Consider the following 110914-nt stretch of genomic DNA (forward strand, 5'->3'; position numbering starts at 1 on the left):
GGCTGGTGTCCTGGTGCCACTGCCCGAGGCTCGCGAAGGTCTCGAACCGCATCTGCGCGTCCGCGTCCCGCAGCGAGGCCAGCAGGCACTGACCCACCAGCGGACGACGGTCCACGATCACGATCAGACGGTCGTCCGGGGCATCGAGGGCGATGGCGTCCGTGCTCCGCGCGGCCGCCGGACCCTCGCGATCCTGGGCCGACGCGCTCCGGCCGGCACCGGCTACGATCACCGGGCGGGAGGGCCTCAACACGGCTTGAGCTTGGGTCATCGTCCTTAACTCTCACATCAGGGGCGGCACGGAATTTCGTCGTTGGCGTGATCTGCTGTGCGTCGGTTGCTCCTCGCACCGACGAACTTCGAGTTGCATAGTCTACCGAATCCCAAGTTGTAAACTTGGTCAGACCCTGCCAAACCCGCAACTCAGTACTCTGCCGTAGCGGGCTCGACTGGAAATATCTGCATCCGTCTCAAGTATGTACAATTTCAGATTGTACCAGACACAGATATTTACGATACATCCGCCCCGGATCCGCCCAAATCGACTGTCTTTGCCGAAAAATCGACGCGAACCGATGAAGATCGCGCCATGCCTCCCCGGCGGTTGCAACCTGAGGGCGAAGTTTACCAACGTTGCATCCAATGCGAGCGAAATCGGCTCTCCGTGGCCCTCGGGTGACGCCGGGCGGGACCGCCGGTCGCCCCGGGAGCGGCGCGGCGCGCGGGGGCCCGTTCGACAACGGGGTACAACCATGCTCTGTATTTTCAGCCGTCCCGCGCATCCGTAGCCGCCATCCGGGGGCCGGGCGCGCCGGGCGCGAGAACCCTCAGGCATCGGCCGGGCCCGTCCGGTCGAGGGGAGGCGCACGATGTCCGAGGCCGAGATCGATGCGGTGCGCCGCATGCTGCGCGAGAAGCCCCGTCCGGCCGACCTCGCGGCGCGGCGCGCGCGCATGGACGGGTTCGGGCGGCGCTATCCCCTCGCCGCCGACATCCGCGTGGAGCCCACCGAGGCCGGCGGCGTGCGCGCGGAGTGGACTGCGGCGCCGGGCGCCCGGGAGGACCGCGTCCTGATCTTCCTGCACGGCGGCGGCTACATCTCCGGCTCCCTCGACAGCCATCGCCACTCGGTGGCCGAGATGGGCCGCGCCGCCCGGGCCCGGACCCTCGCCCTCGATTATCGCCTGGCGCCGGAGCACCCGTTCCCGCAGGCCGTCGAGGACGCCGTCGCCGGCTACCGGCACGTCCTGTCCGCCGGCATCGCGCCGGGGCGCATCGCGGTCGCGGGGGAGAGCGCCGGCGGCGGCCTCGCCCTCGCGCTGATGCAGCGCCTGCGGACCCTCGGCGCGCCGCTGCCCGCCTGCCTCTGGCTCAGCTCGCCCTGGGTCGACCTCGCCCTGACGGGGGAGAGCCTCACCGCGAAGGCGGCCGCCGATCCGCTCCTCCAGGCCGCCTACCTCACGGAACTCGCCCGCACCTACCTGGCGGGCGCCGATGCGCGCGATCCCCTGGCCTCGCCGCTCTACGCCGACCTCGCCGGGCTGCCGCCGATGCTGGTCCAGGTCGGGTCGGACGAGACGCTCCTCGACGATGCGGTGCGGATCGCCGCGGCGGCGGGGGCGGCGGAGGTCGCCGTCACCCTGCGCATCTGGCCGCACATGATCCATGCCTGGCACCTCTTCCACCAGGAGCTGGCGGAGGGGCGCGCGGCCATCGCGGAGGGCGGGCACTTCGTGGACGAGCACACGAACGACCGCCCCTCGGCCGCGCAGGCCTGAGCACATATGCCCGCGAGCCGGCACGAACCCCGGGCATCTGCGGCCGGGCGCGGGGTTGCGGCCGCCTGCTGCTTGGGCATGCTCGCGGTCGGCATCAACGGCACCGCGATCATGACCGCGCTCCCGAGCCTGCGCGCGGAGCTCGGCCTCGGCGCGCAGGCGGTGACCTGGGCGGTGAACGCCTACCTGCTCACCGCCGCGGCCTGCATCATCCTGGGCGGCACCGCGAGCGACCGGCTCGGCCCCGCCCGGGTCGCCCTCGCGGGGCTCCTGCTGTTCGCCGCGGCCTCGGGCGTGATCGCCCTAGCGGAGGGGCCCGCCGCGCTCCTCGTCGGCCGCGCGCTCCAGGGACTCGGGGCCGCGCTGGCGGTCCCGGGGACGCTCGCGGCCATCGGGCGCGCCGTCGCATCCGAAGCACGCGGGGCGGCGCTCGGGGCCTGGGCGGTCTCGATCATGCTGGGCTTCAGCCTCGGCCCGCTCCTCGGGGGCGCGATCACGGAGGCGGTCGGCTGGCGGTTCGTGTTCTGGTTCACGGGAAGCCTGCTGCTCGCGGCTGCCGCCGGCCTTTTCGCCGCGGGCCGCGAGGCCGCGCGGTTCGACCGGCCGAAGGCCGGGCCCTTCGACGGCGCGGGCTTCGCGCTCCTCGCCACGGCCATGGTGGCGTTCGTCCTCGCCCTCGACGGCATCGGGCAGGCACGCGAGGCCCCGCTCCGGTTCGCCGGGCCCGTCATCGTCGCCGCGGGCGCCTTCGCCCTGTTCCGGCGGACGGAGCGCGCCCGCGCGGCGCCCTTCGTCGATCTTGCCGAGATCCGCGCGGCGCCGGATTTCCGGCGCGCCGTCCTGGTCGGGGCGGCGGCGATGTTCTGCATCCTGCCGACCCTCCTGTTCTTCAACCTCGCGGCGCAGCAGGCGGACGGGCTCGGCCTCACGCCGGTGGGGGCGGGCCTGGCGCTCCTGCCGCTCAGCGCCGGCCTCCTCGCCTTCGCGCTCCTCGCGCCGCGGCTGGTACGCCGCTTCGCGCCGAGCCGGGTCGTCGCGGCGGGCCTCTGCGCGGTGGCGGCCTCGGCGCTCCTCGTGGCGCTGGGGGTGGAGCGCCGGGCGGAGGCCCTGCTGGCGCCGGCCCTGTTCCTGTTCGGCGCCGGCCTCGCGCTGCCCTACGCCCTGGCGCCGCGCCTCGCGCTGGCGGCGCTACCGGCCGGCACGGCGGGCCGAAGCTCGGGGCTGATCAACGCCGGCACGTTCCTCGGCGGCAGCCTCGGGATCACCTGCGGGGCGCTGGCCCACGCCCGGGGCGGGCTCATGGCGGTGCTGGGCGTCGTGGCGGCGGCGGCCCTCGCGGGCGCGCTCGCGGCGCGCCGGCTCCCGGCGCCGGACGAGCCGCGCGCCTGAGGGGCCGGCCACGGTGCGCCTCCCCATGAGCGGCCTTAGCGGTTCGGCAACCAAGCCGGCCTAAGCCCGGTCCTCGCACGCGAGGAGACGGCCGGTCATGTTCGATCCCTTCGTCCCGGGGGCCCTCGCCGAGCGCCTGCGCGGCCGGCGCCGCCGGGCCTGCACGATCGCCGAGATCGACCACGAGCCGTCGCGCCCCGTCTTCGCGGAGGTTCTCGACCGGCAGGGGCGCGGCACCGGCCAGTTCGTGCGCCTCTCGCAGGGCATGGTCGAGCGCATCACCCGGGCGGTCCGGGCCGCGACCTGAGCGGAGGGCTCAGGTCGCCCGCGCAGCTACCGGGGAACACCGGCCGGACCGCGCCGTTTCACCGGCGTGCGCGCGCCCCGGGATCCGGACGCGCCGCGCGGCACGGGCGGGGACGAGCATGGAGCACAGGACGCCGGTTCGGGAGCGCGCGGGCGTGCCGGGCCTGATCGCCGAGGGCCTGCGGCTCCTCGCCGGTCACCTCACCAAGGAGCTGACGCTGGCGAGCCGCGAGCTCGACGGCAATCTCCGGGCGGTCCTCGGGCTCGTCGCGAAGTTCGGCGGGGCCGCGATCGTCGTGATCTGCGCCGGGTTCACGCTGCTCCTCGCCCTCGTGAAGGCGGTCGCGGCGCTGATCGGCTCGGAGATCGCGGCCTCGCTGATCGTCGGCACCCCGTTCGCGGCGGTCGCCATCCTGCTCGCGGTTCTCGGGTTCCGGCGCGCGACGCCGGAGCGCCTGAGGCCGCGCCGGACGGAGCGCCAGGTCGCACGCCCCGCGGGCGTCGGGCCGGATTGACGCCCGCGCGACCGATGTCGCGTCGGACGAACCCGGCGACCGCGCCCGGCCGGGCGCGCGGCCCTCAGCTCTCCTCGTCGTTCTCGATGTCGCCGTCGATGAGGTCCGAGACGTCGTCGTCGCCCGAATCCTCTTCCTCCAGGAAGGTGTCGTCGCTGTCGTTGCCGGCGGCATCGTCGTCGCCCGCGTCGTCGTCGGTCCCCGTGTCGGCGTCGTCCTCCGCGGCCTCGACCTCGTCGAGGGAGACCATCTCCGGCCCCTTCTCGTCCGTCTCCTCTTCCTCGTCGGGCGCGGGCCGCGCGGCGAGGGCGGGTGCCGCGATGCGGCTCGACGCGACGGCCTGGTAGATCGTCCCGCACTTCGGGCAGGTCGCCGGGTCGCGGTCGAGGTCGTAGAACTTCGCGCCGCAGCTCATGCACTGACGCTTCAAGCCAAGTTCCGGTCTGGCCACGGGCGAAAACCTCTAGGATGCAGCTCTTGGGGGAGGCGCCCCGTTAGTCGGGTGTCGCGCGCCTGTCAAATGGCCTGATTCCCGGGGCCGCCGCGGCCGGGCGGGCCGGGCGCCCGCCGCTTTCCCGGAGCGGGCGCGGCGCGGATGACGGCGGGCGGGACCCGTGGTAACCGGCCCGGCACAGACCTCCGGCCCGCCAGCATCCGATACACCCGTGTCACACGCATCCGAACCACAGCCCCTCACCGCCACGCCGGGGACGCCGCTGCGCGGCGCCCTGCGGCCGCCCGGCGACAAGTCGATCTCGCACCGGGCCATGATCCTCGGCCTGCTCGCCATTGGCGAGACCCGCGTCGAGGGCCTCCTGGAGGGCGACGACGTGCTGCGCACGGCCGATGCCGCGAAGGCGCTCGGCGCCGGCATCGAGCGGCTCGGCGAGGGGCGCTGGCGGATCCGCGGCGCGGGGATCGGCGGGTTGTCCGACCCGGCCGCGACCCTCGATTTCGGCAATGCCGGCACCGGCTCGCGGCTGATGATGGGCGTCGTCGGCGGCCAGCCCGTGACGGCGACGTTCGACGGCGACGCCTCGCTGCGCAAGCGCCCGATGCGCCGTATCCTCGACCCCCTGCTGCAGATGGGGACCGAGATCGTCGACGAGGCGGAGGGCGGGCGCGTGCCGCTGACCATCCGCGGCCCCCGCGAGGCGATCCCGATCACCTACGAGACCCCGGCGGCCTCCGCGCAGATCAAGTCCGCGGTGCTGCTCGCCGCCCTCAACGCGCCGGGGATCACCACGGTGATCGAGCGCGAGGCCACCCGCGACCACACCGAGCGGATGCTGCGCCTGTTCGGCGCCGAGGTCGCCGTCTCGGCGCATGGGCCCGGCGGCCACGGCCGCGAGATCCGGCTCACCGGCCAGCCCATCCTGCGGGGCACCGACGTGGTTGTGCCGGCCGATCCCTCGTCCGCCGCCTTCCCCCTCGTGGCGGCGCTGATCGTGCCGGGCTCTGAGGTGACGATCGAGGGCGTGATGATGAACCCGCTGCGCACCGGGCTGATCACCACGCTCCTCGAGATGGGCGCCGACATCGAGCGGCTGCGCGAGCGCGAGGAGGGCGGCGAGACCGTCGCGGACCTGCGGGTCCGCGCGAGCCGCCTCAGGGGCGTCGACGTCCCGCCCGAGCGGGCGCCGGCGATGATCGACGAGTACCCGATCCTCGCGGTCGCGGCGGCCTTCGCCGAGGGCACGACGCGCATGAACGGCCTGCACGAGCTGCGCGTGAAGGAATCGGACCGCCTCCGCGCCGTCGCGGACGGGTTGGCAGTGAACGGCGTCGCGCATCTCGTCGAGGGGGACGACCTGATCGTCCACGGGGACGGCTCCGCACCGCGGGGCGGAGGCACCGTCGCGACCCACCTCGACCACCGCATCGCCATGGCCTTCCTGGTGATGGGGCTCGCGAGCCGCGAGGCCGTCACGGTCGACGACGGCGCGATGATCGCCACGAGCTTCCCGAGCTTCCTGCCGACCATGCGGGCGCTCGGCGGCGGGATCGCCGCGTGAGCCCCCCCATGGTCATCGCCATCGACGGGCCCGCCGCCTCGGGCAAGGGCACCCTCGCCAAGCGGCTCGCCGCGCATTACGGCCTGCCCCATCTCGACACCGGGCTCCTCTACCGGGCGGTCGCGCTGACGCTCCTCGATGCCGGCTTCTCCCTGGAGGACGAGGCCGCAGCCGCCCGCGCCGCGCAGGCCCTCATCGCCGACCGCCTCGCGGACCCTCGCCTGCGCGAGCGGGCGATGGGGGAGGCGGCCTCGCGGATCTCGGCGGTGCCGGCCGTGCGCGCCGGCCTCCTCGTCTGGCAGCAGCGCTTCGCCGGCAACGCCACCGGCGCGGTGCTCGACGGCCGAGACATCGGCACGGTGGTCTGCCCGGACGCGCGCGTGAAGCTGTACATCACCGCCTCGCCCGAGGAGCGGGCCCGGCGGCGCCACCGGGAGCTGGAGGGCCGCGGCGAGCCGACGACCTACGACGGCATCCTGGCCGACATCCGCGCCCGCGACGCCCGCGACACCGGCCGCTCGACCGCCCCCCTCAAGGTCGCCGAGGACGCGACGGTGATCGACACCACCGCGCTCGACGCCGACGAGGCCTTCGCGGCGGCCCGCGCCGTGGTGGACCGGATGCGGTCGCATTGATCCGGGCTTGATGGGGGTTCCAGGGGCCGCGCGATCCCTGGAGGGCTCCTTCGAGGCCCCCTTCGGGGGCACCTCAGGATGAGGTGGGTGGATGGGAAAGGCTCTGTGCCGGTCCGCCTCCCGCCCGCGACCTCATCCTGAGGTGCGGAGCGAAGCGAAGCCTCGAAGGAGGCCTCCAGGAATCGGAGCCATTCTTGGAGACCTCCCCCACGCGGAACACCGCGAACGAAGCCACACAGGGGATCGTCCGGTCGAGCAGCCTGTCAGCCCGGCGGCGGTCCGTAGCGGTTCGGCCCCGGGGTTCCCGGGCGGCCGAACAGCTCGCGGGCGAGCCAGGCCAGGAACGTCAGCGCCGCGATGGCGGCGGCGAGCGCCGGCAGCGTCGGCTCGGCCGTGCCGTCGTCGGTCGCGAAGCTCGCGCCGTAGAGGGCGAGGTAGGCCGCGATCCACCAGCCGGAGCGGTTCCGGTCGTGCAGGCGCGCCACCGCCTGGACCACGATGGCGAGCTCGCAGAGCGCGGCGCCGAGGGCGAGCAGCACGGCCGGGGCGCGCCAGCCCTGGGCGCCCGCCGCCATCGCGAGCCAGAGCAGCAGGGAGCCGGCGAGCGTCGCGCCCACGAACAGGCGCGCGTAGGACCGGCGGGAGCGGCGGCCCCGCGGGTCGAACAGCTGTAGTCCGAGCCTCATCCGCCGGCGCCTCACGTGCCGCGGGGCTTCGCCCGCCGGGTCGGCGGCGCCGCGAGCGGATCCTCCGGCCAGGGGTGGCGCGGATAGCGCCCGCGCATCTCGGAGCGCACCGCGGCCCAGGAGCCCCTCCAGAAGCCCGGTAGGTCGCGGGTGATCTGGATCGGGCGCGAGGCCGGCGAGAGCAGGTGCAGGACGAGGGGCACTCGTCCGCCCCCGATCACCGGATGCCGGCCGAGCCCGAACAGCTCCTGCACCCGCACCGCCAGGACCGGCTCGGCGCCCTCCTCGTAGAGCACCGGGATGCGCGAGCCCGTGGGCACCTCGACGTGGGTCGGCGCCTCCGCGTCGAGGCGCGCCCGGAGCGACCAGGGCAGCAGGCCGTGCAGGGCCTCGCCGAGATTGTCGGCCGTGACGGCATCGAGGCCGGTGCGCCCGACGATCGCCGGCGCCAGCCACGCGGCCGCGGTCGCGCCGAGGGCGTCGTCGGAGAGGTCGGGCCACGCGTCGCCCTCGGCTGCCCGCAGGAAGCGGACCCGGGCCCGCCACTGGCGCAGCGCCGGGGTCCAGGGCAGGCGCGCGAGGCCGTCGCCGGTGATTCCCCGCGCCAGGATCTCGGCGGAGGCGAGGTCGGCCGGCACCGGCAGCGTCCGCTCGCCGAGCGTGACGGCGCCGAGCCGGCGCAGGCTCCGGGCCCGGAGCGCCCGCGCCTGCGGATCGTAGGCGACCTGCTCCTGCGATTCGATGCGCCCGGGAAACAGCGTCTCGATCGCGTCGCGGGTGATGGCCGCCGCGGCGAGGATCCGGGCGTTGGCGGCCGTGCCCGCGAGGTCCGCAACCACAAGATAGCTCTCGCGGGCGAGCGGCAGCGCCGGGTCGAGCCGCCCGGCCCGCCCGTTCGCCATCACGAACTCGCCCTCCCGGCCCCGTGCCCGGGCCACCCGGTCCGGGTAGGCGAGCGCCAGGAGCGGGCCGGCCTCGGCGGGCTCCCGGCCGCCCCCGGCCTGCCGCGCCCAGCCGGCCGCCAGGCGCCGCATGTCGGCCGCGCGCTGCCCGCGATCCTGGACAAGCCGCTGGACACGGTTGGACAGATCGACGCTATCGCCCCCGAGCCCGCGCTCCACCAGCACGGCCGCGAGGTCGGCCGCGGCCTGCGCCCGTCCGGTCTCGCCGGCCGCCAGCACCATCCGGGCGAGCCGCGGCGGCAGCGGCAGCGCCCGCAGCCGCTTGCCCAGCGGGGTCAGCCGCCCGTCCCGATCGATGGCATCGAGCGCCGAGAGCATGCTCCGCGCCTCCGCGAGCGCCGGCGCCGGCGGCGCGTCGAGGAAGGGCAGGGCGGTCGGATCGGTGACGCCCCAGGCGGCGCAGTCGAGCACGAGCCCCGCCAGGTCCGCGGCGAGGATCTCCGGGCGGGTGAACGGGTCGAGGGAGGCCGTCGCCGCCTCCGGCCAGAGGCGCCAGCAGATACCCGGCTCCGTGCGCCCGGCCCGGCCCCGCCGCTGATCCACGGAGGCGCGCGAGGCCCGGGCGGTCACGAGGCGGGTGAGACCGAGCCCGGGCTCGTAGACCGGCACCCGCGCGAGCCCCGAATCCACGACGATGCGAACCCCTTCGATGGTGAGCGAGGTCTCGGCGATGCTCGTGGCCAGCACGACCTTGCGGCGGCCGGCCGGCGTCGGCGCCACCGCCCGGTCCTGCTCGGCCGGCGTCAGCGCGCCGTAGAGCGGTGCGATCTCCGTCTCCGGCCCGACCGCGTCGGCGAGGCGCTCGGCGACCCGCCGGATCTCCGCCTGCCCCGGCAGGAACGCGAGGACCGAGCCCGGATCCGCCCTGAGGGCGCGCCGCACGGCATCGACCATCGCGTCCTCGATCCGCGCACCCGCCTCGCGGTCGAGGTGGCGGGTCTCGACCGGGAAGGCCCGACCCTCGGAGGCGATCACGGGGGCATCCCCGAGAAGGCCGGCCACCCGCGCCCCGTCGAGGGTCGCCGACATCACGAGGATGCGCAGATCCTCGCGCAGGGCGCCCTGCGCATCGAGCGCCAGCGCGAGGCCAAGATCGGCGTCGAGGGACCGCTCGTGGAACTCGTCGAACAGGACGGCACCGATGCCGGACAGCTCCGGATCGTCGAGGATCATCCGCGTGAAGACGCCCTCGGTGACGACCTCGATCCGGGTTCGGGCGGAAACCTTCGAGCCGAGGCGCACCCGCAGCCCGACGGTCTCGCCGACCGGTTCGCGCAAGGTCGCGGCCATGCGCTCGGCTGCCGCCCGCGCGGCGAGGCGCCGCGGCTCCAGCAGGATGATGCGCCGGCCGGCGAGCCAGGGCGCATCGAGCAGCGCGAGCGGCACGCGGGTCGTCTTGCCGGCACCGGGCGGAGCCACCAGCACGGCGGCGCTGCGGCCCGCGAGGGCGCGCTCCAGGTCGCCCAGCACCGCATCGATCGGCAACGCCGCGGCGTCGGCCGCGCCCTCAGGAACGGCCATGGGCCAACCCGTCGAGCCGCCTTGCACAATCAATGATTGTGAATGCGAAATAAAAGCACGCAAAACGAGAGTCGGTCCATCCCGACGTTCGAGCGCCCAACTTATTCCTTTTCACAATCAACTACTTAATCTCGCGAAAGTGTGTCGGCGAACCGGAACCTATCCGTTTTCGGTCCATTGAGGCCGCAGCGTGCCGATGGCGGCACCGGAACGGAAGGTTTTCATGAAGACGCTGACCCTCACCCTCGCGGCCGGCATCATGCTCGGCGGCCTCGGCCTCACGGCGGCCTCGGCAGCGCCCGCGATTCCGGCCCCGGGCCTGGTGGCCGGCACGACGCCCACCACCGACGTGGCGTACCGCCGCCATCACCGCAGCATTCACCATCACCGCGCCTGGCGCCGCCACCACGTGCGCAACCGCATGCGCCACGGCGATCCGAACGCCCGCAATCCGGAGCGTCCCGGCTACGCGCAGCAGAAGGGCAACACGACCGGCGGCCCGCGCTACTGAGGCCTCACTCCTGTCGAAGGCAGCGGGTCGGCACGTACGTGCCGGCCCGCTTCCGCATCAGCCGCCGATGTCGAAAGCGGCCAGGGCCGCCATGTTGACGAGGTCCGCGTCGGTCGCGCCGAGCGGCACGATCTGCACGGGGCGGTCGAGGCCGATCAGCAGCGGCCCCAGCACCATCGCGCCGCCGAGTTCCTGCAGCATCTTGGTCGAGATCGCCGCGGAATGGAACGCCGGCATCACGAGCACGTTCGCGGGCTCCTTCAGGCGGCTGAACGGGTACTGCGCCATCAGGTCCTTATCGAGCGCGACGTCGGCCGCCATCTCGCCCTCGTAGACGAAGTCGACGCCCCGCCGGTCGAGGAGGCGAACGGCCTCGCGCACCTTCTCCATGCGCTCGCCGCGAGGGTGGCCGAAGGTCGAGAAGGACAGGAGCGCGACGCGCGGCTCCAGGCCAAGACGGCGCGCGGCGCCGGCCGCCTCGACGGCGATGGCCGCGAGTTCCTCGGCGTCCGGCATCTCGGTGATTGCCGTGTCGGCCACCAGCACGGTGCGGCCCCGGGCATGGCAGACCGAGAGCCCGATGACGCGGTGCCCCGCCTTCGCGTCGATGACCCGGCGCACGTCTTCGAGCGCGATGGAGTAGTTGCGGGTCGTCCCCGTCACCATCGCATCGGCGTCGCCGAGCGCCACCATGGTCGCGGCGAAGTGGTTGCGGTCCTGGTTGATCAGGCGCTGGCAGTCGCGGAACAGGTAGCCCTGGCGCTGCATCCGGTCGTACAGGTAGCCCGCATACGCGGTGGTGCGCGTCGACAGCGCGGCGTTGTGGACCTCGATGTTGTCGCGCTTGGACAGGTCGATGCCGAGCGCCAGGGCGTTGGCCTCCACGCGATCCTCCCGCCCGACCAGGATGGCGGTGCCGAGCCCCTGGTTGGCGAAGGTGACCGCCGCCCGGATGACGAGCTCCTCCTCGCCCTCGGCGAAGACCACGCGCTTCGGCTCCGCGCGCACGCCCTCGAAGACCCGGTTGAGCACCCCCGCGGTCGGGTCGCGCCGGGCCTGGAGCTGATCGCGGTAGGCCGCCATGTCCGGGATCGGCTTGCGGGCGACGCCCGTGTCCATGGCGGCCTGCGCGACGGCGGGCGGAATCGTGTGGATCAGCCGCGGATCGAACGGCACCGGGATGATGTAGGCGCGGCCGAAGCGCGGGCGCTCGCCCTGGTAGGCCGCCGCCACCTGATCGGGCACGTCCTCCCGCGCGAGCTGCGCGAGCGCCCGGACGGCGGCGATCTTCATCTCCATGTTGATCGTGGTGGCCTGCACGTCGAGCGCGCCGCGGAAGATGTAGGGGAACCCGAGGACGTTGTTGACCTGGTTCGGATAGTCCGAGCGGCCGGTCGCCACGATCGCGTCGGTGCGGATCTGCCCGACCTCCTCGACGGTGATCTCGGGGTCGGGGTTCGCCATCGCGAAGATGATCGGATCCGGCGCCATCGACCGGATCATCTCGGCCGAGAAGGCGCCCTTCACGGACAGGCCGTAGACGATGTCGGCGCCGGCCATGGCCTCCGCCAGCGTGCGCTTGTCGGTTCGAACCGCGTGGGCCGACTTCCACTGGTTCATGCCCTCGGAGCGTCCCTCGTAGACGATCCCCTTGGTGTCGCAGAGGATGACGTTGTCCGACCCGAAGCCCATCGCCTTGAGAAGCTCGATGCAGGCGATGCCGGCGGCACCCGCCCCGTTCACCACGAGCTTCGCTGTCCCGATGTCCCGGCCGCTCAGGTGCAGCGCGTTGATCAGGCCGGCGGTGGCGATGATCGCGGTGCCGTGCTGGTCATCGTGAAAGACCGGGATGTCCATCAGCTCCCGCAGGCGATCCTCGATGATGAAGCACTCGGGTGCCTTGATGTCCTCGAGGTTGATGCCTCCGAAGGTCGGCCCGAGGTAGCGCACGCAGTTGATGAAGGCGTCCGGGTCCTCCGTGCCGACCTCGAGATCGAAGGAATCGATGTCGGCGAAGCGCTTGAACAGCACCGCCTTGCCCTCCATCACCGGCTTCGAGGCGAGCGCCCCGCGGTTCCCGAGGCCGAGGATGGCGGTGCCGTTGGAGATGACGGCCACGAGGTTGCCCTTGGCGGTGTAGTCGTAGGCCTTGGCCGGATCCTCCGCGATCGCCAGGACCGGGACGGCGACGCCGGGCGAGTAGGCGAGCGACAGGTCGCGCTGCGTCGCCATCGGCTTCGTGGCGACCACCTCCAGCTTTCCGGGCCGCCCCTGCGCGTGAAACTGCAGCGCCTCGTCGTCCGTGAAGGTGGGTCGCTTGGCGGGACGATGGGCGGTCGGATCGGTCATGGAATGCCTCCTGCGGAGCCAAGCCGCCTATCGATTGTGCGCAAAACACTCAAGGTCGCGCAGCCGCAAGACGTGACAGCGCGGCCCGCCTTCTCCCCAGGGATGACGCCGGCACCGCCTGATTCGCAGCGCCGGCTCTGCTATGAGGAGGCATGGCCCGACATGCTGCTGCCCGATCGATCGCGAAGTCCGGCGAGAGGCCGTCCGAGGACACCGTGAAGGGCCCGGCGCAGGGCGGCGGGGACCTTGCCGGAGCGCTCGCGGGCGCGACGCCGATGATGGCGCAGTACATCGAGATCAAGGCCGCGAACCCCGATTGCCTGCTGTTCTACCGCTTGGGCGATTTCTACGAGCTGTTCTTCGCGGACGCCGAGATCGCCTCCCGCGCCCTCGGAATCGTCCTGACGAAGCGCGGCAAGCACGGCGGTGCCGATATCCCGATGTGCGGCGTGCCCGTGGAGCGCGCCGACGACTACCTCAACCGCCTGATTGCGCTCGGTCACCGCGTCGCCGTCTGCGAGCAGACGGAGGATCCGGCGGAGGCCAAGCGCCGCGGCCCCAAATCCGTGGTCCACCGCGCGGTGGTGCGCCTCGTCACGCCCGGGACGATCACGGAGGATCGCCTCCTCGATCCGGCCCGCGCGAACCTGCTGCTCGCCATCGGGCGCCGCAAGGTCTCGGACGATACCGTCGCCTACGGGCTCGCCGTGCTCGACATCTCGACCGGACGCTTCGCGCTGAGCGAGGTCACGGCCGGGGAACTGGCCGGCGCCATCGCCCGGCACGATCCGCGGGAGATCGTGCTCTCGGAGGCGATCCATGCCGATCCGTCCCTCGCGCGCCTCTGGCAGGACAGCCGGGCCGCGATCGTCCCCCTCGCTCAGGCGGAGCTGGAGCCGGCCTCGGCGGAGCGCCGCATCCGCGAGCAGTTCGGCGTCGCGACGCTCGACGGGTTCGGGCAGTTCACGCGCGCGGAGATCGCCGCGGCCGGCGCCGCGCTCCTCTACGTCGAGCGCACGCAGATCGGCGCCCGCCCGCCGCTTTCCGTGCCGACGCGGGAGGCCTCGGGCTCGACCCTCTCGATCGATGCCGCGACGCGCGCGAACCTCGAACTCACCCGCACCTTGTCGGGCGAGCGCACGGGCAGCCTCCTCGATGCCATCGACCGGACGGTCTCGGCGAACGGCGCGCGGCTGCTCGCCGAGCATCTCGCGGGTCCGCTGACCGACCTCGGCCGCATCGCGCGGCGGCACGAATCGGTCGCCTACCTCGCGGACGACGGTGCGCTCCGCCGCACGATTCGCGACGGGCTCGCCCGGGCGCCGGACCTCGCGCGCGCCCTCTCGCGCCTCGGTCTCGGCCGGGCGGGCCCGCGCGACCTCGCCGCGCTCCGCGACGGACTGGATGCGGCAGCAGAGCTCGCGCAGCGGCTGAGCGAGGCCGAGGGCCTGCCCCGGAACCTCGGCGCGCTCGCGCGCGATCTCGGCAAGGCGGACCCCGCGCTGGCTGCCACGCTGCACGCGGCGCTCGCGGACGAGCTACCCCTCAGCCGGCGCGACGGCGGCTTCGTGCGCGCCGGCTATCATCCGGAGATCGACGAGGCGCGCCTGCTCGGCCAGGATTCGCGCAAGGTCATCGCCGGCCTCCAGGCCCGCTACGCCGATCAGACCGGCTGCCGAACGCTCCGGATCAAGCACAACAACCTGCTCGGCTACTACATCGAGGTGCCGCAGGCGGTGGGCGAGACCTGCCTCACGGGCCTCCTTCGCGAGACCTTCGTGCATCGGCAGACCATGGTCGACGCCATGCGCTTCACGAGCGTGGAGCTCGGGGAGCTGGAGGCGAAGATCTCCGGCGCCTCGGACCGGGCGCTGGCCCTCGAATGCGGGGTGTTCGACGACCTGGCGACGCGGGTCCTTGCCCAGGCCGAGGTCGTAGCGCGCGTCGCCGAGGCGCTGGCCAACCTCGACGTGGCCGCGAGCCATGCCGAACTCGCGGTCGAGCTCGACTGGTCGCGGCCGATCGTCGAGGACACCCTCGCCTTCGTGATCGAGGGCGGACGCCACCCGGTGGTCGAGGCGGCGCTCCGGCGAACGGGCGACGCGTTCATCGCCAACGATTGCGACCTCTCCGGCGAGGGGCGGGGGCGCATCCGCCTCGTCACCGGGCCGAACATGGGCGGCAAGTCCACCTTCCTGCGCCAGAACGCCCTGATCGCGGTGCTCGCCCAGATCGGCGCCTTCGTGCCCGCCGCCCACGCGCGGATCGGTCTCGTCGACCGCCTGTTCTCCCGCGTGGGCGCGGCCGACGACCTCGCCCGCGGCCAGTCGACCTTCATGGTCGAGATGGTCGAGACCGCGGCGATCCTCAATCAGGCCACCCGCCGGTCCCTCGTCATCCTCGACGAGATCGGGCGCGGCACCGCGACCTTCGACGGCCTCTCGATCGCCTGGGCGTGCCTCGAGCACCTCCACGAGGCGAACGCCTGCCGGGCGCTCTTCGCCACGCATTTCCACGAGCTGACCGCCCTGGGGCAGCGCCTCGCCCGCCTCGACAACGCGACCCTCAAGGTCGCCGAGCACCGGGGCGAGGTCGTCTTTCTGCACGAGGTCGTGCCCGGCATCGCGGAGCGGTCCTACGGCCTCCAGGTCGCCCGCCTGGCCGGCCTGCCGCCCGGAGTCGTCGCGCGGGCCGGCGCCATCCTGAAGGGCCTCGAGAAGGCGGAGCGCGAGCGGCCGGGGCGGCCCCGGATCGACGACCTGCCGCTCTTCGCGAACCTCGCGCCGCCGCCGCCGCCGCCCGAGCCCGTGCCGGAACCGGACGATGCCCTGGCCCGCCTCCTCGATGACCTGGATCCCGACGCGCTGACGCCGCGCGAGGCGCTGGACGCCCTGTACCGCCTCAAGCGGGCGCGGGCGGGCGCCTGACGCTCAGGCGACCGGCGCGAGGCTGAGGCCGTCCGGCACGACGCAGGTGGCGCGTCCGTTGGCGCGGCACGCGGCGACGTAGTCGAGGGCGCTCGCCACCACCCGCTCGGAGTAGGGCTTCGCGATCACGCCGAGGGCGCCGGCGAAGTCCTCCGGGATGCGCTTGGCGTTCGCGGTCATGAACACCACCGTTGTGCGTGGGTCGGCGCTCAGCGCCCGGGCCACCTCGACGCCGGTCGGGCCGTCGACGAGGTGGATGTCCACCAGGGCGACGTCCGGGGCGGTGGAGCGTCCGAGGGCGATGGCTTCGGCGGAGCTTCCGGCGATGCCGACGGTCACGTGTCCGAGGTCGTCCAGCAGGTATTCCAGCTCGAGCGCGATCAGAACCTCGTCCTCGACGACGAGGATGCGCAGCGTTGGCTCGGCCGACATGACGCCTCCCGGATGATCGGCACGGACGCGTCGAGGCGGCCTGCACGCGTGAGCTTACAGAAGATCGGCGTTGGCGCCATCGAGCGGAATGCCGATCTCCACGTGAGTTCCGGGCGAGCCTTCCCGCCACGCGATAGTCCCGCGCAATTGCCGCACCACCATCTCGACGAGGCTTCGCCCGAAGCCCGCAGGGTTCGGGGGCGCGGCGCCGATGCCGATCCCGTCGTCTTCCACCAGGAGCCGGAACCCGGACGCGTTGCGCTGCGCCGTGATGCGGACGCTGCCGCCGCGCTCGCCCGGAAAGGCGTGGCGGACCGCGTTGGTCGCGAGTTCGTGGATCATCAGGGCGAGCGGCGCCGCCATGGCGGCCGAGACCGCGATCGGGTCCACCGCCGCCGCCACCCGGGTGCGCTCCGGGTCGAGCCCGGCACTGAGGTCGGCCAGGAGGTCGGACGTGAAGGCATCGAGGCTGAAGCGGGTCACGTCGCCCGCCGAGTAGAGCATCCGGTGTGCGGTCGAGAGCGCCCCGATCCGGTCCGCCATGGCCTGCAGGGCGTCGCGGGCCTCGCCTTCCGGCGTGCGGCGCGCCTTGAGCAGCATCAGCGAGGAGATGACCTGGAGGTTGTTCTTCACCCGGTGGTCGACCTCGTGGAGCAGCGCCGTCTTCTGCTCCAGCGCCGCCTGCAGGTCGGCGGTGCGGGCGCTCACGAGCCGCTCCAGCTCGTCGTTGGCGCCCCGCATGGCGACCTCCAGGCGATACTTGTCGGTCATGTCGGCCTGGGCGGCGAAGTAGTAGATCACCTGCCCGGCGGCATCGCGGACGGGATTGATCGTCATGGCGTTCCAGAAGGCGGTGCCGTCCTTGCGGTAGTTGAGGACCTCGCACTCGGTCGGGCCGCCCGACTCGATCGCCCGGCGCATCTGCCCGATCACCGCCGGGTCGGAATCGCTGCCCTGCAGGAAGCGGCAGTTCCGGCCGAGGATCTCGCTGCGCTCGTAGCCGGTGTGCCGCACGAAGGCTTCGTTCACCCAGACGATCGGATGGTCGTCCCGGCGCGGGTCCGTCACCACCATCGGGGTCGGGCTCGCGTCGAACGCGGATACAAAGATCTCGCCGCCGGCGGCGACGCTTTCCGGAAACGGTTCGAGATCCTTCATCGCACGGCCGGTCGAGCTTTCGGGCACCCGGCCACACGCCGGCCCAGGGTCGGACGGGCGCCCCGGAAGAGGGCCGACGCGCCCCGACCACGAGTATCCTTCGAACCGAACAGACCGCTCACGGGCAAGTTCCACCCGCCGAGGTCGCATCCACCGCAATTGTGCGAGGCGTGCGTTAACGATGCCGGCACCATGATCCCCCGATCGCGCCGCCCGGCGCCCGTGTGCTTTGGTCCCGCGGCCCAAGGCTGCCACGATTTTTGCGGATCAAGGCGCGCGAGCCGAAGGAGTTCCATGCATGGCTGCCCCGCCGCACCCCCAGGGTGCCGCCGACGACACGTCCCGGAGCGGCCGTAAGGCGCCTGTCCGCGCAAGGCTCACCCTGCGCGACATCCTGGACGACGCCCGCATCGCGCTCATGCTGGCGCTCGGCTTCGCCTGCGGCCTGCCGATCCTGCTGGTGTTCTCGACGCTGTCCGCGTGGCTGGCGACGGCCGGCATCCAGCGCACCAGCATCGGCCTGCTCTCGTACGTCTCCTTCGCCTACTCGCTGAAGTTCGTCTGGGCGCCGGTGATCGACCGGCTCGACCTGCCGTGGCTCGCCGCGCGCCTCGGCCGGCGGCGGGCCTGGATGCTCGCCTCGCAGGTCTGCGTCGCCGCCGGCCTCATCGGCATGAGCCAGGGCGATCCTGCGGCCTCCTTAAGCTTCATCGTGATCTGCGCGCTCGTCACCGCCTTCGCCTCGGCGACGCAGGACATCGTGGTCGACAGCTGGCGCATCGATGCCGCGCCGACCGAGCGCCAGGGCGTGATGCTCGCGGCCTACCAGCTCGGCTACGCCGTGGCCCGCGCCTTCGCGGGGGCGGGCGCCCTCTACATCGCACAGGGGGCGGGCTGGTCGCCGGCCTACGGCGCCATGGCGCTCCTGATGCTCGTCGGGCTCGGCGCGACCCTGCTCGCGCCGCGCCAGGACCCCGAGCGCGATCCCGCGCAGGACGCCGATGGCGGCCGGCGCTCGATCGGCCGCACCCTGCAGATCGCCGTGGTCGAGCCCTTCGGCGACCTCGTGCGCCGCAAGGGCGCGCGCCTGGTGCTGATCCTGTCCCTGATCATGCTCTACCGCCTGCCCGACATCATCTCGGGCGTGATGGCCCAGCCCTTCTACATCGAGCAGGGCTTCACCCTCACCGAGATCGCCAACGTGACCAAGGTCTACGGGGTGATCGTCGGCGTGGTCGGGGCGCTCGCGGGCGGCTGGGCGGTGATCCGCTTCGGGCTCCAGGCCTCGCTCCTGGTCGGCGGCATCGTGGCGGCGGCCTCCAACCTGATGTTCTCCTGGCTGGCGGTGAGCGGCCACGACACGATGCTGTTCGTCGTCAGCATCTCGATCGACAACTTCGCGGGCAACTTCGCCGGCACCGCGCTCATCGCGTACATGTCGAGCCTGACCGCGTCCGGCTTCGTGGCGACGCAGTACGCGCTGCTGTCCTCGCTCTACGCGCTGCCGGGCAAGTTCGTCGGCGGCTTCTCGGGCTTCATGGTCGACGCCATGGGCTATCCCCGCTTCTTCGCGGCCTCGGCCGCGATCGGCATTCCGGTGGCGCTGCTGTGCCTCGCCCTCATCGCCCTGCGCGAGGGCCGGGAGGATGCTGAGCCCGCGGCCGGGGCACCGCCCGAGGAGGGGGTCGCCGTCAAGGCGTGATCCCGGCGTGATCCCGCGCCCGCTCGCACGATCGTGCCCGCGCGGCCTCGGCGCGCCGGAACCAACCCCGGGGCCTGCGGCTTGCTCTGACCGTTCCGTTCGCCCCCGCGGGGGTGCCAACCCGGGGGATTCAGACGTGAGCGACATCACCCTCGCCGGCGAGACCCTGCCGACCCCCGTCGACGGCAGCCCGCGGACCCTGAGCGAGGCGGACCTCGCCGCCCTGCGCCGGGCGGTGCAGGTGCTCGAGCGTCCCGGCCTCGCCGCGCGCCTCTCGGCTGCGGCGGGCGCGCCCCTCGACATGATCGGCCGCACGCTGCCGGCCCCCGTCACCGATGCGGTGGCGCGCTCCACCGAGACCGCGATGCGGGGCGCCTTGCGGGTGGCGCTCGCCACGCTGCCGAAGGTCGAGGGCGTCGCGCCCGGCACCACTGTGGCCCCCGTCGAGGCACGGGCGGAGGGCCGCTTCGCCCGCCTGTTCGCGTCGAGCGAGACCACCCACAAGGCGCTGGCGGCGGTCTCGGGCGCGGTCGGGGGCGCCTTCGGCCTCGCGACGCTCGCGGTCGAGCTGCCGGTCTCGACCACCCTGATGCTCCGCTCCATCGCCGAGATCGCGCGGGAGGAGGGGGAGAACGTGGACACGCCGGAGGGCGCGCTCGCCTGCGTGCAGGTCTTCGCCCTCGGCGGCCGCGGCAGCGAAACGGGCCTCGCAGAGAGCGGCTACTTCGCGGTCCGCGCGGCGCTCGCCAAGACCATGGCGGAGGCCGCCCGCTACGCCGGCAGCCGGGCCCTCCTCGACGAGGCAGCGCCCGCCCTCATCCGCTTCTCGGCGCAGATCGCCGCGCGCTTCGGCATCGTGGTCTCGCAGAAGGTGGCCGCGCAGGCGGTGCCGGTCCTCGGCGCCTTCGGGGGCGCGGCGGTCAACGCCGTGTTCATGAACCACTTCCAGGGCATGGCCCGCGCCCACTTCACGGTCCGCCGGCTGGAGCGCGCCTACGGGCAGGCGGCCGTCCGGGCGGCCTACGAGGTCGAGAAGGCCGCCCTCGGACCGGCCTGACGCCCGTGATCGGCAACGGCGAGATGATCGGCCGCCTGGCGCTGGCGGCCGCCCTCGGCAGCCTGGTCGGGCTCGAGCGGGAGCGCCTGCTCTGGGCCGCGGGCCTGCGCACGCACATGCTGGTCTGCACCGGCTCGTGCCTGATCATGCTGGTCTCGGCCTTCGGCTTCGGCGACGTGCTTGGCCAGCCCGGCATCGTCCTCGATCCCTCCCGCGTCGCCGCGCAGGTGGTCTCGGGCATCGGCTTCCTCGGCGCGGGCACGATCCTGCTGCGCGGCGAGGTGGTGAAGGGGCTCACCACTGCCGCGAGCCTCTGGGCGGTGGCGGCGGTCGGCCTCGCGGTGGGCGGCGGGCTCTACGTGCCGGGCCTCTTCGCGACGCTCCTCGTCATCGCGATCCTGGCCGGCGTGAAGCCCATCGAGGAGAACTGGCGGGGCCGCATGCAGAGCCGGGAGCTGCGGCTGGTGGTGCGACGCGACGCGGTCTCCATCGACACCCTGCAGCGGGCGAGCGGCGCCCGCGCCTCGCGGGTGAGCCGCTTCGTGGTGGCGCCCGGCGAGACCGAGGGGCACGACACCGTGACGATCTCCTTCGTGCGGCTCTCCCGCACCAGCGTCGAGGCCATCGCCCAGCGCCTGCGCGCGACCGAGGGCGTCGTGTCAGTCGAGGCGGTTGAGCCTTGAGGCGAGGGACTTCGCGGCGACGACGCGCGTCCCTTCAGTCCGCCGACTCGTCCAGGAACAGCCGGTAGGCCGGGTTGCCGGTCTCGTCGAAGTACGGGTAGGCCAGCGCTTCGAGCGCCGCCGCGAACCGGTCCTGCTCGACCCGCGGCACCTGGATGCCCGCGAGGACGCGGCCGTAATCCGCGCCGTGGTTCCGGTAGTGGAACAGGGTGAGGTTGAAGGCGTCGCCGAGCGCGTCCAGGAACTTGAGCAGCGCGCCCGGGCGCTCGGGGAACTGGAACCGGTAGAGCCGCTCGTCGGCGATGCCCTGGGCCCGGCCGCCCACCATGTAGCGGACGTGGACCTTGGCCATCTCGTTGTCGCTCATGTCGACGACGCGGTAGCCCTGGTCCGTCAGGGCGCCGACGAGCGCCCGCTTCTCGGTCCGGCCGCCCGGCAGGTTGATGCCGACGAAGATCTGTGCCTCCGCGCCCTTCGCGTAGCGGTAGTTGAACTCGGTGATGGCCCGGGGGCCGAGGGCGTTGATGAAGGCCCGGTAGGCGCCCGGCCGCTCCGGGATGGTGACGGCGAGCAGGACCTCGCGCTCCTCGCCGATCTCGGCCCGCTCCGCGATGTGGCGGAGCCGGTCGAAGTTGAGGTTGGCGCCCGACGAGATCGCGATCAGCGTGCCAGTGCCGCCGTTCTCGGCGGCCCAGGCCTTGGCGCCCGCGAGGCTCAGCGCGCCCGAGGGCTCCGAGACCGCCCGGGTGTCGTCGAAGATGTCCTTGACCGCCGCGCACATGGCGTCCGTGTCGACCGTCACCACGCCGTCGAGGTGCTCGCGGCAGAGCCGGAACGTCTCGGCGCCGGCCTGTCGCACGGCGACGCCGTCGGCGAACAGGCCGACGCTCGGCAGCGTCACCCGCTCGTCGGCCGCGAGCGCCGCGGCCATGCAGGCGGCATCGTCCGGCTCGACGCCGATCACCTTGGTGTCGGGCCGCAGGTACTTGACGAAGGTGGCGATACCGGCCGCCAGGCCGCCGCCGCCGATCGGCACGAAGATCGCCTCGATCGGCCCGGAATGCTGGTGCAGGATCTCCATGCCGATGGTGCCCTGGCCGGCGATGACCTCGGGATCATCGAACGGGTGCAGGAAGGTCAGGCCGTCCGCCTCCTCGCGGCGGCGCGCCTCGGCGAGCGCCTCGTCGAAGGTGTCGCCGTGCAGCACCACCTCGGCGCCGCGGGCCCGGCAGGCATCGACCTTGATGGCGGGGGTCGTGCGCGGCATCACGATCACGGCCCGCACGTCGAGGCGGGCGGCGGCCAGCGCCACGCCCTGCGCGTGGTTTCCGGCCGAGGCGCAGATGACGCCGCGGGCGAGCTGCTCCGCCGAGAGCCCGGACATCTTGTTGTAGGCGCCGCGCAGCTTGAACGAGAAGACCGGCTGCAGATCCTCGCGCTTCAGCAGGATCGGCCGGCCGAGCCGCGCGGTCAGGCGCGGCAGCGCGTCGAGGGGGCTCTCGATCGCGACGTCGTAGACGCGGGCGGTGAGGATCTTGCGGATGTAGTCGGTCACGGGTCGGGGACGCCTTCGGGCGATGCGGCGACGGGGGGCTGGCGAGCCCGCCACATAGCCCTTCGGGCGCGACTTTGCGAGGGCGCGGCCCCGCCTCAGCCGATCCGCTCGATCAGCGCGGCGATCCAGACCAGCGCAGCGACCGCCTGGGCCAGGAAGGCGCCGGCCGAGGCGAGGTCCTTCACGGTGCCGATGGCGGGGTGGCGGCCCGGGTGGAGGTGGTCGCAGAGCTTCTCGATCGCCGTGTTCAGGAACTCGGCCGCGAGCATCAGGAGCAGGGCGCCGATGAGCGCCACGCGCACCCACAGGCTCTGCCCGAGGATCAGCGCGACCGGCACGCCGAGGGCGAGCAGCGCGAGCTCCTGGCGCACGGCCCGCTCGGTGCGGGCGCCGTGCACGAGGCCGCGCCAGGAATTCAGGAAGGCGAGGAGGAGGGCGTCCACGGGTCGGCCGGGCTCGTTCGGGGCAGGGGTGGACAGCCTAATCGCCAATAATGGGCACGGAATTAAGATGCCTCCGGCGCGGTGCGGGCGATCAGCCGTGCGAGCATGGGCCCGGTCAGCAGCACCACGAACAGCCGGAGCGTCTGCACCGCGAGAACGAACGAGACGTCGGCCTTCGAGCCGACGGCGATGATCGCCACCGAATCGAGGCCGCCGGGGCTCGTGGCCAGGAAGGCCGTGAGGAAGTCGATGGCGAGGAGGTGCGTGAGCCCGAGCGCCCAGCCGGCGCAGAGGGCGATCACCGCGAGCGTCGCGACGAGCACGCCGGGCAGGGCGTGCACCGTCTCCCGCAGGGTCTCGCGGGTGAAGCGCAGGCCGACGTACCAGCCGATCACCGCGTAGGCCGCGTCGAGCAGGAGCGGGGGCAGGGTGATGCTCGCGATGCCGGTGGCGTGCAGCGCCGCCCCGAGGATCATGGGGCCGATGAGCGCGCCGGCGGGCAGGCGCAGGGCCAGGGCGAGGCCGGCGCCGCCGGCCGCCACCGCCAGCGTGACCAGAACCGGCAGGAGGGCGGGAGCCTCCGCGACCGGGACCGAGGCAGAGCCCGCCGGCTCTCCGCCGGTGATGAGGCGTGCGACCACGGAGGCCGAGAGCACCACCGCCGCCACCCGCACGTACTGCATGAAGGCGACGAGGCGCGGGTCGGAGCCGTAGGCCTCGGCCATCGCCACCATGGCGGCGGCCCCGCCGGGCGAGGAGCCCCAGGCGGCGGTGGTCCCGGGCAGCACCCGCATCCGCGTCAGCACGTAGCCGACGAGGCCGCCGGCCAGCACCGTGACGCCGACCACGAGGAGGATGATGGGCCCGTCGTCGAGGATGGTGCGGGCGATCTCGGCCGTGACCGCGTGGGCGACGAGGCAGCCGATCAGCGCCTGCGCGCCCTGGAAGGCCGCTCGTGGCAGGCGCAGGCGCACGCCCCGCACCCCGAAGACGATCGCCACGAGCATCGGCCCGAGGAGGAGCGCCGCCGGGAACCGGGCGAGGCTGAGCGCGCCGGCGAGCAGTGCCGACGCGGCAAGCAGCAGGATCCAGGTGACGACGGACTTCACGGATGGGCTCGGCAGGAGGGGGGGGCTTGCGCGGGCGCTACACCCTCCCGGTCACGCTGTCACGGTGCGGGGGACCCCGGACCCGATCTCGGGGCCAGCAGGTGCCCCGTCCCGGCAGGCGACGGTGCCCTGGGGCGTGTTGCCGCGGAAGAAGGCGGCGAGATGCGCAAGTCCCGCGGCCCGGGGATCGCTCGACCGCCAGACCAGGGCGATGGTGCGCCCGGGCCCGTCCGTGTCGAAGCTGCGCGTCACCGTGAGGCCGGAGGGGTCCGGCCCACCCGGCACCGCGAGGGCCGGCAGGAGGGTGTAGCCCGCCCCCGCCGCCACCATCGAGCGCAGGGTCTCGAGGCTGGTGGCGTGACGGCCCGCGGTGCCGCCCGCGCGGCAGGCGGCGAGCGTCTGGTCGCGCAGGCAGTTGCCCTCGTCGAGGAGGAGGAGGTCCGGCCCCGCGATGTCGCCAGCCCGCAGGGCCCCACCCTGTGCGAGGGCGTGGTCCGCCGGGCAGGTCAGCCAGAAGGGTTCGACGAAGAGTGGCGCCACGGTGAGGCCCGAGGCGGCCACCGGCAGGGAGACGAGGGCGGCGTCGATGCGCCCGTCGCGCAGGCCGTCGAGGATCTCGGCGGTGCGCGCCTCGGACAGCGCGAGAGCGAGCAGCGGAAACTCCTGGCGCAGGGTGCGCAGGACGAGGGGGAAGAAGTAGGGGCCCAGCGTCTGGATCGCGGCGAGCACGAGGCGCCCGGTGAGCGGCGCGCCGCGGCTCTCGCTCGCGAGCGCGAGGAGGCGCTGGGCCTCGGCCAGCACGGCCCGCGCCTGGCGGACGATCGCCTGGCCGGCCGGGGTGAGCAGCACGCGCCGGTTCGAGCGCTCGAACAGCACGAGGCCGAGCGCCGCCTCCAGCTTGCGCGTCTGGACGCTCAGCGTCGGCTGGCTGACGTTGCAGCGCTCCGCGGCCCGGCCGAAATGGCCCTCGTCGGCGATCGCTACCACGTATTCGAGGTCGCGCAGGGACAGGCCGCTCAAATTCATAGGCAGCATCTATCACGATGTTTGCGACGATGCATTTGCCACACGGTCACGCGGCCTTCATAACGGCTCACCAGAACGGTTCCAGGCTGGCCGCGTTGCCCCTAGCGGGGTGATCGGCGTTCGGACCCCTTGGTTTCAGGAGAGAGCGACGCATGAGCGAGCAACGTCCCACACTGACGACCCGCCAGGGCCATCCGGTCCGCGACAACCAGAGCACGCGCACGGTCGGCGAGCGGGGCCCGGCGACGCTCGAGAACTACCAGTTCATCGAGAAGATCACCCACTTCGACCGCGAGCGGATCCCGGAGCGCGTGGTGCATGCCCGCGGCGCCGGCGCGCACGGCTACTTCGAGGCCTACGGACGGATCGGCAACGAGCCGGCCTCCAAGTATACCCGCGCCCGCGTGCTCAACGAGACCGGCGTGAAGACGCCGATGTTCGTGCGCTTCTCCACCGTGGCGGGCGCCAAGGAGAGCCCCGAGACGGCGCGCGACCCGCGCGGCTTCGCGGTGAAGTTCAAGACCGTCGACGGCAATTGGGACCTCGTGGGCAACAACCTCAAGGTCTTCTTCATCCGCGACGCGATCAAGTTCCCCGACATGATCCACGCGTTCAAGCCTGACCCGGTGACGAACCGGCAGGAGGCGTGGCGCTTCTTCGACTTCGTGGCCGCGCACCCCGAGTCGATCCACATGGTGACGCACCTGAAGTCGCCCTGGGGAATTCCCGCGAACTACCGCGAGATGGAGGGCTCGGGCGTCAACACCTACAAGCTCGTCAACGACCAGGGCGAGGCGGTGCTCTGCAAGTTCCACTGGGAGCCGAAGCAGGGCGTCCGCAACCTCACCTCGGCCGAGGCCGAGGCGATCCAGGCCAAGAACGTCGGCCACGCCACGCAGGACCTCTACGACAACATCGCAGCCGGCAACTTCCCGGAGTGGGAGTTCTGCGTGCAGATCATGCCGGACGGCCCGAACGACCACCTCTCGTTCGATCCCCTCGACGACACGAAGCTGTGGCCGGTGGACCAGTTCCCCCTGCTGCCCGTCGGCCGCATGGTCCTCGACCGGGTGCCGGACAACTTCTTCGCGGATGTCGAGCAGTCGGCCTTCGGCACGGGCGTCCTCGTGGACGGCATCGACTTCTCGGACGACAAGATGCTGCAGGGGCGCACGCTGTCCTACTCGGACACGCAGCGCTACCGCGTCGGCGCGAACTACCTCCAGCTCCCGATCAACGCGCCGCAGCCCGGCGTGAAGGTCTACTCGAACCAGCGCGACGGCCAGATGACCTACACGGTCGACGGCACGGGCCGGAACCGACACATCAACTACGAGCCCTCGACGATCGGCGAGGGGCTCGCCGAGGCGCCGAAGAAGAAGGACTACCACCAGCCGGTCAGCGGTGAGCTCGGCCGCTACCAGACCAGCCGCACCGAGGACGACTACACCCAGGCCGGCGTCCGCTACCGCTCGTTCGAGGACTGGGAGCGCGAGGACCTCATCGCGAACCTCGTCGCCGACATGAAGGAGTGCCCCGAGGCGATCCAGCTCCGGATGGTCTGGCACTTCTGGCACGCGGACGAGGATTACGGCCGCCGCGTCGCCGAGGGCGCCGGCATCGACCTGGAGAAGGCCAAGGCCCTGCCGCCGCTGCCGGGCCGCGCCGCCCCGGGCAAGCGCCTGCAGCCCGAGACCTTCACGGAGGGCGGCAACGCCCATCGGGTCGCGGCCGAGTAAGCAGAGCCGCACCGACTGACTGACGCGCCCCGCACGGCCCAGCCGTGCGGGGCTTTTTTTCGCCCGGAGCCGGCGGGCTACGCTGGAGGCTCGATCGCTCAGATCGTCCGCACCGCCTCACGCCGGATCGTAGACCGCCGCGAGGGCGGGGGGCGCCGTTGCGAGCCAAGCGGCGAGGAGCGCGCTCCGCAGGGTCTCCTCGTCGCACTCGGGCAGGTCGAGGTTCGTCCAGCCGCGGCGTCCCCAGGCGCCCGGGACCGGCGCGAACAGCTCGGGCTCCGCCTCGACGCGCATCGCCTGCTGCTCGGGCGGCAGACGCAGGACCGTGCGGTCCTCGAGCGTCCAGAGCGTCGCGAAGACCCGGCCGGCGACGCGAAAATCGGCGTTGCCCTGGTGCGCGCCCTCGATCACCTCGGGGAGCATGAGGGCGATGGCCCGCACGTCCTCGGGTGCCATCGGCTCAGCTCACGCCCCCGCCGGGCGGCTGCCAGGTGGCGCCCGGATGCTCACGGATGTCCCCGGCGCGGCTGCCCGTATCGGCATCCGAGGCCCAGTCGGCCGGCTCCGCGACCGCCTCGATCACCGCCTCCGGATAGGCCGCTTCGAGGAACAGGCGCGCCTCGCCCTCGGCGGCCGCCCGCACGGTGACGAGGGGGCGCAGGCCGGACGAGTCGCGAACCTGAGCGGTGAACAGTTTCGTCATGCGGGTGCCTCTCCTCGCGGGCTTGCCCGCATCCGCACGAGCAACGCGCGACGCGCGCGATCGTCCCGCGCCGCTTTCGAGGCTCTCCAGGAAAACTAGCCTCGGCGCGCAAGGCTAAGATTTAACGTTAAGCCCGATTTAAGACCTTCGCGGCCATGATCCGCACGTCATCGCGGCCGGCGCATCGGGATTCCGGCACACCGCTGAGTGAAGGAACACTTATGGCCCGCTCCAAGCTTTCTGCCTTGGCGCGCTCCCTGACGCTCGTCGCGAGCGTGGGCGCGCCGTGCCTCGCCCAGGCCGCCGATCTGCTGCCGCCCCCGCCGCCGCCGCCCGCGCCCCCACCCATCGAGGTCGGCGGCGGCTGGTACCTGCGCGGCGACGTCGGCGTGAGCATCTACGACGAGCCGGTCTACTCGACCTACGGCTACGACAAGCACCCGGGCTACAAGTCGAACGAGGTCAGCTTCCAGAACGCGGTCGGCAGCGGCGGCTTCGCGGGCGTCGGCGTCGGCTACCAGTTCAACAGCTTCCTGCGCGGCGACGTGACCGGCGAGTACCGCTTCTCCACGGGCCTGCGCGGCAGCAGCTACTACCAGGGCGGCGTGGACGAGTTCGGCTACGGCTCCTACGGCTACAACAAGTCCACCGGCAGCTTCGATTCGGCGGTCGTCCTCGCCAACGCCTACTTCGATCTCGGCACCTGGTACGGCATCACGCCGTTCGTCGGCGGCGGCGTCGGCGTGGCCTTCAACCACACCTCCGGCTTCTCGACCTCCGAGAACTTCACCGGCCCGAACTACGGCTACGAGCAGTGCAAGTGCGACGGCAGCTGGTCGCGCCACCTGCAGTACGACGGCAACGGAAACGTGGTCTACCAGACCCAGTCCGGCGGCACCTGGTACAAGGACAAGTCCACGGCGAGCTTCGCCTGGGCCCTGCATGCCGGTCTCGCCTACAACGTCACCGACCTGTTCAAGGTCGAACTGGCCTACCGCTACCTGAACCTCGGCACCGTGAAGACCGGTTACGGCAGCGTGCCGTGCTGCTCCTCGCCCCAGCCCGGCATCAAGGTGAAGGACGTCGAGGCGCACGACGTGAAGATCGGCCTGCGCTACCTCCTCGGCGGCGGCATCGCGGCGCCGCTGCCCCCGCTGATGGCCGACTATCAGCCGGCGCCGGGCCCGCTCGTCAGCAAGTACTGATCACCGCTTCATCGCGACGCCTTCGGGGCGGCGCGGACCTTGAGGGTCCGCGCCGCCCTTTTGTCGTTCCGGATGGTTTGGACGGGCGTGACCTTCGCGGCACGCGCCGAAGCACAGGGCGCGCTCTCCCATCACGAGGGCAGTCGTGTCCCAGGACCGGTGCTTGAGCGCCGCGTCAACGCAACGGTCGGTTAAGGTTACTGCGGTACGAATACCGCATCGGCCAGCCGTCTGTCGGCTCGACGCCCCGAGGACGATTTCGATGCGTACCGTCACCCTTGCCCTCATCGCGGGTCTCAGCGCGTGCGGCTGGACGGCCGCGCAGGCCGCGGACCTCGATTACGGCTACCTGCGCGGCCCCGAATACGAGCCGCCGGCGCCCCTGATCGACTGGAGCGGCGTCTATCTGGGCGGGCACGGCGGATACAGCTCGGCCGCGCTCGACTTCAAGAACGTCTTCCAGCCGCTCGTCTACAGCAGGACGCACGACTCGACGGCCGAATCGATCTTCGGAGCATCGACGCTGCTCTCCGCGCGATCGCAGCGCGTCGACAGCGCGACCTACGGCGCAATCGCAGGCTACAACTTCCAGTTCGATGACGTCGTGATCGGCATCGAAGGCGACTACACCCGGTTCGGCAAGTACGGATCGAGCTACGACAGCATCGGCCGCGTCAAGATGAACGGCGATTTCAAGGAATCGGTCGAGCTGGCCGGCGTCACCTCGACCCGCGTCCAGGACTACGGCACCATCCGTGCGCGCGCCGGTTACGCGCTCGGCAACTTCATGCCGTTCGTCACCGGCGGCGTCGCGGTCGGCCGCGCGCTCATCGTCGATGCCGTCAACGTCCAGCATTACGGCTACAACCTCGCGACCTTCAACGCGAACCAGGCGGTGACGAACGGCGCGGCTCCGGCCTACGTCAACAACTTCGGGTACAGCGCCTTCAGCCAGTCGAACCCGGAGGGCAGCGTACCGGACGTTCAGACCGTCAAGCAGGCCAAGACGAAGGTCGTCGCCGGCGTCGCCCTCGGTGCGGGCCTTGAATTCGCGCTGACCTCGAACATCGTCCTGCGCGGCGAGTATCAGTACGTGCTGCTCAACGACTTCGACGGCCACAAGGTGAACCTCAACACCGTCCGCGGCGGCGCGGCCGTGAAGTTCTGACGACGCGCCTGAAGCCGGAGACGGAACCGATGCCCATCCGCGCGCTGCGCCCCGTGGCCCTGGGCCTCGGCCTGACGATCCTCACCGGCATCGGCGCCGTGCAGGCGGGCGAGCCGCGCCTCGACGCGGCGGCCTCCGGTCACCGTCCCCACGGGGCCATGGGCCATCCGGTGCGCCGGCCGCTCCCGCCCGAGCTCGCCTACCGGGATCCGCGCTACCGGCCGCTGCCCCCGCGGGTGCTGCCCCTCGTCCCGCCGCCGGGCGGCCCGCGCTACCACGCCTACGTGCCGCGCGCGACCTACCTGCCCATCTACAACGAGCCGCCGCGCCGATTCCCCGGCGAGTGAGGCTCAGCTGTCCAGCTCGCTGTCCCAGTAGAGGTAGTCGAGCCAGGTGTGGTGGTACTGCCGGTGGTCGAATTCCGGCTGGCGGTGGTGCAGCTCGTAGCGGGTGGGGCGGCGCGGCTCGTTGATGAGCGGCATCTCGGCCTCCCCCGGCGTGCGGTTGGCCTTGCGCAGGTTGCACGGGCTGCAGGCCGCGACGACGTTCTCCCAGGTCGACAATCCCCCCCGCGAGCGCGGCACGACGTGGTCGAAGGTCAGGCCGCCCGAGGGCAGGCGCAGGCCGCAATACTGGCAGGAGAAGCCGTCGCGCAGGTAAATGTTGTAGCGCGTGAAGGCCGGCGTGCGGGCGAGGGTGACGTAGTTCTTCAGGGCGACGACGCTCGGGACCTTCAGGGCGCGGCTCGGCGAGCGCGCCTCGACGTCGTAGCTCGCCACCAGCGTCACGCGGTCGAGGAACAGGGCGGTGAAGGCATCCTTCCAGGACCAGAGCGAGAGGGGATTGTAGGAGAGCGGCCGGTAATCCGCGTTCAGGACGAGGGTTTGAAGGTCCATCATCGGCGCGACTCTCGGAACGGATCGTCTGGGGGACAACGCGCGGGATGCGGTCGGCGCGCTGCCACGCAGGCGTGGAAGTGGCGGGTTTCCGCCGGGCCCGGATCGCCGCAGAGGAGCGACGCGTCGCGGCGCGCGGAGGCGCGACCAGGGCGCGGGTGCATCAGGGCGCTCGCGATAGGCGGGACGGCCGGCCGGCCACGGCGGCCGGCGGGGGCGGTGACACGCGAAGCGCCGCGGGGCCGGCCGAAGCTGGTGAGCGGCCCCGCCTCCTCGCGCCAAAGCGAAAAGGCCCTGTCCATCGGGGCTTAGTCTAATATCACCGTGACAGGCTTGTGAAGGTTCGCGGGGTCGCGGCCCGCGCCGCACCCACAGGCTCGCGGCGGTCCCGTTCGGCGGACCCCGCGGCCCCGGGTGGCCGCGGCGGGCCTTTCGCCTTATGGAGGCCGGAGAATCCGGGCCTGGCGGGAAAGCCGCCGCGCCCCATGCGCCCGTGCCCCGGCAGGCCGGCGCCCGCACAAGGATGTCCATGAATCGAAGCCTCCCCGGCCGCAGCCGACGCCTCGCGATCCTGGCGGCACTCCTCGGCACCCTCCTGGCGATGCCCCACCCCACGGACGCCCAGGAGCCTCCGGCGAAGCCCGCCCAGGAGAACGCCAAGGAGAATGCCCAGGGGGCCGCTCCGGGAACGGCGCAGGGCACGGCGCCGGCCGGGCAGAAGGCGGAGGGCAAGCCCGAGGCCGCCCCGGCCCAGCCGCCGGTGGTCCCCGAGGCCTACAAGGCGACGCGCGCCAAGCTCGATGCCGCCCGCGCCGACCTCGAGGCGCGCCAGAAGGAGCTGGAGCGGCCAAACCTCACCCCGGCGGACCTGAGCCGCATCCGCGAGGGCATCGGCCCGGTGGCCGACGGCATCCGCGAGATCATCAGCAACCTCGAGGCGCCGCTGGAGGCCGCGCGGGAGCGGCTCAACCAGCTCGGGCCGAAGCCGAAGGACACGCAGGAGAGCGCCGAGGTCGCCCAGCAGCGCGCCGCGAGCGAGGCCTCGGTGGTGCGCATCGACGAGACGCAGCGCCTCGCCCGCGCGCTCCTCGTGCAGTCCGACCAGCTCGTCGACCGCATCTCGAACCGGCGGCGCGAATCCTTCACGAAGGACCTGTTCGCGCGCAGCCAGTCCCTCGTCACGCCGTCCCTCTGGACCCGGGTGATGGAGGACCTGCCCCGGGACGGCCGAGCCCTGCAGAGCGCGCTCTCCGACATCGGGCTGCTGTTCCAGCGCAACGGCACGCTCCTCAACCTGATCCTCCTCGGCGTCGCCTTCGGGGTCTCGATCGCCCTGTATTTCGGCCGCCGCAACATCGCGCCCCGCCTCGGCCGGCGCGACCTCGCCCGGGTCGAGCCGAGCCGTCGCGAGCAGCTCCTCGCCGCCTGGCGGGTGGTGCTGCTGGGCACCGTGCCGGCCGTGGCCGGGTCCTACGCCGTCTACTACGCCCTCGACGCCACCGACCTCCTGCCCTCCCGCCTGCTGCCGGTGGCGGGCGCCATCCTGGGCGGCCTCGCCTTCATCGCCTTCGTGGAGGCGCTCTGCGACGCGCTCCTGTCGCCCGAGAAGCCGGCCTGGCGGCCGGCGCCGGTCAGCGATGCGGCAGCGGGCCGGGTGACGCGCCTCGCGGTCGGCATCGCCACGGTGATCACCGTGGTGAAGGCCATCGAGGCCCTGAACTCCGGCATCTCGGCGGCGCTTCCGGTCTCGATCGCCACACGGGGCATCGGGGCGATCGCCACGGCCCTGATCCTCGCGGTCGGCCTCCACCGGTTCGCGGACAATTCCGACGAGGAGGAGGCCTGCTTCGGCCCCTACGTGCCCACGCGGACGACGACGGGCCTCGGCGGGCCGGCGCGCCTCGCGGGCTGGGCCGCGGTCGGCGTCATCGCGGTCGCGGCGGTGACCGGCTACGTGGCGTTCTCGGCCTTCTTGATCGACCAGCTGATCTGGACCGGGTGCCTGATCGCGCTGCTCTACCTCTTGGTCCAGAGCTCCGACACCTTCGTGGGCGGGTCGCTGAAGGACGAGACGCGCTTCGCCACGACGCTGCAGGCCAACACGGGCCTGCGCAAGCGCTCGCTGAACCAGATCGCGGTGCTTTCGACCGGCGCCCTCCGGGTGCTCCTGATCCTCGTGGCGGCGCTCCTGGCGCTCGCGCCCTGGGGGCTCGACTCCACCGACATCTTCTCGTCGATCCGCACGGCCTTCTTCGGCTTCAAGGTCGGGGACGTCACGATCTCCCTGTCCACCATCGCGCTCGCGGTGGGCATCCTGATCCTCGGCGTGTTCGTGACCCGGGCGATCCAGCGCTGGATGGAGCTGACCTACCTCCCCGCGACGGACCTCGACGCGGGCCTGCGCAACTCGATCTCGACGGTCACCGGCTATTGCGGCTTCCTGCTGACGCTGGCGGTCGCCTTCTCGTATCTCGGCCTCAGCCTCGAGAAGCTGACCATCGTGGCCGGCGCATTGTCGGTCGGTATCGGCTTCGGCCTCCAGTCGATCGTCAACAACTTCGTGTCCGGCCTGCTGCTCCTGTGGGAGCGGCCCATCCGGGTCGGCGACCAGGTGCTGATCGGCGACAGCGAGGGCATCGTGAAGCGCATCTCGGTGCGCTCCACCGAGATCCAGACCTTCGACCGCTCGGCCGTGATCGTGCCGAACTCCAACCTGATCTCGGGCGTCGTGAAGAACCGCGTGCGGGGCGACCGCACGGGGCGGGTGGTGATCGGCGTCAGCGTCCTGCGCAACCAGGACCCCGTGAAGGCCGCCGAGATGATCGTCGCCTGCGCGGCCGCCCATCCGGACGTGCTCAAGGAGCCCGCGCCGCGGATCTTCTTCAAGAAGATCGGCGACCCTTTCCTCGAGTTCGAGCTCTACGCGATGGTGGTCGATGTCGGCCTCGGCCAGAAGGTGCAGACGGACTTGAACTTCGCGGTCTTCAAGACCTTATCTGACGCCGGCTTCATCCCCCCGCTCGGCCCGGGGGCCAGCATCGTCACGGTGCAGGGGCTCGACGGCCTGCAGGGCGCGATGGGCGACATCGCCGCACAGTTCGTGCGGACGATGCCGGACAAACCGGCGGACGGCAGCGACGCGGAGCCGATGCGCTCCCCGGTCCGGCGCAGCGCCGGAGCGAATTCGTAACGCCCCGCCGCTTAGACCCGGCGGCGCGGTGCACGTGCGGGAGGGCAGGGACGTGAGCGATCGGGTTCTCGGGTGGGTCGGGCACGGGGCGCGGGCCATGGTGCTCGGCGGTGCGGCGCTGCTCTCGGCCTGCGCCACGGACGCGCCCACGACCACGGCGGCCCTGCCGAGCCTGTACTGGCCCCTGACCACGAACACCGCCCAGCTCGACACGGGCGCGGCGCGCGAGATGATCTCCGCCTACCGGCGAAACCGCGGCGAGGCGGCCCTCGCCATCGACCCCGACCTGCAGCGCCTCGCCGAGGCCGAGGCCGCCGCCATGGCCGCGGCCGACAGGCCGAGCCAGGCGGCCACCGTCAAGACGGCGGTGGAGCGCCTCGGCTACGGAGCGGCCAACGCCAACCTCTCGGCCGGCTACCACACCCTCGCCGAGGCCTTCTCGGGCTGGCGGGACAGCCCGCCCCACAACGCCGTGATGCTCGACCCGCGCGCCACCCGCATGGGCATCGCGACGGCCTACGCGCCGAACTCGAAGTACAAGGTCTACTGGGCGCTGCTCACCGCGAAGTGACGGCGGACGATCGCGGCTGTCGCGACCTCAGCCGGCCGCGGGCGGCGGGGCCCCGCCCTGGATGGGCCCGCCCGAGCCGACCAGGCGGTTTCGGCCGGCCCCGAGGCCGAACAGGAAGCTCCCGAGGGCGAGCGCGCAGTAGATCGCTGCGGAGAGGTACCAGCCGCCGGTCGCCTCGTGGGCGAGGCCGAAGGCGAGGGGGCCGAGCGCCGCCACCGCGTAGCCGATCCCCTGCGCCATGGCCGAGAGGGCGGCCGCGCCCGCGGCGTCGGGGGCACGCAGCACGATGATCGTGAGCCCGAGCCCGAAAGTACCGCCGAGGCCGGCGCCGAGGAGCAGCGTGCACGGGGCCACGAGGGCCGGCGGCAGCAGCAGCACGCCGAGGAACGCGAGGGCGTCGATGCCGATGAGGATCGCCACGAACGGGCGCTGGTCGCGCAGCCGCGCGGCGAGCGGCGGCACCAGGAGGGCGGCGGGGGCCTGGCCCACGCTCATCAGGGACGCGACGAACCCGGCCTGGACGGGGTCTAGGCCACGGCTCTGGAGCACCGCCGGAATCCAGCCGAACAGGATGTAGGCCAGCGACGATTGCAGGCCCATGAAGCCCGTGACCTGCCAGGCCAGGCGGTCCCGCCACAGTGGCGAGCGCCGGCCCGCGGCGGGCCGGGCCGCCCGAGCGGGAGCGCCGAGGGCGAAGGGCAGCCAGACGAGGGCCGCCGCCGCGGCCGGCACGGCCCAGGCGGCGAGCGCGGGCGACCAGCCGGCCGCGAGCCAGTCCCGCAGCGGCACCGTGAGCCCGGCGCCGGCGGCGGCCCCGAGGCAGAGGACGCTCGTGTAGGCGCCGGTCATGGAGCCCGCCGCCCGGGGGAAGTCGCGCTTGACGAGGCCCGGGAGCAGCACCCCGGCGAGGCCGATGCCGGCCGCCGACAGGCAGGCTCCGAGGAACAGGGCGGGCAGGCCCCCGGCGATGCGCGTGGCGAGCCCGAGGCTGATCAGGGCCGTCGCGGCGAGGATCCCGCGATCCGCCCCGAGGGTGCGGGCGCAGAGGGGGCCGAGCGCGCTGGCGAGGCCGAGGAAGAGCACCGGCAGGGTGGTGAGGAGCGCCGCGCCGGACGCGCTGAGGCCTGATTCGGCCTGGATCGTCGTCAGGAGCGGGCCGACCGTGGTGAGCGCCGGGCGCAGGTTGAAGGCGATGAGGAGGAGGCCGAACCCGAGGACCAGGGGGTGCGGGCGCTGCAGGGGGGCCCTCACGCGTGCCGCGCGCGGAGCGTCGCCCGAAGGGCGGCGGCGAAGGCCGCCCCCAGCATCAGGGCGAACGGCCAGTCACCCGCCCGGGCGTAGGGCGTGCGGCCGAGAATGCGGGCCGGCAGGTCGGCATCGAGCACCGTCTCCTCGCCGAGGGCCGTCGCCGCGGTGACGCGCCCGTAGGCGTCGATGATCGCGGAGATGCCGGTGTTGGCGTCGCGCACCAGCGGCAGACCCTCCTCCACCGCCCGCAGCCGGGCCTGCGCGAGGTGCTGGCGCGGCCCCGGCGTGTCGCCGAACCAGGCATCGTTCGTCACGTTGAGGATCAGCCCGGGAGGGCGTTCCGCGCCGGTCTCGCGGGGGGCCGGCACCACGGCGCCGGGGAAGATCGCCTCGTAGCAGATCGTGCCGGCCACCGGCGGCAGGCCGGCGATGTCGAGGATGCGCTGGCCGGTCGGGTCGCCCGCCGTGAAGCCGCCCGGGATCGCCACGAACTGGCGGAGCCCGACCATGCGCAGGAGGGCGTCGAGGGGGCCCGGCAGGTACTCGCCGAAGGGCACGAGGTGCACCTTGTCGTAGCTGTCGGTGATCACGCCCGGCGGGTCGATCGTCATGATCGCGTTGTAGTAGCGCAGGCGCTCGCCGGGCAGCGCCTCGTCCGCGCGGGCGGCCCCCGTGATGAGGTGCTGCCCGGGCTTCAGCGCGCCCCCGATCTTGGCGAGCGCGTCCGGCTGGCGCTGGATCAGGAACGGGAAGGCGGATTCGGGCCAGACGATGTGGGTCGGCGCCGGCTCGCCGGGCCCTGGCGCCTCGGTGCTGAGGGCGATGTAGCGGTCGAGGATGTCCTCGCGGTTCTCGGGCCGGAACTTGGCGTCCTGGGGCAGGTTCGGCTGCACGAGGCGCAGGCGCACGCCCGCGACCGTGGGGCCGGGCGCCGGGTCGAGCCGGGCCGCCCCGTAGAGGCCGAGGGCGAGGAGCACGATCGCGGCGGCAGCCACGGGGCCGTAGCGCGCCCGGGGGCTCGCCCCGTCCGCGAGGGCGGCGGGGGACGCGCAGATCAGGACCGCGAGGAGGGTGAGCCCGTAGAGGCCGACGACGGCCGCCCCCTGCATCAGCCAGGCGTTCTGGCCGAGCGCCATGCCGAGGGTGTTCCAGGGGAAGCCGGTGAGCACGTGCCCGCGCAGCCATTCGGCGCCGGAGAGGCCGAAGGCCAGGGCGGCGATCCGCGCCGGCCCCGGCGACCAGAGCAGGCGCGCCGCCGCGAAGCCCGCGGCGCTGAACAGCCCGAGGCCGGCGGGGAGCCCCACCACCCCGAGGGGGAGGGCCCAGGCGAATTCGTCGGCCTCGACCAGGAAGGCGGAGCCGAGCCACCACAGCCCGGCGACGAAGTAGCCGAAGCCCCAGGCCCAGCCGAGGCCTGCGGCGGAGCCGAGGCCGCGGGCCGCCACGCCCTCGAGGAGCCAGACCGCGACGGTCAGCGAGAGGGCGAGGGCCGGCAGCAGCCCGAAGGGCGGCATCGCGAGGGCGCCGACCGCGCCGGCCAGCGCGGCGACGCCGACGCGCCGCCAGCCGCGCAGGGCCCGGAACCACGCCGCGAGCCCGGCCGCCGGTCCGCCCGGCCGTCCGTCGGGACCGGCCCCGGCGCGGGCGTGCCGTTCCAGGCGGACATGCGGAACCGCATCGGACCGCACGGCTCCGGCGGTCACGAACCGTGCGTCTCGGCGGCGACCGGGGGCGCCGCGGGAGGCGGCAGGGCGAGGGGCACCACCGCCTCGATGCGGGCCGGGCCCTTGTGGAAGCGCAGGCGCTTGAGGCGGCGGGGATCGGCGTCGAGCACCTCGAATTCCAGCTCGCCGGGGCCGGTGATGAGCTCACCGCGCGAGGGCACGCGGCCCGCGAGCGTCACGATCATGCCGCCGATCGTGTCGATGTCCTCGGCCATCTCGCCGACCGCGGCCACGAGGTCGACGCCCGTCGCCTCCGAGACCTCGGCGAGGCCCGCGCGGGCATCGGCCACGAACACCTCGGCGTCGCCCTCGACGCGCTGCACGAGGCGCCCCTCGGCGACGTCGTGCTCGTCCTCGATGTCGCCGACCACCATCTCGATCAGGTCCTCGATCGAGATCAGGCCGTCGGTGCCGCCGTACTCGTCGATGACGAGGGCCATGTGGGTGCGGGTCGCCTGCATGCGCACGAGGAGGTCGATGGCCGGCATCGAGGGCGGCACGAACAGCACCGGGCGCTGGATGCGGGTGGAGCTCAGCGTCACCGAGAGGTCGACGTTGCCGAGGTTCAGGGCGCGCAGCGCCCGGGCCGGGCTGCGCCGGGTGCGCGGCGCGGGCGTCGCCGCGAGGCTCGCCTCAGCGATGACGGCGGGGGTGGTGCCGTTCGTCGGCGCCCGGCGGCTGCCGCTCTCGGCCCTCGCGGCGATGTGGTCCACGAAGTCACGGATGTGGACCATGCCGCGGGGGTCGTCGAGGGTCTCGCCGTAGACCGGCAGGCGCGAGTGCCCGGCCGTCCGGAACAGCTTCAGGAGGTCGCCGAGGCTCGTCTCCACGGAGACCGCCACGATGTCGGCCCGGGGGATCATCACGTCGTCGACCCGCACCTTGTGCAGGCCGAGGACGTTCTTGAGCATCGCCCGCTCGAGGGGCGAGAAGGCGTTCTCGCCCGAATCAGGCTCCGCGAGGGCGTCCTCGATGTCGTCGCGCAGCGAATCGCGCGGCTTGAGGTGCAGGGCCTGCAGCAGACGGTCGTACCAGGGCTCCCTGGAGCCCGCCTCGCCGTCCGCGGAACCTGGCGCGGCCTGGGCCGCGCCGCGACTTCGATCGTTCGTCATGTCTCTCGTATCGGGGATGGGGCGCCGCGCCCGTCAGTCGGCGTAGGGGTCGGGGATGCCGAGCGTGGCGAGCGCCGCGATCTCGCGGGCCTCCATCGCCTCGGCCTCGGCCTCGCCGGTCTCGTGGTCCTGGCCCAGGAGGTGAAGGGTGCCATGAACGAGGAGGTGCGCGAGGTGATGGGCGAGCGGCTTCGACTGCTCGGCACTCTCGCGCAGCATCGTGTCATACGCAAGGACGACGTCGCCGAGGAGGCGCGCGCCGCCGTGCGGCGGCTGCGGGCCGGCCTCGAAGGACAGCACGTTCGTCGGCCTGTCCTTGCCCCGCCAGGTCCGGTTGAGGGCCTGGACGGTGGCGTCGTCCGCAAGCAGCACGCTGACTTCGACGGGCCCACTCGGCGGCTCCGGTGCCGCCGCGAGGCCGGCCTCGACGGCTCGAATCACCAGGGCCTCGAGGTCCGGGGCGACCTCGGCCCAGCGCGCGTCCTCGACGGAGACGTCGATCTCGTGGTCCGGCATGGGTCAGGCGAGGGGCCGGCGGCGCGGGTTCGGGTTGCGGTCGGCGTCCGATTCGCCGTGGGCGGCGCGCTCGTAGGCGGTGACGATGCGGCGCACGAGGTCGTGGCGCACCACGTCCACGTCCCGGAAGGTGATGCGGCCGATGCCCTCGACGCCGTCGAGCACGCCCACGGCCTCGACGAGGCCCGAGCGCTGGCCCGGCGGCAGGTCGACCTGGCTCGGGTCGCCGGTGACGATCATCCGCGAGTTCTCGCCGAGGCGCGTGAGGAACATCTTCATCTGCATCGAGGTGGTGTTCTGCGCCTCGTCGAGGAGCACCACGGCGTTGGTGAGGGTTCGCCCGCGCATGAAGGCGAGGGGCGCGATCTCGATGATGCCCGTCTGCAGCCCGCGGTCGACGTGGCGCGCCTCCATGAAGTCGTAGAGGGCGTCGTAGATCGGGCGGAGATACGGATCGACCTTCTCGCGCATGTCGCCGGGCAGGAAGCCCAGGCGCTCGCCGGCCTCGACGGCGGGGCGCGAGAGGATCAGGCGCTCGGCGTGGCCCTGCTCCAGGAGCGAGACGGCGTGGCCCACGGCGAGCCAGGTCTTGCCGGTGCCGGCGGGCCCCTCGGCGAAGACGAGCTCGTTCGTCCGCAGCGCCTTGATGTAGGCGTCCTGCGCGGCGTTGCGGGCGCGCACGGCCCCGCGCCGGCGGGTGGCGATCTGCTCGAAATGCGGCCGGTCGGGCTCCGAGGCGACCTCGGCCGAGGGAAAGAGGTTGCCCTGGACGGTGACCTCCTGGATCGCGCCGTCGACGTCCCCGAGGGTCAGCGTCGAGCCGCCGCCGCGCACCCGGGCATAGAGCCGCTCGAACACCCGGCGCGCCTTCTCGGCGGCGTCCGGCGGGCCCTTCAGGACGAGGTGGTTGCCGAGCGGCGTCGCGGTGACCTCCAGGCGCCGCTCGATATGGGCGACGTTCTGGTCGTACTGCCCGAAGACGAGGCTCGCGAGGCGGTTGTCGTCGAAGGTGAGGGAGACCTCGACGGCCTCCAAGATGTCCCCCCCGCGCGCTGCCGGCCCGCGTCCCCGCAGGGCGCCGCCGCGGCCGGATGCTCCGTCACCTGGATTCACGCAAGGGTCCTTCGCTGGCGCGACCGGGCTCGGCCGCCCCCGTCATATGGGGAGGATGGACGCCGTTTCCCGCTCGCGCGCGGACGATTCCGCGCGTTCACGCGGCCTCGGCCCGCGGCAGAACCTCGCCGAACAGGCTGTTGGAGCCGGCCGCCACGATGCGCACGGGCAGGATCGTCCCGATGGCGGAGGCCGGGGCATCCACCTGCACGGCCAGCAGATGCGGCGTCTTGCCCGCCACCTGCCCGGCGTGACGGCCGGCCTTCTCGACCAGGATCTCGGTCGACCGGCCGACCGCCGCCGCCTGATAGGCGTGGCGCTGGCGGTCGAGGAGCCCCTGGAGGGCGGCGAGGCGCTCGGACTTCACGGCCTCCGGTACGGCATCGTCGCGCTCCGCGGCCGGGGTGCCGGGGCGCGGGCTGTACTTGAACGAGAAGGCGCTCTCGAAGCCGATATCGGCGACGAGCCGCATCGTCTCGGAAAACTCGGCGTCGGTCTCGCCCGGGAAGCCCACGATGAAGTCGGAGGAGAGCGCGATGTCGGGCCGGGCCGCGCGGATCCGCTCGATGAGGCGGCGATAGGCGTCCGCGGTGTGGCGCCGGTTCATCGCGGCGAGCACCCGGTCGGAGCCCGACTGCACGGGCAGGTGCAGGTAGGGCATCAGGGCCGGGATCTCGGCATGGGCCCGGATCAGGTCCTCGCCCATGTCGTTCGGGTGGCTCGTGGTGTAGCGGATGCGCGCGATGCCGGGGATGTCCGCCACCGCCCGCATCAGGTCGGCGAGCGTGGCCGGCGCGCCGTCCGGGCCCGCGCCGTGATAGGCGTTGACGTTCTGGCCGATCAGCGTGACCTCGCGCACCCCGGCCTCGGCGAGCCTCCGGGCCTCGCCGATCACCGCCGCGACGGAGCGCGAGACCTCGGCGCCGCGCGTGTAGGGCACCACGCAGAACGCGCAGAACTTGTCGCAGCCCTCCTGCACGGTGAGGAAGGCCGAGACCCCCTTGTTGCGACGGGCCGGCAGGTGGTCGAACTTGTCCTCGGCCGGGAACTCCGTGTCGACGACCCGCTTCTCCCGCGAGCGCGCCAGCAGGTCCGGCAGGCGGTGGTAGCTCTGCGGGCCGACCACCACGTCGACGGTCGGCGCCCGGGCGAGGATCTCCGCGCCCTCGGCCTGCGCCACGCAGCCGGCGACGACGATGCGGGTGTCCTGGCCCGCGCGCTGCCGCTCGCCCTTCAGCACGCGCAGACGCCCGAGCTCCGAATAGACCTTCTCGGCGGCCTTCTCGCGGATGTGGCAGGTGTTGAGGACGACGACGTCCGCCTCTTCCAGGGTCTCCGTCGCGGCGTAGCCCTCGCGCCCCAGGACGTCCGCCATGCGGGCGGCGTCGTAGGCATTCATCTGGCAGCCGTAGGATTTGACGAAGGCTTTCTTCAACGCTGGAAGTCCCGGATTGCAGGCGGGGCCGGCGTGACCGTCCGGCCGAGCGCGGAGCCCCTAGCACACATTCGGCCGGGCGTCGCGGCGGCCGTGCCCGCGAGGGACGCGCCCGCAAGGGTCCGGCACGCATGCGGGCTGGAGCAGACCACCGGCCCTGGCTCAGGCCGCCACCATCCCGGCGTCCGGCACCGGCGGCTCCCGGTCGGCGGCCGGGCGCGCCGCGCCCTCCGGCACCGGCAGGCCCGCCGGCGGCCGTCCCGTCACGGCCTGCTGCAGGGCCGCGCGCACCGAGGCCTCGGCGAGCGCCGTCGCCAGCTTGCGGTCGCTGCCGGCCTCGAAGGCGATGGGTGCGCCCCAGACCACGTGCACGTCGAGGGGCCCGCGGGCGACGAAGTCGGCGAGGTGGGGGGCGAGCTCCATGTCGCCGTACCAGGCGACCTCCGGCCGCTCCTTGCGCTGGAGCGGAAGGCCGTTCCGGCGCGGGTAGGTGACCGCGAGGGGCTGGAGGCGCAGGCTCGCCCGCCCGCCCTCCGCCGCGATCGCCGCGCGGGCCGCGCCGACGAGCGAGGAGCGGAACGGCAGGAGGCGGTTGCCGTCGCCGGTGGTGCCCTCGGCAAACAGCACGATCAGGTCCCCGGCCGCGAGGCGGTCGCCCACGGCGGCGTTGACGGAGGCGGTGGCGCTGCGGCGGGCGCGATCGATGAAGATCGTGCGCTGGAGCGCCGCCAGCAGGCCGACCACCGGCCAGCCGGCAATCTCGGACTTCGCTACGAAGGAGAGGGGGCGGAGCGAGCCGAGCGCCAGGATGTCGAGCCAGGAGACGTGGTTGGCGAGCACCAGGGCGGGCTCGCCGCGGGCCGGCGGCGTGCCGCTCTGCGTCACCCGGACCCCGAACAGGCGCAGAACCGCCCGGTGGAACAGCACCGGCGCATGCGCGGCGATGCGGCCGCGCCCGAAGCGCAGGCTGAGCCAGTGGGGGCCGGCGAGGACGAGGAAGACGAGCGCGCAGGCCAGCAGGCGCAGGGCCACGCCGGGGCGGCTCATGGCGGGCTCCCGCTCATGGCCGCGCTGCTCCCGCGGCGCTCATGCGAGGTCGGCCCGCATGGTGAGCGCCGTCGCCCGACTGCCATCGGGGCGCGGATAGTAGCCGGTGCGCTCGCCGACCTTGGCGAAGCCGTGGCGGGCGTAGAGGCGCAGGGCCGGCGCGTTGCCCTCGTCGACCTCCAGGTGGACGCGGGCGACACCCGCATGGGCGAGTTGCGTCAGGTGCTCGCGCAGGAGCCGGTGGCTCAGGCCGCCGCCGCGGGCCGCGGGGCTCAGCACCACGGTGAGGATCTCCGCCTCGTCGGCCGCCCGGCGCGAGAGGATGAAGCCCTGCACCGAGCCGCCGCGCCAGAGGGCGTGCGCGTGCGTCGAGCGCTCGCAGAGCATGCGCTCGAACTCGTGCGCGTCCCACGGGCGGGCGAAGGCCGTGGCGTGGAGGCGGGCGAGCGCGCGCGCCTGTCCGGCGTCGCGCAGGGGGGCGACGTAGGGCTCGGGGCCCCAGGTGTCCCACCAGGCGAGCCACCACTCGAAGGGCCAGAAGGGGGAGACGGGGCGGGTCATCGGCGCGCCAGGCGATGGTGGTCCTGCGGCTGGGCGTCGGGACCGCGCAGGTAGAGGGGTCGGGGCAGCGCCTGGTCGGGGTCCGCGACGAGGCCGAGCGAGGCGACCCAGGCAATCTCCGGCGCGCCGGTCCCGGTGACTTCGGCGGCGTGTCCGCGCGCCTGCAGGGCGGCCGCGAGGGCGGGCGCGCCGGAGCCCACGAGGGTGACGGGGGGGCGCCCGAGCTGGTCGGCCGCCTCGTCGAGGCGCATCAGCGTCGGGGGAACCGCGATGCCCGCGCCCGCCTGCATGGCCTGGAGGTAGACGGCCCCGTGGCGGGCATCGATGGCGGCGACCATCAGGCCGTTGCCGCCCTGCGCCAGCAGCGGCGCCAGCAGCGCCGACAGGGTGGTGACGCCGACCACCGGTATGCCGGCGGCGAGGCCCACGGCCCGGGCGGCCGAGAGGCCGACGCGCAGGCCGGTGTAGCTGCCGGGTCCCACCGTCACCGCGACCCGGTCGAGCGCCTCGAAGCCCCCCGGGACACGGGCCATCACGCGCTCGACGAGGGGCAGCAGGGCCTCCGCGTGGCCGCGGGCCAGCGGCATCACCTCCTCGGCGAGGAGTTCGTCCGAGTCGTCCGTCGCGACGCAGGCGGCGCAGACGTCGAGCGCCGTGTCGATGGCCAGGATACGCACGCCCACTCCCGATCGCGCCGGCTCCCTCGGATCACGCGCCGGGGCGCGGGTCCGAGGTTAGGCCAAAACCGGCGCCTCGTCAGCGCGCGGTGCGCTTTTCGCAGGCCCTGTTGCGCGGCTGCCGCGTCAGACGGCCTGCACCTCGCGCACCTCCGGCAGGAAGTGGCGGAACAGGTTCTGCACGCCGTGCCGCAGGGTCGCGGTGGAGGAGGGGCAGCCCGAGCAGGCGCCCTTCATCTCCAGGTAGACGACGCCCTCGCGGTAGCCCCGGAAGGTGATGTCGCCGCCGTCGCCCGCCACCGCGGGGCGGACCCGGGTCTCCAGGAGGTCCTTGATGGTCACCACGGTGTCGTGGTCGGCCGCATCGTAGAACTCCTCCGCGTCGTCCTCGGCCGTCGCGGCACCCTCGGCGAGCACCGGCGCGCCGGACTGGAAGTGCTCCATGATGGCGCCGAGCACGGCCGGCTTCACCTGCGGCCACTCGCTGCCGTCGTCGGCCTTCGTGACGGAGATGAAGTCGTGCCCGAAATAGACGCCCGAGACGCCGGCGACGTCGAACAGGCGCTGGGCGAGGGGGGAGCGGGCCGCGCCGGCCGCGTCGCGGGCCTCGAAGGTCGATTCGGCGAGCACGACCCGCCCGGGCAGGAACTTCAGGGTCGCGGGATTCGGCGTGGCTTCGGTCTGGATGAACATCGATGGGGTGTCCTCGTCCTCTGCGCCGGTTCAAGGCCGGCCGGGAACGGCGCCTCGGCGGCGCCTCCCTCACATGTGGACCGGACGGGCGGATTTCTCAACGCCGGGCGCCCGCCGCACGATTGGAGCGGGGATCCATCGACAAGCCGGGCGCCATCGTGTATCGGGCGGGCCAACTCACAACAGGATGCCGAAATCCTGGCGCCTGCGTCCCATGCCGGGGCGAGGGCGCAACGGCAGGAGCTTTGTCCATGAACATCATCCAGCAGCTCGAGCAGGAAGAGATCGCGCGTCTCGCCAAGACGATCCCCGATTTCGAGCCCGGCGACACCGTGATCGTCAACGTGCGCGTCAAGGAAGGCGAGCGCACCCGCGTCCAGGCCTACGAGGGCGTCTGCATCGCCCGCTCCGGCGGCGGCCTGAACGAGAGCTTCACGGTCCGCAAGATCTCCTACGGCGAGGGCGTGGAGCGCGTGTTCCCCGTGCACTCCCCGATGATCGATTCGATCAAGGTGGCCCGCCGCGGCAAGGTCCGCCGCGCCAAGCTGTACTACCTGCGCGACCGCCGCGGTAAGTCGGCCCGCATCGTCGAGCGCAGCGAGCGCCCCGCCAAGGCCGCGAAGGCCGCGGCCCCCGCCGCCGCGGAGTAAGACCCTACGGTCGGCCCGCCGCGCGCCTCACGGCAGCGCGGCGGCTCACCGCTGCCGGCCCGATGCGGTTCGCGGCCCGTGGGCACATGACGTCATCCGTAATGCCGCCGGCATTGCAGGATCTCCAGGGCCTGCTCCGCGCCCTTGCCGCCAACGCGGTAGACGAGGCGATGCTCGCCGGTGATGCGGCGTGACCAGAAGCCCTTCAGATTGCCCCTCAGCGGCTCGGGCTTTCCCGTCCCAGCAAAGGGTGTCCGCATCGCCTCCCGGATGAGAGCGTTCAGGCGCCGCATCACGACGGGGTCCGTTGCCTGCCAATGCAGGTAGTCCTCCCAGGCATGGTCGGACCAGACGAGCTTCACCCTTCGCTCAGATCCCGAGCGATACCGCGCCCCCCATCAAGCTGCGCGATCGACTCCTGCAGCCGCCGCGCATTCTCGGGCGTTCCGAGAAGGTGCAGCGTCTCCTGCAGGCTCTCCCATTCCGCGAGGGGCAGGATGACCATGTCGTCCCGATTCTGACGGGTGACGACGAGCTCCGAGCGATCCGCCTCGAGGCGGTCAAGGTGACGGGCAAGGTTGCGTCGCAGTTCCGTCAGACTGACGTGAGCCATGCGTCATCCCCGCTCTGTACGCGACGCTGTACATAGGCGTGGCCGGATGCGGCCGCAACCGCTCACCCCCGGCGCAAAGCCTCCAGCACCTTCGCGCCCGGGCGCCCGGTCTGCGGCATGCCGAGCTTGGCCTCGACGTCCTTGATCGCGTCGCGGGTCTTCGCGCCGACCTTGCCGTCCGGCTCGCCGACGTCGTAGCCGCGGGCGGCGAGCCGAGTCTGCAGGTCGCGACGCTGGGCGCGCGACAGCGGCGGGTCGTCGGTCGGCCATTCCGCCTGGATGCCGGCGCGGCCGCGCAGGCGGTCGGAGAGCACCGCGATGGCGAGCCCGTAGGATTCGGCGGCGTTGTAGGAGTAGATCGCGTCGAAGTTCCGCGTCACCAGGAAGGCCGGCCCGTCCGCGCCCGCCGGCGCCAGGATGCCGACCGGGCCCTCCGCGCTCAAGGGGCGGCCGTCGATCCGGGTCACGCCGAGCGCCGTCCAGTGGCCGACCGCGTGCTTGTTCTTCCGGCCCGCCGCGCCGACGTTGAAGCCCCGCGGCAGCCGCACCTCGTAGCCCCAGCCGTGCCCGTTCGACCACTTGGCGGCCCGCAGGAAGTTCGCCGTGGAGCCCACAGCGTCGGCGGCCGAATCGACCACGTCCCGGCGGCCGTCCCCGTCGAGGTCGACGGCGAGGCGCTGGTAGGTCGAGGGCATGAACTGCGTCTGCCCGAAGGCGCCGGCCCAGGAGCCGTAGAGCCGCGAGGCGTCGATGTCGCCGCGCTCGATGATCTTCAGGGTCGCGATCAGCTCGCCGCGGAAGAAGTCGCGCCGGCGGTTGCCCGAGCAGGCCAGCGTCGCGAGCGACTGGACGAGGGGCATCTTGCCGAGGTTCTTGCCGAAGTTCGACTCGACGCCCCACACCGCCGCGATGGTGTAGCGGTCGACGCCGTACTTCGCCTCCGCGGCGGCGAGGGCCTGCGCGTGCTGGCGCATCGCGGCCTTGCCGTCATCCACGCGCTCGTCGTCGACGAGGGCGGCCATGTAGTCCCAGATCGGCGTCTTGAACTCGGGCTGGGCCTGAGAGAGCTCGATCACCTTGTCGTCGTAGCTGATGCCCGAGGTGGCCGCCCGGAAGGTCTGGGCGGAGACGCCTGCCGCCGCGGCCTGCCCCTGGATGCCCGCGAGGCAATCCTGGAACCCGGCCCGGGCCGGGAGGGGGCCGAGCCCCGCTGCCAGGACCAGACAGGCTGCGGCGGCGCTGCGCGTGGGCGTCGTCATGCTCGGGCTCCTCGTAGCCGTGCCGAATATCGGCCCTGATTCAGGCGATACGAGGGTTAACGAACCGGAAACGAACCCCGCCTCAGAGCCACCCGCGCTCGGCGAGCTTCGCCTCGAACGCGTCGATCTTCGGCGCCCGCTCCAGGGTCAGCCCGATCTCGTCGAGCCCGTTGAGCAGGTTGTGCTTGCGGCCGGGCTCGATCTCGAAGTGCAGCGTGCCGCCGTCCGGTCCCTTGATGGTCTGCGCCGCGAGGTCGATCGACAGGGTGGCGTTGGCGCCGCGCTCCGCGTCCTGGAACAGCTTCTCCAGGTCCTCGGGCGAGACCGTGATCGCCAGGATGCCGTTCTTCCCGCAATTGTTGAAGAAGATGTCCGCGAAGCTCGTGGAGATCACGCAGCGGATCCCGAAATCGGCCAGCGCCCAGGGCGCGTGCTCGCGCGAGGAGCCGCAACCGAAATTGTCGCCGACGACGAGGATCCGGGCGTTGCGGTAGGCCGGCTTGTTGAGGACGAAGTCCGGCTTCTCGGAGCCGTCGTCGTTGTAGCGCATCTCGGCGAACAGGCCCTTCCCGAGCCCGGTGCGCTTGATCGTCTTCAGGTACTGCTTCGGGATGATGCGGTCCGTGTCGACGTTGATGATCCGCATGGGCGCCGCGACGCCCTCCAGGGTGGTGAACTTGTCCATGATCCGCTTCGCGTGGCTCGTGTGCGTGGTCCGCCTTCTAGCAGCGCCGCAAAGTGTCAGGAAGACGCGACGCCCGCGTCTCGCGCCTGCCATGCCGCGGCCCTATGATGCCCGGGCGATCACCGGGTGAGGGGGCAAGAGATGGCCGAGCCGACGAACACCTTCAAGAAGGCGCCGAAGCGCAAACCCTCGAAGGGCCGCTCGGTCGCCGTCTCGCCCGAGGCCCGGCAGGCCTACGCGGACCTCATCAAGGAGCGGGCCGAGAAGCAGGAGAGCTACGCCCGCCACCTGCCGCAGACGGAGCCGAAGCGCCGCTGAGGCGGCCTCGTGCGAGGGCGCACGCTGCATCGCAGCAAGCGGCACCATCTCCCCGGCATCGAGGCCCGGGCCGCAACGGGCGGCCGCAGCCCTCGACCAGGGACCACCGCCATGTCCGGCCCGACGCTCCGCACCACGCTCCTCGCCGCCCTCGTCCTCGGCGCGGCGCCCGCCCTGGCCCAGAGCGCCCTGGCCCAAGGCGCCCCGGCATCCGTGCCGCCGGCGGCGAGCCTCGGCTACGCGGCGAGCCCGCTCGGCGGCCAGGGTTTCGTGCAGTCACCGCCCGCGCGGGCGGCGGCCCGCGCACCCCGCATCGCCGCGCCCTTCGAGGCCGACGTCACGGGATCGATCGCGGACCCTCGCCCGCGGCTGCGCGGCGGGGTCCGGTGATCCGTTCCCTGCCGGGTCCGGCCTCGCCCGACCGCACACCCGGCCTTCCAACAAAACGGCCCTCTCCCGATCCGGGAGAGGGCCTCGTCGTTCAGCCGGCGATCACGGCGCCCGGCGCCTGAGGGAGCCGCCTACATCGCCTTGAGCGGACCCGCCTCGATGACGTCCTCGACCGTGCGCAGGCCCGCGCGGGTCGAGTTCACCAGGCAGGCCATGTTGCCGGGCGGGTGCAGGTTCTTCCACATCTTGGTGTGCGCCGCCGGGATCTTGTCCCAGGGGAACACCTCGCTCATGCAGGGATCGACGCGCCGGTCCATCACGAACTGGTTGGCGGCCGAGGCCTGCTTGAGGTGGGCGAAGTGCGAACCCTGGATGCGCTTCTGGCGCATCCAGACGTAGCGGGCGTCGAAGGTGATGTTGAAGCCGGTGGTGCCCGCGCAGAACACCACCATGCCGCCGCGCTTCACCACCAGCGCCGAGACCGGGAAGGTCGCCTCGCCGGGGTGCTCGAACACGATGTCGACGTCGTTGCCCTTGCCGGTGATGTCCCAGATGGCCTTGCCGAACTTGCGGGCTTCCTTGGTCCAGGCGTGGAACTCGGGCGAGTTCACCTTCGGGAGCTGGCCCCAGCAGTCGAAGTCCTTGCGGTTGATGACGCCCTTGGCGCCGAGGCTCATCACGTAGTCGCGCTTCGACTCGTCGGAGATCACCGCGATCGCGTTGGCGCCGCTCGCCGCGCAGAGCTGCACGCCGAACACGCCGAGGCCGCCGGAGGCGCCCCAGATCAGCACGTTCTGGCCCGGCCGGACGGTGTGGGGCGCGTGGCCGAACAGCATGCGGTAGGCGGTGGCCAGCGTCAGCGTGTAGCAGGCCGCCTCTTCCCAGGTGAGGTGCTTCGGGCGGGCCATCAGCTGGCGCGATTGCACCCGGCAATACTGCGCGAAGGAGCCGTCCCCGGTCTCGTAGCCCCAGATGCGCTGGGTCGGCGAGAACATCGGGTCGCCGCCGTTGCACTCCTCGTCGTCGCCGTCGTCCTGGTTGCAGTGGACGATGACCTCGTCGCCGACCTTCCAGCGCTTCACCTTGGCGCCGACCTTCCAGACGATGCCGGAGGCGTCGGAACCCGCGATGTGGTACTCGCCCTTGTGCACGTCGAAGGGCGAGATCGGCTCGCCGAGGCCGGCCCAGACGCCGTTGTAGTTCACGCCGGCGGCCATCACGTAGACCAGCACCTCGTCGTCGCCGATATCCCAGACCGGCAGCACCTCGAGCTGGTGCGACTGCTCCGGCGGCCCGTGGCGCTCGCGCCGGATCGCCCAGGCGTACATCTTCGCCGGCACGTGCCCGAGGGGCGGGATCTCGCCCATCTCGTAGAGATCCTTGACCTCGCCGCTCCCGGCCGGTTGCAACGCCGCACTCGCAGCCATCGTGGCACTCCCTGTCATCGTCTTGTCGTGGTGACGCTTCCCGACGCTATAGCGACGATGCGGAAGCGCTCCAAGTGGTCCCAAAGGCCTAGCCGAGGGGGCTTTCCACGAAAAACGGCGCCGGCCAAGACCGGCGCCCGATGCATTCAATATTACATCGCTCAGAGCTGCCGAATCACTCGGCGGCCTGCTGCTTCGCCTCGATGCCGAGGCCCTGTGCGACCCCGCGCCCGAATTCTTCGTGCACCTTGTACCAGTGGCCGATCATCCGCTCCTGGATGTGCCGCGGGCTGTCGCCCATGGAGGTGACGATGTTCGCGACGAGCCGCTGGCGCCCGCCCTCGTCGAGCACCTTGGACCAGAGCTGGCGCGGCTGGCCGTAGAGGTCCTCGTCGTCGCCGGGCCAGCCGTAGCGGCCGGCATCGCCCTTCAGGCGGAGCGGCGGCTCGCTGAAGGCCGGGTCCTGCACGGGCCCACCGAACGAGTTCGGCTCATAATCGACCTGCGCGCCGTGGTTGCCGTCGGTCCGCATCGCGCCGTCGCGGTGGTAGGTCTGCACCCTGGCGTTCTTCGCCTGGTTCACGGGGATCTGGTGATAGTTCACGCCGAGCCGGTAGCGATGCGCGTCCGCGTACGACAGGATCCTGTTCTGCAGCATCTTGTCGGGCGAGAAGCCGATGCCGGGCACGACGTTCGAGGGCTCGAAGGCCGACTGCTCGATCTCGGCGAAGTAGTTCTCCGGGTTCCGGTTGAGCTCCATCTCGCCGATCTCGATCAGCGGGTAGTCCGCGTGCGGCCAGACCTTGGTGAGGTCGAACGGGTTGACGCGGTAGGTATCGGCTTCGAGTTCGGGCATGATCTGGACCTTCACCGTCCATTTCGGAAAGTCGCCCCGCCCGATGGCGCCCGAGAGGTCGGCGCTCGAGTAGTCCGGGTCCTTGCCAGCGATCTCGTCCGCCTCGTCGGCCGAGAAGTTCTGGATGCCCTGCTGCGTGATGAAGTGGAACTTCACCCAGTAGCGCTCGCCCGCCTCGTTCCAGAGCGAGAAGGTGTGCGAGCCGTAGCCGTTCATGAAGCGCGCCGACTTCGGCGTGCCCCGGTCGCTGTAGAGGATCATCACCTGGTGGATGGCCTCCGGCGAGAGGCCCCAGAAGTCCCAGCGCCGCCAATGGGGCTTCAGGTGCGTGCGGGGGTCGCGCTTCTGCGTGCGGATGAAGTCCGAGAACTTGATCGCGTCCCGCACGAAGAAGATCGGCGTGTTGTTGCCGACGAGGTCCCAGTTGCCCTCGCCCGTGTAGAACTTGAGGGCGAAGCCGCGGGGGTCCCGGGCCGTGTCGGCCGAGCCCGACTCGCCGCCGACCGTGGAGAAGCGGGCGACCATCGGCACCTCGGCGCCGACCTCGGTCAGGACCTTGGCGCGGGTGTACTCGGCGAGGCTCCGGGTCAGCCGGAAGGTGCCGTAGGCGCCGTAGCCCTTCGCGTGGACCACCCGCTCGGGGATCCGCTCCCGGTTGAAATGGGCCATCTTCTCGATGAGGTGGTAGTCCTGCATCAGCACCGGCCCGCGCGGGCCGGCCGTGACCGAGTTCTGGTTGTCGGACACGGGATTGCCGAAGGCGGTCGTGAGGCGCGGGCTCTGGTCTGCCATCGTGGCGGTCTCCGAGGGGGAAGGGGCGCAGCGCGACGCCGCGGGCACCGACGCATTGCGCGCGATGCGAATTCGTTGACCGCACAACGCGCGAAGGCGCGGTTGGAGCCATTCGAATTTGCGGGGCGCAGCCGTTTCCCAGGGTGTTTCGCGCCGGGCCCGACTAAGAGCCTGTTTGAGGCGGTATTCCAACGCGTTACCTCATCCTGAGGTGCCGCGTCAGCGGCCTCGAAGGAGGGTTCCAGGGATCGCGCGGCTTCTGGACGCCTCCTTCGAGGCTGCTTCGCAGCACCTCAGGATGAGGGGGATGGGCTGGACAACGGCCACCGGTCCGACAGCCCTTTGCTGTCATGAATCAAACAGCCTCTAAGTGCTTTTGGGGGCTTCTCAACTTTTTCTCGTCCCTCGCCCCGCGGCCTCCGCCCTTCTGGCAGATGACGCGCCCCAACGGCTTCGCTACGGTGCCGGCCAACGGCGCGCCACCGTGCGCGAACACGCGGATTCTGTAGACGGAGTCGAGGGATGAACGCTCAGGCAGAGGTCGCCGAGGTGAAGCGCGACAAACCGTGGATTATCCGCACCTACGCGGGCCACTCGACCGCGGCGGAGTCGAACAAGCTCTACCGGGGCAACCTCGCCAAGGGCCAGACCGGCCTGTCGGTGGCCTTCGACCTGCCGACCCAGACCGGCTACGACCCGGACCACGAGCTCTCCCGCGGCGAGGTCGGCAAGGTCGGCGTCTCGATCGCGCATCTCGGCGACATGCGGAGCCTGTTTCAGGACATCCCGCTCGCCCAGATGAACACCTCGATGACGATCAACGCCACGGCGCCGTGGCTGCTCTCGCTCTACCTGGCGGTGGCCGAGGAGCAGGGCGCGCCGCTCTCGGCGCTGCAGGGCACGACCCAGAACGACATCATCAAAGAATACCTGTCGCGCGGCACCTACGTGTTCCCGCCCGCGCCCTCGCTCCGGCTCACCAAGGACGTGATCCTGTTCACGACCCGCGAGGTTCCGAAATGGAACCCGATGAACGTCTGCTCCTACCACCTGCAGGAGGCCGGAGCGACGCCCGTGCAGGAGCTGTCCTACGCGCTGGCCATCGCCATCGCCGTGCTCGACACCGTGCGGGACGACCCGGACTTCGACGCGAACAGCTTCCCCGAGGTGTTCGGCCGCATCTCGTTCTTCGTGAACGCGGGGCTGCGCTTCGTCACCGAGATCTGCAAGATGCGCGCGTTCTCGGAGCTCTGGGACGAGATCGCCCGCGAGCGCTACGGCATCGACGATCCCAAGAAGCGGATCTTCCGCTACGGCGTCCAGGTCAACAGCCTGGGGCTGACCGAGCAGCAGCCCGAGAACAACGTCCACCGCATCCTCATCGAGATGCTGGCCGTCACCCTCTCGAAGCGCGCCCGCGCCCGCGCCGTGCAGCTCCCGGCCTGGAACGAGGCGCTCGGCCTGCCGCGTCCCTGGGACCAGCAATGGTCCATGCGCATGCAGCAGATCCTCGCCTTCGAGACGGACCTCCTGGAGTACGACGACATCTTCGACGGCTCGAAGGTGATCGACGCGAAGGTCGAGGCGCTGAAGGCCGAGACCCGGGCGGAGCTCGAGCGCATCGGCGGCATCGGGGGCGCGGTCGCGGCGGTCGAGACCGGCGCGCTGAAGCGCGCGCTCGTCGAATCGAACGCCAAGCGCATCTCGGCGATTGAGGCCGGCGACCAGATCGTCGTCGGCGTCAACAAGTGGCAGCAGGGCGAGCCCTCGCCGCTGACGGCCGGGGAGGGCGCGATCTTCACCGTGTCGGAGACGGTCGAGATGGAGGCCGAGGCCCGGGTGCGCGAGTGGCGGAGCCAGCGCGACGACCGCGCGGTGGGCGCCGCCCTCGACGCGCTGGAGCAGGCGGCGCGCTCCGGGGCCAACATCATGCCCGTCTCGATCGCCGCCGCGAAGGCGGGCGTGACCACCGGCGAGTGGGGCGAGCGCCTGCGCACGGTGTTCGGCGAGTACCGGGCGCCGACCGGCGTGACGCTGGAGACCGTCTCGGCAGGGGCGGCCGAGGAGGCGCGCCTCCTGATCGCCGACCTCGGCGAGCGCCTCGGCGAGCAGCCGCGCCTCGTGGTCGGCAAGCCCGGCCTCGACGGGCACTCGAACGGTGCCGAGCAGATCGCGCTCCGCGCCCGGGACGTCGGCTTCGACGTGACCTACGACGGCATCCGCCAGACGCCGACCGAGATCGTCGCCAAGGCGAAGGAGACCGGCGCCCACGTCGTCGGCCTCTCGATCCTGTCGGGCAGCCACGTTCCGCTGGTGCGCGACGTGAAGGCGAAGCTGCGCGAGGCCGGGCTCGACCACGTGCCGGTCGTCGTCGGCGGCATCATCTCCGCGGAGGACGAGCTCGTCCTGAAGAACATGGGCGTTCAGGCCGTCTACACGCCGAAGGACTACGCCATCGACCGGATCATGGTGGGCCTCGCCAAGGTGGTGGAGCGCAGCCTCGATGCCCGCAACCGCACCGACGGCGCGGCGCCTCGCGCCGAGGCCGCCCAGGTCTACTGAGAGCCTGTTTGAGGCGTTGTTCCAACGCGTTACCTCATCCTGAGGTGCCGCGTCAGCGGCCTCGAAGGAGGGCTCCAGGGATCGCGCGGCTTCTGGACGGCTCCTTCGAGGCTGCTTCGCAGCACCTCAGGATGAGGGGGATGGGCTGGACAACCGCCACCGGTCCGACAGCCCTTCGCTGTCATGAATCAAGCAGGCTCTGAGGGACGCTCAGCGCGGGGGGCGGCCGAGGTCGGGCCTTCCCTCCGCGCCGCCTGATGCTATCGACGGCGCGCCATGATGCCGTCGCCCCTCCTCGCGGTCCCGCTCGCCTGCGCCCTGAGCGCCGGGCTGATCGTCCTTCTCCGTCCGCTCCTCCGGCGCTACGCCCTGGCGCGCCCGAACGCCCGTTCGAGCCACACCGTGCCGACGCCCCAGGGCGGGGGCATCGCGGTGGTGGCAGCGGCCCTCGCCGCGGCGGCATTGCTCGGGCCGGCGCTCAGCCTGCCCGAAGCCCTGACGCTCGGCGGCGCGACCGCCGCACTCGCGCTGCTCGGCGCCGTCGACGACATCCGCCCACTCCCCGCGGGCCCGCGCCTCGTCGCGCAGGCGCTGGCGGTGGGCGCGGTCGTGGCGAGCGTCGACGGGCGGCTCGCTCCGGACCTGCCCCTCGCGCTGGAACGCGGGCTCGCGATCCTGGCCGGGCTCTGGTTCGTGAACCTCACGAACTTCATGGACGGGCTCGACTGGATGACGGTGGCCGAGATGGTGCCGCTCACGGGCGCCCTCGTGCTGATGGGGCAGGGCGGCTTCCTCTCCGCGGGGCCGGCACTCGCGGCGGCGGCGCTCCTCGGGGCGCTCCTCGGCTTCGCGCCGTTCAACCGGCCGGTGGCCCGGCTCTTCCTCGGGGACGTCGGCTCCCTGCCGATCGGCCTCCTCGTCGCCTGGCTGCTCTATCGGCTGGCCCTCGAGGGCGGCCTCGCCGCCGCCCTGCTGCTTCCCCTCTACTACCTCGCGGATGCGACCCTGACGCTCGCCCGGCGCGCGGCCCGCGGCGAGGCGGTCTGGCAGGCGCATCGCACCCACTACTACCAGCGCGCCACCGTGAACGGGCTCCGGGTCCCGGGGGTGGTCGGCCGCGTCTTCGCGGCGAACGTCGCCCTGGCGGCGCTGGCCGGCGCGACCTTGCTTTGGCCCGGCTGGCCCGTCACCGTGGCGGCCCTGGCGGCGGGCTGCGCCCTGGTGGCGGCGCTGCTGCGCCGCTTCGCGCGCAGGCCCGGCGCCCCGGGGCTCGGCGGGAATCGGGAGGTCGGCGGTTGAGCGCGAAGCTCGTGGCGTTGACGGGGGCGACCGGCTTCATCGGCCGCCATCTCCTGCGCGACCTGACGGCCCGGGGCTACCGGGTGCGGGTGCTGCTGCGCCGGCCCGTCGCGGTGCCGGAGGGCGCTGCGAGCGCCGTCGTCGGCGACCTGACCCGGCCGATGAACATGGCCGCCGCCCTGACAGACGTCGACGCCGTGGTGCATTCCGCCGGGCTCGCGCACGCCATGTCGGGCGCGCCGGAGGACGACTACCGGACGCTCAACACGGAGGCGACGCGCCGCCTCGCCGAGGCCGCCGCCAAGGCGCGGGTGCGCCGCTTCGTGTTCCTCTCCTCGATCCGCGCCCAGACGGGCCCGAGCGCGGACGGGATCGTCTCCGAGAGCGACCCGCCGCAGCCCACCGACGCCTACGGCCGCTCGAAGCTTGAGGCCGAGCGCGCGCTCGCCGAGGTCGGGATCGACTGGGTCGCCCTGCGCCCGGTGCTGGTCTACGGGGCCGGCATGAAGGGCAACATGGCAGCCCTCCTGCGCCTCGCCCGCACGCCCTACCCGCTGCCCCTCGGCGGCCTCGCCGGGCGTCGCTCCCTGGTCTCAGTGGAAAGCCTGGCGGCGGCGGTCGCAGCCGCGCTCGCCGCACCGGAGCGCCTCGACCGCCCCCTCGTCGTGTCGGACCCGGACCCGCTCACCCTGCCGGAAATGATCGCGGCGCTCCGCTCAGGGCTCGGGCGCCGGCCCGGCCTGGTTCCGGTGCCGGCCGGGCTCCTCGGCCTCGCCTGCCGGGTGGCCGGACGCGAGGACGCGTTCGCGCGGCTCGCGACGAATCTCGTGGCGCGCGCGGACGGTCTCGCGGACATTGGCTGGACACCCGCCGGACGCACGCGGGACGGGCTCGCGGACTTGATGCGTCAGGGATAGCGCCGGCACCAGGCCGGCGCGTCGGATTCGAGCATCCGGCAGCCGCTCACGATCTCCTCGCGGATCATTTCGCAGGGGTTGGCGTCGTTGCAGGGCGGCCGCGTGGCCGGCGAAACCGCGATGCAGCGCTTCACCAGCAGAGCCGCCCGCTCCGACCCGATGCTGGCCCGGCAAGAGGCCGCCTCGGCACCGGTAGCGCCGAGCACGACCGCGACGAGAGCTACAGCGAGCGCTCGCGCGCTTCGCCGCCGAAGCGCCTGGTCCGTCCCCGTCATGCTCTGCCCCCGCGCCGATTCTCGTCCGCCCTCTGCGTAGCGCGGCCCGTGCGCTTCGCGAAGCCGGCAGGCCTCCCGCTCAGGCGACCGGCACGGCCTCGGAGGTCTGCGCCAGCGGCGTCGCGGGCGGCTTGCGCTCCCGGAAATGCGGGATCGCCGCCTCGAACACCGCCTCGGCCGCCGCCCGGTCCCCCGCCTCGACCGCCGCCCGCAGGGTCCCGATCCAGCCCTCCAGCGCCGCGCGATCGGCGAAAACGGGCCGGGCCGCCATCACCCCATCGATGCCGTCGAGGGTGACGCGGGGCTCCTCGCGGGCGAACAGGATCTCGTTGAGGCGCTCGCCCGGGCGGGCGCCCGACACCACGATCTCAATCTCCTCGCCGGGCTCGAACCCGGCGAGGCGGATCATCCGCTCGGCGAGCTCCCGGATGCGGACGGGCTGGCCCATCTTGAGCACGTAGACCGCGGCGCGCTGGTCCCCCGCGCCCTCGCCGAGCGCCCTGGCCTCGCGATCCGCGTGGGAGGCGGCGGTCAGCACGAGGTCGGAGGCCTCCCGCACGGTCATGAAGTAGCGGACCATCTCGGGGTGCGTGACCGTGACAGGTCCGCCCCGGGCGATCTGCGCCTTGAACACGGGGACGACCGAGCCGACCGAGCCGAGCACGTTCCCGAAGCGGACGGCAATGAGGCGGGTCGGATGCAAGCCCTGATGCTCGGCCTGCTCGGCGTCGAGGGCCTGCGCGTACATCTCGGCGAAGCGCTTGGTGACGCCGAGCTGCGAGACCGGCTCGATCGCCTTGTCGGTGGAAATCATCACCAGGGCGCGGGCGCCTGCCGCGATGGTGGCATCCGCCACGTTGATCGAGCCGAACACGTTGGTCTTGATGCCCTCGCTCCAGTCGCGCTCCAGGTAGGGCACCTGCTTCAGGGCGGCCGCGTGGAACACGTAGTCGGGCCTGAACTCTGCGAAGACCGCGTGGAGGCGCGCGCGGTCGCGGATGTCGGCCAGCGCGCCCGTCACCGCGGCGTCGCCGTTGAGCAGGGCCGGCTGGTTGAGGACGCCGTGCAGGGCGGGCTCGGAGCTCTCCACCACGAGGATCGCGGCGGCCCCGAAGGCGGCGGCGCGCGCGCAGATCTCGGAGCCGATGGACCCCCCGCCGCCCGTCACGATGACGCGGGTACCCGACAGGAAGCGTTCCAGGCGCGGCCGGTCGATCGCGACGGTGGGGCGCAGCAGCAGGTCCTCGATCTCGAGGGGAGCCAGTTCGGCATCACGCATCCCTTCGCCGAGGCTGACGACGCGGGCGAGCGGCAGCCCGAGGCGGCGTGCGCGGGCAATAAGGTCGTCGGGCTCGGCCTCCGGCGCGAGGGCGCTCGGCGTCGCCACGAGGCGGCGCACGGGCTGGCCCCGCTCGGCGAGGTTCGCCACCACCCGTTCCAGGTCCGCGAAGCCCCCGAGCACCGGCACGCCGCGCATCTCCTGGCCGGCCTCGTCGGCGCGCGGCGACAGGATGCCCTTCGGTGCGAGCTTGCGGACCGAGCCCGACTCGATCGCCCGCAGCAGGACCTCGATGTCGCCGCCCCGGCCGAGCAGGAGCGTCGGCACGGTCGCGCCCCGCGCGCTCGACTGCCGCGAGCGGGTGTACTTGAGGTATCGGAAGGCGAGGCGCGTTCCCCCGAGCAGGAAGATCTGCAGCACCCAATAGAGGATGATGGCAATCTTGCCGAAGAAGTAGAACCCGTAGAAGTCGGCGGAGACCAGCACATAGTCGACGAGGAGCAGCGTCAGGGCGAGCACGCTCGCGGCCCGGACGATGCCGGCGAGATCGGGCAGCGAGGCAAAGCGCCACTTCGTCCGGTACAGCCGGAACCGCGCGTAGATGAGCGCCGCGAAGAGCAGGAACGGCGGCAGCAGCAGCGGGAGCGCGTGCAACCGCTCAGCGAGGAGGTCGCCGTTGAAGCGGAACACGAAGGTGAGGATCACGGCCGCAGCGGTCGCCACGAGATCGTGGACGAGCATCACCGCCGTCTTGTAGGTGCGCTGCTGCATGAGCTTTCGGCCGGCCGCGGTATCGGCTCAGCGGGCGGCGCTGTCAACGCGCGCCCGGGGCCGGCACCCCGGCCTCACGTCGTCGCGGAGCGGACCGCCTTCGCCACGGCATCGTCGGCCCGATCGAGATCGGGGGCGTCGATGCGGCGGTATCGGGCCTGCACGAGGCCGAACGCCCCGAAGGCGAAGTGGCCCGCGGCCACCACCGCGAGGAGCACCCAGCCATAGGGCTGAGCCCGCAGCGCCGCGAAGGCACCGGCGAGCCCCTTCACCTCGGACGAGGCCTGATGCCAGGCCGCGGCCAGGAAGAAGCCGCCGATGATCGCAAAGGCGACGCCCCGGGCCGCGTAGCCGAACCGGCCGACCGGCTTCGCCCAGCGGCAGGCGGCCTCGTCGAGATCGAGCCGATCGGTGACGGAGCCGGTCCAGGCCTTGCCCAGGAAGGCGAGACCGCCACCGATGATACCGAGACCGATCAGCCCGACGATCCAGAGGCCGAAGGGTTTGGCCAGCAGCCAGGCCGTCCAGTCCTGCATGCCGTCGTCGCCCCCGTGAAGACCGAGGCCGAGGGCAAGGCTCGCCGCCGTGATGCTGAGGCCCCCATAGATGACGGCGCTGCCCACATGGGCCGCCCGCACCACGAGGCCCTTGAAGGACCGGCCGCGATCGTCCGCGTCGCTGATGCCCTCGATGAGGCGCCACGCGGCGAAGCCCGCGAGACCAATTGCCACGAGGCCGACCACCCAGGGACCAAGGGGCCCGCCAAGCAAGGCCCGCAGCGCCCCCTTGCTGTCACCCGCGCGACCGCCCGAGCCAAGGGCGGCCAGGACCGCGAGCGCCCCGACGATGCAGTAGACGAGGCCGCGGGCGCCGTATCCGAAGCGGGCGAGGCGCTCCAGTGTGTTGCGGCCGCCGAAGCCGACCCAGCTCGCGACCCTCATGACACCGCCTTCATGACTCCGTCAGGCCTCCTGCCGCTGCGGCTTGCCCGCGAGAGCGACGTAGAAGCCGAGCCCGTCCTGGGCCGGCAGGGTCTGCAGGCGCTCGATCAGGCCCCGACGCTTGGCATCGAGCAGCAACCGCCCGGCCGGCTGGAACAGGGTCTCCCCGCCGCCCTCGGGCGGCGCGTCGAGGCGGATCGCTACGGTCTTCGGTTTCGCGAAGCGGCTGCGCTCGATCATTTCCTTCAGCGAAGCTTCGGCTGTGGCGCGGTTCGCTCCGCGCAGATCAAGCACCGAATCGGCGTCCGTGACGCCGAGCGAGCCGCGGAGCTTGGCGGCGTAGAAGTCTTCGAAGTGGGGCAAGGACGACTCGGTTCTAGCTGATGCCGCAGTGGAGGTAGAACGCTGCCACCTCAATGCGACCATCGCACTCGGGAATGTCGATCGAGCCACCCGGTCCGGACATCCTCCCGTCCGGATTGGTCCCACGACGCAAGAGCTCGATCCGATCGGCAAACTTTCGAGTGAGGTCGGAATGGGTGCGGTTGTGGCGGTCGTCGACCGGCGGCATCGGCAGGGGTTCGCCGCCGAGCAGCGTCCAGCGCGCCGGGTCGGGGCGCGCCTCGACCTGCACCCGGTACTCGGCGACGCGCAGGCGCGCGTCGCGTGTCACGGCCAGCGCCATCTCGGCCCTCCGTCAGGGCCGGGATGGTAGCATCCTGCGCGTGCCCCGCAACCGCGGAGCCTCAACTCAGCCGTGCACCAGCACGTTCCGGAATTGCCAGGGATCGCTGGTGTCGATGTCCTCCGGAAACAGGCCGGGGCGGTCGGTCAGCGGCGTCCAGTCGGTGTAGACGCCGACCACCGGGCCGAGATACGGCAGTTGGACCTCCAGGCAGCGGCGGAAGTCGAGCTCATCGGCCTCGACGATACCGGCCTCGGGGTTCTCCAGCGCCCAGACCATGCCGGCCAGCACCGCGCTCGTCACCTGCAGGCCGGTGGCGTTCTGGTAGGGGGCGATCCGCCGCGTCTCCTCGATGGAGAGCTGCGAGCCGTACCAGTAGGCGTTCTTACCGTGCCCGTAGAGGAGCACCCCGAGCTCGTCGATGCCGTCCACGATCTCGTTCTCGTCGAGGATGTGGTGGCGCTCCTGAACCTTGCCGGCATTGCCGAACATCTCGTGGAGCGAGAGCACGGCATCGTTCGCCGGGTGGTAAGCGTAGTGGCAGGTCGGGCGGTAGACCGCCGCGCCGTTCTCGCGGACCGTGTAGTAGTCGGAGATCGAGATCGCCTCGTTGTGGGTGACGAGGAAGCCGAACTGCGCCTGCGCGGTCGGTGTCCAGGAGCGGACGCGGGTGTCGGCGCCGGGCTGGAGCAGGTAGATCGCGCAGCGCGAACCCCGCTCCTGCTCGCGGGCGTTGGCCGGCTTCCAGGTCTCGTGGGTGCCCCAGCCGAGCTCGGCCGGCTGGTTGCCCTCGGAGACGAAGCCCTCGACGGACCACGTGTTCACAAAGACGCCCTGCGGCTTCGGGTTCCTGGCGCGCTGGGTGTCGCGCTCGGCGATGTGCACGCCCTTCACGCCGACGGACCGCATCAGCGCGGCCCAATCCTCGCGGGTCCTCGGTTCCGGGGTCTCGAAACCCAGTGCACCGGCGACATCGAGGAGCGCCTGCTTCACGAACCAGGAGACCATGCCGGGATTGGCACCACAGCAGGAGACCGCCGTCGGCCCACCGGGGCTGAGACGGCGCGCCTCCAGGATCTCCTCGCGCAGGGCGTAGTTGGTGCGATCGCCCTGGCTGCGATCCTTGTCGAAGTAGAAGCCCGGCCAGGGCTCGGCCACCGTGTCGATGTAGAGCGCACCGAGTTCGCGGCAGAGCTCGAGGATCGCCCGCGAGGACGTGTCGACGGAAAGGTTCACGCAGAAGCCCTGGCCACCGCCCTCGGTGAGGAGCGGCGTGAGGACCTCGCGGTAGTTGTCCTTGGTCAGTGCGACCTGCTCGAACCGGAGCCCATGCCTCTCGGCGAGCCCGCGGTCCTTGTCGGACGGGTCGATCACCGTGAAGCGAGCCTTGTCGTACGTGAAGTGCCGCTCGATGAGCGGAAGGGTGCCGCGGCCGATCGAGCCGAAGCCGATCATCACGATGGGTCCGCTGATGCGGCCGTGGATCGGCCAGGAAGCCTTCGGATCGGTCGGGGTGTCGGTCATGATGGTCCTTCGTCTCGAAAGCCGCCGCCTCTTGGGCGAAGCGTCCGCTCATACGTGCCCGTGATGAAGATCGGGCGACGGCTCACTGGCGTCTCGGCGCCGCGGGGTCAACCGCGCGACGGCCGGAGAAGGTTGCGAAGCCGTGAACAGTCCATGAGCCCGCTGCATGGGAGAGCCGCTTCCCCACTTGGTAGTGTTCAGGCGTCACGCGCCTCATATTGCGATGCAACAAGAAGGGAAACGCCCGCGCGCAATCCTTAGTTTAAGGGAGCCCGACATGCTCGCGGTCATCGCAACGCACATCACCCAGCCCGCCGAGGAGAGCGTCGATCGCGATCCCGGCATCCTCACGCTCGCGGCCCTTGTGACGCGCAGCCTGCGTCGCAGCGTCGGCACGGCGTTCGCCCGCCGCTGCGATCAGGCCCGGCGCACCACGTTCCTGGCTCAGCACTGAGGCGTCCGGCACGGCGCGTCGATCGAAGCCTGACGGCGATTGCGTCTCGGGCGGGTCGAGGGTAGGCGGCATCATCCGTCGCGCCCGGATCCTGGATCCGAGCGGCCTTGGGGGCCCAACCGCATGCCGTCGATCCGTCGCGTTCCGCTTCTGGCGAGCCTTACCCTCGCCGTGCTGATGGCCGGCGGTGCCGCTTCCGTGCACGCACAGGCTCCGGAGGACGGCGCCGTAGCAGAGCCCGAGGCCGCACCCGCCAAGGCGAAGCGGCCGCCGCCCAAGAAAGCGCCTCCCCAGAAGACGGCCGCGCCGCCGGCGCAGGCTACGCCCGCCGCTTCAGCCGCGAAAGCGGTGTGGCCGGAGGGTGCAACGTCCCTCAGTGAGGTCTACGGCGACTGGACCGTCAACTGCGCCCGCGCCAACGAAGCGGCAAACTGCATGGTGATGCAGTCGCAGGGCGACGCCAAGGCCGCCCGGCGGCAATTCGCGATCGAGCTGTCCGCTCCCCGGGAGGGCCGGGCCACCGGCCTGATCCTCATGCCGTTCGGCCTCGCGATCGAGCCCGGCGTTCGCTTCAAGCTCGACGAGGCGGATCTTGGCAAGGGCGCGCCCTTCTCGTCGTGCAGCTACGAAGGCTGCCTGGTGCCTATCAGCTTCCCGGCGCTCGCGACCGACACCATGAAGACGGCCAAGAACCTGATCATCCAGGGCCAGAAGCCCGGCGGCGGCGAGCCCCTGACGATCACCGTGCCGCTTGCCGGCTTCGGCCAAGCCTTCGGCCGGGCGATCGGGTTCGGCGGCTGAACGGGGCGGGGAGGAAACCACGACGATGCGATACGCCATCACACGTCCCTTGGTCGGCGTGGCCCTTTGGGCTCTTGGCCTGCCCTTCACCTTGCCGGCTCAGGCTCAGACGGCCGTCCCCGCGGACCCGGCGAAGCCTGAGATCGAACCGAAGCGCAACAACGCCGCCAAGCTCGCCGGCCTCGTCGGCTTCGTGAACACGGCCTGCCCGGAACTGGCGGCCGACACCGCCCGGTTCAAGGTGGCCGTCGAGCGTCTCGGCCTCGATCCGGCCGAGCTGGAGCAGGGCGACCTGCACCTGCGTGCACTCGCCTATCTAGAGAGCTATCGCAAGGACGTGCCGGCGAACTGTGCCCGGGCTCTGGAGACCTTCGGGCCAGAGAGCCGAATCGTGCCAGGGCTCGTCACCCGCCGCTAGGATCGGGGCACGAAGTGCCCCCGGTCTCCTGCGGCCGCTCAATCGCGGGGCGAGCGGCCGCGGCCGGATTAAGCCGGCGTTAGCCGCGATCCTTCATCATCCGGGCTGTTGCGTCAGGCGCGGCACCCGCCCGGCCGGGTGCTCCGCCGCTCTCGGGTGTAGCGTTCGCGATGGGAGCGGGTCCTTCGAACCTGCGGCACGGGCTCCTGGCCCTCGCCGCCCTGGTCTCGGCCGTCGCGGCGTCCCCCGCCGAGGCCGCGCGCCTCCTCACCGTCAAGGGTGCCGAGGCCACCGGCTACGGACGGCTGACGCTTACCTTCGACGTGCCCGTTCAGGTCAAGGCGAAGCTCGCCGGCAGCGTGCTGGTCCTCAGCTACGCGGAGCGCGCGCCAGGCGGGGTGGAGCGGATCGCCGCGGAGCTGCCGAGCTACGTCACCATGGTGCGGCGCGATCCCGACGGCACCGGCCTGCGCCTCGCCCTCGTGCGGCCGCTGCGCGTCAACGTTCAGGAAGCCGGCGAGTCGGTCTTCATCGATCTGCTGTCCGAGGCGTGGTCCGGTCTTCCGCCGCCGCTCCCCGCCGACGCCGTGGCCGAGCTCGCCCGGCGTGCCCGCGCCGCCGAGGCCCTTCTCCGGGCGCGCACGCCGGCACCGGTCTACCGCCCGCTGACTGTGGAGGTCGCCCACCTGCCGACGCTCACGCGCCTGTCGATGCGCCTGCCGCCGGGGACCCGAGAGGCGGTGGAGCGCGCCGGGGCGGCGACGCGCATCCGCATTCCGGGAACGTGGCGCATCGACCTTTCGGAAACCCGCGGCCGCACACGGCCGGCCATCGCGTCTGTCACGACCGATTCGGACGAGGAGGCCGCCAGCCTCACGATCACCCCGGGGGAGGGCTACGGGATTACCACCGAGCGCGACGAGGACGGGCTCTCGATCGATGTCGCGCTTCCTCAGGCCCAACGCCCGGCGCCCGCGGCAGATGCGGTGCAGGCGCCGCCCGAACCCGTGCCGGCGCGTCCGGCGGTGGCTGCCGAGCCTGCGCGTGCGGTACCGGTCGCCGAGCCCGCGCCCGAGCGGGCGAACGTGGCGGCCGCGAGCCGCAGCGCAGGCACAGGCCTCGTCTTCGCCTTCGAGCGCCCGACGCCGGCCGCCCTGTTCCAGCGCGCCGGCGTGGCGACCCTCATCTTCGAAACGAGCGGGCCCGTCGCGCCGCGCCAGCCGCCCAGGGGCGACCAGCCCGCCATCGGCGAAGCGCGGCGAACGGGGCCGGTCGCCGTCCTGCAGTTCCCGGTGCCGAAGAACCAACTGGTGGACCTGTTGCCGGTGGGTCCCGTTGCCGCGCCGACGGCCTGGGAGCTCACGCTCGGCGACGCGTCGAGCGCCAGCGAGACACTCGTCGCCACGCGCCTCGGCGAAGCGGGGGGACGGACGGCCGTACGCGTACGTCTCCCGGAGCCGGGAGCCGCGACGTGGCTCGATCTCGACGGCGAGCGCGTCGCCGTGGTGACGTCGCTCGGGCAAGCGGTGAGTCTTCCGAAGCCCCAGCGCTTCGTCGATTTCGAGCTGCTGCCGAGCCGGCGCGGCCTCGCGGTGCTGGCGCAGGCCGACGACCTGACCGTGCGGCCCGAACTCGACGGCGTCGCCATCGGCCGCGAGGCCGGCCTCGCGGTCTCCGCGGTGGCAAAGACGCCTGACGTGCCGCTCGCGGAGGCGGGCGACCTCGCGATCGACCGAGAATTGTGGTCCCAGGCGCAACGCGGCGACATCCTCGCCACCCTGCGGGCGCAGTTCGGGGCGGCCAGCGAGACCGCCGTCTCGGCGCGGGGGCCTCTGCGCCTCGTCTACGCGCGCACGCTCATCGCGAACGGTCTGGAACCGGAGGCATTGGCTGTCCTCTCTGCCATCGCGGCCGACGATCCGGTGCTGGGCGGCTCGCGGGCGGTGGCGATCCTGCGCGGACTTGCCAACGCGCGCCTTGGGCGGGACGTCGAGGCGAAGCGCTTCCTCGACACGCCGAGACTGATGCGCGACGCCGAGGCCGCCCTCTGGCGCGCCTATGCGGACACGGTCGCGGGCCGGTGGCTCCCGGCGGAAGCGGGCTTCCGGGCCTCGCTGCCCGTCCTCGATCGCTACCCGGAAGATCTCCAGGCGATGCTGCGGACCGCCGCCGCTGAGGCCGCGGTGGAGACAGGCGAGTACGAGGCTGCCGGGCGTCAGATCACCCTCGCCCTTGCCCTCCCGCTTGACCGCCTGACCCGCGACCGCCTGGCCTATCTCCGCGCTCGCATCGAGGAGGGCACCGGCCGGGCGGTCGCCGCCCGTGAGGCCTACGAGCGCCTCGCGCAGGAGGCGGCCCAACCGGTCGCCGTGCCGGCGGAAACGCGGGCGGTGCTGCTCGCGCATGCCGCCGGCAAGCTCGATCTCTCGGAAGCGATCGAGCGGCTGGAGCGTCTCGGCATCACGTGGCACGGCGGCGAGACGGAGAGCGGCATCACGGCAGGCCGTTTTCGCCTCTACGCCGAAGCGAAGCGCTGGCGCGACGCCTTCGCGGCAGCGCGGCGGACGAACATGCAAGCACCCGATTCGCCCCTCGCCCGCAGTCTTCACGGCGAGGCTCAGATCCTGTTCGACGACCTCTACCTCACCGACCGATTCGAAGCTCTGTCCGGGATCGAGGCGGTGGCCCTCTATTTCGACTTCAAGGAGTTCGCACCGATCGGGCGACGCGGCGACGAGGTCGTGCGCCGCCTCGCCGACCGCCTCGTCGCCCTGGACCTCCTCGATTCGGCGGCCGAACTGCTGCAATATCAGGTGGAGAACCGCCTCGCCGGAGTCGCCAAGGCCGGCGTCGCGACCCGTCTAGCGTCGATCCGCCTGATGGACGGCAAGCCGCTCCAGGCCGTCGAGGCCCTGGACGCGAGCTATCTGCCCGAGCTTCCGGCCGACCTGCGCCGCGCCAGAGGCCTGATCCGCGCCCGCGCGCTGTCCGACCTCTCGCGGACGGACCTCGCCCTGGAGACGATCGAGGGTGACACGGCACCGGACGCCCAGCGCCTGCGGGCCGACATCCTCTGGGGCGCCCGCCGCTGGCGGGAGGCTGGCGAGGCGCACGAGATGCTGCTCGGCGAGGTCTGGCGCGGCCGCCAGCCTCTGGACGAAACCGCGCGCGCAGACGTGATCCGGGCCGGCATTGCCTACGTGCTCAGTGGCGAGGCGCTGGGCCTCGAGCGCCTGAAGGCGAAGTTCGCGACCCCAATGTCCGAGAGCGCCGACGCGCGCACCTTCGCGCTCCTCACCGCGCCGAACGCCCAGCGTGCTCCGGGCTTCCGGGAGATCGCGCAGCGCGCCACCAGCGCCGAGACGCTCGCGGCCTTCCTGGCGGAATACCGCAGGCGTTATCCGGAGTCGGCGGTTCCGGAGCGCGGCAACGCGGCCCGGGAGAGTCGGGCAGCCGGCGCCGCGGCGCCGGGCTGAGGGTCATCCGCCGTAGCTCTGCACGAGGGAGCCTGCCACGAGTCCCCAGCCGTCGACCAGCACGAAGAAGATAAGCTTGAAGGGCAGGGCGACGGTGGCGGGCGGCACCATCATCATGCCCACCGCCATCAGCACCGAGGCCACAACGAGGTCGATGATCAGGAAGGGGATGAACAGCAGGAAGCCGATCTCGAAGGCGCGGCGCAGCTCAGAGATCATGAAGGCCGGCGTGACGATCTCGAGCCCGACCGCTTCGGGGCCGGAGGGCGTCGGCACCTTCGCCATGTCGAGGAAGAGCTTGAGGTCTTTCTCGCGGACGTTGCGGAGCATGAAGGTCTTGAACGGCGCGGAGGCTCTGTCGAAGGCCTGAACCTGCGTGATCTGGCCCGCGATCAGCGGTTCGATCCCGGCCCGGTAGGCTTCCCGGCCGGTCGGCGCCATCACGAAGGCGGTGAGGAACAGCGCCAGGCTGACGATGACCGCAGTCGGCGGCGCGGTCTGCGTACCGAGCGCCGAGCGGAGGATCGACAGAACCACGACGATCCGCGTGAACGAGGTCGCCATCACGAGGACCGAGGGCGCGATGGCGAGCACCGTGATGAGCGCCACGAGCTGCAGTGCGCGCTCCGTGGTGCCGCCCGCGCCGAGATCGACCGAGATGCTCTGGGCGATGGCAGCGCCGCAACCGAGGAGGAGGCCCGCCCCGGCGAGGGGGAGGGCTGCGAGGCTCCGGCGGCGGATCATGTGGGGCCGATCGGGCGGAGCGCGGCGCGGCGCGCCTCGAGGTTCTGCCACAGGATGAGGGCCGGCAGGCCGAGCACCACGTCAGGGACCCGCTTGGCGAGGGAGAGGGCGAGCGCGGTGCCGGCATCGATCCCGAACAGGGCGCCTACTACCACGAAGCCGCCCTCTTGCACGCCGAGCCCGCTCGGCACCGGGAAAGCCGCCGACTTGATGCCCTGCGCCAGCGCCTCGATGACGAGCACCTCTGACAGGGTGACGCCCTCGACCCCGATGCAGGCGAGCACGATCCAGATCTCGGCCGCGCCGAGGATCCACGCGGCAAGGTGAAGGGTGGCCGATTGCGCGAGACGGCCGCGCCGGCCGCCGCTCCAGACGGCGTCCAGGGCGTCCTGCACGGTCTGCGCGCTGCCGGGCTCGCGGCGCGGCTCGGCCTCGCGCACGAAGCGCCGGCCGAGGGCCTCGAGGCGCCGCTCGAGGTGGCGCACCGCGCCGGTGCGCTGCAGGGCGAAGAAGGCGGAGAGCGCGAGCGCCGCCACTGCGAGTGCCCGCATCATCCAGCGGGCGAGCTCGGCGGCCGCATCCCCCTCGATGCGGGTGAGCAGGCCGACGCCGAGCAGCGCGAACAGGGCCTGAGTACCGACCTGGATGAGCATGTCGGCGAGGATCGAGGCCGCCGCGAGTCCGCCCGCCACGCCCCAGAAGGTGAGGAGCCTGCCGCCGACCACGTCGCCGCCGATCGAGGCCACGGGCAGCAGCACGTTGATGCCCTCGCGCACGAAGCGGAGCACCACGCATGCGCCCCCCGTGGCGGGGCCCAGCCCGTCGAGGATGCGCGCCCAGGCGATCCCGCACAGGAGCACGATGACGGCGCGCACGAGAACAACCGCGGCGAGGCCGCCGAATCCGATCCGGCCGAAAGCGCTCGCCACCGCACCGAGGTCGTTCGTGGCGATGAGCCAGAGCGCGAGGGCGAGCCCGACCATCGTTCCGAGGAGCGGCAGGCGCCGCAGCAGGGCGGACCCGAGGCCGCTCCCCGGGCGGCCGTCGTCGCCGGTCATGCCGGCCTCCCGCGGCCGCGACTCCCGGGAAAGCTCGCCCCCCGCATCGCTGTCCACCCCCTCCAGGCCCTCACACCGGCGCGTCGGCTGCTAGCCCAGCTTTGGGGCCGAAATCGGGGAGGAGCGCGGCCGCCACCGCCTCGGGCGTCGCCGCGGGATCGAGGAGCACGATCCGCCCGGCCGCCACGCTCGCCCCGGTCGCCACTGCGACAAGGCGCTTGGGGCAGGGGCCGAGGCAGCCCGTCTCCAGGACGCGCACCCGCCGGCGCGGCTGCGCACGCTTGGCGGCATCCTTCACGAGGCTGCGCAGGTCGCCCCGCCCGAGGCGCTGGCGCTTCGCGCACTTGCGGCAGACGAGGACGACCTCGCCGAACTTCGCCTTGGCGGTCCGCGGTCCCGCCGCGCGGGGCCGGATGTCGGTCGTGTCGGGGTTCTGCATGGGGGCTGCCATAGAGCATTTTCGCGTCCTGCGCAGGCCGGCGTGCAGCCGCCCCGCGCGGGCGCGGAACTCCCCGGCGGGTGCCTTAAAAAGGGCCGAAAAGAGCGGGACTTCGGAGCCTTCCGGGCCGCGCCGTTTTCCCTGGCCCGTCGAGTTCGGCTGCAGCCGAGGCCGCACCCGGGAAAGCGAGCGGATGAGCGTCGACGAGGTCAAGCAGGGCGATCGGCTTCGCGGGATGATCGAGCTGGCCCAGCGCTCGATGCCGGACCTGCGGCGCAGTGCCGAGACCATCGAGCCGGTCCGCCGGCAGGGGAGCCGCGCCCTGCTGGTGCGCGCCCGCGAGCAACTGGATTGGCGACGCCTGCCGGGCCTGCGGCCGCAGCCGGCGCCGGAGCGCGGCCTGTTCGCGACGCTCGTGCGCCGGTTCGGCCTGTTCGTCCTGGCCCCGACCGGGATCGTCGCGCTCTACCTGTTCCTGATCGCCTCGGACCAGTACGTCGCCCAGGCGCAGTTCGCCGTGCGCGGCGACGTGGAGCCGATGGGCAATGTGGTGCTGGGCGAGTTCACCAGCCTGATCCTCAAGCACAACAGCCAGGACAGCTTCATCGTCCGCGAGTACGTGCGCAGCCAGACGCTGGTCGAGGCGGTGGAGAAGGACCTCGGCATCTCGAAGATGTTCTCGCGGCCCGGGGTCGATTTCTGGGCGCGCTACAGCCATCCCCAGCCGATCGAGGAGCTGACGCGCTACTGGCACGACCACGTCGAGGCCCATATCGACGCCGTCTCAGGGATCATCACCCTGACCGTGCGGGCCTTCACGCCCGAGGACTCGCTGGCGATCGCCAAATCCGTGATCGCGAAGTCCGAGGTGCTGATCAACGAGATCTCGCGCCGTGCGCAGGCCGACATGGTCCGCCAGGCGCAGATCGATGCGACGGCGAGCCAGGAGAGGCTGCGCAAGGCGAGCCTCGAGCTGCAGCGCTACCGCAACCACTGGGGCATCATCGACCCGATCAAGTCCGCCGAGTCGACGCTCACCACCATCGCGACCCTGCGCAAGGACAAGCTGAAGGCCGAGAACGACCTCCAGGTGCTTCGCAGCTCGAACCTCGACGAGAAATCGCGGGGCGTCCAGGTCCTCGTCGCCACCGTCGCGGCGATCGACCACCAGATGAAGACGCTCCAGGACGGCCTGACGGCCGACGCCACCGCGAACGCGGATTCGGCGACGCTGTCCAACGCGCTCCTCGAGTACGAGGGGCTGATGATCGAGCGGACCATCGCCGAGAAGCTCAACGAGTCGGCCATGACCCTGCTCGACCGGGCCCGCATCTCGGCGGGCAAGCAGAGCATCTTCCTGTCGACCTTCGTGCCGCCGGTCCTGCCGACCGACTCGCTCTATCCGCATCGCGGCTACGCGCTGATCCTGACCTTCTTCTGCTGCCTCGTGCTGTGGAGCTCGGCCTCCCTGGTGGTCAGCGGGATCAAGGACCAGCGCCTCTGAGGGGCGCGGATCCCGGCGTGGCGCGGGAGTCCCGCGTCGCGCTATACGGGGCGCCTTGAACCTCGGAGCCGCGCTCGCCCGACATGTCGGAATTCGCAGATCTCGTCGCCAAGGCCATCAAGCCGTCGATGACGCGCGCCGAGCGCGAAGCGGTCTACGAGGTGGTCCGCAAGGCCGTGGAGCGCATGCAGGAGCGCGCGGCACTCGCGCCCACGGATCCGCGCTTCGCCCTGCAGCAGCACATCGTCGAGGAGACGATCCGGGACGTCGAGGGCGACATCGCGCGCTTCGAGGCCCTGAGGAAGCTCGAGGACGCCCTCGCGGCTCAGAACGCCGCGCAGGAAACCGGGCGGCGCTGAGGCCAGGCTGCGCCTACGCCGCCCGCTGCAGCGGCGCGGCTCAGCCGTAAGCCGCCAGAGCGCGGGCGGCGCCGGGCTCGGCCACCGCCAAGCCCGCATCGGTGTACTCATTGAGCTTGTTGCGGAGCGTCCGGATCGAGATCCCGAGGATCTTGGCGGCGTGCGTCCGGTTGCCGAGGCAGTGATCGAGCGTATCGAGGATGAGGTCGCACTCGACCTGGGCCACGGTGCGGCCCACGAGCCCCCGGGTCGCTGCCTCGGCGACCTCGGCGGCCCGCGCCGCCGGGCCAGCCGGTGCGGCCGGGAAAGACTCACCCTCCGGCGTCATCACGGCCTCGGGCCCGATCTCCGGACCGGCGGCGAGCAGCACCGCCCGATGAAGGGTGTTCTCGAGTTCGCGCACGTTGCCGCGCCAGGGGCTCCTGGTGATGAGGGCCTGCGCCTCGCGGCTCAGCGCCCGCACCGGCAGCCCGTTCACCTCGGCGTACTTGCGGGCGAAGTGGCCGGCGAGTTCGAGGATGTCGCCCGGGCGCTCGCGAAGGGCCGGCAGGCGCAGGTGCACGACGTTCAGGCGGTACAGCAGATCCTCCCGGAAGGTCCCCTTCTTCACCTCCTCGGCGAGGTTGCGGTTCGAGGTCGCGAGCACGCGGATATCGACCTTCACGGGCGCCGAGCCCCCGACCCTGTCGATCACCCGTTCCTGGAGGGCGCGCAGGAGCTTCGCCTGCAGGCGCACGTCCATCTCCGAGATCTCGTCGAGGAGGAGCGTGCCGCCGTTCGCCTCCTCGAAGCGGCCGATGCGGCGGGCCACCGCTCCGGTGAACGCGCCCTTCTCGTGCCCGAACAGCTCGGATTCGAGCAGCGCCTCGGGAATCGCCGCGCAGTTCACCGAGACGAAGGGCTTGCCGGCCCGGTTCGAGGCGGCGTGGACGTGGCGGGCGAGCACCTCCTTGCCGGTCCCGCTCTCGCCGGTGATCAGCACGGAAGCTTCCGAGCGGGCGATCTGCTCGGCGAGGCGCACCACACGCTCCATGGAAGCATCGCGCCACACGAAGGCGCGCCCGTCCGCCGCCACCGCCTCCAGCACGGCCGCGATCATCTCGGGGTCGGGGGGGAGGGGGATGTACTCCTTGGCGCCCGCCTGGATGGCGGCCACCGCCGCGCGGGCATCCGCCGCCACGCCGCAGGCCACCACGGGCGTGCGGATGCGCTCCTCTCCGAGCGCCGAGACCAAGTCGCGGATCGCGAGCCCCACGTCGATCATGATTAGGTCGGCGCCCTTGGCGCGCAGGACCGAGAGCCCCTGCGCGACCCCGTCGGCCTGGGTGACGGCCGCGCCGCGGCTCATCGCGATCTTCGAGGCGGTGACGAGCTCGCCGTTGAGCCGTCCGATCATCAGGAGCCGCATCGTGGGCACTCCGTTCCGGTGTCAGGGTCGATCGTCGGCAGGGCTCAGCGCTCGCCCTTGACGATCTCGGTCATGGTCACCCCGAGGCGGTCCTCGACGAGGACCACCTCGCCGCGGGCGACCAGGCGGTTGTTGACGAAGATGTCGATGGCCTCGCCGACCTTCCGATCGAGCTCCAGCACCGCGCCCGGGCCGAGGCGCAGGAGATCCCCGATCGGCATGCGCGAGGCGCCGAGCACGGCCGAGACCATCACGGGCACGTCGAAGAGCTGCTCGAGGTCGGACGCGCTCTTCGGCGTCGTCGGTGCATCCCGGATCGAATCCGGGCCATCGAAGCCGTGGTCGTTGAGCTGGGGCAGGCTGAAATCGTCGGACATCGGGTCTCGCTGGGCGGATCACGGGTGGCGTGACGCGAGGCCGAGGGCCTCCGTCACCGCGGCCTCGATGCGGGCGCGCTCGCGCACGATCCCGCCGTCAGCCCATTCGATGCGGGCGTCGCCCAGCGCCATTTCGGGCTCGCCGAGAACGACCAAACGGCCCTCGTAGCCGCGCTCGCGGGCGAGGCGCTTCATCAGGGCTTCGGCCTCCTCCACGAGGGCCTCGCTCACCCGCACCACGAGGTGGGGCACGCCGCGCAGGTGCTGCAGGGCGGCGCGGGCCGCCTCTCCGATGGCCGCAATAGGCTGTGCATCGAGGGCCTCGCCGGCGACCCGCCGGGCGAGCAAAACGGCGACCTCGACCGCCTGCGCCTCGCGCTCAAGGTCCCGCGCGTCGGCCTGCGCGATCAACCCGGCCGCTGCGAGACTCAGCCGGTTGAGGGCGTCGGACAGGCGGGCCTGCAACTGCGCCTCGGCCTGGGCGCGGCCCTCCTGCAGGCCGCGCGCATGCGCGTCCGACGCAGCCTGCGCCGCGGCGGCCTCCGCGGCCACGGCGGACGGGCTCGTCTGCGGCCGGCGGAAATCGGTATCGAACAGGAAGGGCTTGGCGCTCAATAGACCAGCTCCTCCTCGGCGCTGTTCTTGGCGATCATGATCTCGCCCTTGTCGGCCAGATCCTTGGCGAGCTCGGTCATCTTGGCCTGCGATTCATCGACCTCCTTGAGCCGGATCGGGCCCATGGAGGCCATCTCGTCGGTGAGGTTCTTGGCGGCCCGCGTCGACATCTGCTTCAGGAAGAAGCCGCGCACCCGCTCGTCCGCACCCTTGAGCGCGCGGCAGAGAGTGTCGTTGTCGACGTTGCGCATCAGAGTCTGGACGCTGCCGGGATCGAGCTTGAGCAGATCCTCGAAGGTGAACATCAGCTCGCGGATGCGCTTGGCCGAGCCCCGGTTCGCCTGATCGAGGGCCGCCAGGAAGCGCCCCTCGGTCTGGCGGTCGAAGGCGTTGAACACGTCCGCCATCAGCTCGTGCGCGTCGCGCCGCGTCGCCTGGGAGATCGTCGAGACGAACTCGACCCGCAGCGTCTCCTCGATGTGCCGCAGAGCCTCCTTCTGGACCGTCTCCATCCGCAGCATGCGGTTGAGCACGTCGATGGCGAACTCCTCTGGCAGGATCGTGAGGACCTTCGCGGCGTAATCAGCCCGCACCTTGGACAGCACCACCGCCACCGTCTGCGGATACTCGCTGCGCAGGAAGGTCGCGAGGATCTCGGGGTCGATCTGCGAGATGCTGGCCCAGACACGGCGGCCCGAGGCACCCTTGATCTCGGCCATGATCGCCGAGACTTGGTCGGTGGGGAAGATCTTGAGCAGGAGCGCCTCGGTGCGCTCGAAGTTCGAGGTGATGCCGCCGCCGGTGGAAAGCCGCGAGACGAAATCGATGATCAGCCGCTCGACGGTTTCGGCCTCGAGCGAGCCGAGCTGCACCATGGCGTGCGAGACCTTCTTGATCTCGTCCTCCTCCAGCATCTTCCAGATCGGTTCGCCCTCGGCATCGCCGAGCAGCAGCAGCAGGGCGGCCGCGCGCTGGGGACCGGGCATCGACGCGAACGCATCGTTGCCCCCCAGCCCCGCCAACGCCTTTGTCAGACCAGCCCCCGCCGCCATGTCACCCAACCCCCTCGATCACACCAAGTCCGCGAAGGATGCCTCCCCCGGCTCACCGTCCGGTTCATCCGGACCGATCAGTTTTCCTGAATCCAGTTCCGAATCACCTCGACGGTCTCGGTCGGGCTCGCCCGCACCATGTCGACCACGCGCTGCACCGTCTCCGCCTGAACCTGGCCGTTGATCTTGGCGAACTCGACGAGGCGCGCCGCGGGATTGTCGCGCTGGATCATCGCCTCACCGCCCTCCGCCGCGACCGCGAGCACGGTCGCGCCGCCCCCCGCGGCGAGGAGGGCCGCCGGGGCCGGCTCGCTCTTGAGCACCTGCCGCAGCAGCGGGCGGACGACCGCCATCAGCACGATCAGGGTCAGCAGGGCGAGCACGCCGAGCTCCACGAGGCGCATCACGTCCTCCTTCGTGGGCGACAGCAGGGTCTGCACGAGGGAGGGCTCGGCGAACTCGGGCGTCGCGGGCGCCTCTGCGAACCGGAGGTTCGCGACCTCGATCTGGTCGCCGCGGGCCTTGTCGAAGCCGACCGCGCTGCGCACGAGCGCCGCGATGCGCTCGATCTCGGCCGCGGGGCGCGCCTGGTAGGCCGCCTTGCCGTCCGGGCCCGGTGCGTAGATCCCGTCGACCAGGACCGCCACGGACAGGCGCCGGATGCGGCCGCCCTCGGTGATCTGGGTCTTGGTGACGCGGGAGATCTCGTAGTTCGTGGTCTCCTCGGTCTTGTTCGAGGAGTCCTTCTGGCTCGGCTGGCGGTCGCCCTGGTTCGCGCCGGGCAGCTCGTTGCCGACGCTCACCTGCCCCTCGCTGCCGCTCGTCAGGGCGGTCTCGTTGCGGGTCTGAGAGGAGCGCACCACCCGGCTCTCGGGGTCGAAGGTCTCGGAGCGGCTCTCGGTGCGGTTCATGTCGAGCTCGGCGGAGACCTGGACCCGCGCGCGGCCCTGGCCGACGATGCCGGCGACGATCTCCTCGATCTGCGCGCGCAGCCGCCGCTCGATCCCGGTCTGGCGCTCCTCGGCGCCCGCCTCGGGGTCCACGCCGCGGGCGCCGTCCGCGAGGAGCCGGCCGCGCTCGTCGACGATCGAGACGCGCTCGGGCTTCAGGCCCTCCACCGAGGATGCGGCGAGGTGGCGGATCGCCCGTACCTGGCCCGGGTCGAGGTCGCCGGTCAGTTTGAGGACGATTGCAGCGGAAGGCGCCTCGCGGTCCCGCTCGAACAGGCGACGCTCCGGCAGCACGAGGTGCACGCGGGCGGCCTGGACCCGGCCGATCGCCCGGATCGAGCGGGCGAGCTCGCCCTCGAGCGCGCGCAGGTGGTTCACGTTCTGCACGAAGTTCGTGGACGAGAACGCATCGCCCTTGTCGAAGATCTCGTAGCCGACGCCGCCCTGGCTCGGCAGACCCTTGCCGGCGAGGTCCATGCGCAGGCGGGCGAGATCGGCACGCGGCGCCAGGATGGTCTGGCCGGCATCGCCCTTCGCCTCATAGCGGATCCCGCGGGCATCGAGGTCGCGGATGACGGAGGCCGAATCCTGCATGGAGAGGTCGGCGAAGAGCACGCCCATGTCAGGGCGCGAGACGCGCAGGATCACGAAGGCGAAGAACCCGATCAGGGTCAGCGTCACCGCTGCCATGGCGGCGAGGCGGGCCGGGCCGAGCTTCGTCACGAGATCGAAAATCGGCTTCACGACCGCTCAACGCCCACCCGCCGCGGCGCGGCCGATGGGCCCACACTCGCCCGGCAAAAATTGCCGGGGCGTGGTTAGCGTGCGGTTAACGGAGCGGGCTCGGACGCACACGATCCGAACACGACGCGCCGCGCATACGCCGAATGCAGCGAGGGCCGCGCCACCGTGGTGGACGCGGCCCTCGCGGAACCCTCGGACCGGACGTGGCGCTCAGGCGCCGTTCAGTGCCGGTAGTGCTGAATGCGGGTCGTCCGCAAGCCCGCGAGGCCGTGCTGATCGATGGAGAACTGCCAGCTCAGGAACTCCTCGGTGGTGAGGGTGTAGCGCTGGCAGGCCTCCTCAAGGCTGAGGAGCCCTCCGCGGACGGCGGCGACGACCTCTGCCTTGCGGCGGATCACCCAGCGGCGGGTGGTCGTCGGCGGCAGATCCGCGATCGTCAGGGGGCTTCCATCGGGCCCGATCACGTACTTCACTCTCGGGCGGTGCGGTTCGGTCATGATACGCTCTACACTCGACTGACCTGTCGAGGATTGAAGCTACTTGCGCCCGCTTAAAAGATGTTGAAGCGGATCGATCGCATCCGATTCGTCTCGTTCAGGTTGTGGAGCCTGTGGACAAGCCGGGTGCGATGCTGCGCACCGTCGAGACCGGAACCCGGGAGGCGCCGATGATCAGCACCGGGGCGTCGCCGCTGAGATCCACGCTGTCGACCTTGCCGCTCAGGCTCGTGTCGACGCTCACCGTCGCACCCGTGGCGTCCTGGGCCGCGATCTGGATCGTATAGGTGCCATCCGGGGCCGTGAGCCCGGCCGTCGTCTTGCCGTTCCACGTGAAGGTCTGGGCACCGGCCTTCAGGGACGTGGATTGGGTCGCGACCACGGTGCCGCTCGCGTCGAGGATCGAGACCGTCGCCTTGGTGGCGGCCCGTGCGGCCGTCAGGCTCCAGCTGGCAGCGCCGTCCGAGAGGTCCGACTGCTTACCTTCTGCGGTGATGGTCTGCCCGATGAAGCTGGTGGCCGAGGCCGCGCTCGCCGACTTCGCGCTGGACAGGATGCTGTCCAGCCGGTCGTTGCTCTTCAGCTGCTGCTCGACCTGAGCGAACTGCACGAGCTGTTGCGTGAACTGGTTGGTGTCCATCGGGTCGAGCGGGTTCTGGTTCTTGAGCTGCGTGGTCAGCAGCGTCAGGAACTGCTGGAAGTTTCCAGCGATCGCCTGCGAGTCGGTCTTGGTGCCAGAGGTGCTGGTGCTGCCGCTCACGAGGCTGCTGATGCCGGAGGCCATGGCCGGAAGCTCCTAAATGCGGATATCGAGGCCGCCGAGGCTGCGCAGGGTGCGCAGGGGGGCCGCGTCGAGGGTCGTTCGGGTGTCAGGGTCCTGGAAGCTGCGCGGCGCCGAGCGCGGCTGAGCATCGCGCTCCGCCGAGCCCTGGCCACCGGCGCCGTCGCCGCGGAGGGACAGGTTGATCCCGCCCTCGCTCGGGTCGAGCCCCGCCTGGGTCAGCGCCTGCTGAAGGCTGCCCGCGTCCCGCTGGAGCATGGCGAGGGTCTCGATGCGCTCCACCACGAGGTGGGTCATCACCGTGCCGCGCTCCTTGTCGATGTCGAGCTTGACGTCGATGCGGCCGAGATCGGCCGGATCGAGGCGGATCTCGAACTGGCTCGACCCGGCGAGCGAGCGCAGGCCGATCGTCATGGGCACCTGGCCGAGCGGTACGGGCGGCGTGACGTTCTGCGGATTGACCCTGTCCGATGCGGCCGCGGCAGCGTGCGGGGCAGCCGGCGGTGCGACCTTCCCGGCATCCCGGGCCACATCGGCGGCGGCAGGTGCGGCGATCGCATCACCGAGCGCCGCGGCGAAATCGGGCTTTGGCAGTGCGCTCGCCTCGACCGGAGTCGGCGATCCGCCGTCACCGGCCGCGTTACCATCGTGAGCGACCGCGGTGACCGTGGACCCCGCCGTCGCGAGCCGCTCGCCCGTCGCGGCAGCGAGCGAACCCGCGGCCTTCGCGCCGTTCGCGGTCGCCGTCGCGGCATCCGCGGATCCGGGCGCCGTGCCGTTCGCCGACGAGAGCCCGCCCTGCGTCGGCGCCTGCACATGCGGAAGCGCGACCATCGCACCGAGAAGGCTGGTCGGCACGGCGCCATCGGCGGGATCCGTTTCTTTCGCGGGCTCGTCCCCGGCCTCGCCCGCCTCAGGGTCGGCGAGGCCGGAAGCGACGACGCCATCCGCCGCAGCGAGCGATTGCGCCGCGTCGGAGAGGTCCGCGGCAGCGGCTGCCTCCGCGGCCTTCCTGTCGGCCTCGCCCTCGCGCATGTCGGCCGCCTCGGGCGTTTCCGCCGGCGTGCCTGCCTGCGAGCGCGCGTCACCCTTGGCTAAAGTGCGGCTCGGCTTCGCGGCGTCGGATCTGGTGGTCGCGGATGCCTCGCGACGCGTCGTGGCTTCGGAACGGCTGCTCGTCGCCGCGCGCCGGTGTTCCTCAGGGCGTTCCTGCCGCGTCGTACTCTGCTCGGCGTTCCGCGACGCGGCCGTGCCGCGATCGGCTGCCGTCGATCGGGTCGTGTTGCCGGTCGTCCGCGCGGTCCCGGCCGTCTCCTGCTGCCGCGCTGCCTGATTCTGCTGTCGAATGCGGTAGGCCGCAGCGTCCCGCGCCTTGGCAGCCTCGGAGGCGCGGCTCAGATCCTGGCCGAAGCTCGTCGTCGTGGGGCGCACCGCTTCGCGCGATGCAGCAGTCCCCTGCAGGGCGCGTCGAGCGAACAACTCCACCGCATCCGTCCCGACGACCGCCATTGCGTTCTCCTCGATGGAGGCACAGGAGCAAACGGCACGCCATCGAGAGGCTCGGCCAAACTATTGACATACAAGGGATATTTTTCTGTAGGCGAACGTCGCGACCGCCGGGCGGGGCCGATGCTGCCCGGCACCCGGCAGGAATTGCCGATGCGCGTCCGGTGCGGGGCGCCTCCCTGGCACTCGGGCGCCGCAATGCCTATAGAAGGCCCGTGCGGTGCCGCCCGCACGACCGAACACCGACCGATGAACAGCCTGGACCTTCCGAAGCCCCCCCACGAGACGCGCGTCGTCGTCGCCATGTCCGGCGGTGTCGATTCCTCGGTGGTGGCCGGCCTCCTGGCGCGGCAGGGCTACGACGTGGTCGGCATCACGCTGCAGCTCTACGATCACGGCGCGGCGAGCCATCGCAAGGGTGCCTGCTGCGCCGGCCAGGACATTCATGACGCCCGCCGCGTCGCGGAGGCGCTCGACATCCCGCACTACGTCCTCGACTACGAGGATCGCTTTCGCGATGCGGTGATCGACCGCTTCGCGGAGAGCTACCTCGCGGGCGAGACGCCGATCCCCTGCGTCGAGTGCAACCGCTCGATCAAGTTTCGCGACCTGCTCGCCACCGCGCGCGACCTCGATGCGGACGTGCTGGCCACCGGTCACTACGTGGCTAGCCGGGCGGCGCCCGACGGGACGGGCCGACGCGCGCTCTACCGCGCCCTCGATCCGGCCCGCGACCAGAGCTACTTCCTCTACGCGACCACCCAGGCGCAGCTCGACTTCCTCCGCTTTCCCCTTGGCGAGTTGCCGAAGGACGAGACCCGGCGGCTCGCCCGCGACCTCGGGCTCGCGGTGGCGGAGAAGCCCGACAGCCAGGATATCTGCTTCGTGCCGCAGGGCCGCTACGCCGACGTCATCGCCCGGCTTCGCCCGGACGCGGCGCGGCCCGGCGAGATCGTGGACCTCGACGGCCGGACGCTCGGTCGCCACGAGGGCATCATCCATTACACGGTGGGGCAGCGCCGGGGCCTTCGCCTCTCCGTCGGAGAACCCCTCTACGTAATCCGGCTGGAGCCGGAGGCCGCCCGCGTGGTGGTCGGCCCTCGCACGGCGCTCGCGACGAGCCGGATCCGGCTGGACGCCGTCAACTGGCTCGGCGATGCCCCCGCCGGCGCGGTCACCGACCTGCCCGTCGCGGTACGGGTCCGCTCCACCCGCGAGCCGCGTCCCGCGAGCCTCAGCCTGGATCCGCAGACAGGGCAGGCCGAAGTCGTCCTCGCGACGCCCGAGGACGGGGTGTCGCCGGGTCAGGCCTGCGCCATCTATGCCGACGACGACCCCCGCGCGCGGGTGCTCGGCGGCGGGACCATCCGCCGGGTCGATGCGCTCGCGCAAGGGGCCGCACGCGCGGCCTGAACCGATCCCTCTCCACGGAATTCGAGAACCACATGCTGAGCGAGCCGCGGGACGCCGGGCCGAGCACTGCCCTGATGCGCAAGGCCTACGCGCGCTGGGCCCCCGTCTACGACGTCGTGTACGACAAGCTGACCGAGCCGGCCGCCCGCGCTGCCGTCGACGCGGCCGTCGCCTACGGACCGCGGGTGCTCGAGGCCGGCGTCGGGACCGGCCTCTCGCTCGGCTATTACCCGGCCGGCAGTTTCGTTTGCGGCGTCGACCTCTCGGAGGACATGCTGCGGCGCGCCAACGCCAAGGTGCGGCGGCGCCGCCTCCGACACGTCCGGGGTCTGCAGGTGATGGATGTCTGCCGCCTCGGTTACGCCGACGCCTCGTTCGATGCCGTGGTGGCGCAGTTCCTAATCACCCTGGTTCCGAACCCGGAGGCTGCCCTGTCCGAGTTCCTGCGTGTCGTGCGCCCCGGCGGGGCGATCGTGCTGGCGAACCATTTCGGGCAAACGGACGGGCCGGTGGCCCGCGTCGAGGAGATCGTGGCGCCACTCTGCACCAAGATCGGCTGGTCCTCCGACTTCAAGTCCACCCGCATCGAGGCCTGGGCTCGCCGCAACGGCGTCACCTTCCTCGGCGTCGCGCCGACCTTCCCGGGGGGCTTCTTCAAGATCCTGCGGATGCAGAAGTCGGCCTGAGGCGGGGCAGGAGCGCGCAGCCCGTGTCCCAGCGCCTGCGCGTTCTGCTCCACTGGCTTCCGCTCGCACTACTCATCGGGGTGTCCCTCGGCGTCGTCGCCTCTGGGGCGGCCCGGCTGTTCAGCCTCGACCAGCTTCTCGCCTCCCGCGCCTGGCTCCAGGCCTTCGTGGAAGCCGATCGCGTTCGGGCCTTGGTGACCGCCTACCTCGTCTACGTCGCGGCCGTGATCGTCTCGGTTCCGGCCTCGCTGGTCCTCACCATGGTCTGCGGGTTCCTGTTCGGGACCGTCGCGGGCGCGCTGGTCGCGGTCGCGGCCGCGACGACGGGGGCCGCCATCGTGTTCTCGATCGGCCGCGGGCCGGCCGCCGACCTGCTTCGGCGCAAGGCCGGTCCTCGCCTGGGATCGCTGGCCGAGGGCTTCCGGCGCGACGCGTTCGGCTACATCGCCTTCCTGAGGCTGCTGCCGCTGTTCCCGTTCTGGATGACGAACCTCGCCCCGGCGGCTTTCGGGGTCACGCTGCGGACGTTCGTGCTCGCCACGGCCATCGGGCTCCTGCCCGGTGCCTTCGTCTACGCGGCGACAGGGTCGGGCATCGAGGGGGTGGTGGCAGCCCATGAAGCGGCCCTCACGGCCTGCCGGGCGGCTGGCGAGCCCGATTGCGCCGAAACCCTCACCCTGCGCGCGCTGGTGAATCCGCGGATGCTGTTCGGCCTGGGGGCGCTCGCAGGCTTCGCACTGCTCACCGTGGCCCTACGCAGGCGCCGCGCGGCGCGTACTGGTATCGGCCTGTAAAATACCATTGCTAGTTGAATTTTCGTTGGTACACGGCCGAGTCTCCGGCGTCCGTCACTTTCGCATTCAAAATGCACCAGGTGTTGTCTACTGAGGCGGGCTCGGCTGAGCGACGCAAAACGCTGTCGCAACTTCAACTCAGCATAGTGTAGAGCGCGGTTGGGGCGCCGAACCCCCTCGACGCTCAGCCGACGTCAGCGTAACGAGAGCAGGGGCTGCCATGCCCGCCCGACGAGGCGGGCGGACGGCGCGAGGAGACGATCGGGGGGATCGGCAGGACTCGTGGTTGAGGGAGTGTCGCGTTCACAGGCCGAGCCGGCGGAGCCGGCGGACGAGGTCCGGACGGAGGGGTTTGCCCGACATCTCGGCCTGTCGGGACGGCTGTTCATCCTCACCGTGGCCTTCGTCGTCATCGCGGAGGTGCTGATCTACGTCCCGGCGGTGGCCAATTACCGGTTGAACTGGCTCTCGGACCGGATCGCCGCCGCGCAGGTGGCCGCCCTGGTGGTCGATGCCTCACCGGGCCAGGCCGTCTCGGACGAACTCGCCAAGCGCCTCCTCGCCGGCGTCGGCGCACGGGCGATCGCGGTGCGGGGCGGCGGGACGCGCCGCCTGCTGGCCCTCGACCCGATCCCCGCCACGGTGGCCGACATGGTGGACCTGCGCCAGGAATCCTGGTGGCAGTCGATCCACGGCTCCTGGCGCACCCTGATCGCGCCCGCCGATGAGCCCATCCGGGTCGTCGCCCAGGGCAAGGACGGCTTCGACCTCGTCGAGATCCTCCTCAACGAGGCGCCGCTGCGCGTCGCCATCGTCGACTTCTCGATCCGCCTGCTGCTGTCGTCGCTGATCATCGCGGCGGCGGCGGCGGGGCTCGTCTTCGTGGTGCTGCAGCGGGTCATCGTGCGGCCGGTGCGGCGGCTGGCCCACAATATCACCGCCTTCGCGGACGATCCCGAGAGCCGCGAGCGCATCATCGCGCCCTCGAACCGCACCGACGAGATCGGGCACGCCGAGATAGCCCTCGCGCGCATGGAGCACGCGCTGGCCGACGAGCTGCGCCAGAAGCGGCGGCTGGCCGAGCTCGGTCTCTCGGTGAGCAAGATCAACCACGAATTGCGCAACCTGCTGACTACGGCGCAGCTCCTCGGCGATCGCCTGGAGGGCGCGGCGGACCCCATCGTGCAGCGCGTTGCCCCGCGGCTCGTCGCAACCCTCGGTCGCGCAATCCGCTTCTGCGAGGCGACGCTCGCCTACGGTCGGGCCACCGAGCGGCATCCGCAGCGGCGCCTCGTGGCGCTGGACCCGATCCTCGCCGAGCTGCCCGACCTCGCCGGGCTCTCGGCCGAGGCGCGGGTTTCGGTGGTCACGCAGGCGCCGTCCGGCCTGCAGGTCTGCGCGGATCCCGAGCAGCTGTCCAGGGCACTGGCCAACCTTGTCCGCAATGCTGTCCAGGCGCTCGACGCCGCCGGGACGGGGGCAGAGGCGCCGGAGGTCCGGATCGATGCCGTGCGGACCGGCGGCGTCGGGGCAGGGTCCGTGACGATCCGGGTCGCCGACAACGGACCGGGCCTGCCGGAGCGGGCGAAGGCGCACCTGTTTGCGCCTTTCCAGGGGTCGATGCGCTCGGGCGGGACGGGCCTCGGCCTCGCCATCGCGGCCGAGCTGATCCGGCTGAACGGCGGCCGCCTGACCCTCGAGGAGAGCGGGCGGGGGGCCTGCTTCCAGATCGTGCTGCCGGACGTGGCGCCGACCGGGGAGGCAGGAGCCTGAGAAGGCTTCAGCGCAGGGGCGGCAGGACCACGGCGGGTGGCGCCAGCACGAACTCGCGCGGGCGGTGGCGGACGCCGAGGCGGCCCTCCGTGACCTCGTCGTCGTAATAGTCGAACCCGGTGTAGCCGAAGCCGCCGCCGTTCATCACGTGCGGCACGGGAATCGCCGGCACCGCGAGGTCGGGCCGGTTCGGGGGGACGACGGGCCGCCCGGTATCGCGGTCGGCCTCCAGCACCGTCAGACCGCCGTTGTAGTAGTAGGGCACCGGCTGCGCGGCGGCCGGCGCGGCGAGCGCGGCGACGAGGAGGAGGGCGGCGGCCGCGAGGCCGGGTCTCGACACGAGGTTCAAGGTGGACTCCGTCGCTTCGGTCGGCGGGCCGCGCCGCCGGGTCGAGGGCATTATGCGCCCCGCAGGGCATCCTGTCCGTGGCGTGAAAGCTCGGGGCGGGCGCTATCCCTTGCGAAAACGCGGACCGCCGGCCGGCCCCTCACCCCTTGGCGCGCAGCACGGTCTGGGGCTGACGCGCGACGGGGTCGCAATCCACGAGCATGCCGTTCAGGACGGTCGGGCGCGTGTTGCAGGTGTAGCCGATGTCGGGGCCCGGCGCCGCCACGGGGTCGCGGGCGATGATCGGGTTCGGCGCGCAGGCTCCGGCGGCGGCGGTCAGCAGGAGGGCGGCGAGCAGATACAGGCGGCGCATGGCGACCCTCGGGAACGCGGGCAACGGATCTCTCGCGGAACCCTGCGGGCCGTCGTCCCGCGTGACAAGCGCGCCGCCGCCGCGCGGCGCGCTTTGCCGTGGCCTGTCGCCCCGCCGCAACAACCGGTTGCCGCCGCGGGGGTCAGCCCGCCTTGGCCATCGGCACCACGTTGTGGAGGGTGCGGTCGGCGTTGTCGAAGAAGCGCCGGACGTTGCGGGCGGCCTGCCGAATGCGCTGCTCGTTCTCCACCAGCGCGATGCGCACGTACTCGTCGCCGTGCTCGCCGAAGCCGATGCCGGGCGCCACGGCGACGTCCGACTTCTCGAGGAGCAACTTCGAGAATTCCAGGCTGCCGAGCGCCTTGTACTTCTCCGGGATCGGCACCCAGGCGAACATCGAGGCGGTGGGGGAGGGGATCTTCCAGCCGGCCTTGCCGAAGGAATCGATCAGGGCGTCCCGGCGCTTGCGGTAGATGCCGCGCATCTCGGCGATGCAGTCGTCCGGCCCGTTGAGCGCCGCGGTGGCCGCCACCTGAATCGGCGTGAAGGCGCCGTAATCGAGGTAGGACTTCACGCGGGTCAGCGCCGCCAGCAACCGCTCGTTGCCGACCGCGAAGCCCATGCGCCAGCCGGCCATGGAGTAGGTCTTCGACAGGGAGGTGAACTCCACCGTGCAGTCGATGGCGCCCGGCACCTGCAGCACGGAGGGCGGCGGCTCGCCGTCGAAGTAGACCTCCGCGTAGGCGAGGTCGGAAAGCAGGATCAGCTCGTGGCGCTTCGCGAAGGCAACGAGGTCCCGGTAGAAGTCGAGGCCGGCGACGTAGGCCGTGGGGTTCGACGGGTAGCAGACGACGAGGGCCACGGGCTTCGGGATCGAGTGCTGCATGGCGCGCTCGAGAGCCGGGAACATCGCCGGCGTCGGCTCGGCGGGCACGGAGCGGATCACCCCGCCCGCCATCAGGAAGCCGAAGGCGTGGATCGGGTAGCTCGGGTTCGGCACCAGCACCACGTCGCCCGGCGCGGTGATCGCCTGCGCCATGTTGGCGAAGCCCTCCTTGGAGCCGAGCGTCGCCACCACCTGCGTGTCCGGGTTCAGGTTCACCCCGAAGCGGCGCTGGTAGTAGCCGGCCTGGGCCCGGCGCAGGCCGGCGATCCCCTTCGAGGCCGAGTAGCGGTCGGTGCGGGGGCGTCCCGCCGTCTCGACGAGCTTGGCGATGACGTGCTTCGGCGCATCGAGGTCGGGGTTGCCCATGCCGAGGTCGATGATGTCGGCGCCGTTGGCGCGGGCCGCGGCCTTGATCCGGTTCACCTGCTCGAAGACGTAGGGGGGCAGGCGCTTGATGCGGTGAAAATCGGTCATGGCGTCGTGTCCGTGGATATCTGGCACGTCCCGCGACGCACGCCTTGTTGCGCGGCGCGTTGATTCGTCGTGTCCGGCGGGGTCGACCTGCTTAGCATCTCGGCCGCGATCAGCCGACCCCTAAAATGCTCGGGCTACTCCGCCGGGGGAGGGGGCGCCGTGGCGGGTGCCGGCGGCGCCTGGGCGGGCCGGAGTGCCTCGCTCTTGGCCGCGCGCCCGGCCCCCTCCGCCGAGCGGCCCCGGGCCTCGTTGCGGCTGCGGGCGCCTTCGAGCTCGCTCTCCAGGGCCTTCTGGCCCTCCGACGACTTCGCGCGCACGGGCCGTGGGGGCGCGGAGACGCCGACCGGCAGGAACTCGGGTCCCGCCCGGCGCGAGCCGGCCACGAAGTCCGGCGCCGTCACCGGCTTGGGGCCGCCCCCCGTCTGCTCCGCCGCGTAGCGGAGCGGGTTCACGTCGGTGGAGCACCCTCCGGCGGCGAGGCCGAGGGCGATCAGTCCGATCAGGGGCCGCGATGAAACCATGGAGCGATTGTTTCGGGGCTTGCGCGCAATGCACTGGCTGAAATTCGGGGTGGCGCGTTAATTTGTCGGAAACGAGGCTCCGGCGGAGGCGACCTGCCGCCCGGGCCACCGCGGCGCGCAGCGCCCGGAATGCCAGGGAGAGACCCACGCGTGACCACGCATACCCCGCCGCAGCAGTTGCCCGACTTCGAGGCCCTGTCGCGCAACGCGAGCCTGTTCGTCGAGGAGTTCGGCCGCACCGCCGCGACCTATCTCAAGCCCGCCGACGGGGAGGGGCCGAAGGCCGGCCCCTCGGAGGAGGTGGCCGACGTGGTCCGCACCCTCGGCTCGGTCGCCGAGACCTGGCTGTCCGACCCGAAGAAGACGCTGGAGGCACAGGCCCGGCTCAGCGAGGCCTTCGTGTCGCTGTGGGGCTCGACCTGGTTCCGGCTGCAGGGCGAGGCGCCGCCGCCGGTGGCCGCGCCCGAGCCGAAGGACAACCGGTTCGCCCATGCCGAATGGTCCACGAACCCGTTCTTCGACTTCCTCAAGCAGAGCTACCTCATTACCACCCGCTGGGCGGAGGGGCTCGTGGAGGGTGCCGAGGGCATCGACGAGCACACGCGGCACAAGGCGCAGTTCTACCTGCGCCAGATCGCCGGGGCCCTCTCGCCGTCGAACTTCGTGCTGACGAACCCGGAGCTGATCCGCCACACCATCCAGGAGAACGGCGCGAACCTCGTGCGCGGCATGAAGATGTTCGCCGAGGACATCGAGGCGGGGGGCGGCGAGCTGCGCGTGCGCCAGACCGACCCCTCGACGTTCCAGGTCGGCGTCAACGTCGCCGTCACCCCGGGCGCCGTGGTGTTCCGCAACGACCTGATCGAGCTGATCCAGTACGCGCCGACCACCGAGACCGTGCTCAAGCGCCCGCTGCTGATCGTGCCGCCCTGGATCAACAAGTTCTACATCCTCGACCTCAACGCCCAGAAGAGCTTCATCGGCTGGATGGTGAGCCAGGGGATCACGGTGTTCTGCATCTCCTGGGTCAACCCGGACGAGCGCCACGCCGACAAGGACTTCGAGAGCTACATGCGCGAGGGCATCGAGGCGGCGATCGACGCGATCGGCGCCGCGACCGACGAGACCGAGGTCGCGGCCGCGGGCTACTGCGTCGGCGGGACCCTGCTCGCCGTGACCCTGGCCATGCAGGCAGCCACGGGCAACCGGCGCATCCGAAGCGCGACCTTCCTGACGACGCAGGTCGACTTCACCCATGCGGGCGATCTCAAGGTCTTCGCCGACGAGGAGCAGATCCGGGGCATCGAGCAGCGCATGCAGGCCCGGGGCTACCTCGACGGCGCGCGGATGGCCAACGCCTTCAACATGCTCCGCCCGAACGACCTGATCTGGCCCTACGTCGTCAACAACTACATCAAGGGCAAGGCGCCAACCGCCTTCGACCTGCTCTACTGGAACGCCGACGCCACCCGCATGCCGGCGGCGAACCACTCGTTCTACCTGCGCAACTGCTACCTCGAGAACAACCTCTCGCGGGGCAAGATGGTCCTCGGCAACGTGCGCCTCGACCTCAAGAAGGTGAAGGTCCCGGTCTACAACCTCGCCGCCCGCGAGGACCACATCGCCCCCGCCCTCTCGGTGTTCGAGGGTTCCTCCAAGTTCGGCGGCCCCGTCGACTACGTGCTCGCCGGCTCCGGCCACATCGCGGGCGTCGTCAACCCGCCCTCGAAGCCGAAATACGGCTACTGGACCGGCGGCCCCGCCAAGGGCCGGCTGGAGGACTGGATCTCGGCCGCCACCGAGCACAAGGGCTCGTGGTGGCCCCACTGGTTCAGCTGGCTCGAAGCGCAGGCGCCCGAGCGCGTCCCCGCCCGCGAGCCCGGCACCGGCGCCCTCCCGGCCCTCGGCCCGGCACCGGGGACCTACGTTGCGATGAAGGCCTGAGGGCGATGAAGGCCTGAGGCGAGGGACCCGTCGCGCTGCGTGGGCCGGGAGCGGACGCGCGACCGGCGACCGGTCTCATCATGGCGAAGACATGGCGAAGCCGCCGGACCCTCGCGGGTCCGGCGGCTTCGCGAAGAGGCTCGGGCCCCGAGAGGCGGCCTCAGTACTTGCGCACGAGCGGGGCGGGCGCGGCGACCGGGACCGGATCGCCGAAGACGTAGCGGAAGCCCACCGAGACGATGTCGGCGCTGCCGTTCGCGTAGCCCGCGAAGGCGATGCTCTGGCCCAGCGCGTTGCGCACGTCGTAGTCGCGGCCCGCGCCGGACAGGATGTTCGCCCGGTCGAGGAACAGGTGCGAGTAGGCGAGGCTGAGCGTCAGCTTCTCGCTCCAGCGGTAGCTCGCGCCGACCGCGAGGTTGACGCGATCGTTGTCGGGCAGGCGCACCGAGCGGTTGCTGAAGTCGATGGGCGATTCCTCGTAGGAGACGCCGGCCCGCAGGGTGAGGTTCGGGGACCAGTCGTACTCGGCGCCGACCGAGTAGAGGAACCCGTCCTTGTAGTTGAGCGGCAGGAAGTTGACCGGGACCCCGAGCCTTTCCGACACGATCGCGATGGTGCCGAGGCGCGACCACTGATCCCACTCGAAGCCGAGGTTCAGCCGGAAGTTGGGTGCGAGCGCCTGGGTGAGGCCGACGCTGACCTTGTCGGGGGTGTTGAGGTTCGAGCGGACCCGGCCGGCCACCGGCGCCAGGGCGAGGAGCGGCACGCCGATCGAGCCCTCGATGTCGTGGTGCACCGAGGAGCGGTAGCCGACGCCGAAGCTGGTGCCGGCCCAGGGCGTGATCAGCGCACCGGCCGTGAAGCCGACGCCCCAGGACTCGCCCTTGAGGAACGAGCTCGGCAGGGCGGCGGGGGGCAGGAGCGGTGTCAGCGGCACGGCCTGCCGCAGGGTCAGGCGGAAGTACTCGAAGTTCGGGCCGGCGGCGAGCGACAGCCACTCGTTCACCTTGAAGCCGATGATCGGGTTGATGGCGAGCGAGAAGATGCGGTTCGAGCGGCCGTAGACCTCGCCGGCCCAGACGTCCCGCGGCTTCGTGACGAGGCCGAACGGGGCGCCCGTCTGCAGGCCGATCCAGATCCGGTCGTTGAGCTGGTAGGAGGTGGCGCCCGACGGCAGCACGGCGCCCTGGCCGATGTCACCGGAGCCGCCGAGCCCGGCAAAGGCCGGCGTGGTGCCGGCCGTCGGCGTGATCGTGCCAGACAGGTTGATGAAGGTGAGGTTCTGCTCGGTGACCCAGCCCGGACGCATCGTCACCGTGGCGGGGTTCCAGAACAGCGAGGAGACGCCCGCGCCCCCGGAGGCGGCGCCGGCCTCGGCCATGCCGCCGCCGATCGCGCTCTGCTCGCGCAATCCGAAGGAGCCGGCGGAGGCGTGGCCCGTGCCGAGCGCGAGCAGCATCGCGGTGGCGCTCGCCAAGCCGAGCGCGCGTGAGTTCCCCGTCATTCCCGTTCCAACCCCTTGTTCCCAGCGCTTGCTTACCCGCCCCAGAACGGATGCGGCGCCTTGCGGAACACAATGCCCGGCCCAAAGCTGTCGATCAATGGTCCGGCCCGCACAAGGACATCGGTGCAAAAGATCACGGATATACTTGCGAAACCGTGAATTCGTTTGGCTTTCGGGCCTCCCGGACGCAACGGGAAAGATTCGTTCACATCTGAACCGTCTGCATCATCATGCATCCGCGTCGGCCGAAAGCGCGGCCTCGGCGCTTTCTTGCCGATGCTGTGCCCCCGGGGTCACACTTCACCGGCACCCTCGGCCGGGGTGGCTCCCGCCGCCGCTTGACCGCGGGCGGCGCCCGACCACCTACGGACGGGGGAACCGGGAGCCTGGGAGAGGGGACGCGCGATGAAGCTGGTGCGGCACGGGGCGAGCGGCGACGAGAAGCCGGGCCTGATCGACTCGAACGGGGACCTGCGCGACCTCTCGGGCGTCGTGCGCGACATCGCCGGGCCGGCGCTGGCGCCGGACGCCATCGACCGCCTGCGGATGATCGATCCCGCGACGCTGCCGAAGCTCCCCGCGGGCACCCGCCTCGGCCCCTGCGTCGGCGGCACCCGCAATTTCGTGGCGATCGGGCTTAACTTCGCCGACCACGCGGCCGAGACGGGCGCCGCGATCCCGCCGGAGCCGATCGTCTTCAACAAGGCGCCCTCCTGCATCGCCGGGCCGAACGACTCCGTGATCCTGCCCAAGGGTTCGGCCAAGACCGACTGGGAGGTGGAGCTCGCGGTGGTGATCGGGCGCACCGCCTCCTACGTGCACGCCAACGAGGCCCTCGGCTACGTGGCCGGCGCCTGCATCTGCAACGACGTCTCCGAGCGCGAATTCCAGATGGAGCGCGGCGGAACCTGGACGAAGGGCAAGGGCTGCCCGACCTTCGGGCCGATCGGCCCCTGGCTCGTGACCCTCGACGAGATCCCCGACCTCGGGGCCCTTGCCATGAGCCTCGACGTGAGCGGGCAGCGCATGCAGACGGGCTCGACCGCGACGATGATCTTCGACGTGGCGCAGCTCGTCGCCTACGTCTCGCACTTCATGATCCTGGAGCCGGGGGACATCATCACCACCGGCACGCCGCCTGGCGTCGGCCTCGGGATGAAGCCGCCGCGCTACCTGAGGTCGGGCGACGAGATGGTCTTGCGCATCGACGGGCTCGGCGAGCAGCGCCAGCGCGTCGTCGCCTTCGACGACTGGACCGCCAAGGTCGCGGCCGGGGAGCCGACGAACTGAGCTACCCGCGCGCGCCCCCCGCGCCCGCACGGCTTGATTTCTCGGCCGAGTTTCGCCTGATGGGCGCATGATGCAGTCCGCGCCCCTCGCCGCCGAGATGATCGGCCCGCCGCCCGTCCCGCAGCCCGGCTTCCGGCACGACTGGAGCGTCGCCGAGATCCAGGAGATCCACGACCTACCGCTCCTCGATCTCGTGTTCCGGGCGGCGTCCGTGCACCGGGCCCACAACGACCCGGCGGACGTGCAGCGCGCAGCACTCCTGTCTATCAAGACCGGCGGCTGCCCGGAGGATTGCGCCTACTGCCCGCAATCGGCCCACCACAAGGGCACGGGCCTGCCCCGCGAGCGGCTGATGCCCGTCGATGCGGTGCTGAAGGAGGCGGCCGCCGCGAAGGCCGCCGGCGCCCACCGCTTCTGCATGGGCGCCGCCTGGCGCCAGCCGAAGGACGGCCCGGAGTTCGACGCGGTGCTGAGCATGGTGCGGGGCGTGCGCGGGCTCGGGATGGAGGCCTGCGTCACCCTAGGCATGCTCACCGTCGACCAGGCTCGGCGCCTCGCGGAGGCCGGGCTCACCTCCTACAACCACAACCTCGACACCGGCCCGGACTTCTACGGCGACATCATCGGCACCCGCACCTACGACGACCGCCTGCGCACCCTGGAGAACGTGCGCGAGGCCGGCATCGGCGTCTGCTGCGGCGGCATCGTCGGCATGGGGGAGGGCGTGCGCGACCGCGCCGCCATGCTGCAGGTGCTGGCAAACCACGCGCCCCACCCCGAAAGCGTGCCGATCAACGCGCTCGTCGCCGTGCCCGGCACCCCGCTGGAGGACCGGCCCGCCGTGGACCCGTTCGACCTCGTGCGGATGTGCGCCACGGCGCGGATCGTGATGCCGCGTGCCCGCGTCCGCCTCAGCGCGGGCCGCAAGGGCCTGACCCGGGAGGCGCAGGCCCTCTGCTTCCTGGCCGGCGCCAACTCGATCTTCTACGGCGAGCGCCTGCTCACCACCGCCAACAACGAGGCCGACGCGGACGCGGCGCTCCTGGCCGACCTCGGCATCCCGGTGCCGCAGATGACGCTGGCGGCGGCCGAGTAGGCGCCGACCGCTCAGTCCTTGTGGGGGTCGTGGCCCCAGTTCATCAGCGACATCCGCCAGGGTGAATCCGGGTTCTCCTTCGCCTTGCCGCCCTGGGCGAGGTGCCGGTGGACGTAGGAGACGACCTTGCGCATGTGGGCGTAGTCGTCCTCGGTGAGGTCGGACTTCTTCTTGTCCTTGATCTCCAGGATCCGCCGGCCCTCCTTGTGGCCCGTGGACTCGCCGCCGCCGGTCTTCTGGCCGACCGCCTGGCTCGCCTCGCTGTCCAGGTGCTTTCGCAGGGCAGCCGGGGTCATGTTCACGGCCTCGGTGAATTCGTCCCAGGTCTTGGTGTCATCGTGCTTGGCCTCGCTCACGGGGGTTCCTCCATCGGGGTGGCGTCCGGGTGTCAACGCACGGGCGCGGGCGCGTTTCGACGCGGGCGCGGGCCCGCATCCGGACGCGTCGTCGCAGGGCCCGCCCGCGCGGAGCGGCGTTTACAGGCGCGGACGCGGCCGGTATCACGCCGCTCCGAGCAACGACCCGGCCCGTGACCGCGGGCGGGGGCAGCGAGACAGAGATCCACACCAGATGCGCGCCGAGATCGAGCAAGCCTCGGATGCCGCCAAGCAGTCGATCGGACTGCTGAGGAGGCATCTTTGACTGGGACACCGTCGACAAACGTCTGGCCGAGCTGAACGCGGCCTCCGAGAACCCTGAGCTCTGGAACGACGCCGAGGCGGCGCAGCGCGTGATGCGCGAGCGCACGCAGCTCGACGAGGCCGTGACCACGATCCGGCGCCTCGAGCAGGAGCTGGAGGACGCCGCGACCCTGATCGAGCTCGGCGAGGCGGAGGGCGACGCCGCCACCGTCGCCGAGGGCGAGGCCAGCATCCGCGCCGTCGAGGCCGAGGCCGCAAGGCGCCAGGTCGAGACCCTGCTGTCCGGCGAGGCCGACGGCTTCGACACCTATCTCGAGGTGCACGCGGGTGCCGGCGGCACCGAGAGCCAGGACTGGGCCAACATGCTCCAGCGCATGTACGGCCGCTGGGCCGAGCGCCGGAAATACAAGGTCGACATCGTCGAGTGGTCGGACGGCGAGGAGGCCGGCATCAAGGGCGCCACGCTCCTGATCAAGGGCCACAACGCCTACGGCTGGCTCAAGACCGAGTCGGGCGTGCACCGGCTGGTGCGCATCTCGCCCTACGATTCGAGCGCGCGCCGGCACACCAGCTTCGCGAGCGTCTGGGTTTACCCGGTCATCGACGACCGGATCGAGATCGAGATCAAGGAATCCGACTGCCGCATCGACACCTACCGGTCGTCGGGCGCTGGCGGCCAGCACGTCAACACCACCGATTCGGCGGTGCGCATCACCCACAACCCGACCGGCATCGTCGTGGCCTGCCAGCAGGAGCGCTCGCAGCACAAGAACCGGGCGACCGCCTGGAACATGCTGCGGGCCCGCCTCTACGAGGCGGAGCTGAAGAAGCGCGAGGAGAAGGCCAACGCCGAGGCGGCCGCCAAGACCGACATCGGCTGGGGCCACCAGATCCGCTCATATGTGCTGCAGCCCTACCAGCTCGTGAAGGACCTGCGCACCGGCACCCAGTCGACGAGCCCGGACGACGTCCTCGACGGCGAGCTAGACCCGTTCATGGAGGCGTCGCTGGCTCAGCGGGTCTACGGCGGCAGCGAGGCGGTCGAGGACATCGACTGAGCCGCACCGGCGCGGAACCGGGCGTCAGTCCGGCTCCCGCCCCGCCGCGAGGAAGCGCTGCGGGTCGACGGGCTCGCCGTCGACGCGGGTCTCGTAGTGCAGGTGGCTGCCCGTCGAGCGGCCCGTGGAGCCGACCCGCCCGACCAGGACCCCGGCCTCGACCCACTGGCCCGGCCGCACCGCGATGCTGGCGAGGTGGGCGTAGCGGGTCGCGATGCCGTGGCCGTGGTCGACCTCCACCATGTTGCCGTAGCCGCCGGCGGGCTCCGCGGCCGTGACGCGCCCCGGCGCCGTGGCGCGCGCCGGCTCGCCGTAGCCCGTCTTCAGGTCGAGCCCGGTGTGCAGGGCAGGGCCCCGGGTGAAGGGATCGAGGCGGACCCCGAACTCGCTCGACGTCGCGAAGGCACCCTGGAGCGGGACGCGCAGGGGCAGGGCGGCGGCGGCGCGGCGCAGCCTGTCACCCTCGTCGCGGCTGCGCTGCGCCCCGAGCAGGGCTGCCGTGAAGGCGTCGGCGCTCAGGGGGACCAGGGGCCCACCGATACCCTCCGGCGCCGCCTCGAAGCGGGCGGGGTCGAGACCCGTGCGGGCGAGGAGCGCGTGGAGGCGCCGGTTGGTCTGCCCGGCCTGGGCGGACAGGCCGGCGAGATCGCGGGCCTGCGCGTCCGCCAACCGCGCGACGGCGCCCTCCAGGCGGGCGATGCGGATATCGGTCTCCCGCTCGGAGCGTCGGCCCGGGGCGGGGCCGACGTCGCCGCCCCGCAGGCCGAGCGGCTCCGGTGCGTCGAGCCCTGCGGCGGGCTCGGACGGCGGGGGGCCGGGGTGGCCCGCGGCGCCGGCCGCGAGGGTGCTGAGGGCCGCCTGCCGCTGCTCCAGCACGGCCTGCCGCTCGGCGAGCGTCGCGAGGCGGGCCTGTGCGGTCTCCCGGCTGCGCGCCTGCTCGGCCGCATTCCGGTCGAGATGCCCCTGGAGCGCTTCGATCCGCGCCTCGTAGGCCACCTGCATGGCCTTCTGGCGCGCCACGAAGCGGGCCAGGGCGTCGTCGTGGAAGATCACGAGGTAGCTCGCCGCGCCCGCCCAGAGGCCCGTGAGCACCAGGGCCGCCAGGAGAAGCCGACCGCGCAGCCGGCCCAGCAGGCGCGCGGAGCGGTCGGCCAGCGGCCTCGGGGCTGTGCGGGGCTCGTGCATGGCGGAGACATCCGGATGCGGCGCTCCTTCATGACAGGCTAACCTTAACGAAGCGCCAAGCCACCGCGACGAGGGTCGGCGCGGCGCAGCCGGTTCGCCCGGGTGATCCCGCCCGCGACCTCGGCCCGGGGTGCCGGCCAGGTACCGCGCGGGTTCTGGAGTCCTCCTTCGAGGCTCCGCTTCGCTGCGCACCTCAGGATGAGGTCGTGGGTTGGGGAACCCGGACGGTGACTCCCACCCTCTCGCCTCATCCTGAGGTGCCCCCGCAAGGGGGCCTCGAAGGAGCCCTCCAGGGATCGCGCGCGAGCTGAAACTCTCCTTCGACGCTCCGCGCCTCCGGATGAGGTCGCGCGGGGGCCCACAACACGCTGGAAAGCGATCGACCCGGCCGAACAGGCGTTCACGGCAGGGCGCGGGCGGCCTCCAGCACCTCCTCGGCGTGGCCTGGAACCTTCACCTTGGGCCAGACCCGGCTGATGCGGCCCTCGCGATCGATCAGGACGGTGGTGCGCTCCACCCCCATGTACTTGCGCCCGTACATGCTCTTCTCGACCCACACCCCGTAGGCCCCGAGCATCGCCTTGCCCTCGTCGGAGGCGAGCGGGAAGGTAAGGCCGTACTTCGACCGGAACTTGTCGTGGCTCTTCACCGGGTCCGGCGAGACGCCGATCACTCGGGCATCGGCGGCCGCGAAGGCGTCGCCGAGGGCGTTGAAGCCCTGCGCTTCGAGCGTGCAGCCGCTCGTATCGTCCTTCGGGTAGAAGTAGAGCACGACTTTGTGACCCCGGAACCCGCTCAGGGTGATTGTCTCGCCGCCCGCTCCGGGCAAGTCGAAGTCGGGAGCCGGCGCGCCGGGTTCGAGGGACATCATGCCTTCCTTTCGGCCGAATGATGATGTGCTTGGGATCGTGGCGTTCCGGGAGCGCCGCCCACGCGACGAAGCCCGGATCACCCCGTGCCGCGAGCTTGGCCGGCGATCCGACCCAGCTGTCAAGGTTTGAATGGTTGAGGAAACGGCCCCGGGATCCAGCACGGACGGATCCCCGGCGCGCCCCAAGGGGCGGCGCTGGCGCGGCATCTGCCTCGGGGCGGCGCTCTCCCTCGTCCTCCTCGTGGGGCTCGCGGTCGGGGTGGGCGTCCTGCGCCTCGCCTACGGCCCCCTGCGCATCGACGGGCTGTCCGGCCGCGTCGCCGCAGCGGTCGCGGAGCGGATCGGCCCGGGCTGGACGATCAGCCTGCGCGACAGCGCGCTGGAGCTCGATGCCGAGCGATCGCTCGCGCTGCGCGTCGCCGGCCTCGACATCCGCAATCCGCAGGGCGCCCTCGTGGTGCGGGCCCCCCTCGCCGTGGTCAGCCTCGACACCTGGGGCTTGCTGCGGCTGACCGTGCAGCCACGCTCGATCGAGTTCCGCGACGTGCAGATGACCGCCCTGGTGCACCGGGACGGCTCCATCGCCTTCGCGGCCTCGGAGCCGACCCATCCGGGCGAGATCAAGCCTCAGACGCTGCCCAGCGTCGATCCGGCCCGCGGCACCGTCTCCCCCCTCTCGGCGGCGGTGGCCTCGATCTTCGGCGTCGTGCTCGACTCCGCCGGCGTCGTCGGGGCCCTCGACCGCGCCCGCATCACCGATGCCCGCCTGACCCTGATCGACGAGGATGCGCGCGAGCGGGCGGTGTTCGAGCACGTCAACGGCCTGTTCGGCCGCGACCCGACCCAGGACGCGCGCCAGTTCGAGCTGCGCATCGACGGGCCGCACGGGGAGTGGCGCTTCGGCGGCAGCCTGCGCGAGGCCGGGGGCACCCGCCGCACCGGAATCATCACCCTCGACGACCTGCCGGTCACCGACCTGCTGCTGCTCTCCGGCCAGTCCAAGCTCCCCGTGACCACGGACCTCAAGGTCTCGGCCCGCGCCGACGTCGCTCTCGATAGCGGCCGCCTCGAGGCCATGCGCGCGACCCTGCACACCAGCGACGGCAACCTCCTCATCGAGGAGAAGGACTTCAACCCCGTCACCATCGAGAGCCTGAAGGCGACCGCGAGCTGGGACGAGACCGCCCGCGCGATGAAGCTCGAAGGGCTCGACTACCTCGGCGCCGGCAACGCCGTGCACCTCACCGGCGCCTGGACGGAGAGCCCGGCGGGCGCCGACTCAGCCTGGACGGCGAGCTTCTCGGGCCGCGACGCGACGCTGCGCGGCGCCAACGCGGCCGACAAGCCGGTGCGCATCGCGAGCCTCGACGGCCACCTCACGGGCCGCGCGGGCGGCATCGCGATCGACGACTTCCGGGTCGCGGGCGAGGGGGTGGGCGGGCGCATCACCGGCACCCTCGGCACCACCGCCGACGAGGACGGGCTGACGCTCCACATCACCGCGCAGGACACCGAGGCCCGGCCCGCCCTGCGGCTGTGGCCCGAGCACATCGCGCCCGCGGCCCGCACCTACCTCGTCGACGAGCTGCGCTCGGGCCGCGTCGAGGCGGTGGACATCACGGTCGACATGTCGGCGGCCGAGCTCGCGGCGGCCACGAAGGGCGACCCGATGCCCGACAACGCCGTGCACATCGATTTCCGCGTCGCGAACGCGACCCTGAACATCTCGGCCGACGCCCCGCCCCTCAGCCGCGGGGCTGCGGCGGGCGTCATCACGGGGCGCACCACCAACATCCGCAACGTCACCGCCGAGATCCGGCTGCCCGAGAACCGCGCGCTCGCGATCACCGACGGCACCTTCCAGATCCCCGAGATCAGCCCGGACCGGGTGGTCGCCCAGATCGGCCTGCGGCTCGGCGGCGGGGCGGACGCCCTCGCGGCCCTGCTGCAGACCAAGATGTTCCGCAGCCTGACGGGGGCCGACATCGACCCAGCCTCGGTCAAGGGCCACGCCGACCTGCGCGTCGACTTCCCCCTGGACCTGAAGCACATCCCCGACCTGCCCGACCTGCCGGTGACGCTCGGGGGCAACCTCACCGACCTCACGGTGGACAAGGCCTTCGGCAAGGATCGGCTGGAGGCCGGCCGCTTCGCGGTCGCCTACGATCGGAGCGGATTCTCGCTCAAGGGCGACGGACGCATCCTCGGCTCGCCGCTCACCGTGGACCTGCGGCAGCCGAAGCCGGGCGCCCCCGGGGAGGCCCTGGTCACCCTGAGCCTCGACGAGGCGCTGCGGGCCCGCAAGGGGCTGCCGGTGGCGCCCCAGCTTGCCGGCACCGTGCCGGTGCGGGCGAGCGTGGCGGTGGGCCGGCCGGGGCCCGGCCGGGCGCCCGTCCGGGTGGAGGCCGACCTCGCCCGCGCCTCGATCGACGGGCTGCTCCCGGGGCTCGTAAAGCCCGCCGGCAAGCCCGGCCGCCTGAGCTTCACCTACCTCGACAACGGCGCCGACCGGGCCTCCGAACTGCGCGACATCGTGTTCGATGCAGCCCCCGCCGCCGCCCGCGGCAGTGCCGTGCTGGCGAGCGACGGCGGCCTCGACAAGGCCGACTTCACGAGCGTCAAGCTCTCGCCCGGCGACGACATGCGCGTGGCGCTCGACCGGAGCGGCAACACCTACAAGGTCACCGTGAAGGGCGCCGTCGCCGACGCGCGGCCGTTCCTGAAGTCCCTCGGGGACGCGAAGGCCGGCAAGGAGCAGGCCCCCAAGGACATCGAGGCGGACATCGCCCTCAACATCCTCACGGGCTTCAACGACGAGGCCCTGACCAACGCGAGCCTCCGCCTCGGCCTTCGCGGCCGGGACCTGCGGCAGGCGACCATCCAGGGGCGGTTCCGGGCCTCGCCCCTCTCGGCGAGCGTCACCCGCGGCGAGCGCGGGGCGCCCCTGCTCGCCCTGGAATCGGCCGATGCGGGCGCGACGCTGCGCTTCGCCGACATCTACAAGCGCATGTACGGCGGCAAGCTCGCCGCGAGCCTCTCCCTCACCGACGGCCCGCAGGCCGGCATCATCCAGATTCGCAGCTTCACCCTGCGGAACGAACCGGCGCTGTCGAGCATCATGGCGCAGAGCCCGGAGCCGGCCGAGACCGTCGACGGCCGGGGCCGCCGCCGCCCCGCGGCCCAGCCCGCGAGCGAGGTCACCTTCGATCGCATGCGGGCGAACTTCGTACGCAACGGCGGCCGGGTCGACTTCACGGACGCCGCGATCTCCAACGCCGTGATGGGCTTCACCCTCGCGGGCTACCTCGACACGACCCGCAGCCTCACGGACATCAAGGGGACGTTCGTGCCGCTCTACGGCCTCAACAACGTGGTGGCGCAGCTGCCGGTGATCGGGCCGCTCCTCGGCGGCGGCCACAACGAGGGGCTGTTCGCCATCAACTTCCGGGTGGCCGGCAAGCTCGGCGCGCCGGACGTCAGCGTAAACCCGCTCTCGGCCGTGGCGCCGGGCTTCCTGCGCAAGCTGTTCAGCGCCGGCGGCAACGAGAGCTTCGCCGACGGCTTGCCGCAGCAGGCGCCGAGCGACCGCTGAGGCGCGCTACTCCGCCCGCAGCAGCACGTGCTTCTTGCGGCCGAAGGAGAGCTTGATCACCCCGTCCTGCGTGAGGTCGCCCGTGCCGAGCACGGCGCGTTCGTCGCTCACCGGAACGTCGTTGACCCGCAGGCCGCCGTTCTTGATCTGCCGGCGCGCCTCGCTCGTGGAGGGCACGAGGCGCGCGTGCTCCGGCCCGAACGCCGTCAGCACGCCGAGGCCCGCCTCCAGCGCGCTCCGCGCCACCACGACGGTTGGAAGGTCGGCCGCGAGCGTGCCCTCGACGAAGGTCTTGCGGGCGGTCTCGGCTGCGGCCTCGGCCGCTTCGCGCCCGTGCATCAGGGCGGTGGCCTCGGTGGCCAGCACCGCCTTGGCGGCGTTGATCTCGGCCCCCCCGAGGGCGCCGAGGCGGCCGATCTCGTCCATCGGCAGCAGCGTGAACAGCTTGAGGAAGCGGACCACGTCCGCGTCCTCGGTGTTGCGCCAGAACTGCCAGTAATCGTAGGGCGACAGCATCCCGGCATCGAGCCAGACGGCGCCGGCCGCGGTCTTGCCCATCTTGGCGCCGGAGGCGGTGGTGAGGAGCGGGCAGGTGATCCCGTAGAGCTGCGGCGTGCCGAGGCGGCGGCCGAGATCGATCCCGTTGACGATGTTGCCCCACTGGTCCGAGCCGCCCATCTGCAGGATGCAGCCGTAGCGGCGGTTCAGCTCCACGAAGTCGTAGGACTGCAGGATCATGTAGTTGAATTCCAGGAACGACAGCTCCTGGTCGCGCTCCAGGCGCATCCGCACGCTGTCCATCGACATCATGCGGTTGACGGAGAAGTGCCGCCCGATGTCGCGCAGCATCTCGATGTAGTTGAGCTTCGTCAGCCACTCGGCGTTGTCGACCATGGCGGCCTCGCCCCGGCCCTCCCCGAAGGTGAGGAACCGCGCGAAGGTCTTCTTGATGCCCTCCTTGTTGGCCTCGATCTGCTCCAGCGTGAGGATCTTGCGGCTCTCGTCGCGCCCGGAGGGGTCGCCGACCCGGGTGGTGCCGCCGCCCATCAGGGCGATCGGCCGGCCGCCGGTGGCCTGCAGCCAGTGCAGCATCATGATCGAGAGCAGGTGGCCGACGTGCAGGGAGGCCGCCGTGCAATCGTAGCCCACGTAGGTCGTCAGCCGCCCCTCCGCCGCCGCGGCGTCGATGCCGGCGAGGTCGGAGGCCTGGTGGACGTAGCCGCGCTCGGTCAGGACGCGCAGGAACTCGGAGCGGACGGGGGCTTCAGCGGAGGACATGACGGGCTCGGGTCTCGGATCTTCGCCGCGGGCGGAGCGGGACAGCGGGGAACCCGCGTGCTAGCACCTCGGGCGCGGTGTCGGGGGCTCTTAGCAGGGCGTCCGCGGAAAGGCACGGGCCGGTATCGCAGGTCCAGGTGCGGGACGGCGCCCGGCGGAGACGGGCTGCGCGGGAGAGCCATGGCGATGATGCGGGCGATCGGCCTGATGAGCGGGACCTCCCTGGACGGCGTCGACGTGGCGCTGATCGAGACCGACGGCGCGGACATCCGCGTGGTGCGCGGCCACAACGGCTTCCTCGAACCCCTCGGCCCCACGGGCTACCGCGCCTACACCGACGAGGACCGGACGCTGCTGCGGCAGGCGCTGAGCGATTCCGAGGCGGTCGCCGCGCGCGACGAGCGGCCCGGCTGCCTGCCCGAGGCCGAGGCCTTCGTGACCCGCGCGCACGCCGAGGCGGTCGAGAGCTTCCTGTCCGAGAACGGGCTCACGCCCGCCGACATCGACGTGATCGGCTTCCACGGCCAGACCGTGGTGCACCGCCCGGACCAGCGCATGAGCGTGCAGATCGGCGATGGCGCGGCCCTGAGCCGCCGCCTCGGCATCCCGGTCGTGTCCGACATGCGCATCGCCGACGTGGAGGCGGGCGGGCAGGGGGCGCCGCTGGTGCCGGCCTTCCACGCGGCACTGGCGCGCGCCTCGGGCTTCGAGGGGGCGCTCGGCGTCCTCAACATCGGCGGCGTCGCCAACGCGACGATCATCGATTCGAGGGGCAACGTCCTCGCCTTCGACACCGGCCCCGGCAACGCCCTCATCGACGACTGGATGCGCGAGCGCACCGGCCGCGCCCTCGACGACGGCGGCCGCACGGCGGCCCGCGGGCGACCGGACGAGCCGCTGCTCGCCTGGCTCCTGATCCACCCGTTCTTCGCGCGGCGGCCGCCGAAGTCCCTGGACCGCAACTGGTTCTCCCACAAGCTCGCGGGCCAGCTCTCGACGGAGGACGGGGCCGCGACGCTCACGGCCTTCACGGCCCGGGCTGTCGCCCGCGCCCTCGACCACGCGCCGGAGGCGCCGGCCCGCTGGATCGTGGCGGGCGGCGGCGCCCGCAACGGCGAGTTGCTCAGGCTGCTGAACTACCATCTGCGGTCGGAGATCACGACGGCCGACGCCATCGGCTGGTCCTCGGCCTACCTGGAGGCGCAGGCCTTCGCGCACCTCGCCGTGCGCTCGCTGAAGGGCCTGCCGCTCACGTTCCCGGCGACCACCGGCGTGCGCGAGCCGATGACCGGCGGGGTGCTGTCGCGGCCGTAGGAGTTCGTCGGGGATTCTTCCAAAGAGCGCGGGGTCAGACATTAATTCACCGGCGAGCCGCCCCCGCCGCGTCAGGGCACGCGGGGACCGGGCGAGGGGGCGACCGCCTCGGCCCGGCCCGTCCGGCCGGGCACCGGCCGGGCGCGGGCGCCGTAGACGCTGAGCGCGATGCCGAGCAGGATCAGCGCGGCCCCCGCCGCCTCCACGAGGCCGAACGGCTCACCGAGCAGGGTGCTCGTGCTGGAGATCCCCACCACCGGCACCAGGAGCGCGAAGGGCGTGACGGTCGCGGCCGGGTAGCGGCTGAGCAGCTGGCTCCACAGGGCGAAGGCGAGGATCGTCGCCGGATAGGCGATGAACAGCACCGCGGCGAGCGTCCCGGCATCGGCGTGGCGCAGGCCCACCGCGATCGCCGCCGGCCCCTCGGCGAGGAGCGAGAGCAGCAGGAGCGGCGGCGTCGCGACGAGGCTGCCCCAGACGATCAGCGGCAGCATGTCGATGCGGCCCGCCGCCTTCACGATGATGTTGGAGCACGCCCAGGCGAGCGCCGCGCCGAGGACGAGGCCGAGGGGCAGCAGCATCGCGTGCCGCGCCTTGTAGACGGCGATGACGGCAACCCCCGCCGCGGCCACGAGGGCGCCCGCCACCTGCAACCCGCTCGGACGCTCGTTGAACGCCAGGTAGGAGAGGCCGATCGTGAAAAAGACCTGCATCTGGATCACCAGGGAGGACAGGCCCGCGGGCATGCCGATGGCGATCGCGAAGAACAGGAGGCCGAACTGCACGACGCCGAGGGAGAGGCCGAACGCCACCACGGTGCCGACCGAGGCCTTCGGCGGCCGCACGAGGAAGACGCCGGGCAGCGCCGCCAGGAGAAAGCGCAGGCCCGTCAGCAGCAGCGGCGGCAGCGCCTCGAGCCCGATCTTGATCGCCACGAAGTTGACGCCGAGCAGCGTGACGACGAGGAGCGCCGCCAGGATATCACGCCAGGACATTACGCAACGCCATCCCGACCCACTCCCGTCCCGCGGCCCCGAATCGTCCGGCGGCCCGGGCGAGGGACCTGACCCGAGCGGATCGCCGCCGTCGAGGTACGGTTTGGCGATTCCCGACCAGCACGATTCGCGCGCCCGTGGGGGCCGGCGGAGTAACGGATTTGTGGGCCGCGCGAAGCCGCGCTAGAGCGGGCGCGCCATGTCGCACAACACGTTCGGCCACCTCTTCCGCGTTACCACCTTCGGCGAGAGCCACGGGGTCGCCCTCGGCTGCGTGGTCGACGGCTGCCCGCCCGGCCTGCCGCTGGAGGCCGACGAGATCCAGGCCGAGCTCGACCGGCGCAAGCCCGGCCAGTCGCGCTTCACGACCCAGCGGCGGGAGCCCGATCAGGTACGGATCCTCTCCGGCGTGTTCGCGGACGACCGCACGGGCGGCCGCCAGCTCACCACCGGCACGCCCATCGCGCTGATGATCGAGAACACCGACCAGCGCTCGAAGGACTATTCGGAGATCCGCGACAGCTACCGGCCCGGCCACGCCGACTACGCCTACGAGGCCAAGTACGGCATCCGCGACTACCGGGGCGGCGGCCGCTCGTCGGCGCGGGAGACCGCCGCCCGCGTCGCGGCCGGCGCCGTCGCCCGCAAGGTGCTGCCGGCCGGCGTCACGATCCGCGCCGCCCTCGTCCAGATGGGCCCGCACGCGATCGACCGGGCGAACTGGGACTGGGAGGAGGTCGCCCGCAACCCGTTCTTCTGCCCGGACGCCGAAGCGGCGGCGGCCTACGAGACCTACCTCGACGGCATCCGGCGGGACGGCTCCTCGGTGGGCGCCGTGATCGAGGTGATCGCCGAGGGCGTGCCGGCGGGCCTCGGCGCGCCGGTCTACGGCAAGCTCGACGCGGACCTCGCCGCCGCCATGATGTCGATCAACGCCGTCAAGGGCGTCGAGATCGGCGACGGCTTCGCGGCGGCGGCGCTCCGCGGCGAGGACAACGCGGACGAGATGCGCGCCTCGAACGACGGCCGCCCGGCCTTCCTCGCCAACCACGCCGGCGGCGTGCTCGGCGGCATCTCGACGGGCCAGCCGATCGTCTGCCGCTTCGCCGTGAAGCCGACCTCCTCGATCCTCACTCCGCGCCGCTCCGTGACCCGCGACAACCGCGAGGTCGACCTGATCACCAAGGGCCGCCACGACCCCTGCGTCGGCATCCGCGCCGTGCCGGTCGCCGAGGCCATGATGGCCTGCGTGCTCGCCGATCACCATCTGCGCCACAGAGGCCAGGTCGGCTCCGACGCCTGACCGGCCCGAAGCGCCCCGCAACACGAGACGAGACCCCTTTGCCCCACACCAGCGTCACCGAGGCCATCGAGGCCTTCGCCCGCGGCGAGATCGTGGTCGTCACCGACGACGACGATCGCGAGAACGAGGGCGACCTCGTCGTTGCGGCCTCCCTCTGCACGCCGGAGAAGATGGCGTTCATCATCCGCAACACCTGCGGCATCGTCTGCGCGCCGCTCTCCCTGGGCGAGGCGCGCCGCCTGCGCCTCGACCCGATGGTGGCCTCGAACGACGCGCCCCTCGGCACCGCCTTCACGGTGACGGTCGACGTCAAGCACGGGCTGACCACCGGGATCTCGGCCGAGCAGCGCTGCAACACGGTGCGGGCGCTCGCCAACGGCAACATGGGCGCCTCCGACTTCGTGCGCCCCGGCCACGTCTTCCCGCTGATCGCCCGCGACGGCGGCGTGCTGATGCGCTCCGGCCATACGGAGGCCGCCGTCGATCTCTGCCGCCTCGCCGACCTGCCGCCGGTGGGCGTGATCTGCGAGCTCGCCAACGACGACGGCACCGTGATGAAGGGGCCGCAGATCGAGAGCTTCGCTGAAGCGCACGACCTCAAGCGGGTCTCGGTGGCGGACCTGATCGCCTACCGCCAGGCCCGCGACAAGCTCGTCGAGCGGGTCGGCACCTTCCCGGTGCGCACCGAGTTCGGCGAGATGACCGGCTACGCCTACACGACGCCCTTCGAGGCGATCCAGCAATTCGCCTTCGTGCACGGCCGCATCGGGGACGGCCGTGACGTGCTGGTGCGCCTGCATCGCTCGAACGTCGTTGCCGACGTCATCGAGGGCGGCCGCCAGGTCGAGGCGGTGATGCGCCGCTTCGCGCGGGAGGGGCGGGGGGTTCTCGTCTACCTGCGCGACGGCACCGCCGGCGTGCCGCTGTCCCGCTTCCAGGAGGGCGGCAGCGAGGAGGGGGCCGAGGCCCAGCGGGTGCGCCAGTGGCGCGAGGTCGGCCTGGGCGCGCAGATCCTGCGGGACCTCGGCGTGGTCTCGATCCGCAACCTCGCGACCTCCGCGCGCTCCTACGTCGGCCTCTCGGGCTTCGGCATCGAACTCGTCGGGGACGAGCCGCTGGAGGGGTGAGGGGCAGCCAAGCCCCCGCGGGCGGCGGCCCGGCTGCGCCTCAGCGCCCCATCAGGGCGTCGACGTGCGCGGACACGGAGCGGCCGAGGCCCTCCAGGCTGTAGCCGCCCTCGAGCACCGAGACGAGGCGCCCGCCGGCGTGGCGGTCGGCGAGTTCCATCACCTTGCGGGTCGCCCAGCCGAAATCCGCCTCGTCCAGGCGGAGGTTGGCGAGCGGGTCCAGCCGGTGCGCGTCGAAGCCCGCCGACAGGATGACGACGTCCGGCCGGAAGGCCTCGACCCGGGCGAGGATCCCCACCTCGAAAGCCTCGCGAAACACGGCGCCGTCGTCGTTCGGACGTAGCGGCACGTTGACGATCGTGTCCTTCGTGCCGCGCTCGCCCGCCGCGCCGGTGCCGGGGAACAGCGGCATCTGGTGGGTGGAGGCGTACATCACGCTGCCGTCGTCCCAGAAGATGTCCTGCGAGCCGTTGCCGTGGTGGACGTCCCAGTCGATCAGCGCGACCCGGGTCGCGCCGTGCGCCGTCCGGGCGTGAAGGGCCGCGATGGCCGCCTGGTTGAACAGGCAGAAGCCCATGGCCCGGGTGCGCTCGGCGTGGTGCCCGGGCGGGCGCATGGCCACGAAGGCGTTGGCGCATTCCCCCTTCAGCACGGCGTCGACCGCGTGGACCGCGCCGCCCACCGCCCGCAGCGCCGCGTCGAGGCTGCCCGGCGACATCAGCGTATCGGAATCGATCTGCACGAGGCCGTGCTCGGGGGAGGCCGCGACGATCGCCTCCACGTAGGCCTCGGGGTGGGCGAGGGTGGCGACCTGCGCCTCGGCGCGGGGCGCGAGGGCCCGGACGAGGCCGGAGAAGCGCTCGGCCTCCAGGACGCGGTCGACCGCGCGGATCCGCTCGGGCCGCTCGGGATGGCCCTCGGGGACCACGTGGTCGAGGGCGGCGGGGTGGCTCACGTACAGGGTGGTCACGATGGTTTCTCCCGGGGGCCCGGCTCTTCGAGGCCGTGCATCCTGTCGCCGCGTCGCAACAAGCCGGGCAAATGTGCCATGGGCACCCTTCGGAGGCTACGGGCGGCGGGCGAGAGCGCCTAAGCTCGTCACGGTCCGTCAACCGTGATCCGCGGCGACGGACCCCTGCCGCCGGACCGCCCCATGCGCCACGCCCTCCTGATCCCCGCGCTCGCCGCCCTCCTGGCCGGCTGCAACTTCAAGGGCGTGCCGGACCCCAAGCTCTCCTCGCGCGACGCGGCCTACATGGCCCTGGTGCCGGAGGCCGAGTTCGACGCGCACTTCGCGCGCTACCAGGTCGACGACCCGACCAAGGAACCGCCCGGCACCATCGTGGTCGAGGCGAAGGCCCGCCAGCTCTACTTCGTCCTGCCGGGCGGTCGCGCGATCCGCTACGGCGTCACGGTCGGGGACGAGGCCTACGGTTGGACCGGCACCGCCACGGTGAGCCGCAAGGCGGAGTGGCCGGCCTGGAGCCCGCCGGCCGAGATGGTCCGCCGCTGGCCGCACGTCCACGCGATGGAGGGCGGCCCGATGAACCCGTTGGGCGCGCGGGCCCTCTACCTGTCGGACCACGGCCGCGACACCCTCTACCGGATCCACGGCACCAACGAGCCCGAGAAGATCGGGCAGGCCGCCTCCTCGGGCTGCATCCGCATGCGCAACATCGACGTGGTGGACCTGTTCGAGCGGGTCCCGGTCGGCACCCGCGTGATCGTGCGCTGAGCGCCGCAAGCAACGATCCGGAAAGGCTCGATCGTGAGCAGGCTTTAACCTGAACGCGGGTTCAGACTCACCCGTTAACCTCTGAAGATGATGCCCTCCCGCATAGTCGAGACATACAGGGACTAAGACCGGTCCGAACAAAGACCGGGGGAGCATCAAGAGATGATCAACGCTTCGCTGCAGAACTTCTGTAACCGTATCGTCGGCGCCGGCCGGATCACCCGCGCCGACGTCCGCATCCTCGGCCGCGAGCTCCTGCCCGACGGCCTCACGAGCCGCGACGAGGCCGACATGCTGATCGCCCTCGACCGGGCCGTCCCGCAGGCCGACGCCGCCTTCGCGGACTTCCTCGTGGCGGCGGTGGTCGACCTCGCGGTGTGGGGCGAGCGCCCCACCGGCCGGATCGACCGCGAGACGGCGCGGTGGCTCGCCGACTCCATCGGCAACGGCACCGGCCCGACGCCGACCGGCGCCCGCATCGCCTTCGAGATCGTCCGCGAGGCGCAGGCGACCGACGAGCACCTCGTCGCCTACGCGCTCAAGGCCAACCGGCGCGTGGCCGGCGAAGCCGCCGCCGACGAGATCCCGGGCGAGAGCCTGCGCCGGGCCGCCTGAGGTCCCGGCGACCAGGCTTCGTCGGTGCGAAACAGGTCGCCGCCGGACGAAGGTCGCCTTCCAGAACGCGCACAAGTGCTTTAACGGGAGCAAAGCTTGAGTTTGGGCCGCGCGGCCGAACCTCTCCCGAAGCGGGTGCGATGTTCATGTTTGAGAAGATCCTGATCGCGAACCGCGGCGAGATCGCCTGCCGGGTCATCAAGACCGCCCGCCGCATGGGCATCAAGACCGTCGCGGTCTACTCGGATGCCGACCGGGACGCCGTGCACGTCGCCATGGCGGACGAGGCCGTCCATATCGGCCCGGCGCCGGCCGCGCAGTCCTACCTCGTCATCGAGAAGATCGTGGAGGCCTGCAAGCGGACCGGGGCGCAGGCCGTGCACCCGGGCTACGGCTTCCTGTCCGAGCGCGAGGCGTTCCCGAAGGCGCTCGCCGAGGCCGGCATCGTCTTCATCGGCCCGAACCCCGGCGCCATCGCCGCCATGGGCGACAAGATCGAGTCCAAGAAGGCCGCGGCCGAGGCCAAGGTCTCGACGGTACCGGGCTTCCTCGGCGTCATCGACAGCCCCGAGCACGCCGTGCAGATCGCCGACGAGATCGGCTACCCCGTCATGATCAAGGCCTCGGCCGGCGGCGGCGGCAAGGGCATGCGCATCGCCCACTCCTCCGGCGAGGTCGCGGAGGGCTTCGCCCGCGCCAAGTCCGAGGCCTCCTCCTCCTTCGGCGACGACCGGGTCTTCGTCGAGAAGTTCATCACCGATCCGCGCCACATCGAGATTCAGGTCATCGGCGACAAGCACGGGAACGTGATCTACCTCGGCGAGCGCGAATGCTCGATCCAGCGCCGCAACCAGAAGGTGATCGAGGAAGCGCCGTCGCCGCTCCTCGACGAGGAGACCCGCCGCAAGATGGGCGAGCAGGCGGTCGCGCTCGCGCGGGCCGTCAACTACGATTCCGCCGGCACGGTCGAGTTCGTGGCGGGCCAGGACAAGTCCTTCTACTTCCTGGAGATGAACACCCGCCTGCAGGTGGAGCATCCGGTCACCGAGATGATCACCGGCCTCGACCTCGTCGAGCTGATGATCCGGGTGGCGGCGGGCGAGACGCTTCCCCTCGGTCAGGCGGACGTGAAGCTCAACGGCTGGGCGGTGGAGAGCCGCGTCTACGCCGAGGACCCGACCCGCAACTTCCTGCCCTCCATCGGCCGGCTCACCACCTACCAGCCGCCCGAGGAGGGGCCGCAGGGCGCCGCGATCGTCCGCAACGACACCGGCGTCGAGGAGGGCGGCGAGATCGCGATCCACTACGACCCGATGATCGCCAAGCTCGTCACCTGGGCGCCGACGCGCGCTGAGGCGATCGAGGCGCAGGGTCAGGCCCTCGACGCCTTTGCGATCGACGGCATCCGCCACAACATCCCGTTCCTCGCCGCCCTGATGGCGCATCCGCGCTGGCGCGAGGGCAACCTCTCCACCGGCTTCATCGCCGAGGAGTTCCCCGAGGGCTTCGCGGCGCCGGAGCCGAAGGGTGCCATCGCCCGGCGCATGGCGGCCGCCGCGGCGGCGATCGACCACAAGCTGAACCAGCGCAAGCGCGGCATCTCCGGCCAGATGCGCGACCCGAGCCTCCTCCACTTCGAGCGCGACCGCGTGGTGACGCTGGCCGGCGAGAGCTACCCGGTGACGGTCGACGTGCGGGACGGCGACCTCGTCGTCACCGAGGCGGACGGCACGGCGCTCACGATCCTGAGCGACTGGCGCCCCGGCGAGCCGGTCTGGACCGGGCAGATCGGCCCCGAGCGCGTCGCGATCCAGGTGCGCGGGCTGCTCAACGGCGTCGCCCTCCAGCACGCCGGCGCGGCTGCCGAGGCCCGGGTCTACACCCGGCGCGAGGCCGAGCTCGCCGCGCTGATGCCGGTCAAGGAGCAGGCGGGCTCGGGCAAGCAGGTGCTCTGCCCGATGCCGGGCCTCGTGAAGGCGATCCTGGTCAAGGAAGGCCAGGAGGTGAAGAACGGCGAGCCGCTGGCCATCGTCGAGGCCATGAAGATGGAGAACGTGCTGCGCGCCGAGCGCGACGCCACGGTCTCCACGATCCAGGCCAAGGAGGGCGACAGCCTCGCGGTCGACGCGGTGATCCTCGAATTCGCCTGACGAGCGGCGCTTGCCGCTCTACTTCGCCTACGGCGCCAACATGGACGCCGCCGCGATGGCGCTCCGCTGCCCGGCCTCGACGCTGATTGGGCAGGGGCGCCTGCAGCGGCATCGCTTCCTGATCATGCGCGAGGGCTACGCCACGGTGGTGCGCGACCCCACCCGCACGGTCTGGGGCGTGCTCTGGGACCTCGCCCTCTCCGACGTCCCGGCCCTCGACCGCTACGAGGGCGTCTCCGGCGGGCTCTACGTGAAGGCCTACCAGCCCGTGGTCACGGGGGCGGGGATCAGGCGCGCCCTGATCTACTTCGGGCGCAGCACCTCGGCCGGCGTGCCGCGGCACGGCTACCTCGAAGCCGTGGTCGCCGCCGCGCGGTCCGCGCAGCTCCCCGAGGACTACATCCGGTCCCTCGCGAGCTGGCAGCGCGGACCCGGCGCGTAGCCGGCGCGCCGTCCCGCCGGACAGCGCGAGCCATTCGCCGCGCGCATCCGGCCTCGGCTGAGGCCGCACACATCCGCCGCCGATGTCGCGCGCTTCTTGCTTGTGCTCTCGCGAACCGATCGGACGACAGGCGGGAGGCCTTCCCATGGATTTCGTGAAACCCACCGACATGGCGGCTGCCATGAGCGACTCGGGTGTGCTGCGCGCGCAGCTGCCGATCCGGGACATGCTGGTGCGCGGCATGATGGCCGGCGCGCTGCTCGGCATCGCCACCAGCCTCGCGGTGACCGCGACCATGCAGACCGGCGTGCCCTTCGTCGGCGCCGTGGTGTTCCCGGTCGGCTTCGTGATGATCGTCTGTCTCGGGCTCGAGCTCTGCACCGGAAATTTCGGGATCCTCGGCCTGTCCTACATGGAGGGGCGGATCGCCCTCGGGCCGATGATGCGCAACTTCGCCTGGGGCTTCGTAGGCAACCTGATCGGCAGCCTGATCTACGCCCTGCTCCTCGTGGTGGCCCTCACCAACGCCTGGCACGCACCCGTCGCGGGCGTCGCGCAGAAGCTCGTCGAGATCGCGCAGGCGAAGACCCTCACCTACGAGGCGCTGGGCACCGCCGGGCTCGTCACCTGCTTCGTCAAGGCGATGCTCTGCAACTGGATGGTCTGCCTCGGCGTGACGATGTCCCTGATGTCGAGCTCCACCTTCGGCAAGGTGTTCGGCGCCTGGCTGCCGATCCTCCTGT

At 72.0% G+C, this 110914-nt stretch carries 103 protein-coding genes and 1 pseudogene (1 of these 104 cut by a window edge); 46 read left to right on the forward strand and 58 right to left on the reverse strand.

Annotation, left to right across the window (positions count from 1 at the left end; all coding sequences use genetic code 11):
• Positions 1–271, reverse strand: a pseudogene (locus tag ACLBXP_RS20480) (hypothetical protein); the annotation flags it as partial.
• Positions 272–869: 598 nt separating this feature from the next.
• Between ACLBXP_RS20480 and ACLBXP_RS20485 the strand changes: the two are divergent.
• The 4 genes from ACLBXP_RS20485 to ACLBXP_RS20500 all read left to right on the forward strand — a co-directional run bounded on the left by ACLBXP_RS20485 (position 870) and on the right by ACLBXP_RS20500 (position 3988).
• Positions 870–1778, forward strand: coding sequence for an alpha/beta hydrolase (locus ACLBXP_RS20485; RefSeq protein WP_447669647.1), 909 nt, complete (start codon positions 870–872; stop codon positions 1776–1778).
• 78 nt (positions 1779–1856) lie between these two features.
• A complete protein-coding gene (locus ACLBXP_RS20490; protein ID WP_447669648.1) occupies positions 1857–3167 on the forward strand; it encodes an MFS transporter in 1311 nt (436 codons plus the stop codon).
• Positions 3168–3264: 97 nt separating this feature from the next.
• Positions 3265–3474, forward strand: coding sequence for a hypothetical protein (locus ACLBXP_RS20495; protein WP_447669649.1), 210 nt, complete (start codon positions 3265–3267; stop codon positions 3472–3474).
• 154 nt (positions 3475–3628) lie between these two features.
• Complete coding sequence (locus tag ACLBXP_RS20500) at positions 3629–3988, forward strand: phage holin family protein (RefSeq protein ID WP_447669650.1); 360 nt, start codon at positions 3629–3631, stop codon at positions 3986–3988.
• A 64-nt stretch (positions 3989–4052) separates the two neighbouring features.
• Here the strand turns inward: ACLBXP_RS20500 and ACLBXP_RS20505 are convergent, their stop codons facing one another.
• A complete protein-coding gene (locus tag ACLBXP_RS20505) occupies positions 4053–4439 on the reverse strand; it encodes a TIGR02300 family protein (protein WP_447669651.1) in 387 nt (128 codons plus the stop codon).
• Between the two features lie 214 nt (positions 4440–4653).
• Here ACLBXP_RS20505 and aroA point away from each other — a divergent pair, with 214 nt between their 5' ends.
• Positions 4654–6003: a 3-phosphoshikimate 1-carboxyvinyltransferase gene (gene aroA, locus ACLBXP_RS20510; protein WP_447669652.1), complete on the forward strand. Its 1350-nt coding sequence runs from the start codon at positions 4654–4656 to the stop codon at positions 6001–6003.
• Positions 6004–6011: 8 nt separating this feature from the next.
• Positions 6012–6638: a (d)CMP kinase gene (cmk, locus tag ACLBXP_RS20515; RefSeq protein ID WP_447669780.1), complete on the forward strand. Its 627-nt coding sequence runs from the start codon at positions 6012–6014 to the stop codon at positions 6636–6638.
• Between the two features lie 263 nt (positions 6639–6901).
• Here cmk and ACLBXP_RS20520 read toward each other — a convergent pair whose 3' ends face one another.
• A complete protein-coding gene (locus ACLBXP_RS20520) occupies positions 6902–7324 on the reverse strand; it encodes a DUF805 domain-containing protein (RefSeq protein ID WP_447669653.1) in 423 nt (140 codons plus the stop codon).
• An 11-nt stretch (positions 7325–7335) separates the two neighbouring features.
• Positions 7336–9807 (reverse strand): ATP-dependent helicase HrpB, encoded by a 2472-nt coding sequence (gene hrpB / locus ACLBXP_RS20525; RefSeq protein WP_447669654.1) that lies wholly within the window; start codon positions 9805–9807, stop codon positions 7336–7338.
• Positions 9808–10030: 223 nt separating this feature from the next.
• Here hrpB and ACLBXP_RS20530 point away from each other — a divergent pair, with 223 nt between their 5' ends.
• Complete coding sequence (locus ACLBXP_RS20530; protein WP_447669655.1) at positions 10031–10318, forward strand: hypothetical protein; 288 nt, start codon at positions 10031–10033, stop codon at positions 10316–10318.
• A 57-nt stretch (positions 10319–10375) separates the two neighbouring features.
• Here ACLBXP_RS20530 and ACLBXP_RS20535 read toward each other — a convergent pair whose 3' ends face one another.
• The gene (locus ACLBXP_RS20535; RefSeq protein ID WP_447669656.1) at positions 10376–12667 is read right to left on the reverse strand and encodes an NADP-dependent malic enzyme; all 2292 of its coding nucleotides are present in this window, start codon (positions 12665–12667) and stop codon (positions 10376–10378) included.
• Between the two features lie 275 nt (positions 12668–12942).
• Between ACLBXP_RS20535 and mutS the strand changes: the two genes are divergently transcribed.
• Positions 12943–15594, forward strand: coding sequence for a DNA mismatch repair protein MutS (mutS, locus tag ACLBXP_RS20540; protein ID WP_447669781.1), 2652 nt, complete (start codon positions 12943–12945; stop codon positions 15592–15594).
• A 3-nt stretch (positions 15595–15597) separates the two neighbouring features.
• On the opposite strand, the gene ACLBXP_RS20545 is transcribed toward mutS, so the two are convergent.
• Positions 15598–16026 carry a response regulator gene (locus ACLBXP_RS20545; RefSeq protein WP_447669657.1) on the reverse strand — a complete coding sequence of 143 codons (429 nt, stop codon included), beginning with the start codon at positions 16024–16026 and terminating at the stop codon, positions 15598–15600.
• Between the two features lie 54 nt (positions 16027–16080).
• A complete protein-coding gene (locus ACLBXP_RS20550) occupies positions 16081–17184 on the reverse strand; it encodes a histidine kinase dimerization/phosphoacceptor domain -containing protein (protein ID WP_447669658.1) in 1104 nt (367 codons plus the stop codon).
• Between the two features lie 298 nt (positions 17185–17482).
• Here ACLBXP_RS20550 and ACLBXP_RS20555 point away from each other — a divergent pair, with 298 nt between their 5' ends.
• The 3 genes from ACLBXP_RS20555 to ACLBXP_RS20565 all read left to right on the forward strand — a co-directional run bounded on the left by ACLBXP_RS20555 (position 17483) and on the right by ACLBXP_RS20565 (position 20626).
• A complete protein-coding gene (locus ACLBXP_RS20555) occupies positions 17483–18886 on the forward strand; it encodes an AmpG family muropeptide MFS transporter (protein WP_447669659.1) in 1404 nt (467 codons plus the stop codon).
• Positions 18887–19022: 136 nt separating this feature from the next.
• Entirely contained in the window at positions 19023–19943 is a 921-nt protein-coding gene (locus tag ACLBXP_RS20560) for an EcsC family protein (RefSeq protein ID WP_447669660.1), read from the forward strand.
• A gap of 5 nt (positions 19944–19948) precedes the next feature.
• Positions 19949–20626, forward strand: a complete 678-nt coding sequence (locus tag ACLBXP_RS20565) for an MgtC/SapB family protein (RefSeq protein WP_447669661.1) — start codon at positions 19949–19951, stop codon at positions 20624–20626.
• A gap of 34 nt (positions 20627–20660) precedes the next feature.
• Here the strand turns inward: ACLBXP_RS20565 and ilvA are convergent, their stop codons facing one another.
• The 4 genes from ilvA to ACLBXP_RS20585 all read right to left on the reverse strand — a co-directional run bounded on the left by ilvA (position 20661) and on the right by ACLBXP_RS20585 (position 24759).
• Positions 20661–22181 carry a threonine ammonia-lyase, biosynthetic gene (gene ilvA / locus ACLBXP_RS20570; protein ID WP_447669662.1) on the reverse strand — a complete coding sequence of 507 codons (1521 nt, stop codon included), beginning with the start codon at positions 22179–22181 and terminating at the stop codon, positions 20661–20663.
• Positions 22182–22276: 95 nt separating this feature from the next.
• A complete protein-coding gene (locus tag ACLBXP_RS20575; RefSeq protein ID WP_447669663.1) occupies positions 22277–22624 on the reverse strand; it encodes a diacylglycerol kinase in 348 nt (115 codons plus the stop codon).
• A 62-nt stretch (positions 22625–22686) separates the two neighbouring features.
• Positions 22687–23733 carry an AbrB family transcriptional regulator gene (locus ACLBXP_RS20580; RefSeq protein ID WP_447669664.1) on the reverse strand — a complete coding sequence of 349 codons (1047 nt, stop codon included), beginning with the start codon at positions 23731–23733 and terminating at the stop codon, positions 22687–22689.
• 51 nt (positions 23734–23784) lie between these two features.
• The gene (locus tag ACLBXP_RS20585; RefSeq protein WP_447669665.1) at positions 23785–24759 is read right to left on the reverse strand and encodes a LysR substrate-binding domain-containing protein; all 975 of its coding nucleotides are present in this window, start codon (positions 24757–24759) and stop codon (positions 23785–23787) included.
• Positions 24760–24911: 152 nt separating this feature from the next.
• Here ACLBXP_RS20585 and ACLBXP_RS20590 point away from each other — a divergent pair, with 152 nt between their 5' ends.
• Positions 24912–26498, forward strand: a complete 1587-nt coding sequence (locus tag ACLBXP_RS20590) for a catalase (RefSeq protein WP_447669666.1) — start codon at positions 24912–24914, stop codon at positions 26496–26498.
• Positions 26499–26615: 117 nt separating this feature from the next.
• On the opposite strand, the gene ACLBXP_RS20595 is transcribed toward ACLBXP_RS20590, so the two are convergent.
• Both ACLBXP_RS20595 and ACLBXP_RS20600 read right to left on the reverse strand, forming a co-directional pair.
• A complete protein-coding gene (locus tag ACLBXP_RS20595) occupies positions 26616–26954 on the reverse strand; it encodes an MmcQ/YjbR family DNA-binding protein (protein WP_447669667.1) in 339 nt (112 codons plus the stop codon).
• Between the two features lie 4 nt (positions 26955–26958).
• A complete protein-coding gene (locus ACLBXP_RS20600) occupies positions 26959–27201 on the reverse strand; it encodes a hypothetical protein (RefSeq protein WP_447669668.1) in 243 nt (80 codons plus the stop codon).
• Positions 27202–27422: 221 nt separating this feature from the next.
• On the opposite strand from ACLBXP_RS20600, the gene ACLBXP_RS20605 reads away from it, so the two are divergent.
• The 3 genes from ACLBXP_RS20605 (at position 27423) to ACLBXP_RS20615 (ending at position 29921) form a co-directional block, all read left to right on the forward strand.
• Positions 27423–28406, forward strand: coding sequence for an outer membrane protein (locus ACLBXP_RS20605; protein WP_447669669.1), 984 nt, complete (start codon positions 27423–27425; stop codon positions 28404–28406).
• Positions 28407–28668: 262 nt separating this feature from the next.
• Positions 28669–29574, forward strand: a complete 906-nt coding sequence (locus ACLBXP_RS20610) for an outer membrane protein (protein ID WP_447669670.1) — start codon at positions 28669–28671, stop codon at positions 29572–29574.
• A 29-nt stretch (positions 29575–29603) separates the two neighbouring features.
• Positions 29604–29921 carry a hypothetical protein gene (locus tag ACLBXP_RS20615; protein WP_447669671.1) on the forward strand — a complete coding sequence of 106 codons (318 nt, stop codon included), beginning with the start codon at positions 29604–29606 and terminating at the stop codon, positions 29919–29921.
• Positions 29922–29924: 3 nt separating this feature from the next.
• On the opposite strand, the gene ACLBXP_RS20620 is transcribed toward ACLBXP_RS20615, so the two are convergent.
• The gene (locus ACLBXP_RS20620) at positions 29925–30473 is read right to left on the reverse strand and encodes an HNH endonuclease (protein ID WP_447669672.1); all 549 of its coding nucleotides are present in this window, start codon (positions 30471–30473) and stop codon (positions 29925–29927) included.
• Positions 30474–30999: 526 nt separating this feature from the next.
• Here ACLBXP_RS20620 and ACLBXP_RS20625 point away from each other — a divergent pair.
• Positions 31000–33660: a DUF3772 domain-containing protein gene (locus ACLBXP_RS20625; protein WP_447669673.1), complete on the forward strand. Its 2661-nt coding sequence runs from the start codon at positions 31000–31002 to the stop codon at positions 33658–33660.
• Positions 33661–33757: 97 nt separating this feature from the next.
• Positions 33758–34231 carry a CAP domain-containing protein gene (locus ACLBXP_RS20630; protein ID WP_447669782.1) on the forward strand — a complete coding sequence of 158 codons (474 nt, stop codon included), beginning with the start codon at positions 33758–33760 and terminating at the stop codon, positions 34229–34231.
• A gap of 27 nt (positions 34232–34258) precedes the next feature.
• Here ACLBXP_RS20630 and ACLBXP_RS20635 read toward each other — a convergent pair whose 3' ends face one another.
• From ACLBXP_RS20635 to ACLBXP_RS20680, 10 genes are all read right to left on the reverse strand, one after another.
• On the reverse strand, positions 34259–35482 hold the full coding sequence (locus ACLBXP_RS20635) for an MFS transporter (protein ID WP_447669674.1): 1224 nt from the start codon (positions 35480–35482) through the stop codon (positions 34259–34261).
• The gene (gene lnt / locus ACLBXP_RS20640) at positions 35479–37137 is read right to left on the reverse strand and encodes an apolipoprotein N-acyltransferase (protein WP_447669783.1); all 1659 of its coding nucleotides are present in this window, start codon (positions 37135–37137) and stop codon (positions 35479–35481) included. Before lnt ends, ACLBXP_RS20635 begins: the two co-directional genes overlap by 4 nt.
• A gap of 41 nt (positions 37138–37178) precedes the next feature.
• Entirely contained in the window at positions 37179–38315 is a 1137-nt protein-coding gene (locus ACLBXP_RS20645; RefSeq protein WP_447669675.1) for a CBS domain-containing protein, read from the reverse strand.
• Between the two features lie 33 nt (positions 38316–38348).
• The gene (ybeY, locus tag ACLBXP_RS20650) at positions 38349–38831 is read right to left on the reverse strand and encodes an rRNA maturation RNase YbeY (protein ID WP_447669676.1); all 483 of its coding nucleotides are present in this window, start codon (positions 38829–38831) and stop codon (positions 38349–38351) included.
• A 3-nt stretch (positions 38832–38834) separates the two neighbouring features.
• The gene (locus tag ACLBXP_RS20655) at positions 38835–39944 is read right to left on the reverse strand and encodes a PhoH family protein (protein WP_447669677.1); all 1110 of its coding nucleotides are present in this window, start codon (positions 39942–39944) and stop codon (positions 38835–38837) included.
• A 97-nt stretch (positions 39945–40041) separates the two neighbouring features.
• The gene (gene miaB / locus ACLBXP_RS20660; protein WP_447669678.1) at positions 40042–41379 is read right to left on the reverse strand and encodes a tRNA (N6-isopentenyl adenosine(37)-C2)-methylthiotransferase MiaB; all 1338 of its coding nucleotides are present in this window, start codon (positions 41377–41379) and stop codon (positions 40042–40044) included.
• Positions 41380–41541: 162 nt separating this feature from the next.
• The gene (locus ACLBXP_RS20665) at positions 41542–42426 is read right to left on the reverse strand and encodes a lysophospholipid acyltransferase family protein (protein WP_447669679.1); all 885 of its coding nucleotides are present in this window, start codon (positions 42424–42426) and stop codon (positions 41542–41544) included.
• Positions 42427–42465: 39 nt separating this feature from the next.
• Positions 42466–42987, reverse strand: coding sequence for a GNAT family N-acetyltransferase (locus tag ACLBXP_RS20670; protein ID WP_447669680.1), 522 nt, complete (start codon positions 42985–42987; stop codon positions 42466–42468).
• On the reverse strand, positions 42984–43664 hold the full coding sequence (tsaB, locus tag ACLBXP_RS20675; RefSeq protein WP_447669681.1) for a tRNA (adenosine(37)-N6)-threonylcarbamoyltransferase complex dimerization subunit type 1 TsaB: 681 nt from the start codon (positions 43662–43664) through the stop codon (positions 42984–42986). The genes ACLBXP_RS20670 and tsaB overlap by 4 nt, the downstream gene beginning before the upstream one ends.
• Before the next feature lie 126 nt (positions 43665–43790).
• A complete protein-coding gene (locus ACLBXP_RS20680) occupies positions 43791–44357 on the reverse strand; it encodes a NifU family protein (protein WP_447669682.1) in 567 nt (188 codons plus the stop codon).
• 251 nt (positions 44358–44608) lie between these two features.
• Here ACLBXP_RS20680 and rplS point away from each other — a divergent pair, with 251 nt between their 5' ends.
• Complete coding sequence (gene rplS / locus ACLBXP_RS20685; RefSeq protein ID WP_447669683.1) at positions 44609–45007, forward strand: 50S ribosomal protein L19; 399 nt, start codon at positions 44609–44611, stop codon at positions 45005–45007.
• A 92-nt stretch (positions 45008–45099) separates the two neighbouring features.
• Here rplS and ACLBXP_RS20690 read toward each other — a convergent pair whose 3' ends face one another.
• The 4 genes from ACLBXP_RS20690 to leuD form a co-directional block, all read right to left on the reverse strand.
• The gene (locus ACLBXP_RS20690) at positions 45100–45369 is read right to left on the reverse strand and encodes a Txe/YoeB family addiction module toxin (RefSeq protein WP_447669684.1); all 270 of its coding nucleotides are present in this window, start codon (positions 45367–45369) and stop codon (positions 45100–45102) included.
• Complete coding sequence (locus tag ACLBXP_RS20695) at positions 45366–45620, reverse strand: type II toxin-antitoxin system Phd/YefM family antitoxin (protein ID WP_447669685.1); 255 nt, start codon at positions 45618–45620, stop codon at positions 45366–45368. Before ACLBXP_RS20695 ends, ACLBXP_RS20690 begins: the two co-directional genes overlap by 4 nt.
• Before the next feature lie 62 nt (positions 45621–45682).
• A complete protein-coding gene (locus ACLBXP_RS20700; RefSeq protein WP_447669686.1) occupies positions 45683–46879 on the reverse strand; it encodes a lytic murein transglycosylase in 1197 nt (398 codons plus the stop codon).
• Positions 46880–46961: 82 nt separating this feature from the next.
• On the reverse strand, positions 46962–47564 hold the full coding sequence (gene leuD / locus ACLBXP_RS20705; RefSeq protein WP_447669687.1) for a 3-isopropylmalate dehydratase small subunit: 603 nt from the start codon (positions 47562–47564) through the stop codon (positions 46962–46964).
• A gap of 141 nt (positions 47565–47705) precedes the next feature.
• Here leuD and ACLBXP_RS20710 point away from each other — a divergent pair, with 141 nt between their 5' ends.
• Both ACLBXP_RS20710 and ACLBXP_RS20715 read left to right on the forward strand, forming a co-directional pair.
• On the forward strand, positions 47706–47882 hold the full coding sequence (locus ACLBXP_RS20710) for a hypothetical protein (RefSeq protein ID WP_447669688.1): 177 nt from the start codon (positions 47706–47708) through the stop codon (positions 47880–47882).
• Positions 47883–47993: 111 nt separating this feature from the next.
• Positions 47994–48272 (forward strand): hypothetical protein, encoded by a 279-nt coding sequence (locus ACLBXP_RS20715; RefSeq protein ID WP_447669689.1) that lies wholly within the window; start codon positions 47994–47996, stop codon positions 48270–48272.
• A gap of 131 nt (positions 48273–48403) precedes the next feature.
• Here ACLBXP_RS20715 and ccrA read toward each other — a convergent pair whose 3' ends face one another.
• Together ccrA and ACLBXP_RS20725 are read right to left on the reverse strand one after the other, a co-directional pair.
• Positions 48404–49699 carry a crotonyl-CoA carboxylase/reductase gene (gene ccrA, locus ACLBXP_RS20720; RefSeq protein WP_447669690.1) on the reverse strand — a complete coding sequence of 432 codons (1296 nt, stop codon included), beginning with the start codon at positions 49697–49699 and terminating at the stop codon, positions 48404–48406.
• 175 nt (positions 49700–49874) lie between these two features.
• Positions 49875–51347, reverse strand: a complete 1473-nt coding sequence (locus tag ACLBXP_RS20725; protein ID WP_447669691.1) for a catalase — start codon at positions 51345–51347, stop codon at positions 49875–49877.
• Between the two features lie 522 nt (positions 51348–51869).
• Between ACLBXP_RS20725 and ACLBXP_RS20730 the strand changes: the two genes are divergently transcribed.
• The 3 genes from ACLBXP_RS20730 (at position 51870) to ACLBXP_RS20740 (ending at position 56125) form a co-directional block, all read left to right on the forward strand.
• Entirely contained in the window at positions 51870–53909 is a 2040-nt protein-coding gene (locus ACLBXP_RS20730; RefSeq protein ID WP_447669692.1) for a protein meaA, read from the forward strand.
• Positions 53910–54185: 276 nt separating this feature from the next.
• Positions 54186–55208 (forward strand): glycosyl transferase, encoded by a 1023-nt coding sequence (locus ACLBXP_RS20735; RefSeq protein WP_447669693.1) that lies wholly within the window; start codon positions 54186–54188, stop codon positions 55206–55208.
• Positions 55205–56125: an NAD-dependent epimerase/dehydratase family protein gene (locus ACLBXP_RS20740; RefSeq protein WP_447669694.1), complete on the forward strand. Its 921-nt coding sequence runs from the start codon at positions 55205–55207 to the stop codon at positions 56123–56125. Before ACLBXP_RS20735 ends, ACLBXP_RS20740 begins: the two co-directional genes overlap by 4 nt.
• Here ACLBXP_RS20740 and ACLBXP_RS20745 read toward each other — a convergent pair.
• From ACLBXP_RS20745 to ACLBXP_RS20770, 6 genes are all read right to left on the reverse strand, one after another.
• Positions 56116–56400, reverse strand: coding sequence for a hypothetical protein (locus ACLBXP_RS20745; RefSeq protein ID WP_447669695.1), 285 nt, complete (start codon positions 56398–56400; stop codon positions 56116–56118). The two genes, ACLBXP_RS20740 and ACLBXP_RS20745, sit on opposite strands and share 10 nt — an antisense overlap.
• Positions 56401–56479: 79 nt before the next feature.
• The gene (locus ACLBXP_RS20750; protein WP_447669696.1) at positions 56480–58450 is read right to left on the reverse strand and encodes an SDR family NAD(P)-dependent oxidoreductase; all 1971 of its coding nucleotides are present in this window, start codon (positions 58448–58450) and stop codon (positions 56480–56482) included.
• Between the two features lie 74 nt (positions 58451–58524).
• Positions 58525–59391 carry a DUF1206 domain-containing protein gene (locus tag ACLBXP_RS20755; protein ID WP_447669697.1) on the reverse strand — a complete coding sequence of 289 codons (867 nt, stop codon included), beginning with the start codon at positions 59389–59391 and terminating at the stop codon, positions 58525–58527.
• Between the two features lie 21 nt (positions 59392–59412).
• Positions 59413–59754, reverse strand: a complete 342-nt coding sequence (locus ACLBXP_RS20760) for a hypothetical protein (RefSeq protein WP_447669698.1) — start codon at positions 59752–59754, stop codon at positions 59413–59415.
• Between the two features lie 13 nt (positions 59755–59767).
• On the reverse strand, positions 59768–60076 hold the full coding sequence (locus ACLBXP_RS20765; RefSeq protein ID WP_447669699.1) for a hypothetical protein: 309 nt from the start codon (positions 60074–60076) through the stop codon (positions 59768–59770).
• Between the two features lie 66 nt (positions 60077–60142).
• The gene (locus ACLBXP_RS20770) at positions 60143–61600 is read right to left on the reverse strand and encodes a homospermidine synthase (protein WP_447669700.1); all 1458 of its coding nucleotides are present in this window, start codon (positions 61598–61600) and stop codon (positions 60143–60145) included.
• Between the two features lie 277 nt (positions 61601–61877).
• Between ACLBXP_RS20770 and ACLBXP_RS20775 the strand changes: the two genes are divergently transcribed.
• From ACLBXP_RS20775 to ACLBXP_RS20790, 4 genes are all read left to right on the forward strand, one after another.
• Positions 61878–62054: a hypothetical protein gene (locus ACLBXP_RS20775; RefSeq protein ID WP_447669701.1), complete on the forward strand. Its 177-nt coding sequence runs from the start codon at positions 61878–61880 to the stop codon at positions 62052–62054.
• A 123-nt stretch (positions 62055–62177) separates the two neighbouring features.
• On the forward strand, positions 62178–62855 hold the full coding sequence (locus tag ACLBXP_RS20780) for an invasion associated locus B family protein (protein ID WP_447669702.1): 678 nt from the start codon (positions 62178–62180) through the stop codon (positions 62853–62855).
• Positions 62856–62880: 25 nt separating this feature from the next.
• Positions 62881–63273: a hypothetical protein gene (locus ACLBXP_RS20785; RefSeq protein WP_447669703.1), complete on the forward strand. Its 393-nt coding sequence runs from the start codon at positions 62881–62883 to the stop codon at positions 63271–63273.
• A 170-nt stretch (positions 63274–63443) separates the two neighbouring features.
• Positions 63444–66749: a hypothetical protein gene (locus ACLBXP_RS20790; RefSeq protein ID WP_447669704.1), complete on the forward strand. Its 3306-nt coding sequence runs from the start codon at positions 63444–63446 to the stop codon at positions 66747–66749.
• A gap of 3 nt (positions 66750–66752) precedes the next feature.
• Here the strand turns inward: ACLBXP_RS20790 and fliP are convergent, their stop codons facing one another.
• From fliP to ACLBXP_RS20805, 3 genes are all read right to left on the reverse strand, one after another.
• Entirely contained in the window at positions 66753–67493 is a 741-nt protein-coding gene (gene fliP, locus ACLBXP_RS20795; RefSeq protein ID WP_447669705.1) for a flagellar type III secretion system pore protein FliP, read from the reverse strand.
• Positions 67490–68551 carry a lysylphosphatidylglycerol synthase domain-containing protein gene (locus tag ACLBXP_RS20800; RefSeq protein WP_447669706.1) on the reverse strand — a complete coding sequence of 354 codons (1062 nt, stop codon included), beginning with the start codon at positions 68549–68551 and terminating at the stop codon, positions 67490–67492. Before ACLBXP_RS20800 ends, fliP begins: the two co-directional genes overlap by 4 nt.
• Before the next feature lie 70 nt (positions 68552–68621).
• Entirely contained in the window at positions 68622–69002 is a 381-nt protein-coding gene (locus ACLBXP_RS20805; protein ID WP_447669707.1) for a hypothetical protein, read from the reverse strand.
• A 181-nt stretch (positions 69003–69183) separates the two neighbouring features.
• Here ACLBXP_RS20805 and ACLBXP_RS20810 point away from each other — a divergent pair, with 181 nt between their 5' ends.
• Both ACLBXP_RS20810 and ACLBXP_RS20815 read left to right on the forward strand, forming a co-directional pair.
• Entirely contained in the window at positions 69184–70494 is a 1311-nt protein-coding gene (locus ACLBXP_RS20810; RefSeq protein WP_447669708.1) for a capsule biosynthesis protein, read from the forward strand.
• Positions 70495–70577: 83 nt separating this feature from the next.
• Complete coding sequence (locus tag ACLBXP_RS20815; RefSeq protein WP_447669709.1) at positions 70578–70853, forward strand: hypothetical protein; 276 nt, start codon at positions 70578–70580, stop codon at positions 70851–70853.
• Positions 70854–70893: 40 nt separating this feature from the next.
• Here ACLBXP_RS20815 and flbD read toward each other — a convergent pair whose 3' ends face one another.
• The 8 genes from flbD to ACLBXP_RS20855 all read right to left on the reverse strand — a co-directional run bounded on the left by flbD (position 70894) and on the right by ACLBXP_RS20855 (position 78786).
• Positions 70894–72261: a sigma-54-dependent transcriptional regulator FlbD gene (gene flbD / locus ACLBXP_RS20820; protein ID WP_447669711.1), complete on the reverse strand. Its 1368-nt coding sequence runs from the start codon at positions 72259–72261 to the stop codon at positions 70894–70896.
• A gap of 44 nt (positions 72262–72305) precedes the next feature.
• Entirely contained in the window at positions 72306–72638 is a 333-nt protein-coding gene (gene fliN / locus ACLBXP_RS20825; protein WP_447669712.1) for a flagellar motor switch protein FliN, read from the reverse strand.
• Between the two features lie 18 nt (positions 72639–72656).
• Positions 72657–73253 (reverse strand): FliH/SctL family protein, encoded by a 597-nt coding sequence (locus tag ACLBXP_RS20830; RefSeq protein WP_447669714.1) that lies wholly within the window; start codon positions 73251–73253, stop codon positions 72657–72659.
• Positions 73250–74305 carry a flagellar motor switch protein FliG gene (locus ACLBXP_RS20835; RefSeq protein WP_447669715.1) on the reverse strand — a complete coding sequence of 352 codons (1056 nt, stop codon included), beginning with the start codon at positions 74303–74305 and terminating at the stop codon, positions 73250–73252. The genes ACLBXP_RS20830 and ACLBXP_RS20835 overlap by 4 nt, the downstream gene beginning before the upstream one ends.
• A 77-nt stretch (positions 74306–74382) precedes the next feature.
• Positions 74383–75999: a flagellar basal-body MS-ring/collar protein FliF gene (fliF, locus tag ACLBXP_RS20840; protein ID WP_447669716.1), complete on the reverse strand. Its 1617-nt coding sequence runs from the start codon at positions 75997–75999 to the stop codon at positions 74383–74385.
• Positions 76000–76220: 221 nt separating this feature from the next.
• Complete coding sequence (gene sciP, locus ACLBXP_RS20845) at positions 76221–76496, reverse strand: CtrA inhibitor SciP (protein WP_055885701.1); 276 nt, start codon at positions 76494–76496, stop codon at positions 76221–76223.
• A gap of 97 nt (positions 76497–76593) precedes the next feature.
• A complete protein-coding gene (locus ACLBXP_RS20850; RefSeq protein WP_447669717.1) occupies positions 76594–77280 on the reverse strand; it encodes a flagellar hook assembly protein FlgD in 687 nt (228 codons plus the stop codon).
• 12 nt (positions 77281–77292) lie between these two features.
• On the reverse strand, positions 77293–78786 hold the full coding sequence (locus ACLBXP_RS20855) for a flagellar hook-length control protein FliK (RefSeq protein WP_447669718.1): 1494 nt from the start codon (positions 78784–78786) through the stop codon (positions 77293–77295).
• A 246-nt stretch (positions 78787–79032) separates the two neighbouring features.
• Between ACLBXP_RS20855 and mnmA the strand changes: the two genes are divergently transcribed.
• From mnmA to ACLBXP_RS20875, 4 genes are all read left to right on the forward strand, one after another.
• Positions 79033–80196, forward strand: a complete 1164-nt coding sequence (gene mnmA / locus ACLBXP_RS20860) for a tRNA 2-thiouridine(34) synthase MnmA (RefSeq protein WP_447669719.1) — start codon at positions 79033–79035, stop codon at positions 80194–80196.
• Positions 80197–80228: 32 nt separating this feature from the next.
• Positions 80229–80882 carry a methyltransferase domain-containing protein gene (locus ACLBXP_RS20865; RefSeq protein ID WP_447669720.1) on the forward strand — a complete coding sequence of 218 codons (654 nt, stop codon included), beginning with the start codon at positions 80229–80231 and terminating at the stop codon, positions 80880–80882.
• 23 nt (positions 80883–80905) lie between these two features.
• Positions 80906–81676 carry a TVP38/TMEM64 family protein gene (locus ACLBXP_RS20870; protein ID WP_447669721.1) on the forward strand — a complete coding sequence of 257 codons (771 nt, stop codon included), beginning with the start codon at positions 80906–80908 and terminating at the stop codon, positions 81674–81676.
• A 294-nt stretch (positions 81677–81970) separates the two neighbouring features.
• Entirely contained in the window at positions 81971–83449 is a 1479-nt protein-coding gene (locus tag ACLBXP_RS20875) for a sensor histidine kinase (protein WP_447669722.1), read from the forward strand.
• 7 nt (positions 83450–83456) lie between these two features.
• Here ACLBXP_RS20875 and ACLBXP_RS20880 read toward each other — a convergent pair whose 3' ends face one another.
• The 4 genes from ACLBXP_RS20880 to ACLBXP_RS20895 all read right to left on the reverse strand — a co-directional run bounded on the left by ACLBXP_RS20880 (position 83457) and on the right by ACLBXP_RS20895 (position 86031).
• On the reverse strand, positions 83457–83789 hold the full coding sequence (locus ACLBXP_RS20880; RefSeq protein WP_447669784.1) for a hypothetical protein: 333 nt from the start codon (positions 83787–83789) through the stop codon (positions 83457–83459).
• Between the two features lie 148 nt (positions 83790–83937).
• On the reverse strand, positions 83938–84150 hold the full coding sequence (locus tag ACLBXP_RS20885) for a hypothetical protein (RefSeq protein ID WP_447669723.1): 213 nt from the start codon (positions 84148–84150) through the stop codon (positions 83938–83940).
• Between the two features lie 142 nt (positions 84151–84292).
• The gene (locus ACLBXP_RS20890) at positions 84293–85510 is read right to left on the reverse strand and encodes an LL-diaminopimelate aminotransferase (protein ID WP_447669724.1); all 1218 of its coding nucleotides are present in this window, start codon (positions 85508–85510) and stop codon (positions 84293–84295) included.
• Between the two features lie 134 nt (positions 85511–85644).
• Positions 85645–86031 carry a hypothetical protein gene (locus ACLBXP_RS20895; RefSeq protein ID WP_447669725.1) on the reverse strand — a complete coding sequence of 129 codons (387 nt, stop codon included), beginning with the start codon at positions 86029–86031 and terminating at the stop codon, positions 85645–85647.
• A 129-nt stretch (positions 86032–86160) separates the two neighbouring features.
• On the opposite strand from ACLBXP_RS20895, the gene ACLBXP_RS20900 reads away from it, so the two are divergent.
• Positions 86161–87975, forward strand: a complete 1815-nt coding sequence (locus tag ACLBXP_RS20900) for a PHA/PHB synthase family protein (RefSeq protein ID WP_447669726.1) — start codon at positions 86161–86163, stop codon at positions 87973–87975.
• Between the two features lie 160 nt (positions 87976–88135).
• Here the strand turns inward: ACLBXP_RS20900 and ACLBXP_RS20905 are convergent, their stop codons facing one another.
• A complete protein-coding gene (locus ACLBXP_RS20905; RefSeq protein ID WP_447669727.1) occupies positions 88136–89479 on the reverse strand; it encodes an OmpP1/FadL family transporter in 1344 nt (447 codons plus the stop codon).
• Positions 89480–89884: 405 nt separating this feature from the next.
• Here ACLBXP_RS20905 and ACLBXP_RS20910 point away from each other — a divergent pair, with 405 nt between their 5' ends.
• Positions 89885–90769, forward strand: a complete 885-nt coding sequence (locus tag ACLBXP_RS20910; protein WP_447669728.1) for a fumarylacetoacetate hydrolase family protein — start codon at positions 89885–89887, stop codon at positions 90767–90769.
• A 97-nt stretch (positions 90770–90866) separates the two neighbouring features.
• The gene (gene bioB / locus ACLBXP_RS20915; protein WP_447669785.1) at positions 90867–91865 is read left to right on the forward strand and encodes a biotin synthase BioB; all 999 of its coding nucleotides are present in this window, start codon (positions 90867–90869) and stop codon (positions 91863–91865) included.
• An 11-nt stretch (positions 91866–91876) separates the two neighbouring features.
• Here the strand turns inward: bioB and ACLBXP_RS20920 are convergent, their stop codons facing one another.
• Positions 91877–92221: a DUF3140 domain-containing protein gene (locus tag ACLBXP_RS20920; RefSeq protein ID WP_447669729.1), complete on the reverse strand. Its 345-nt coding sequence runs from the start codon at positions 92219–92221 to the stop codon at positions 91877–91879.
• A 214-nt stretch (positions 92222–92435) separates the two neighbouring features.
• Between ACLBXP_RS20920 and prfB the strand changes: the two genes are divergently transcribed.
• Positions 92436–93564 (forward strand): peptide chain release factor 2 gene (gene prfB, locus ACLBXP_RS20925; protein WP_447669730.1). Its coding sequence is split into 2 segments (ribosomal slippage): positions 92436–92504 and positions 92506–93564, totalling 1128 coding nucleotides; the frame shifts between segments, so codons are not numbered across the junction.
• A gap of 24 nt (positions 93565–93588) precedes the next feature.
• Here prfB and ACLBXP_RS20930 read toward each other — a convergent pair.
• Both ACLBXP_RS20930 and ACLBXP_RS20935 read right to left on the reverse strand, forming a co-directional pair.
• Positions 93589–94749 carry a peptidoglycan DD-metalloendopeptidase family protein gene (locus ACLBXP_RS20930; RefSeq protein WP_447669731.1) on the reverse strand — a complete coding sequence of 387 codons (1161 nt, stop codon included), beginning with the start codon at positions 94747–94749 and terminating at the stop codon, positions 93589–93591.
• Between the two features lie 400 nt (positions 94750–95149).
• Positions 95150–95617 carry a peroxiredoxin gene (locus ACLBXP_RS20935; protein ID WP_447669732.1) on the reverse strand — a complete coding sequence of 156 codons (468 nt, stop codon included), beginning with the start codon at positions 95615–95617 and terminating at the stop codon, positions 95150–95152.
• Positions 95618–95750: 133 nt separating this feature from the next.
• Here ACLBXP_RS20935 and ACLBXP_RS20940 point away from each other — a divergent pair, with 133 nt between their 5' ends.
• Entirely contained in the window at positions 95751–99212 is a 3462-nt protein-coding gene (locus tag ACLBXP_RS20940; RefSeq protein WP_447669733.1) for a YhdP family protein, read from the forward strand.
• Positions 99213–99218: 6 nt separating this feature from the next.
• Here ACLBXP_RS20940 and tyrS read toward each other — a convergent pair whose 3' ends face one another.
• Positions 99219–100490: a tyrosine--tRNA ligase gene (gene tyrS, locus ACLBXP_RS20945; protein ID WP_447669734.1), complete on the reverse strand. Its 1272-nt coding sequence runs from the start codon at positions 100488–100490 to the stop codon at positions 99219–99221.
• A 180-nt stretch (positions 100491–100670) separates the two neighbouring features.
• On the opposite strand from tyrS, the gene ACLBXP_RS20950 reads away from it, so the two are divergent.
• Entirely contained in the window at positions 100671–101804 is a 1134-nt protein-coding gene (locus ACLBXP_RS20950) for an anhydro-N-acetylmuramic acid kinase (protein WP_447669735.1), read from the forward strand.
• Positions 101805–101875: 71 nt separating this feature from the next.
• On the opposite strand, the gene ACLBXP_RS20955 is transcribed toward ACLBXP_RS20950, so the two are convergent.
• On the reverse strand, positions 101876–102799 hold the full coding sequence (locus ACLBXP_RS20955; protein ID WP_447669736.1) for an EamA family transporter: 924 nt from the start codon (positions 102797–102799) through the stop codon (positions 101876–101878).
• A 199-nt stretch (positions 102800–102998) separates the two neighbouring features.
• Between ACLBXP_RS20955 and aroC the strand changes: the two genes are divergently transcribed.
• Both aroC and ribB read left to right on the forward strand, forming a co-directional pair.
• The gene (gene aroC / locus ACLBXP_RS20960) at positions 102999–104102 is read left to right on the forward strand and encodes a chorismate synthase (RefSeq protein ID WP_447669737.1); all 1104 of its coding nucleotides are present in this window, start codon (positions 102999–103001) and stop codon (positions 104100–104102) included.
• 38 nt (positions 104103–104140) lie between these two features.
• The gene (gene ribB / locus ACLBXP_RS20965; protein ID WP_447669738.1) at positions 104141–105229 is read left to right on the forward strand and encodes a 3,4-dihydroxy-2-butanone-4-phosphate synthase; all 1089 of its coding nucleotides are present in this window, start codon (positions 104141–104143) and stop codon (positions 105227–105229) included.
• 40 nt (positions 105230–105269) lie between these two features.
• Here the strand turns inward: ribB and ACLBXP_RS20970 are convergent, their stop codons facing one another.
• Positions 105270–106199 (reverse strand): histone deacetylase family protein, encoded by a 930-nt coding sequence (locus ACLBXP_RS20970; RefSeq protein ID WP_447669739.1) that lies wholly within the window; start codon positions 106197–106199, stop codon positions 105270–105272.
• Positions 106200–106382: 183 nt separating this feature from the next.
• On the opposite strand from ACLBXP_RS20970, the gene ACLBXP_RS20975 reads away from it, so the two are divergent.
• From ACLBXP_RS20975 to ACLBXP_RS20995, 5 genes are all read left to right on the forward strand, one after another.
• Positions 106383–106964 (forward strand): L,D-transpeptidase, encoded by a 582-nt coding sequence (locus tag ACLBXP_RS20975; RefSeq protein ID WP_447669740.1) that lies wholly within the window; start codon positions 106383–106385, stop codon positions 106962–106964.
• A gap of 162 nt (positions 106965–107126) precedes the next feature.
• Positions 107127–107579: a hypothetical protein gene (locus ACLBXP_RS20980; RefSeq protein ID WP_447669741.1), complete on the forward strand. Its 453-nt coding sequence runs from the start codon at positions 107127–107129 to the stop codon at positions 107577–107579.
• Positions 107580–107725: 146 nt separating this feature from the next.
• Entirely contained in the window at positions 107726–109729 is a 2004-nt protein-coding gene (locus ACLBXP_RS20985) for an acetyl-CoA carboxylase biotin carboxylase subunit (RefSeq protein ID WP_447669742.1), read from the forward strand.
• A gap of 10 nt (positions 109730–109739) precedes the next feature.
• Positions 109740–110171 carry a gamma-glutamylcyclotransferase family protein gene (locus ACLBXP_RS20990; RefSeq protein WP_447669743.1) on the forward strand — a complete coding sequence of 144 codons (432 nt, stop codon included), beginning with the start codon at positions 109740–109742 and terminating at the stop codon, positions 110169–110171.
• A 145-nt stretch (positions 110172–110316) separates the two neighbouring features.
• Positions 110317–110914, forward strand: partial view of a formate/nitrite transporter family protein gene (locus ACLBXP_RS20995; RefSeq protein ID WP_447669744.1) — the 5' portion only. It continues 245 nt past the right edge of the window; the window shows 598 of its 843 coding nt (coding positions 1–598); the start codon lies at positions 110317–110319; its stop codon lies beyond the right edge, outside the window.

It is taken from the genome of Methylobacterium sp. A54F, assembly GCF_053346035.1.

Excerpts from the sequence above, each read along its gene's own strand:
- ACLBXP_RS20485 (WP_447669647.1), top strand. The coding sequence starts at position 870 with ATGTCCGAGGCCGAGATCGATGCGGTGCGCCGCATGCTGCGCGAGAAG.
- ACLBXP_RS20490 (WP_447669648.1), top strand. The coding sequence starts at position 1,857 with ATGCTCGCGGTCGGCATCAACGGCACCGCGATCATGACCGCGCTCCCG.
- ACLBXP_RS20495 (WP_447669649.1), top strand. The coding sequence starts at position 3,265 with ATGTTCGATCCCTTCGTCCCGGGGGCCCTCGCCGAGCGCCTGCGCGGC.
- cmk (WP_447669780.1), top strand. The coding sequence starts at position 6,012 with ATGGTCATCGCCATCGACGGGCCCGCCGCCTCGGGCAAGGGCACCCTC.
- ACLBXP_RS20520 (WP_447669653.1), bottom strand. The coding sequence starts at position 7,324 with ATGAGGCTCGGACTACAGCTGTTCGACCCGCGGGGCCGCCGCTCCCGC.
- hrpB (WP_447669654.1), bottom strand. The coding sequence starts at position 9,807 with ATGGCCGTTCCTGAGGGCGCGGCCGACGCCGCGGCGTTGCCGATCGAT.
- ACLBXP_RS20530 (WP_447669655.1), top strand. The coding sequence starts at position 10,031 with ATGAAGACGCTGACCCTCACCCTCGCGGCCGGCATCATGCTCGGCGGC.
- ACLBXP_RS20535 (WP_447669656.1), bottom strand. The coding sequence starts at position 12,667 with ATGACCGATCCGACCGCCCATCGTCCCGCCAAGCGACCCACCTTCACG.
- mutS (WP_447669781.1), top strand. The coding sequence starts at position 12,943 with ATGATGGCGCAGTACATCGAGATCAAGGCCGCGAACCCCGATTGCCTG.
- ACLBXP_RS20545 (WP_447669657.1), bottom strand. The coding sequence starts at position 16,026 with ATGTCGGCCGAGCCAACGCTGCGCATCCTCGTCGTCGAGGACGAGGTT.
- ACLBXP_RS20550 (WP_447669658.1), bottom strand. The coding sequence starts at position 17,184 with ATGAAGGATCTCGAACCGTTTCCGGAAAGCGTCGCCGCCGGCGGCGAG.
- ACLBXP_RS20555 (WP_447669659.1), top strand. The coding sequence starts at position 17,483 with ATGGCTGCCCCGCCGCACCCCCAGGGTGCCGCCGACGACACGTCCCGG.
- ACLBXP_RS20585 (WP_447669665.1), bottom strand. The coding sequence starts at position 24,759 with ATGAATTTGAGCGGCCTGTCCCTGCGCGACCTCGAATACGTGGTAGCG.
- ACLBXP_RS20590 (WP_447669666.1), top strand. The coding sequence starts at position 24,912 with ATGAGCGAGCAACGTCCCACACTGACGACCCGCCAGGGCCATCCGGTC.
- ACLBXP_RS20595 (WP_447669667.1), bottom strand. The coding sequence starts at position 26,954 with ATGGCACCCGAGGACGTGCGGGCCATCGCCCTCATGCTCCCCGAGGTG.
- ACLBXP_RS20600 (WP_447669668.1), bottom strand. The coding sequence starts at position 27,201 with ATGACGAAACTGTTCACCGCTCAGGTTCGCGACTCGTCCGGCCTGCGC.
- ACLBXP_RS20605 (WP_447669669.1), top strand. The coding sequence starts at position 27,423 with ATGGCCCGCTCCAAGCTTTCTGCCTTGGCGCGCTCCCTGACGCTCGTC.
- ACLBXP_RS20610 (WP_447669670.1), top strand. The coding sequence starts at position 28,669 with ATGCGTACCGTCACCCTTGCCCTCATCGCGGGTCTCAGCGCGTGCGGC.
- ACLBXP_RS20615 (WP_447669671.1), top strand. The coding sequence starts at position 29,604 with ATGCCCATCCGCGCGCTGCGCCCCGTGGCCCTGGGCCTCGGCCTGACG.
- ACLBXP_RS20620 (WP_447669672.1), bottom strand. The coding sequence starts at position 30,473 with ATGATGGACCTTCAAACCCTCGTCCTGAACGCGGATTACCGGCCGCTC.
- ACLBXP_RS20625 (WP_447669673.1), top strand. The coding sequence starts at position 31,000 with ATGAATCGAAGCCTCCCCGGCCGCAGCCGACGCCTCGCGATCCTGGCG.
- ACLBXP_RS20630 (WP_447669782.1), top strand. The coding sequence starts at position 33,758 with ATGGTGCTCGGCGGTGCGGCGCTGCTCTCGGCCTGCGCCACGGACGCG.
- ACLBXP_RS20645 (WP_447669675.1), bottom strand. The coding sequence starts at position 38,315 with ATGACGAACGATCGAAGTCGCGGCGCGGCCCAGGCCGCGCCAGGTTCC.
- ybeY (WP_447669676.1), bottom strand. The coding sequence starts at position 38,831 with ATGCCGGACCACGAGATCGACGTCTCCGTCGAGGACGCGCGCTGGGCC.
- ACLBXP_RS20665 (WP_447669679.1), bottom strand. The coding sequence starts at position 42,426 with ATGAGCCGCCCCGGCGTGGCCCTGCGCCTGCTGGCCTGCGCGCTCGTC.
- ACLBXP_RS20670 (WP_447669680.1), bottom strand. The coding sequence starts at position 42,987 with ATGACCCGCCCCGTCTCCCCCTTCTGGCCCTTCGAGTGGTGGCTCGCC.
- ACLBXP_RS20680 (WP_447669682.1), bottom strand. The coding sequence starts at position 44,357 with ATGTTCATCCAGACCGAAGCCACGCCGAATCCCGCGACCCTGAAGTTC.
- rplS (WP_447669683.1), top strand. The coding sequence starts at position 44,609 with ATGAACATCATCCAGCAGCTCGAGCAGGAAGAGATCGCGCGTCTCGCC.
- ACLBXP_RS20695 (WP_447669685.1), bottom strand. The coding sequence starts at position 45,620 with ATGGCTCACGTCAGTCTGACGGAACTGCGACGCAACCTTGCCCGTCAC.
- ACLBXP_RS20700 (WP_447669686.1), bottom strand. The coding sequence starts at position 46,879 with ATGACGACGCCCACGCGCAGCGCCGCCGCAGCCTGTCTGGTCCTGGCA.
- leuD (WP_447669687.1), bottom strand. The coding sequence starts at position 47,564 with ATGGACAAGTTCACCACCCTGGAGGGCGTCGCGGCGCCCATGCGGATC.
- ACLBXP_RS20710 (WP_447669688.1), top strand. The coding sequence starts at position 47,706 with ATGGCCGAGCCGACGAACACCTTCAAGAAGGCGCCGAAGCGCAAACCC.
- ACLBXP_RS20715 (WP_447669689.1), top strand. The coding sequence starts at position 47,994 with ATGTCCGGCCCGACGCTCCGCACCACGCTCCTCGCCGCCCTCGTCCTC.
- ccrA (WP_447669690.1), bottom strand. The coding sequence starts at position 49,699 with ATGGCTGCGAGTGCGGCGTTGCAACCGGCCGGGAGCGGCGAGGTCAAG.
- ACLBXP_RS20725 (WP_447669691.1), bottom strand. The coding sequence starts at position 51,347 with ATGGCAGACCAGAGCCCGCGCCTCACGACCGCCTTCGGCAATCCCGTG.
- ACLBXP_RS20730 (WP_447669692.1), top strand. The coding sequence starts at position 51,870 with ATGAACGCTCAGGCAGAGGTCGCCGAGGTGAAGCGCGACAAACCGTGG.
- ACLBXP_RS20735 (WP_447669693.1), top strand. The coding sequence starts at position 54,186 with ATGATGCCGTCGCCCCTCCTCGCGGTCCCGCTCGCCTGCGCCCTGAGC.
- ACLBXP_RS20745 (WP_447669695.1), bottom strand. The coding sequence starts at position 56,400 with ATGACGGGGACGGACCAGGCGCTTCGGCGGCGAAGCGCGCGAGCGCTC.
- ACLBXP_RS20750 (WP_447669696.1), bottom strand. The coding sequence starts at position 58,450 with ATGCAGCAGCGCACCTACAAGACGGCGGTGATGCTCGTCCACGATCTC.
- ACLBXP_RS20755 (WP_447669697.1), bottom strand. The coding sequence starts at position 59,391 with ATGAGGGTCGCGAGCTGGGTCGGCTTCGGCGGCCGCAACACACTGGAG.
- ACLBXP_RS20765 (WP_447669699.1), bottom strand. The coding sequence starts at position 60,076 with ATGGCGCTGGCCGTGACACGCGACGCGCGCCTGCGCGTCGCCGAGTAC.
- ACLBXP_RS20770 (WP_447669700.1), bottom strand. The coding sequence starts at position 61,600 with ATGACCGACACCCCGACCGATCCGAAGGCTTCCTGGCCGATCCACGGC.
- ACLBXP_RS20775 (WP_447669701.1), top strand. The coding sequence starts at position 61,878 with ATGCTCGCGGTCATCGCAACGCACATCACCCAGCCCGCCGAGGAGAGC.
- ACLBXP_RS20780 (WP_447669702.1), top strand. The coding sequence starts at position 62,178 with ATGCCGTCGATCCGTCGCGTTCCGCTTCTGGCGAGCCTTACCCTCGCC.
- ACLBXP_RS20785 (WP_447669703.1), top strand. The coding sequence starts at position 62,881 with ATGCGATACGCCATCACACGTCCCTTGGTCGGCGTGGCCCTTTGGGCT.
- ACLBXP_RS20790 (WP_447669704.1), top strand. The coding sequence starts at position 63,444 with ATGGGAGCGGGTCCTTCGAACCTGCGGCACGGGCTCCTGGCCCTCGCC.
- fliP (WP_447669705.1), bottom strand. The coding sequence starts at position 67,493 with ATGATCCGCCGCCGGAGCCTCGCAGCCCTCCCCCTCGCCGGGGCGGGC.
- ACLBXP_RS20800 (WP_447669706.1), bottom strand. The coding sequence starts at position 68,551 with ATGACCGGCGACGACGGCCGCCCGGGGAGCGGCCTCGGGTCCGCCCTG.
- ACLBXP_RS20805 (WP_447669707.1), bottom strand. The coding sequence starts at position 69,002 with ATGGCAGCCCCCATGCAGAACCCCGACACGACCGACATCCGGCCCCGC.
- ACLBXP_RS20810 (WP_447669708.1), top strand. The coding sequence starts at position 69,184 with ATGAGCGTCGACGAGGTCAAGCAGGGCGATCGGCTTCGCGGGATGATC.
- ACLBXP_RS20815 (WP_447669709.1), top strand. The coding sequence starts at position 70,578 with ATGTCGGAATTCGCAGATCTCGTCGCCAAGGCCATCAAGCCGTCGATG.
- flbD (WP_447669711.1), bottom strand. The coding sequence starts at position 72,261 with ATGCGGCTCCTGATGATCGGACGGCTCAACGGCGAGCTCGTCACCGCC.
- fliN (WP_447669712.1), bottom strand. The coding sequence starts at position 72,638 with ATGTCCGACGATTTCAGCCTGCCCCAGCTCAACGACCACGGCTTCGAT.
- ACLBXP_RS20835 (WP_447669715.1), bottom strand. The coding sequence starts at position 74,305 with ATGGCGGCGGGGGCTGGTCTGACAAAGGCGTTGGCGGGGCTGGGGGGC.
- sciP (WP_055885701.1), bottom strand. The coding sequence starts at position 76,496 with ATGACCGAACCGCACCGCCCGAGAGTGAAGTACGTGATCGGGCCCGAT.
- ACLBXP_RS20850 (WP_447669717.1), bottom strand. The coding sequence starts at position 77,280 with ATGGCCTCCGGCATCAGCAGCCTCGTGAGCGGCAGCACCAGCACCTCT.
- ACLBXP_RS20855 (WP_447669718.1), bottom strand. The coding sequence starts at position 78,786 with ATGGCGGTCGTCGGGACGGATGCGGTGGAGTTGTTCGCTCGACGCGCC.
- mnmA (WP_447669719.1), top strand. The coding sequence starts at position 79,033 with ATGAACAGCCTGGACCTTCCGAAGCCCCCCCACGAGACGCGCGTCGTC.
- ACLBXP_RS20865 (WP_447669720.1), top strand. The coding sequence starts at position 80,229 with ATGCTGAGCGAGCCGCGGGACGCCGGGCCGAGCACTGCCCTGATGCGC.
- ACLBXP_RS20885 (WP_447669723.1), bottom strand. The coding sequence starts at position 84,150 with ATGCGCCGCCTGTATCTGCTCGCCGCCCTCCTGCTGACCGCCGCCGCC.
- ACLBXP_RS20890 (WP_447669724.1), bottom strand. The coding sequence starts at position 85,510 with ATGACCGATTTTCACCGCATCAAGCGCCTGCCCCCCTACGTCTTCGAG.
- ACLBXP_RS20895 (WP_447669725.1), bottom strand. The coding sequence starts at position 86,031 with ATGGTTTCATCGCGGCCCCTGATCGGACTGATCGCCCTCGGCCTCGCC.
- ACLBXP_RS20900 (WP_447669726.1), top strand. The coding sequence starts at position 86,161 with ATGCCAGGGAGAGACCCACGCGTGACCACGCATACCCCGCCGCAGCAG.
- ACLBXP_RS20905 (WP_447669727.1), bottom strand. The coding sequence starts at position 89,479 with ATGACGGGGAACTCACGCGCGCTCGGCTTGGCGAGCGCCACCGCGATG.
- ACLBXP_RS20910 (WP_447669728.1), top strand. The coding sequence starts at position 89,885 with ATGAAGCTGGTGCGGCACGGGGCGAGCGGCGACGAGAAGCCGGGCCTG.
- bioB (WP_447669785.1), top strand. The coding sequence starts at position 90,867 with ATGATCGGCCCGCCGCCCGTCCCGCAGCCCGGCTTCCGGCACGACTGG.
- ACLBXP_RS20930 (WP_447669731.1), bottom strand. The coding sequence starts at position 94,749 with ATGCACGAGCCCCGCACAGCCCCGAGGCCGCTGGCCGACCGCTCCGCG.
- ACLBXP_RS20935 (WP_447669732.1), bottom strand. The coding sequence starts at position 95,617 with ATGTCCCTCGAACCCGGCGCGCCGGCTCCCGACTTCGACTTGCCCGGA.
- ACLBXP_RS20940 (WP_447669733.1), top strand. The coding sequence starts at position 95,751 with ATGGTTGAGGAAACGGCCCCGGGATCCAGCACGGACGGATCCCCGGCG.
- tyrS (WP_447669734.1), bottom strand. The coding sequence starts at position 100,490 with ATGTCCTCCGCTGAAGCCCCCGTCCGCTCCGAGTTCCTGCGCGTCCTG.
- ACLBXP_RS20950 (WP_447669735.1), top strand. The coding sequence starts at position 100,671 with ATGGCGATGATGCGGGCGATCGGCCTGATGAGCGGGACCTCCCTGGAC.
- ACLBXP_RS20955 (WP_447669736.1), bottom strand. The coding sequence starts at position 102,799 with ATGTCCTGGCGTGATATCCTGGCGGCGCTCCTCGTCGTCACGCTGCTC.
- aroC (WP_447669737.1), top strand. The coding sequence starts at position 102,999 with ATGTCGCACAACACGTTCGGCCACCTCTTCCGCGTTACCACCTTCGGC.
- ACLBXP_RS20975 (WP_447669740.1), top strand. The coding sequence starts at position 106,383 with ATGCGCCACGCCCTCCTGATCCCCGCGCTCGCCGCCCTCCTGGCCGGC.
- ACLBXP_RS20980 (WP_447669741.1), top strand. The coding sequence starts at position 107,127 with ATGATCAACGCTTCGCTGCAGAACTTCTGTAACCGTATCGTCGGCGCC.
- ACLBXP_RS20985 (WP_447669742.1), top strand. The coding sequence starts at position 107,726 with ATGTTTGAGAAGATCCTGATCGCGAACCGCGGCGAGATCGCCTGCCGG.